Source organism: Pseudomonas proteolytica, from assembly GCF_007858275.1.
Lineage (GTDB): Bacteria > Pseudomonadota > Gammaproteobacteria > Pseudomonadales > Pseudomonadaceae > Aquipseudomonas > Aquipseudomonas proteolytica.
Genome location: NZ_VFEV01000022.1, coordinates 1 through 113,783 on the forward strand (window position 1 = coordinate 1; position 113,783 = coordinate 113,783).

The 113,783-nt window shown below is 61.0% G+C and carries 83 protein-coding genes, 1 pseudogene and 1 riboswitch; of the genes and pseudogenes, 54 read left to right on the forward strand and 30 right to left on the reverse strand.

The annotated features are described in order from the left end of the window. Window positions 1-242: 242 nt before the first annotated feature. From FIV38_RS16820 to mexE, 3 genes are read right to left on the reverse strand one after another with little or no spacing between them, the layout of a single operon-like run. A complete protein-coding gene (locus FIV38_RS16820) occupies window positions 243-1,658 on the reverse strand; it encodes an efflux transporter outer membrane subunit (RefSeq protein ID WP_070996246.1) in 1,416 nt (471 codons plus the stop codon). Then, window positions 1,655-4,834 (reverse strand): efflux RND transporter permease subunit, encoded by a 3,180-nt coding sequence (locus tag FIV38_RS16825; RefSeq protein WP_092236484.1) that lies wholly within the window; start codon window positions 4,832-4,834, stop codon window positions 1,655-1,657. The genes FIV38_RS16820 and FIV38_RS16825 overlap by 4 nt, the downstream gene beginning before the upstream one ends. A gap of 15 nt (window positions 4,835-4,849) precedes the next feature. Then, window positions 4,850-6,097, reverse strand: coding sequence for a multidrug efflux RND transporter periplasmic adaptor subunit MexE (mexE, locus tag FIV38_RS16830; RefSeq protein WP_092237450.1), 1,248 nt, complete (start codon window positions 6,095-6,097; stop codon window positions 4,850-4,852). An 881-nt stretch (window positions 6,098-6,978) separates the two neighbouring features. On the opposite strand from mexE, the gene yddG reads away from it, so the two are divergent. Next, the gene (gene yddG, locus FIV38_RS16835) at window positions 6,979-7,869 is read left to right on the forward strand and encodes an aromatic amino acid DMT transporter YddG (protein ID WP_092236487.1); all 891 of its coding nucleotides are present in this window, start codon (window positions 6,979-6,981) and stop codon (window positions 7,867-7,869) included. On the opposite strand, the gene FIV38_RS16840 is transcribed toward yddG, so the two are convergent. Together FIV38_RS16840 and FIV38_RS16845 are read right to left on the reverse strand one after the other, a co-directional pair. Continuing rightward, entirely contained in the window at window positions 7,866-8,822 is a 957-nt protein-coding gene (locus FIV38_RS16840) for a bile acid:sodium symporter (protein ID WP_092236491.1), read from the reverse strand. The two genes, yddG and FIV38_RS16840, sit on opposite strands and share 4 nt — an antisense overlap. Next, on the reverse strand, window positions 8,819-9,910 hold the full coding sequence (locus FIV38_RS16845) for a helix-turn-helix transcriptional regulator (RefSeq protein ID WP_092236494.1): 1,092 nt from the start codon (window positions 9,908-9,910) through the stop codon (window positions 8,819-8,821). The genes FIV38_RS16840 and FIV38_RS16845 overlap by 4 nt, the downstream gene beginning before the upstream one ends. 100 nt (window positions 9,911-10,010) lie before the next feature. On the opposite strand from FIV38_RS16845, the gene FIV38_RS16850 reads away from it, so the two are divergent. Further along, window positions 10,011-11,015: a hypothetical protein gene (locus tag FIV38_RS16850; protein WP_092236497.1), complete on the forward strand. Its 1,005-nt coding sequence runs from the start codon at window positions 10,011-10,013 to the stop codon at window positions 11,013-11,015. Window positions 11,016-11,036: 21 nt separating this feature from the next. Here the strand turns inward: FIV38_RS16850 and FIV38_RS16855 are convergent, their stop codons facing one another. The 6 genes from FIV38_RS16855 to FIV38_RS16880 all read right to left on the reverse strand — a co-directional run bounded on the left by FIV38_RS16855 (window position 11,037) and on the right by FIV38_RS16880 (window position 18,475). Continuing rightward, the gene (locus FIV38_RS16855; RefSeq protein ID WP_029290593.1) at window positions 11,037-11,663 is read right to left on the reverse strand and encodes a LysE family translocator; all 627 of its coding nucleotides are present in this window, start codon (window positions 11,661-11,663) and stop codon (window positions 11,037-11,039) included. A 95-nt stretch (window positions 11,664-11,758) separates the two neighbouring features. Then, entirely contained in the window at window positions 11,759-12,991 is a 1,233-nt protein-coding gene (locus FIV38_RS16860) for a carbohydrate porin (protein ID WP_029290595.1), read from the reverse strand. Between the two features lie 108 nt (window positions 12,992-13,099). After that, window positions 13,100-15,505, reverse strand: a complete 2,406-nt coding sequence (locus FIV38_RS16865) for a glucose/quinate/shikimate family membrane-bound PQQ-dependent dehydrogenase (protein ID WP_092236500.1) — start codon at window positions 15,503-15,505, stop codon at window positions 13,100-13,102. A 132-nt stretch (window positions 15,506-15,637) separates the two neighbouring features. Further along, window positions 15,638-16,201: a manganese efflux pump MntP gene (gene mntP, locus FIV38_RS16870; RefSeq protein WP_092236504.1), complete on the reverse strand. Its 564-nt coding sequence runs from the start codon at window positions 16,199-16,201 to the stop codon at window positions 15,638-15,640. A 4-nt stretch (window positions 16,202-16,205) separates the two neighbouring features. After that, window positions 16,206-16,378: riboswitch (yybP-ykoY riboswitch) on the reverse strand. 52 nt (window positions 16,379-16,430) lie between these two features. Then, window positions 16,431-17,816, reverse strand: coding sequence for a sensor histidine kinase (locus FIV38_RS16875; protein ID WP_092236507.1), 1,386 nt, complete (start codon window positions 17,814-17,816; stop codon window positions 16,431-16,433). Continuing rightward, a complete protein-coding gene (locus FIV38_RS16880; RefSeq protein WP_092236509.1) occupies window positions 17,813-18,475 on the reverse strand; it encodes a response regulator in 663 nt (220 codons plus the stop codon). The genes FIV38_RS16875 and FIV38_RS16880 overlap by 4 nt, the downstream gene beginning before the upstream one ends. Before the next feature lie 158 nt (window positions 18,476-18,633). Between FIV38_RS16880 and FIV38_RS16885 the strand changes: the two genes are divergently transcribed. The 5 genes from FIV38_RS16885 to FIV38_RS16905 are packed head-to-tail and all read left to right on the forward strand — an operon-like array spanning window position 18,634 to window position 23,393. Next, a complete protein-coding gene (locus FIV38_RS16885) occupies window positions 18,634-18,900 on the forward strand; it encodes a PepSY domain-containing protein (RefSeq protein WP_065894972.1) in 267 nt (88 codons plus the stop codon). After that, the gene (locus FIV38_RS16890) at window positions 18,900-19,445 is read left to right on the forward strand and encodes a cytochrome b/b6 domain-containing protein (protein WP_092236511.1); all 546 of its coding nucleotides are present in this window, start codon (window positions 18,900-18,902) and stop codon (window positions 19,443-19,445) included. The genes FIV38_RS16885 and FIV38_RS16890 overlap by 1 nt, the downstream gene beginning before the upstream one ends. Before the next feature lie 50 nt (window positions 19,446-19,495). Continuing rightward, window positions 19,496-20,782, forward strand: a complete 1,287-nt coding sequence (locus FIV38_RS16895) for a sialidase family protein (protein ID WP_092236514.1) — start codon at window positions 19,496-19,498, stop codon at window positions 20,780-20,782. Beyond that, entirely contained in the window at window positions 20,782-21,366 is a 585-nt protein-coding gene (locus FIV38_RS16900) for a hypothetical protein (protein WP_092236517.1), read from the forward strand. Before FIV38_RS16895 ends, FIV38_RS16900 begins: the two co-directional genes overlap by 1 nt. After that, window positions 21,366-23,393, forward strand: coding sequence for an LTA synthase family protein (locus FIV38_RS16905; RefSeq protein WP_092236520.1), 2,028 nt, complete (start codon window positions 21,366-21,368; stop codon window positions 23,391-23,393). Before FIV38_RS16900 ends, FIV38_RS16905 begins: the two co-directional genes overlap by 1 nt. Window positions 23,394-23,510: 117 nt before the next feature. Here FIV38_RS16905 and FIV38_RS16910 read toward each other — a convergent pair whose 3' ends face one another. The 4 genes from FIV38_RS16910 to FIV38_RS16925 form a co-directional block, all read right to left on the reverse strand. Next, window positions 23,511-25,976 carry a TonB-dependent siderophore receptor gene (locus FIV38_RS16910; protein ID WP_092236523.1) on the reverse strand — a complete coding sequence of 822 codons (2,466 nt, stop codon included), beginning with the start codon at window positions 25,974-25,976 and terminating at the stop codon, window positions 23,511-23,513. 97 nt (window positions 25,977-26,073) lie between these two features. Next, complete coding sequence (locus FIV38_RS16915; protein ID WP_092236526.1) at window positions 26,074-27,036, reverse strand: FecR domain-containing protein; 963 nt, start codon at window positions 27,034-27,036, stop codon at window positions 26,074-26,076. Further along, window positions 27,033-27,548, reverse strand: a complete 516-nt coding sequence (locus FIV38_RS16920) for a sigma-70 family RNA polymerase sigma factor (RefSeq protein WP_235861044.1) — start codon at window positions 27,546-27,548, stop codon at window positions 27,033-27,035. The genes FIV38_RS16915 and FIV38_RS16920 overlap by 4 nt, the downstream gene beginning before the upstream one ends. Window positions 27,549-27,975: 427 nt before the next feature. Then, window positions 27,976-28,539 (reverse strand): recombinase family protein, encoded by a 564-nt coding sequence (locus tag FIV38_RS16925; RefSeq protein ID WP_070996240.1) that lies wholly within the window; start codon window positions 28,537-28,539, stop codon window positions 27,976-27,978. A gap of 317 nt (window positions 28,540-28,856) precedes the next feature. Here FIV38_RS16925 and FIV38_RS16930 point away from each other — a divergent pair, with 317 nt between their 5' ends. After that, the gene (locus FIV38_RS16930; protein ID WP_092236532.1) at window positions 28,857-29,924 is read left to right on the forward strand and encodes a fatty acid desaturase; all 1,068 of its coding nucleotides are present in this window, start codon (window positions 28,857-28,859) and stop codon (window positions 29,922-29,924) included. Between the two features lie 131 nt (window positions 29,925-30,055). After that, complete coding sequence (locus FIV38_RS16935) at window positions 30,056-31,201, forward strand: serine hydrolase domain-containing protein (protein WP_070996239.1); 1,146 nt, start codon at window positions 30,056-30,058, stop codon at window positions 31,199-31,201. A gap of 50 nt (window positions 31,202-31,251) precedes the next feature. On the opposite strand, the gene FIV38_RS16940 is transcribed toward FIV38_RS16935, so the two are convergent. Then, window positions 31,252-32,649 (reverse strand): MFS transporter, encoded by a 1,398-nt coding sequence (locus tag FIV38_RS16940; RefSeq protein ID WP_092236536.1) that lies wholly within the window; start codon window positions 32,647-32,649, stop codon window positions 31,252-31,254. Window positions 32,650-32,778: 129 nt separating this feature from the next. Here FIV38_RS16940 and FIV38_RS16945 point away from each other — a divergent pair, with 129 nt between their 5' ends. Then, entirely contained in the window at window positions 32,779-33,669 is an 891-nt protein-coding gene (locus FIV38_RS16945) for a LysR substrate-binding domain-containing protein (RefSeq protein WP_092236539.1), read from the forward strand. A gap of 119 nt (window positions 33,670-33,788) precedes the next feature. On the opposite strand, the gene FIV38_RS16950 is transcribed toward FIV38_RS16945, so the two are convergent. Further along, window positions 33,789-35,201, reverse strand: a complete 1,413-nt coding sequence (locus tag FIV38_RS16950; RefSeq protein ID WP_092236542.1) for an amidase — start codon at window positions 35,199-35,201, stop codon at window positions 33,789-33,791. A gap of 84 nt (window positions 35,202-35,285) precedes the next feature. Beyond that, window positions 35,286-36,575: an MFS transporter gene (locus FIV38_RS16955; RefSeq protein ID WP_070996232.1), complete on the reverse strand. Its 1,290-nt coding sequence runs from the start codon at window positions 36,573-36,575 to the stop codon at window positions 35,286-35,288. A gap of 97 nt (window positions 36,576-36,672) precedes the next feature. On the opposite strand from FIV38_RS16955, the gene FIV38_RS16960 reads away from it, so the two are divergent. Together FIV38_RS16960 and FIV38_RS30450 are read left to right on the forward strand one after the other, a co-directional pair. Next, complete coding sequence (locus FIV38_RS16960; RefSeq protein ID WP_092236545.1) at window positions 36,673-37,656, forward strand: Lrp/AsnC family transcriptional regulator; 984 nt, start codon at window positions 36,673-36,675, stop codon at window positions 37,654-37,656. A gap of 28 nt (window positions 37,657-37,684) precedes the next feature. Beyond that, on the forward strand, window positions 37,685-38,224 hold the full coding sequence (locus tag FIV38_RS30450; RefSeq protein ID WP_092236548.1) for a P-loop NTPase family protein: 540 nt from the start codon (window positions 37,685-37,687) through the stop codon (window positions 38,222-38,224). A 7-nt stretch (window positions 38,225-38,231) separates the two neighbouring features. Here FIV38_RS30450 and FIV38_RS16970 read toward each other — a convergent pair whose 3' ends face one another. Both FIV38_RS16970 and FIV38_RS16975 read right to left on the reverse strand, forming a co-directional pair. Further along, entirely contained in the window at window positions 38,232-39,230 is a 999-nt protein-coding gene (locus tag FIV38_RS16970) for an NADP-dependent oxidoreductase (RefSeq protein ID WP_092236553.1), read from the reverse strand. Between the two features lie 60 nt (window positions 39,231-39,290). Then, entirely contained in the window at window positions 39,291-40,079 is a 789-nt protein-coding gene (locus tag FIV38_RS16975) for an SDR family NAD(P)-dependent oxidoreductase (RefSeq protein ID WP_092236557.1), read from the reverse strand. A gap of 178 nt (window positions 40,080-40,257) precedes the next feature. Here FIV38_RS16975 and FIV38_RS16980 point away from each other — a divergent pair, with 178 nt between their 5' ends. From FIV38_RS16980 to FIV38_RS17005, 6 genes are all read left to right on the forward strand, one after another. Continuing rightward, window positions 40,258-40,833, forward strand: a complete 576-nt coding sequence (locus FIV38_RS16980) for a TetR/AcrR family transcriptional regulator (protein ID WP_092237453.1) — start codon at window positions 40,258-40,260, stop codon at window positions 40,831-40,833. A 715-nt stretch (window positions 40,834-41,548) separates the two neighbouring features. Continuing rightward, complete coding sequence (locus tag FIV38_RS16985) at window positions 41,549-42,496, forward strand: AraC family transcriptional regulator (RefSeq protein ID WP_092236560.1); 948 nt, start codon at window positions 41,549-41,551, stop codon at window positions 42,494-42,496. A 107-nt stretch (window positions 42,497-42,603) separates the two neighbouring features. Then, window positions 42,604-43,980 (forward strand): Rieske 2Fe-2S domain-containing protein, encoded by a 1,377-nt coding sequence (locus tag FIV38_RS16990; protein ID WP_092236561.1) that lies wholly within the window; start codon window positions 42,604-42,606, stop codon window positions 43,978-43,980. Next, complete coding sequence (gene benB / locus FIV38_RS16995) at window positions 43,977-44,465, forward strand: benzoate 1,2-dioxygenase small subunit (protein ID WP_070994934.1); 489 nt, start codon at window positions 43,977-43,979, stop codon at window positions 44,463-44,465. The genes FIV38_RS16990 and benB overlap by 4 nt, the downstream gene beginning before the upstream one ends. Before the next feature lie 10 nt (window positions 44,466-44,475). Then, window positions 44,476-45,498 carry a benzoate 1,2-dioxygenase electron transfer component BenC gene (gene benC / locus FIV38_RS17000; RefSeq protein ID WP_092236562.1) on the forward strand — a complete coding sequence of 341 codons (1,023 nt, stop codon included), beginning with the start codon at window positions 44,476-44,478 and terminating at the stop codon, window positions 45,496-45,498. 10 nt (window positions 45,499-45,508) lie between these two features. Continuing rightward, entirely contained in the window at window positions 45,509-46,270 is a 762-nt protein-coding gene (locus FIV38_RS17005; protein ID WP_092236563.1) for a 1,6-dihydroxycyclohexa-2,4-diene-1-carboxylate dehydrogenase, read from the forward strand. 88 nt (window positions 46,271-46,358) lie between these two features. On the opposite strand, the gene FIV38_RS17010 is transcribed toward FIV38_RS17005, so the two are convergent. Both FIV38_RS17010 and FIV38_RS17015 read right to left on the reverse strand, forming a co-directional pair. Beyond that, window positions 46,359-51,257, reverse strand: coding sequence for an RHS repeat domain-containing protein (locus tag FIV38_RS17010; RefSeq protein WP_092236566.1), 4,899 nt, complete (start codon window positions 51,255-51,257; stop codon window positions 46,359-46,361). 199 nt (window positions 51,258-51,456) lie between these two features. After that, a complete protein-coding gene (locus FIV38_RS17015; RefSeq protein ID WP_092236569.1) occupies window positions 51,457-52,335 on the reverse strand; it encodes a LysR family transcriptional regulator in 879 nt (292 codons plus the stop codon). Window positions 52,336-52,466: 131 nt separating this feature from the next. On the opposite strand from FIV38_RS17015, the gene FIV38_RS17020 reads away from it, so the two are divergent. From FIV38_RS17020 to FIV38_RS17080, 13 genes are all read left to right on the forward strand, one after another. Continuing rightward, window positions 52,467-53,333: a hydrolase gene (locus FIV38_RS17020; protein WP_092236572.1), complete on the forward strand. Its 867-nt coding sequence runs from the start codon at window positions 52,467-52,469 to the stop codon at window positions 53,331-53,333. A gap of 125 nt (window positions 53,334-53,458) precedes the next feature. After that, a complete protein-coding gene (locus tag FIV38_RS17025; RefSeq protein WP_092236575.1) occupies window positions 53,459-55,027 on the forward strand; it encodes an ABC transporter substrate-binding protein in 1,569 nt (522 codons plus the stop codon). Between the two features lie 11 nt (window positions 55,028-55,038). After that, entirely contained in the window at window positions 55,039-55,980 is a 942-nt protein-coding gene (locus FIV38_RS17030; RefSeq protein WP_070994929.1) for an ABC transporter permease, read from the forward strand. Continuing rightward, on the forward strand, window positions 55,977-56,846 hold the full coding sequence (locus tag FIV38_RS17035; RefSeq protein WP_092236583.1) for an ABC transporter permease: 870 nt from the start codon (window positions 55,977-55,979) through the stop codon (window positions 56,844-56,846). The genes FIV38_RS17030 and FIV38_RS17035 overlap by 4 nt, the downstream gene beginning before the upstream one ends. Before the next feature lie 2 nt (window positions 56,847-56,848). Beyond that, complete coding sequence (locus tag FIV38_RS17040; protein ID WP_092236584.1) at window positions 56,849-58,480, forward strand: ABC transporter ATP-binding protein; 1,632 nt, start codon at window positions 56,849-56,851, stop codon at window positions 58,478-58,480. 129 nt (window positions 58,481-58,609) lie between these two features. Continuing rightward, the gene (locus tag FIV38_RS17045) at window positions 58,610-59,890 is read left to right on the forward strand and encodes an OprD family porin (RefSeq protein ID WP_092236585.1); all 1,281 of its coding nucleotides are present in this window, start codon (window positions 58,610-58,612) and stop codon (window positions 59,888-59,890) included. 67 nt (window positions 59,891-59,957) lie between these two features. Further along, window positions 59,958-61,475, forward strand: coding sequence for a serine hydrolase domain-containing protein (locus FIV38_RS17050; RefSeq protein WP_092236588.1), 1,518 nt, complete (start codon window positions 59,958-59,960; stop codon window positions 61,473-61,475). Then, window positions 61,472-62,797 (forward strand): omega-aminotransferase AptA, encoded by a 1,326-nt coding sequence (aptA, locus tag FIV38_RS17055; RefSeq protein WP_092236590.1) that lies wholly within the window; start codon window positions 61,472-61,474, stop codon window positions 62,795-62,797. The genes FIV38_RS17050 and aptA overlap by 4 nt, the downstream gene beginning before the upstream one ends. A 14-nt stretch (window positions 62,798-62,811) precedes the next feature. Then, a complete protein-coding gene (locus tag FIV38_RS17060; protein ID WP_092236593.1) occupies window positions 62,812-64,230 on the forward strand; it encodes an aldehyde dehydrogenase family protein in 1,419 nt (472 codons plus the stop codon). A 188-nt stretch (window positions 64,231-64,418) separates the two neighbouring features. After that, window positions 64,419-65,615 carry a GGDEF domain-containing protein gene (locus FIV38_RS17065; protein ID WP_092236596.1) on the forward strand — a complete coding sequence of 399 codons (1,197 nt, stop codon included), beginning with the start codon at window positions 64,419-64,421 and terminating at the stop codon, window positions 65,613-65,615. Between the two features lie 57 nt (window positions 65,616-65,672). Continuing rightward, on the forward strand, window positions 65,673-66,578 hold the full coding sequence (gene gcvA, locus FIV38_RS17070) for a transcriptional regulator GcvA (RefSeq protein ID WP_092236599.1): 906 nt from the start codon (window positions 65,673-65,675) through the stop codon (window positions 66,576-66,578). Between the two features lie 74 nt (window positions 66,579-66,652). Then, window positions 66,653-67,480: a DMT family transporter gene (locus FIV38_RS17075; protein ID WP_092236601.1), complete on the forward strand. Its 828-nt coding sequence runs from the start codon at window positions 66,653-66,655 to the stop codon at window positions 67,478-67,480. A gap of 29 nt (window positions 67,481-67,509) precedes the next feature. Beyond that, window positions 67,510-68,271, forward strand: coding sequence for an SDR family oxidoreductase (locus tag FIV38_RS17080; protein WP_092236603.1), 762 nt, complete (start codon window positions 67,510-67,512; stop codon window positions 68,269-68,271). A gap of 28 nt (window positions 68,272-68,299) precedes the next feature. Here the strand turns inward: FIV38_RS17080 and FIV38_RS17085 are convergent, their stop codons facing one another. After that, on the reverse strand, window positions 68,300-69,268 hold the full coding sequence (locus FIV38_RS17085) for an AraC family transcriptional regulator (RefSeq protein ID WP_092236612.1): 969 nt from the start codon (window positions 69,266-69,268) through the stop codon (window positions 68,300-68,302). Window positions 69,269-69,371: 103 nt separating this feature from the next. On the opposite strand from FIV38_RS17085, the gene FIV38_RS17090 reads away from it, so the two are divergent. After that, window positions 69,372-70,619, forward strand: coding sequence for an MFS transporter (locus FIV38_RS17090; RefSeq protein WP_092236614.1), 1,248 nt, complete (start codon window positions 69,372-69,374; stop codon window positions 70,617-70,619). Between the two features lie 39 nt (window positions 70,620-70,658). Here the strand turns inward: FIV38_RS17090 and FIV38_RS17095 are convergent, their stop codons facing one another. After that, on the reverse strand, window positions 70,659-72,257 hold the full coding sequence (locus FIV38_RS17095; RefSeq protein WP_092236616.1) for a hypothetical protein: 1,599 nt from the start codon (window positions 72,255-72,257) through the stop codon (window positions 70,659-70,661). A 242-nt stretch (window positions 72,258-72,499) separates the two neighbouring features. Next, entirely contained in the window at window positions 72,500-73,414 is a 915-nt protein-coding gene (locus FIV38_RS17100; protein WP_070994887.1) for a LysR family transcriptional regulator, read from the reverse strand. A 247-nt stretch (window positions 73,415-73,661) separates the two neighbouring features. Between FIV38_RS17100 and FIV38_RS17105 the strand changes: the two genes are divergently transcribed. From FIV38_RS17105 to pgm, 4 genes are all read left to right on the forward strand, one after another. After that, entirely contained in the window at window positions 73,662-74,684 is a 1,023-nt protein-coding gene (locus FIV38_RS17105) for a zinc-dependent alcohol dehydrogenase family protein (protein ID WP_029300001.1), read from the forward strand. 700 nt (window positions 74,685-75,384) lie between these two features. Further along, entirely contained in the window at window positions 75,385-76,797 is a 1,413-nt protein-coding gene (locus tag FIV38_RS17110) for a hypothetical protein (protein ID WP_092236618.1), read from the forward strand. A gap of 43 nt (window positions 76,798-76,840) precedes the next feature. After that, window positions 76,841-78,241: an aminotransferase-like domain-containing protein gene (locus FIV38_RS17115; RefSeq protein WP_092236620.1), complete on the forward strand. Its 1,401-nt coding sequence runs from the start codon at window positions 76,841-76,843 to the stop codon at window positions 78,239-78,241. A gap of 113 nt (window positions 78,242-78,354) precedes the next feature. Then, complete coding sequence (gene pgm / locus FIV38_RS17120) at window positions 78,355-80,004, forward strand: phosphoglucomutase (alpha-D-glucose-1,6-bisphosphate-dependent) (protein WP_092236622.1); 1,650 nt, start codon at window positions 78,355-78,357, stop codon at window positions 80,002-80,004. A gap of 58 nt (window positions 80,005-80,062) precedes the next feature. Here pgm and FIV38_RS17125 read toward each other — a convergent pair whose 3' ends face one another. Next, on the reverse strand, window positions 80,063-80,758 hold the full coding sequence (locus tag FIV38_RS17125; RefSeq protein WP_070994883.1) for a pirin family protein: 696 nt from the start codon (window positions 80,756-80,758) through the stop codon (window positions 80,063-80,065). Between the two features lie 227 nt (window positions 80,759-80,985). On the opposite strand from FIV38_RS17125, the gene FIV38_RS17130 reads away from it, so the two are divergent. Further along, a complete protein-coding gene (locus FIV38_RS17130) occupies window positions 80,986-83,451 on the forward strand; it encodes a UvrD-helicase domain-containing protein (protein ID WP_092236624.1) in 2,466 nt (821 codons plus the stop codon). Window positions 83,452-83,715: 264 nt separating this feature from the next. On the opposite strand, the gene FIV38_RS17140 is transcribed toward FIV38_RS17130, so the two are convergent. Beyond that, a complete protein-coding gene (locus tag FIV38_RS17140) occupies window positions 83,716-83,988 on the reverse strand; it encodes a DUF1652 domain-containing protein (RefSeq protein ID WP_029299989.1) in 273 nt (90 codons plus the stop codon). A gap of 257 nt (window positions 83,989-84,245) precedes the next feature. On the opposite strand from FIV38_RS17140, the gene FIV38_RS17145 reads away from it, so the two are divergent. Genes FIV38_RS17145 through FIV38_RS17160 form a run of 4 tightly spaced genes read left to right on the forward strand, consistent with a single transcriptional unit; the run spans window position 84,246 to window position 88,035 of the window. After that, the gene (locus FIV38_RS17145; protein WP_029299987.1) at window positions 84,246-85,070 is read left to right on the forward strand and encodes a helix-turn-helix domain-containing protein; all 825 of its coding nucleotides are present in this window, start codon (window positions 84,246-84,248) and stop codon (window positions 85,068-85,070) included. A gap of 49 nt (window positions 85,071-85,119) precedes the next feature. After that, window positions 85,120-86,526 (forward strand): NAD(P)/FAD-dependent oxidoreductase, encoded by a 1,407-nt coding sequence (locus FIV38_RS17150; protein WP_092236626.1) that lies wholly within the window; start codon window positions 85,120-85,122, stop codon window positions 86,524-86,526. A 27-nt stretch (window positions 86,527-86,553) separates the two neighbouring features. Further along, window positions 86,554-86,895 (forward strand): cupin domain-containing protein, encoded by a 342-nt coding sequence (locus FIV38_RS17155; protein ID WP_029299984.1) that lies wholly within the window; start codon window positions 86,554-86,556, stop codon window positions 86,893-86,895. Window positions 86,896-86,955: 60 nt separating this feature from the next. Next, window positions 86,956-88,035, forward strand: coding sequence for a polyamine ABC transporter substrate-binding protein (locus tag FIV38_RS17160; RefSeq protein WP_092236628.1), 1,080 nt, complete (start codon window positions 86,956-86,958; stop codon window positions 88,033-88,035). A gap of 183 nt (window positions 88,036-88,218) precedes the next feature. Here the strand turns inward: FIV38_RS17160 and FIV38_RS17165 are convergent, their stop codons facing one another. Then, a complete protein-coding gene (locus FIV38_RS17165) occupies window positions 88,219-89,013 on the reverse strand; it encodes a helix-turn-helix transcriptional regulator (protein WP_092236630.1) in 795 nt (264 codons plus the stop codon). A 297-nt stretch (window positions 89,014-89,310) separates the two neighbouring features. On the opposite strand from FIV38_RS17165, the gene FIV38_RS17170 reads away from it, so the two are divergent. The 10 genes and pseudogenes from FIV38_RS17170 to FIV38_RS17215 all read left to right on the forward strand — a co-directional run bounded on the left by FIV38_RS17170 (window position 89,311) and on the right by FIV38_RS17215 (window position 107,111). Then, window positions 89,311-90,675, forward strand: a complete 1,365-nt coding sequence (locus tag FIV38_RS17170) for an APC family permease (RefSeq protein WP_029299978.1) — start codon at window positions 89,311-89,313, stop codon at window positions 90,673-90,675. Between the two features lie 9 nt (window positions 90,676-90,684). Beyond that, on the forward strand, window positions 90,685-91,779 hold the full coding sequence (locus tag FIV38_RS17175) for a DmpA family aminopeptidase (RefSeq protein WP_092236632.1): 1,095 nt from the start codon (window positions 90,685-90,687) through the stop codon (window positions 91,777-91,779). Between the two features lie 533 nt (window positions 91,780-92,312). Then, window positions 92,313-93,761 (forward strand): serralysin family metalloprotease, encoded by a 1,449-nt coding sequence (locus tag FIV38_RS17180; RefSeq protein WP_092236635.1) that lies wholly within the window; start codon window positions 92,313-92,315, stop codon window positions 93,759-93,761. 234 nt (window positions 93,762-93,995) lie between these two features. Continuing rightward, a complete protein-coding gene (locus FIV38_RS17185; RefSeq protein ID WP_029299970.1) occupies window positions 93,996-94,364 on the forward strand; it encodes an AprI/Inh family metalloprotease inhibitor in 369 nt (122 codons plus the stop codon). Window positions 94,365-94,540: 176 nt separating this feature from the next. Further along, window positions 94,541-96,292, forward strand: a complete 1,752-nt coding sequence (locus FIV38_RS17190) for a type I secretion system permease/ATPase (protein WP_092236637.1) — start codon at window positions 94,541-94,543, stop codon at window positions 96,290-96,292. Then, complete coding sequence (locus tag FIV38_RS17195; RefSeq protein ID WP_070994874.1) at window positions 96,289-97,611, forward strand: HlyD family type I secretion periplasmic adaptor subunit; 1,323 nt, start codon at window positions 96,289-96,291, stop codon at window positions 97,609-97,611. The genes FIV38_RS17190 and FIV38_RS17195 overlap by 4 nt, the downstream gene beginning before the upstream one ends. A gap of 2 nt (window positions 97,612-97,613) precedes the next feature. Continuing rightward, entirely contained in the window at window positions 97,614-98,951 is a 1,338-nt protein-coding gene (locus FIV38_RS17200) for a TolC family outer membrane protein (RefSeq protein ID WP_092236640.1), read from the forward strand. 93 nt (window positions 98,952-99,044) lie between these two features. After that, window positions 99,045-101,969, forward strand: coding sequence for an autotransporter serine peptidase EprS (gene eprS / locus FIV38_RS17205; RefSeq protein WP_092236650.1), 2,925 nt, complete (start codon window positions 99,045-99,047; stop codon window positions 101,967-101,969). Window positions 101,970-102,084: 115 nt separating this feature from the next. Further along, window positions 102,085-105,161, forward strand: a pseudogene (locus tag FIV38_RS30715) (autotransporter outer membrane beta-barrel domain-containing protein). A gap of 102 nt (window positions 105,162-105,263) precedes the next feature. Continuing rightward, the gene (locus tag FIV38_RS17215; protein ID WP_092236653.1) at window positions 105,264-107,111 is read left to right on the forward strand and encodes a polyurethane esterase; all 1,848 of its coding nucleotides are present in this window, start codon (window positions 105,264-105,266) and stop codon (window positions 107,109-107,111) included. An 87-nt stretch (window positions 107,112-107,198) separates the two neighbouring features. Here FIV38_RS17215 and FIV38_RS17220 read toward each other — a convergent pair whose 3' ends face one another. Next, the gene (locus tag FIV38_RS17220; protein ID WP_070994870.1) at window positions 107,199-107,423 is read right to left on the reverse strand and encodes a YgdI/YgdR family lipoprotein; all 225 of its coding nucleotides are present in this window, start codon (window positions 107,421-107,423) and stop codon (window positions 107,199-107,201) included. A gap of 188 nt (window positions 107,424-107,611) precedes the next feature. Between FIV38_RS17220 and FIV38_RS17225 the strand changes: the two genes are divergently transcribed. From FIV38_RS17225 to FIV38_RS17235, 3 genes are all read left to right on the forward strand, one after another. Then, on the forward strand, window positions 107,612-109,261 hold the full coding sequence (locus FIV38_RS17225) for a VRR-NUC domain-containing protein (protein WP_092237456.1): 1,650 nt from the start codon (window positions 107,612-107,614) through the stop codon (window positions 109,259-109,261). Next, window positions 109,258-111,510 carry an ATP-dependent DNA helicase gene (locus FIV38_RS17230; RefSeq protein ID WP_092236655.1) on the forward strand — a complete coding sequence of 751 codons (2,253 nt, stop codon included), beginning with the start codon at window positions 109,258-109,260 and terminating at the stop codon, window positions 111,508-111,510. Before FIV38_RS17225 ends, FIV38_RS17230 begins: the two co-directional genes overlap by 4 nt. 79 nt (window positions 111,511-111,589) lie before the next feature. Continuing rightward, window positions 111,590-112,525 carry an alpha/beta fold hydrolase gene (locus FIV38_RS17235; RefSeq protein WP_092236661.1) on the forward strand — a complete coding sequence of 312 codons (936 nt, stop codon included), beginning with the start codon at window positions 111,590-111,592 and terminating at the stop codon, window positions 112,523-112,525. On the opposite strand, the gene FIV38_RS17240 is transcribed toward FIV38_RS17235, so the two are convergent. Beyond that, the gene (locus FIV38_RS17240) at window positions 112,522-112,941 is read right to left on the reverse strand and encodes a nuclear transport factor 2 family protein (RefSeq protein ID WP_092236662.1); all 420 of its coding nucleotides are present in this window, start codon (window positions 112,939-112,941) and stop codon (window positions 112,522-112,524) included. The two genes, FIV38_RS17235 and FIV38_RS17240, sit on opposite strands and share 4 nt — an antisense overlap. Window positions 112,942-113,783 lie beyond the last annotated feature (842 nt).

Below are 113,783 nucleotides of genomic sequence, written 5' to 3' on the forward strand. Positions count from 1 at the left end.
GATTCGTTGATTCATGGGGGACTCTTGGTTCCAGGGCATGATCAGATACCTCCTGACCATGCGTATTAACCTGTAAACCATGTCCCCGGTTAGAAATGTAAACGATGTCCCCGGTTTGTACCGGGACAAGCCCCCTCGCCACAAAAGCCGCCGCAAACACCAGAGCAAAAAAAGCCCCGTGACCGAATGGACCACGGGGCTAAAAATTGGCTGGATGCGACCAACCAAAGGAGCTCTTTACATCACTTGAGGGTGGCGACCACCGTGTCTGGCTGCCAGCCACCACCCAATGCCTTGTAGATCGCCACGATGCCGCGATACAGGTCCACTTCGGCCAGGGCCTGGGCGTCTTCGGCCGCCAGGCGTTCACGCTGGGCGTCGAGCAGCACGAGGAAGTCGGCGGTGCCTTCGCGGTAGCGGATCTCGGCCAGGTCGGCCGCAGCACGGCTGGATTCGCTTTGGCGGATCAGCGAGATCAGGCGCTGTTGGCGTTTGCCGTAGTCGCTGAACGCGTTCTCGGATTCTTCCAGCGCCAGCAATACTTGCTGCTCGTACGTCGCCAGGGCGCCGTCGGCCTCGGCATCGGCGCCGCGCAAGCGGGCGCGCACGCTGCCCAGGTCAAAGGCGGCCCAGGTGATGCTCGGGCCCAGGGCCCAGGCATTGGCGGCAGACGAGCCGATCTGCGAGCCCCGGCCGGCGGTAAAGCCGAGGAAGCCACTGAGGCTGACCCGCGGAAACAGGTCGGCCTTGGCCACGCCGATACGCGCGGTGGCCGCTGCCAGTTTGCGTTCGGCGCTGAGAATGTCCGGGCGCCGTTGCAGCAGTTGCCCCGGGTCGCCAATCGGCAAGGCCTTGGCAATCGCCGGTAGGTCGGCCGGGCTCAGGTCTACCGTGAGTTTGTCCGGGCGCTGGCCGAGCAGGGTGGCGATGCGGTTGCGTTCGCGCACTTGTTCGGCCTGCAATTGCGGCACGCTGGCTTCAACCGCCGCCAGGCGTGCATCGGCACGTACCACGTCCAGTTGGTCGCCGACGCCGGCATCGCGCAGGCTTTCGGTGATGGTGCGCGAATCCTGCTGGTTCTTCAGGTTGGCCAGGGCGATTTTTTCCCGCAGTTGCGCACCGCGCAATTGGCCGTAGGCGTCCACCAGTTCGGCAATCATGCTGACTTGCAGTTGATAGAGGTCGGCTTCGGCGGCTTGCTGGTCGGCGTCGCTGGCCTCCAGGTTGCGCTGGATGCGGCCAAACAGGTCCAGCTCCCAGGCCATGTCCAGGCCCAGGTCATAGCGCTCGCTGTTGACTCGGCGGGTGGTCTGGCCCGGGATCTGCCCTTTGGCCAAGTCGCTGCTGGCGCGGCTGGTGATGGTGGGCATCGCGTCATTGCTGGCGTCATCCCGAATCGCCCGGGCGGCCCGCAGGCGGGCAAACGCTACGCGCAGGTCGCGGTTGCCGCTCAACGATTGCGTCACCAACTGGTTGAGGATCGGGTCCTCGAACTGCTGCCACCAGATACCTTCGAACTTGGCGTGGTCGTACTGCTTGGCATCGGCGGCGGCCGTGATATTGGCCGCCTCCAACTGCTGGGTTTTGTAGTCCGGGCCCACGGCACAGGCGGCGAGCGCCAATACCAACAGGCTCGGCAAGAACACTTTCACACTCATTGCTGTGTCTCCAGCTGCAAGGCCTTGGCCGCTTTGCGTGCATCGCTGCGCTCCACATAACGGCGGATCAACACGTAGAACACCGGCGTCAGCAACAGGCCGAAGAAGGTCACGCCGATCATCCCGGAGAACACCGCCACACCCATGGCGTGCCGCATCTCGGCACCCGCGCCGCTGGAGAACACCAAGGGCACCACGCCCATGATGAAGGCGAACGAGGTCATCAGGATCGGCCGCAGACGCAGGCGGCAGGCTTCCAGCACCGCAGCCAGCGGGTCGAGGCCTTCTTCCTGTTTGTCCTTGGCGAATTCGACGATCAGAATCGCGTTCTTACAGGCCAGGCCCACCAGTACGATCAAGCCGATCTGGGTAAAGATGTTGTTGTCGCCACCGGACAGAATCACCCCGGTAATGGCCGACAACAGCGTCATCGGTACGATCAGGATTACCGCCAGTGGCAGGCTCCAGCTTTCGTATTGAGCGGCCAGTACCAGGAACGCCAGCAGTACGCAGAGCGGGAACACGAACAGTGCGGTATTGCCCGAGAGGATTTGCTGATAGGTCAGGTCCGTCCACTCGTAGGTCATGCCGTTGGGCAGTTCTTCCTTGAGCAGTTTCTCGATCGCCGCCTCAGCCTGGCCCGAGCTGTAGCCAGGGGCCGCGTTGCCGTTGATTTCGGCGGTGATAAAGCCGTTGTAGTGCATCACGCGGTCCGGCCCCGAGGTGTCGCTGACCTTGATAAAGGTCGCCAGCGGGATCATTTCGCCCTTGTTGTTGCGCACTTTCAGCTGGCCGATCTGGTCTTCGTCGAGGCGGAACTGCTGCTCAGCCTGCACGTTGACTTGATAGGTACGGCCGAAGCGGTTGAAGTCGTTGGCATACAACGAGCCCAGGTAGATCTGCAGGGTGTCGAAGATGTCGCTGATCGCCACGCCGTGGGTCTTGGCCTTTTCACGGTCGATAGCCGCATCGACCTGGGGCACGTTGACCGTGTAGCTGGTGAACAGGCCAAACAGTTCAGGCACGTTGTGGCTCTTGGCGATGACGTTCTGCACTTCTTTGTACAGTTCTTCGTAGCCCAGGTTGCCGCGGTCTTCGACTTGCAGGCGGAACCCGCCAATGGTGCCCAGGCCCTGTACCGGCGGCGGCGGGAAGATCGCCATGTAGGCTTCCTGGATATCCGCATACTTGCCGTTCAGTGCCCCGGCAATCGCCCCGGCGGACATGCTCGGATCCTTGCGCTCGCCGAAGGGCTTCAAGGTCACGAACACGATGCCGCTGTTCGGGCTGTTGGTGAAGCCGTTGATCGACAGGCCCGGGAAGGCGATGGCGCTTTCCACGCCGGGCTGTTTCAGGGCGATGTCGGACATGCGCTTGATCACGTTTTCGGTGCGGTCCAGGCTGGCGGCGTCCGGTAACTGGGCGAAGGCCACCAGGTACTGCTTGTCCTGGGCCGGTACGAAACCGGTCGGCGTATGGGCAAACCCGAAGAAGGTCAGCACCATCAGGCCGCCATACACGAACAGCGCGATACCGGTGCCGCGAATCACCCGGCGCACGGTGCCCACATAGCCATGGCTGGCTTTTTCAAAAAAGCGGTTGAATGGACGGAACAGCCAGCCACCGAAGAGCTTGTCGAGGAACCTGGAGAACCGGTCCTTTGGCGCGTTATGGCTGCGCAGCAACACCGCCGCCAGGGCCGGCGACAGAGTCAGGGAGTTGAATGCCGAGATCACGGTAGAGATGGCAATCGTCAACGCAAACTGTTTGTAGAACTGCCCGGTCAAGCCGCTGATAAAGGCGGCCGGAATAAACACCGCACACAGCACCAGCGCCGTGGCAATGATCGGCCCGGTCACTTCGCTCATGGCTTTTTCCGTGGCCGGGAAGGGCTCCAGGCCCAGCTCGATGTTACGTTCGACGTTCTCCACCACCACGATGGCGTCGTCCACCACGATCCCGATGGCCAGCACCAGGCCGAACAGCGATAGCGCATTGAGTGAGAACCCGAACAGGTGCATCACCGCAAAGGTACCGATCAATGACACCGGCACCGCGACCAGGGGAATGATCGACGCACGCCAGGTCTGCAGGAACAGGATCACCACCAGGACCACGAGGATCAACGCCTCGAACAAGGTGTGGACCACCGCCTCGATCGAGCCACGCACAAACACGGTCGGGTCGTAGGCGATGCGGTAATCCATGCCTTCAGGGAAGCTCTTTTTCAGCTCCGCCATTTTGCTGCGCACATCATTGGAGATGTCGATGGCGTTGGAGCCCGGCCGCTGGAAAATCGGAATCGCCACCGCCGGCTGGTTGTCGATCAGGGAGCGCAAGGCATATTGGCTGGAGCCCAGCTCGATGCGCGCAATGTCCTTGAGGCGCGTGATCTCGCCGTTGTCGCCGGCGCGAATCACGATGTTTTCGAACTCTTCCTCGGTGACCAGGCGCCCCTGGGTATTGACCGACAGCTGGAAGCTGGTGTCATTCGGCGCAGGCTGCGCGCCCAGGGCACCGGCGGCCACCTGGCGGTTTTGCTCGCGAATCGCGGTCACGACATCGCTGGCGGTCAGGTTGCGCGAGGCGGTCTTGTTCGGATCGAGCCACACCCGCAGGGAGTAGTCGCCCATGCCGAACAGCTGCACATCACCCACACCACCCAGGCGTGCCAACTCATCCTTGATATTGAGGATCGCGTAGTTGGACAGGTAGAGCATGTCGTAGCGCTGGTCCGGGGAGGTCAGGTGCACGACCATGGTCAGGTCGGGGGAGGCCTTGTCCACGGTGATACCGATGCGCGTCACTTCTTCAGGCAGTTTTGGCTGAGTGCGCGTCACACGGTTTTGCACCTGCACCTGGGCGTTATCCAGGTCGGTACCCAGGGCGAAGGTGATGGTCAGGGTCAACTTGCCGTCGGCGGTCGACTGCGAGGACATGTAGAGCATGTTCTCGACGCCGGTGATCGCCTGCTCCAGCGGTGAGGCCACGGTTTCACCGATGACTTTGGGGTTGGCGCCCGGGAAGTTGGCACGCACGACCACGGTCGGCGGTACCACCTCCGGGTATTCGCTGATCGGCAACTGGAACAGCGAGATCGCGCCGGCGATCAGGATCAGCAGTGAGAGCACCGCTGCGAAGATCGGCCGTGATATGAAGAACTTGGAAAAATTCATCTTGTGTGTAGTCCCTTAACCGCGTGGAATCGCGACACTGGCGAGCTTGGGCGCGGCTTTGTTGTCCGGCGTCACTTGCTCCAGGTTGCTGGCTTCAAGCGCTTGTCGTTGTTGGGCCAAGGCGGCGAGGGTGGCCTGGCTGGCCATCGGGATCGTTTGCGGGGCGACTGGCGATCCTGGGCGCACCCGCTGCAGGCCCTTGACGATAATGGTGTCGTCCTTGCTCAGGCCGCTGCGTACGATGCGCAAGCCTTCGATCTTTGGCCCCAACTCAACGGCGCGGTAGGCGGACTTATTGTCGCCATCCATCACCAGTACGAATTTCTTGCCAAGGTCGGTGCCCACGGCCTCGTCGGTGATCAGCACGGCGGAGTAGGTGCCGCTGCCCACCAACTTGAGGCGCGCGTACAGGCCAGGGGTGAAGCGCCCGTCGCTGTTATCGAACACGGCGCGACCACGGATGGTGCCGGTGGCCGGGTTGACCTGGTTGTCGACAAAGTTCATCTGGCCCAGGTGCGGGTTGCCCTCTTCGTTGGACAGGCCCAGGTACACCGGGGTGGTCGCGCCGCGACGGCCCTGGCGCGCCAGTTCGGTGTACTTGAGGTACACGCGCTCATCGGCATCGAAGTAGGCATAGACCTTGTCGGTGGAGACCACGCTGGTCAGTTCGGTGACGTCGGCGGTCACCAGGTTACCGGCGGTGATCGCTGCGCGGCTGACACGGCCACTGATGGGCGAGGTGACGCGGGTGAAACTCAGGTTCAGGCGGGCCAGGTCCAACTGCGCCTGGATCCCGGCCACGGCGGCGCGGGCTTCCTGGGCGGCAGTGGTACGGGAGTCGGCCAGCTCGGCGGAAATCGCATTGCTCTGGCGCAGGCGCTCGCCACGCTGGGCTTCGTTGTCACTGCGCGATGCGGCGGCTCGGGTCTGTTGAAGCTGGGCTTCAAGGCGCCGCACTTCGGCCTGGAATGGACGTGGATCGATCTGGAACAGCAGGTCGCCTTTCTTCACCAGCGCGCCTTCGGTAAAGGCTACCTGGTCGATCTGGCCCGACACGCGTGGGCGGATCTGTACGGTTTCCGGGGCTTCGAGGCGGCCGGTGAACTCGTCCCACTCGTTGACGGGTTGCTCCAGCACCTTGGCAACGCTGACTTTGCTGGCGGGCATGGCGGCCGCTTGCTCGGGGGCCTTGCCGCATGCGCTCATCACCAGCACGGCCAGAAGGGCAAGGGGATAGCGCAAATGTTTGAGTGACTGTTCCATGAGGTGCATCCGCCAATGTATTTGAGATGGGCGGATCATGCTCGGCGGTGTGCTATCTCACGAATCGAATGAAACAAAGGTAACTATCATTCGGAATGATATAAGCCTGGGGAAAGCCCTCTAGCATGGGGTTTTCGTTAGGGTGCTATCAATCCCGTTGATAGCAAAACACCTTTGCGCGATCTGCAGCCAATCTCGAGTGCCTACCCTGAAGATATTCCCTGTGGGGCTGCGTCAGTTCAGCCAGAGATGCATCAACTGACCTATCGCCATCGCAGGCAAGCCAGCTCCCACTTTCGTTCTGTGGTGTGGCCAAAATATCCAGCACTACCAAGATCCCCTGTAGGAGCGGGCTTGCCCGCGAAAGCGGTGGTTCAGTCACCATCTCTGTAGGCTGATGTACCGCCATCGCAGCATAAGTATCTACACAACTTTGCCGCAACGCCTAGATCCAGGCAGATAGCGTAGTTGTGGCGAGCGGGCTTGTCCCGCGCTGGGCTGCGAAGCAGCCCCAATAAGACGAATGCGTTGTACCAGATACACCGCAGCGGCTGGTTTTGGGGCTGCTTCGCAGCCCAGCGCGGGGCAAGCCCGCTCACCACAGGGAAGTTCGTCAGTTTCTGAAAGTTGTGTAGATACCTATGGCCATCGCAGGCAAGTCAGCTCCCACTTTCGTTCTGTGGTGTAGCCGAAATATTCAGCACCACCAAGATCCCCTGTGGGAGCGGGCTTGCCCGCGATGGCGCCCGCTCAGCCAGACAAGCATCAACTGACCCACCGAGCTCCCGCAAGGCGACAAGCAATACCCCAGCGTGTACCGTTGCCGCCTTTGTGCCGCAGGTGCTGTGACTGTGGCTGTGGACATTCTTAGAGAGGCATCCATGCAGATCAGGGGAGAGCGGGCCGCGACGGTGTGTGGTTTGGTGGCAATCCTTTTATGGAGCACCGCCGCCGGGTTGATCCGCAGCGTCAGCGAGGTGTTCGGGCCCCTGGGCGGCGCGGCGCTGATCTATACGTTGGGTGCGGTTCTGCTGGTGTCCTGGCTCGGACGTCCACGCTTGCGCGCCACGTCCTGGCCTTACTTGATCATGGGCAGCGGGTTGTTTGTGGCCTACGAGGTCTGTCTGTCTCTGGCCCTGGGCTTTGCCAGCAGTCGCAACCAGGCCATTGAATTAGGTGTGGTGAATTACCTATGGCCGTGCCTGACGGTGCTACTGGCGATTGTCATGAATGGGCAAAAGGCGCGCTGGATCATCGTGCCGGGCAGTGCGTTGGCGTTGTTTGGCATTCTCTGGGTGGTGAGTGGCGATGGCCTGGCATTGGCAACCATCGTCGCCAATGTGCAATCCAACCCGTTGAGTTACAGCCTGGCCCTGGGTTGCGCGATTACCTTTGCCTTGTATTGCAACGTCACACGGCGCTACGCGGGTGGGCAAAACCTGGTGGTGCTGTTTTTCATCCTCACCGCAGCGGTGCTATGGGTCAAATACGGCTTGAGTGCCGAAGTGCTGCCGGCCTTTAGCCTGGGCAGCAGCCTGGAATTGCTGGCCACGGGCATCGCCATGGCGGGTGGTTATGCCCTGTGGAATATCGGCATCCTGCGCGGCAACCTGACGTTGCTGGCGACCGCGTCCTACGGCGCGCCGGTGTTGTCATCGGCCTTCGCCGCGCTGTGGCTGGGCGCCCACCTCACCCCGCAATTCTGGCAGGGCGCGGTGCTGGTCACGGCAGGTTCGCTGCTGTGCTGGCACGCGACGCGCGAGCAGGCCTAGGCCCGCCAGACCAGGGCCGGAATCACCCGGATATAGATCAGTTCACAGACCAACTCGATCAATGTCTGGGTGATGATCGCCGCCGCAGCCAGCATGCGCATGTCTTCGGGCAAGGCCAGTGCCAATGGCAGGACCACCAGCGAGTTGCGCGTGGCACTGCTGAAGGTGACTGAACGCGCCGTGGCCGCCGGCAGCCGGAAGGCCCGTGCCGTCAGGGCGCCAACCACAGGTGCGAGCAACATGAAGCCCAGGTACACCGGGATCACTGGCAACAACTGCTCGATCTCCCGCGCCACGAACGCGATCTGCGAGCCAATCACCACCAGCAACACGGTCGCCATGGCGGGCACTGGCATCCACGCCCAGCCCTGGTTCCAGCGCGCAATACCTGGCGAGCGCCGCGCCCCGGCACACGTCAGTACCGCCAGCAGCAAAGGTATGGCGATCAGCAGCACAAACGCCTCGACAAACGGCCCGAGGGTGATCGTTACCGCAGCCTCACTGGGAATAACTGTCAGGTACAACGGCAGCAGCGCCAGTTGCAGCAACAGCAGCAAGGGCGTGGCGGCCAGGGTCAATCGGGCATCGCCTTTGCCAATATGGGTAAACACCACCACGTAGTCGATGCAGGGTGTCAGCAGCACCAGCAGCGCGCCGAGCAGGATCGCCGGTTGGTCATGCAGGCCAAGGGTAAGCGCCCAGACGAGCAGGGGGATCAACACAAAGTTGGCCACCAGCAACGCTGCGATGAAGCGTCTGTTGGCCAGGCCCTGGCGCAGTTGCAGAAACGGGATTTGCAGGAACATCGCGTACATCAACACCGCAATCGCCGGAGTGACGAGGCCGCCCAGGCCCTGCGCAGCCTGAGGGGCGAGCAAGCCGCCGACGGCGGCGACGATGACCACCACGAAATAGATCGCGATCTGGTGCTGCTCAAGCTGGTCTCGGTTCACGGAGTGTCCTTTGGCGCGGTTTCATTGCTGGCGTAAAGCGTGACGGCGCGCAGCAGAGTCTGGTGTACGTGGCTGCGCAGCGTGGCCGGGGCCAAGACTTCAATATCCGCCGCATTGCTCAGCAAAAACAGGCGCAGGCCCTGGGTGTCGTAGAGGCTGCAACTCAAGTCCCAGTGCTGGTCACCCTGGGGCACGATCACTTGGTCGTCGGTCAGCGGGTTCTCGCTCAAGCGATTATGCAGGTTGGCACTCAGGCGCAGCTTGAGCGGCACCGGTGCCTCGCCATGGATGGTCATCAGGTGCTTTTGCGCGTCCAGCGAATTGACGTCGTAATGCGGCGGGCCAGGCACATCCAGCCAACTGGTCTTCACGGCCAGCATGCGATGCAGCATCAGCGCACACAGTGTGCGCGGCCCGTTGCTGCTGTACTTGCCACGCTGATCTGCAGGCACGTACCCGGCCGGCCAATGCTCCTGCTCCACATACGCAGACAGATAGACATTGGAGTCCTGATAGGAGAGGGCCAGGGGTTTCAACAGGTACCGACATTCGACGCCGCCTGCGTCCCTGGGCAGGTAGGTCACTTCCAGGGACACGTCTTCGAGGATCGCCGCTTGAATCGTGGCCAGGTGCGCGGGGTCGTGCTTGCCCGGCTGGAGCAGGGTAAACCGCGTGCCGCTGGTGATGCGTTGGGACCAGGCCAGGGGGCGGGCCGAATGCTTGGTCATCTCCGACGCCGCGTATTCGCGCAGTTCACCGAGCTGTTCGGTATGGGCGTTGAACCCGAAACGCTGGGCATGCTCGAAAATCGCTGCCAGGGTCATGGCTTCGGTGGGAGAGAGCGTCAGGTCAAAACTCTCGCGCCCGGACTTCCAGTATTTGGCCTTTTTATCCGGGCCTTTTTCCCCCACTGCCACCAGTTCGGTTTCGGTCAGGGCTTCAAGATCACGCAGGGTGGTTTTGCCATGGAGGCTGAAGTCATCGAACCACTTGCACAGCGCTGTATGGATGTCTGCGGTCTTCATCGACGTGCCGCTGCGCTGGAGAATCTTGCGCAGCGCGGTGCGGCGTCGGTGATAATTGATCATGGCCGATACTCAAAGACAAAAAGTGGGTTTATTCGCTGGGACTATGTGCTCGCTGGCAAGCAAACCCGCGATTTAGAGCGCCAGCCCACAGGAGCATTTCATGAACTGCAAAACCTATCTAGCCCTGCCACACGTTATTGCGTTCACGCGCTGGTTGGCCTCGGAGCTCGAATCCCCGGTGCTGTTCAAGCATCAGTACGTCAACCGCAAGACCGGCGTGCATTGGTCGTGCAGCAGCTTGTACAACGCATTCGAACACTATCGCTGGAACCACCCGGGCAATGCGCGCCTGGACTTTGCTCCAGGCACCAGTGCGTTCAGCAACGGCAAAGCCCTGGCAGCCTTGGGTAAAGACCTGGTGGCGGCTGCCGGCGACGACGCTCGTAGCGCAGCAGCGGCAAGTGATGTGATGCGCTGGGGTGGTGTCACGGCGCACAACGTGGACTGGTTGCAGACAAACAAGGTTGGCCTGGCGAGCATGCTGCAAACCATCGTGGCAGCGCTGGACGCCGGTGATGAGCGTGCATCGGTGTTGCGCTCCGACCAGTTGCGCTTCAACGCCGGGATGACCAAGGTGTATTCCCTGCTGTGCAAGGACTTCATTATCTATGACAGCCGCGTGGCCGCAGGCCTGGGCTGGTTGGTGGTGAAATACTGCCATGCACACGGCCTGGTAAAAGTACCGCGGGACCTCTGCTTCCCCTGGGCCAAAGCCAAGGAAGACAAAGATGCCCTCGCGCCAAAACGCCGCAATCCCGGCGGCGATGGGTTCAAGTTCACGGGTTTGCGCTCCGGCCACCACCACGCCATGTGGAACCTGCGCGCCAGCTGGGTGCTCAGTGCCGTGCTCAAGCATCCAGACGCTGCCGGCAGCCGCTTCCAGCAGGTGGCGGCGCCGAATGATCCATTGCGTGCCATGGAGGCGGCGCTGTTTATGATTGGCTATGACCTGGGCCAGGAAGCCGAGGCGCCATACCAGGAATACAGCGCCGAGTTTGCCGAGAAGATCCTAGCGGCTGCCCGTGGGAATTTTGTCGAGGTCAGTGCCGATGACCTGATTGCGCAGTTGGATGACATGCTGGCCAAGGCACGGGTGCCAGGCTAGCAATAGCATCTTTAGGCCGGTCTATTTTTGACTGAGTGCCGCCACCGAAAGCCCGGACGCGACGAAGGTCAGTCCGGCGCCCACGTTCAGGCCATTGACCACTTTTGGCTTGCGCTGCAGCCAGGTCGACAGGCGCGTCGCAAAAATCCCCATGAGCGCAAAGCCCAGTGCGGTCAAAGCGGCGAACCAGGCACCGTAGACCATCATCTGCACGGTGACCGAGCCCAATGACGGGTTGACGAACTGGGGGATGAATGCGAGCACAAACAGCCCCGGCTTGGGGTTCAGCGCCGCCGACAGGAAGCCAGTGAGGAAGATGCTTTTGAGCGGTTGCCGCGCCGCCGGCTTGAAGTTGATCAGGCTGCGCGAACGCAGGACCTTGATGCCCAGCCATAACAGGTAGCTGGCGCCGATTACCTTGACCACCCAGAAGGCCACGGCGGATGTCTGCATCAGCAGGGTCAGGCCCAGCGATGCCGTAGCCACGTGAAACAGAATCCCGGTGCCTGACGCGATCCCCGAAATGGCTGCGGCCATACGCCCTTGGCTCAGGCCCCTGGCGATTGCCAGCAGATTGTCCGGTCCGGGGGAGAGCACCAATAACAGGCAGGCAGCGCTATAAGTCAGCCAGATATCCAGTGGGAACATTACGACAGTCCTTTCGTCAACGGTTCAAGTCCGCCATCGTGTTCCAACCGGATAACCCGGATCAAGCTTAATTCAACTGCCTGAAAGCTTGCGCTTCAGAACGTCGCCTTCACTTGCAGGCCCAGTATCAGCGCGTTGTCGATCTTCTCCCCGGAAAACGCCCCCGGTTCAATGATGTATTGCACATCCGGGCGCAGGATCAGCCAAGGCGTGGCTTGGTAGCCGTAACTCAGTTCGAGCAACTGTTCGGCACTGTCCAGGTTGGGGAAAGCATTGTCGCTGGCTTCTGCGGCCTGTTGCAGCACATCGCGGCTGCGTGGGTTGGGCACCGCACGGCCATATCCCAGGGCAACGGTGTCCCGTGGCCGGCCGGCGAACGGTTTGTACAGCACCAGGCCGGCGCCGTACCAGCGGCTGAATGGCGACGCTGCCTTGCTCGCGGCCGAGTACTGGCCGAACGCATGCAAGGTGCGGCCCTCCGAGGTCTGGGAGTTCCACAGGGCCTGGTCGATCAGCAGATAATGGCCGCCGCGGCCGCTGACGTGTTTATCGCTGCCGATGCGTTGCACGTTGGAGCTGTCGTAGTAATAGCCGAGCTTGTACTCGCCGGGCAGTTCGCTGGCGTGCTTGTAGACCAGTTCGATGGGCACTACGGTGCCGGTGGTGTGCTTGGGCCCCACATGCCAGGCGCGGCTGGAGTTGCCGTTGCTTTGCGGGTCGACATTGAACGCCGCCACGCGCAATTGCCAGGCCGGCGAAAAGTCATACTTCACCCGCGCGCCCAGGTGTGCGTTGGGGTAATTGGTCCAACCGCTGCCGCCGGACATGTTCAGCGGGTGCCCGCAGAAACCGGCGTTCATGAAGTTGCACAGGATCCCGCTGTCGAGGCCGCCCAGATCGTTGCCCATGGCCATATAACCGAGCTTGAGGTTCAGCGCCGGGGTGAACAGGGTGCGCTCATAACTCAACTCGGTAAGGCGGGTGTAGAGCCCACCGTAGTTTTCCTGGATCGGCAGGCGGTTGCCCACCAGATCCTCGGAGGCGCTATTGCCACGGCGGTCGTTGACCGTCAGTTGGATCTTGTCACCGTTGTGCAGGCCATACAGTTTGCCCAGGTCCAGCTGCACGCCAAGCTTGATGTTTTGCGAGTAACGCGCCGACCGATGCTGGCCGCCATGGGCGTTATAGGCGGTTTCGCCGCTGTAGTCGCCGGTGAACTTGATGCCTTGCTCGTCGAGCTGATGGCGCAGCCCACCCCAGTCGCCGGTGAGGGTGCTGCCGTAGGCGGGCAATATGGCGCCCAGCAGCAGGCTGCCGAGCAAGCGGATAGAGAGAGTATTCAACGCGAGGTCTTCCTGGAAAAATCACACTATCAGTGGGAGCCGGGAAGTCCGGCTCCCACCTTCAAACAGCGGCGCATACGCGCCGCGTGGGGCTCAAGGCAGGGCGTAGGCGATTACGTAGTCGCCACGGTCGGTGGACTGGCGCGCACCACCGGCCGTGATGACCACATATTGCTTGCCGGTCTTGGGCGACACGTAAGTCATCGGCCCACCCTGGCTGCCCACGGGCAGGCGGGCTTTCCAGGCTTCCTCGCCATTGGCGCTGTTGAAGGCGCGCAGGTAGAAGTCCTGGGTGCCGGCGATAAACACCAGGCCGCCCTGGGTGGACAGGGTACCGCCCAGGGTCGGCAGGCCCACCTTGATCGGCAGGTGCATGCGAATGCCCAGTGGGCCGGTGTCTTCAACCGTGCCAACGGGTACTTGCCAGGCAATTTTCTGGGTTTTCATGTCGATGGCGGTCAAGGTGCCGAATGGCGGTGCCTGGCACGGAATGCCGGCCACCGACAGGAAGCGGTTTTTGTTCACGGCGTAGGGCGTGCCCTTGAGCGGGACCGCGCCCATCCCGGTGTTCAGCGCTTCACCACCGGAGGAGGCCTGGGCCTTGTTCTGCGACGGGATCATCTGGATCCACAGGCCCAGGCGCATATCGTTGACGAAGATAAAGCCATGCACCGGGTCGGTGGAAATGCTGCCCCAGTTCATACCGCCCAGGGAACCCGGGAAGCTCAGTGACTTATCGGTACCCGGTGCGGTGTACAAGCCTTCGTAGCGCATGCTTTTGAAGTCGATGCGGCACAGCAACTGGTCATAGGGGGTTGCGCCCCACATGTCCGATTCGCTCAGGGGCTGCGCGCCGATCTGCGGCATGCCCACGGACCTTGGCTGGGTGGGGGAGTATGGCTCATTGGGAATATTGGCAGCCTTGACGGGCACTTCTTCTACAGCGGTCAGCGGTTTGCCGGTGGCGCGGTCCAGTACATAGATCTGCCCGGCCTTGGTGCCGATCACCACGGCCGGTACGGTCTTGCCGTCGGCCAGGGTGAAGTCGATCAGGCTCGGTTGCATCGGCAGGTCGAAGTCCCAGAGGTCGTTGTGGACGGTCTGGTACACCCACTTTTCTTCACCGGTGGAGGCGTCCAGCGCCAGTACGGAGGCGCCGTATTTGTGGTTGAGCTGGGTGCGTTCGACACCATAGATATCGGTGGACGAGCTGCCCATCGGCAGGAATACAGTATTCATCAGCGGGTCATAGGACATCGGCGCCCAGCTGTTGGGGGTGCTGCGCACATAGGTACTGTCTGCGGCAGGCGCTTGCTTGTCTTCAGGGTTGCCCGGGTCGAACGCCCAGCGCATTTGCCCGCTGATCACATCAAAACCGCGGATCACGCCGCCTGGCATATCGGTCTGGACGTTATCGGCGACGCGCCCGCCAACTACCACGGTGGTGCCGGCCATCAAGGGCGCCGAGGACAGCTGGTAATAGCTGTCCGGCACGTTGCCCAGGCCGGCTTTCAGATCCACTTGGCCGTGGTTGCCAAAGCCTTCGCAGAACTCACCGGTATCGGCATCCACCGCAATCAGCCGTGCATCGATGGTATTGGTCAACAGGCGTCGCTGGCATTGCGCACCGGCGGGCACGCTGGCGGCAATGATCGGCGAGCTGTTGGCCTGGGTCGGTTGGGCGATGGGCGCACTGGCGTCGAAATAGGCCATGCCACGGCAGCGCTGCCATACCGCCGATTGGGCGTTGATGCTGTTCTTCCACAGCTCTTTGCCGGTGTCGGCATCCAGCGCGATCAGGTTGTTATGGGGCGTGCAGATAAACACCTTGTTGCCGACCTGCAGGGGCGTGAGTTGATCTTCGGCGCCGTTGCCGTCGCTGATGGCCACATCACCGGTGCGATAGGTCCAGGCCACCTTGAGCTTGTCGACGTTGCTGCGGTTGATCTGGTCCAGTGCCGCAAAACGGCTGCCGCCTTCGGTGTTGCCGTAGTGTGCCCAGTCCTTCTGCGCCTCTGCCGGCGCAACGGGTGTCAAGCCTGGGCCATCGCCGTTTGGTGCGACGCTGGGGTGGGCGACAAACATATTGCCCGCCGCCACAGCCAGCGCCACCGCCAGCACGCCCGCCACACCGTAGGCACCACGGCCTGCGGCCGGTGCCAGCCACGGATAGACCAGCGCTACCGCCAGGCCAATAACGGCGAACATGAACAGCCGCGAAAACAACGGCCAGAACACCAGGCCTACATCCAACACAGCCCACACGGCAGTGCCGAGCAGAAAGGCAGCGAACAACCAGGCACCCGCCGGTTTGCGCTGTGCAATCAACAGACCCGCGATGGCCATGGCCACGCCGCCGACCAGGAAGTAGCCCGAGCCTCCCAGGCTCAGCAGTTTTGCGCCGCCGACAGCCAAGGCCACGCCGAGCAGGACGATAATGACGCCCAAGCCCAGCAACAGGAATCGAGAGGCGCCAGTGGCGCGGTGTGTGTGTTTCATGTCGAGAAAGCCCGAGGGTGATGGTCCAGGGGGGTAATGATAGCAAGCTAATTAACTGCTTGGTACATTCTATCTGCGCCCAAAAGCAAAAGCCCCGATTAACGGGGCTTTTGCTGGGTACAAGGTCGCGAGTCAGACGGACAGGTGCTCATACAAAATCGTTGCACCGACGATCATCAGTACCACGCCGCCGACGATCTCTGCGCGCTTGCCGAACACGGTGCCCAGGACCCGGCCGAGCATCACGCCGATGGTGACCATGGTCATGGTCGCCAGGCCGATGGCGGCGGCGGCCACCCAGATATTCACATCGACAAACGCCAGGCCGACACCGACCGCGAGGGCATCGATACTGGTGGCAAATGCGGTGACGGCGAGGACCAGGAAGGAGTGCTGGGCGCTTTTCTCTTCGGCCTCGTCTTCATGCTTGAAGCCGTTGTAAATCATGTGCAGGCCCAATACCACCAGCAAGGTAAAGGCGATCCAGTGGTCCCAGTTTTCCACCCAGCGCGTGGCGGCTTGGCCGATCAGCCAGCCGATGATCGGGGTGATGGCTTCGATGACGCCGAAAATCAGGCCGGTGCGCAGCGCTTCGGCCAGGCGAGGTTTGTGCAGGCTTGAGCCTTTGCCGATAGCAGCGGCAAAGGCATCCGTGGACATGGCCAGGGCCAGGAGAATCAGGGAAACAGGATTCACGGGTGATCTTCCAGTCGGGCTATGAGTCAACGACACAACCACACGCCCGACTTTAGGCATGGATGTGTCGCTGGTCTCACCAACCAAAAGGTGTTCGTACCACGGCAGGTTGCCGAGAATGTTGATACGAACGCTTGCGAAAGGCTCACAAGCAGGCTACTCCCCAACGAGGTCCGGGATCTTATGCGCACACACATGAAAAAAACGTCAAAGCCCGCCAGCAAGCCGCTCAACTTGAATGAAGCGGCGCGCCTTGGTTGATCCGCAGTTCAGCGCATAGCCCGCCCTGGGGCAGGTTGTACAACTGCAGGCTGCTGTCGATCTTGCTGACGATCATCTGCACAATCGCCAGTCCCAACCCGGCGCCGTTGCCGTGCCCCTGGGTGTAGAAGCGCTCGAACAGGCGCGCATATTCACCCTCATCGATACCGGGGCCGGCATCCTCGACGCTGATATACACCGCTCCGCAGCCTTGCGGTTGTACTTGGACCCTGACCTCGCTGCCAGGCGGGGCGAAGTTCAGGGCGTTGGTCACCAGGTTCTGAAGGGCGATGGCCAGGGCAATGGGGTCGGTCTTGACCAGGCAGTGGTGGTCGCTGTCGAGGATCAGCTCGATATCCTTTGCCAGCGCCAGGGGTGCCAGTTCGGCCAGTTCCTCCCGCACCAGCTCGGTCAGTTCCACTTCGCATCGCTCGGGGTTGGCCAGGTGCGGCTCGATACGCGCCATGGTCAGCAACTGACTGGCGATGCGCGTGGCGCGGTCGACGGCGCTGACCAGAAACTCCAGGGCTTCCTCCCGTTGCTGTGGGGTGCCGGCCATCTGGGCGTTTTGCGCATGGATCCGCAGGATCGCCAGAGGCGTGCGCAGCTCGTGGGCGGCATCGGCGATAAAACGTCTTTCTCGCGCCAGCAGGTTGTCGATCTGTTGCAACAGGCGATTGAGCGCGGTCTGCATGGGTTCGAGGTCGTGGGGCAGGGGACGCAGATTGAGCGGTTTGAGGGTTTCGGTAGTGCGTCCACGGATGGTACGGGCCATTGCGCGCAACGGCTGCAACCCCCAGCCGATGGTCAGCCAGATCAAGGTGGCCAGCAGCGGCACGCCAATCACACTGGGCCACAGCGTATGGCCGACGATGCGCTGGATCAGGTCCTGGCGAATATCATCACGCTCGCCCACCCAGATCAGCAGTCCTTGCTGTGGGTCCTTGAGCAGGAAGGCGCACCAGTCGTGGCCGTTGTCCATCAGGTCGTGGGCGCCGAGGGTCGCCGGTGGTGCCTTCAGTTCCGGGGCTTCGGCCGAGCGCACCAGCAATTGGCCGTCAGTGCGCCACACCTGGAATGTCAGGCGGGTTTCGTAAGGGTGCGCTGCTCCAGTGTCGCCCACGCGGCTCATGGCTGCGTCGAAGGCCTGGTAGAGCCGGTTCCAATCGTTGTCCCCCGGCGCACGTTGTGCCAGCACCCCTTGCAGCAGGCGCGCACTTTGCGCGAGCTGGGCGTCATACACCTCTTCTATCTCGTGGTGGCTGTCGCGCAGCACCAGCCAACTGATCAGCACATCGCCCAGCAGAACGAGGATCAGCACCGGCACCAGAATGCGTGTACGTATCGAGGTCATGGCTTGAGCTCCATCACATACCCGACGCCGCGCACCGTGCGGATCAGCTCGGTCGAAAGTTTTTTGCGCAGGTTATGGATCAACACTTCCAGGGTGTTGCTCTCGACCTTTTCCTGCCAACCATACAAGGCCCGGGACAGGCGTTCGCGGGTCACCACGTTGCCGGGGCGCGCCAACAGTTGATGGAGCAACTGGTACTCCATCGGCGTCACCACCACCGGGTTGCCGTGCCAGGTGACCTGCTGGCCGACCGGATCCAGGCACACGCCCGCATGCTCCAGCAGTGGCTGCGCGCGGCCTTGGCTGCGCCGTAGCAAGGCGCGGATGCGGGCCTTGAGTTCGTCGACATCGAAGGGTTTGATCAGGTAGTCGTCAGCGCCGGCATCCAGCCCGGCAATCCGTTCGGCGGTGCCGTCGCGGGCGGTCAGGATCAATACCGGCAGGTCCTGTTGCCGATCGCGCAATTGACGCAACAGGGCCAGGCCGTCGAGGCGCGGCAGGCCAAGGTCGAGCAGCAGCAGATCGAAGCTTTCGCTGCGTAACGCATGTAGCGCACTGGCGCCGTCGTGCAACCAGTCCAGGGTGTAGCCCTCGCTGCTCAGGGCGACGCGGATGCCTTGGCCGAGGGCCCGATCATCTTCGACCAACAATAGGCGCATGGTGTATTCCCGATGTGAGATCGGCGGCATCATGCCGCTGCCGAGACGGGCGTGGCAGGCCGGGCGACGAGAAACATGTAACCACTCATTACCAGCTAAGACTTCATTAAGCTTGGTTTTGCACAGTGAGACCTTCCTCAACGAGCGAGAGTGTCACCATGCGCAAAATTCTGTTGTTGTCGCTGATTGTTGCCAGCCCCCTGGCCCTTGCCGGACCGCAATGCACCACGGAGCAGCGCGCGCAATGGCAAGACCCGCAGGCGTTCCAGGACCAGTTGAAAGCCCAGGGCTACGAGATCAGCAAGTTCAAGATCACCGATGGCAACTGCTATGAGATCTACGGGTTCGACAAGGACAAGCGCAAGGTCGAGATCTACCACGACCCGGTCAGCGGCAAAGCGGTCAAGACCGAGATCAAGGGCTGATGCCAGGCAACTCCATAGCACTGTGGGACCCGCTGGTGAGGCTGTTTCACGTGTCCATCGCCGGGGTCTTTGTCGCCAACTACTTCTTCACTGAGGGCGGCGACGATTGGCATGTCTGGCTCGGCTATTACGCCATGGGCTGGTTGCTGGTACGGCTGCTGTGGGGATTTGTCGGGCCACGCAGTGCGCGCTGGGCGGACTTCTGGCCGACCCCGGCAAGGCTCGCCGCCCATGTGCGTTCCCTGCGCACCAGGCGCCCGGAGCATCGCCTCGGTCACTCGCCGTTGGGTGCATTGGTGATGATTTTGATGCTCCTGGCGATGTTGACGGCGGGCTTGAGCGGTTGGGCCATGGAGGAGGTCGATGCCTTATGGGGCGCCGATTGGCCGCTGCAAGTACATGAAACTGCGGTCAATGGCCTGCTGGTGCTGGTGTGCTTGCATATCGCAGCGGCCGTGTTTGAAAGCTTCCAGGTACGCGACAACCTGCCGTTATCGATGCTGACCGGTCGCCGGCGTCGGTTGCCGGATGATTCTGCGCACTGACACCGCTGTCTTGTCTCTACTCCCCACCCTGCATTTGCCATGAGCTCACTATGCGCGTGCTGTCTTTTCGCTTGAAATTCATTCTCGCCAGCCTGGCGCTCTGCCTGGTCTTCTGGGCGGCCTGGCGCAGTCATCCGGCCCATGTCCTGGCGCCTTTCGCCCGGCCTGCCACGCCCTTGGCCGCTAGCGCCGAGCCGGTCTACAACAGCCGGTTCGTGTCCTCGCAACTGGATGACTTTGTGCATTCGTCGTCGGTTACCGCACTGCCGGGAGGCGACTTGATGGCCGTGTGGTTTGCCGGCTCGCGTGAAGGCGCCGCCGACGTGCAGATCCGTACTGCGCGGTTCGACGCCAATACCACGGAGTGGGGCGCCGAGCATGTGTTGGCGACCCGCGAGTCGACTCGCGATGGCACCGGGCGCTACATCCGCAAGTTGGGCAACCCGGTGATTGCACTGGCGCCGGACCAGCGCCTGTGGATGTTCTATGTGTCGGTGTCGGTGGGGGGCTGGGCGACCAGCGCGATCAATGTGATGGTGTCCGAAGACCTGGGGCGCAACTGGTCTGCACCCCGGCAACTGATCACCTCACCGTTTTTCAATGTCAGCACCCTGGTGCGTGCTGCGCCGGTTTTTCATGCCGACGGCTCGATTGGCTTGCCGGTCTATCACGAACTCATGGGTAAGTTTTCCGAATACCTGTACCTGAGCGCGGATGGCGCGGTGATTGATAAATTCCGCATCAGCCGGGGCAAGCATTCGCTGCAGCCGACCATCGTGCCCCTGGACGAACGTCGCGCGGTGGCGATGCTGCGTTATGCCGGCGATACCCATCATCGCGTGCTGGCCAGCCGCACCGATGATGCCGGGCAGACCTGGAGTGAGCCTTACCCTCTGGAACCGGCCAATCCCAACTCATCCCTGGCCGCGGTCGGCACTGCCGATAACGGCTTGCTGGTGGCGCTCAATGACCTGCGTGACGGGCGCTTCAAACTCAGCCTGTATGGCACCGACGCGGACCTCAATGACTGGCGCAATGTAATCGAGTTGGATCAATCACCGGATCCGCTTGGCCAACCCTTCGCTCCCGAGGCCTACAAGGCGATCATCGGTGCCGGCTTTCGGGCCTCCAGCGGCGCACGGCGCTTGCCGTTGGAGCAGCGTTTCCTCAGTAACCTGGATTACCGGGTGTGCAAGCCTCGGGGCTGTGATTTCGAGTACGAGTACCCGTATTTCAGCCGTGGCCAGGACGGCGTGTATCACCTGGTTTATTCATGGAATAACACCTTTATCAAACATGTCAGCTTCAACGAAGCCTGGCTGGCGGAGCGCCTGTAATGATGATGCTGTGGCAGGCCCATTTGACCTTCATCCTCCTGGGTTTTGTCCTGCTTGGGTCGTTGCGTTGCCTACAGTCCTGGCGCCCGTGGTTGTTGCCAGGGTTGGCGTTGGTCAGCTTTATCCCCCTCAATGACCTGCCGCTGGCGGCGTACGTGCGCAGTTTTACCGATGATTTGGCAATCAGCACCCTGGTGTTGCTGGGCTGGGTAAGCCTGGTGCGGTTGGGGCTGGTCGAGCCGCAAGAGCCTCGGGCGCGTGCCCAGATGCTGGTGCTGTTTGGACTGCTAGCGGCGCTGTTGTACCCGGCCACCATGGGCCTGACTTACTTTGATCCCTATCGCTGGGGCTTCAATCCAAGGCCGATGATTGTGCTGGTTGCGCTGCTCGCCTTGGGGCTGTTGTGGCTGCGCAATACGTTGGCCGTGTGGATGCTCGCGCTCGGCACACTAGCCTTTGCGTTACGCCTGAAAGCGTCGGAAAACTACTGGGACTACCTGATCGATCCGCTGCTGGTGGGCTATTGCCTGGTGGCGGGCAGCGTGCTCTGCGTGAAGAGCGTCAAACTACATAGAGGTCAATGATGGGTTGGTTGCAATCGCGGCGACTGCGCTATGGCGTAGGGGCGACAGGTCTGGCGTTCTTGCTGTTTGCAGGGCTGCGGCTGGTGTTTGTGCTGGGGTTTTCCGGCATCGATCCGGCGCAGTTCGCTCATAACCGGCAGTTGCTCGACACCCTGGGCATCGGCTTGCGTTTCGACCTGCGCCTGGCGGTGTTGCTGGTGTTGCCGTTGGCGGTGCTAGCGTGGATGCCGCGCTGGAACCTGGTGCGCGTTGCGGGCTTGCGCGTTGTGGCACGGGGCTATTGGCTGCTGACACTGGGCTTCGTCGGCTGGGTGTACATCATCGACTTCGGCCATTACGCCTATCTTGGGGTGCGGCTTAACGCCAGCGTGTTGCGCTACCTGGAAGACGCACAAATTTCGCAGCAGATGGTTTGGCAGACCTATCCGGTGCTGTGGATCGCCCTTGCCTGGTTGTTGGTGCTGGGTGTGTGGTTCTGCGCTTTTGTGAGGTTGGAACGCCTGACACTGGGGCGTCCACCCCGGGCCATTCGACGCGCTTCACTGGCGTTCGGCAGCGGTCTGGGGTTGATCGCTGTGCTGTTGGCGCTGCTTGGGCGAGTGGAAAGTCTCAACCTGCAAAACCCGGTACCACTGCGCTGGAGCGATGCGTTTTTCTCTGGCAACGGCAAGATCGCGGCACTGGGCCTGAACCCGGTGCTGTTTTTCTACGACACACTCAAGGCCGGCCAGGCGCAGTTCGATGAGCCACAGGTGCGTGAACATTACCCAGTGGTTGCCCACTACCTGGGGGTGGACCGCCCCGATCCGCAGAGCCTGACGTTCGAGCGTGAGCAAACCGCGCAGCCGTACCGCCTGGGCGCAACGCCGAACGTGATGTTTGTGATGCTCGAATCCCTGGGCACCAGTGCGGTCGGCGCATATGGCAACCCTCTAGACCCGACGCCCAACCTCGACCGGCTGGCGACCCAGAGCTGGTTCTTTAAACACTTCTACGTGCCGGTCACTGGCACCGCAAAGACCGTGTGGGCGAGTATCACCGGCGTCCCGGATGTCACGCGCCAGGAAACGGCGACCCGCCATCCCCTGATCACACGCCAGCACACGCTTATCAATGCCTTCACCGATTACCAGAAGCTGTACATGATTGGCGGCAATGCCGGATGGGCGAATATCAATGCCTTGATCCAGCAGAGCATCGACGGCGTGCGCTTGTATGAAGAGCGCCACTGGCAGTCACCTCGAGTCGATGTATGGGGCATTTCCGATCTGGATCTGTTCAAGGAAAGCGACCGGATCCTGCGCGATCTATCGCGGGACCGGCCATTTTTTGCCTATGTCCAGACGGCGGGCAATCATCGCCCGTTCACCATTCCTCGGGACAATGACGGTTTCAAGCGCAGCAACCTGTCCCTGGAGCAAGTGCAAGCCGCCGGCTCACGCAGTGTCGAGCAGTACAACGCGGTGCGCCTACTGGACTTCAATATCGGCAAGTTGATGGAAATGGCCAAGGCGGGTGGTTACTACGACAACACGATTTTCGTGTTCTTTGGTGACCACAACACCCGTATCAGCCAGATACCCCATATGCCGCCGGCTTTCGAGCAACTGGGCCTGGAAAGCAACCACGTGCCAATGCTGATTCACGCCCCGGGCTTGCTCAAGCCCAGGGTGATCGAGGAGGCGGTGGGGCTGGCGGACCTGTTGCCGACGGTCGCGGGGATGGTGGGCGTTGCGTTCAACAATGGGGCGATGGGGCGCGATATACAGCAACCGGCCCCGGAGGGCGAGCGTGTGGTACCGCTGGTCTTGCGTGAGGGCACTTTCCCGCTGATCGGCGGGGTCACCCAGGATTATCTGTTACAGATGCAGCATGACGGCAGTGCGCCGACCTTGCACGACCTGCGCTCCCTGACCCCCCTGGACAACGTGGCCGGGCAAAACCCCGATGAATTCCAGCGTCTGGTCAAACTGACCCGGGGCCTGCATGAAAGCGCGCGGCTGATGTTGTACCGCAATGTGCGTTGAGGTCCGGCTGCGCGCTATGGCTGGGGCTGGGGCGCCGCGGACGTTTGAGTTGTCGGCGACGGTGGACTCCTAGTAGCTGGTCTGTTTTGGGGGGGATCCGAAATCTCCCGCTGCCCCTTAGAAGGAATACTTCGCCGTAACGGTAAAGTTACGTGGGTCGCCAAATACGTCGTACGGGCTCCAGGTCGAGTTGCTGGCGATGCCCTGGTAGTACTTCTTGTCGAAGACGTTATTGATGTTCAGCTGGGTATCCAGATGCTTATTCACCTGGTAGCCCGCCATCAGCCCGACCAGGGCGTAGGCATCCTGTTCGATATGGAATTTGCCGAACACGTTGCTGCCTTTGTTGAACGTCGCGCTCTGGCTATAGAGGTTGGCGCCGATGCGCCATTGGCTCATGTCGCCTTGCAGACGGTAGGTGGTATTGGCCTTGAACATGTGGCGCGGGACGTCGGTGTCGAACAGCGTGCCTTCCTTGTTCTTGTCCGCATCTTTTTCGTACTTGGCCTGGGCGAAGGTGTAGCCGGCAGCCACTTGCCAGTTGGGCGTCAGGGCACCGTTGATCTCCAGTTCCAGGCCCTGGCTGCGTACCTTGCCGGCGGCTTCATAGCAGCCGTAGCTGCCGACGGGGATGATCCGGCAGACGCTGGACTCGGCCACTTCCGCCGCCCGATTGAGTTGGTCGATCTGGAACAGCGAAGCGCTGGCGTTCAGCGCGCCGCCAAAGTATTCGCCCTTGATACCCACTTCGTAGTTTTCGCCGGTGATCGGCTTGATCCCGTTACCTTCGCCATTCTTCTCGGTCTGGGGCTGGAAGATATCGGTGTAGCTGGCATAGACCGAGTGGTGGTCGTCCAGGTCATAGATAACCCCGGCATAGCGGGTGACGTGGCGCACTTCCTTGGTTTTGCCCGAGGTGTAGTACTGATCGTTGGTCTGGTCATAGATCGAGGTGGCGTCGTACCAGTCCAGGCGTGCGCCGAGAATGACTTTCAGCGGGTCGGCAAGGTTCCAGCGGGTGGTCAGGTAGAGACCTTCCTGATCCACTTTGTCATTGAGGGAGTAAACGTCCGGAACGCTCGGTCTAGCCAGGCCCTTGGGGCTGAAGCCGTTGATGTCGGGCACGCCGACGAACACGTGGCCGCCGGTGGCCTCGGTCTTGAGCTGGCGCTTGCTGGCGCCCACCACCAGTTCATGTTGGCGGCCCAATAGCGAGAAGGGGCCACTGGCAAAAAAGTCATAGGTGGACTGGTCGAAGTCACGGCCCTGGTTGAAGATGCGCTGGCGGTAGGTGGCGTCGTTGTTGCGTTCGAGGACGCCGCCCATCATCTTGAATTCGGACCAGTTTTTTGAGGCGCCCAGGTGCAGGCGCCAATCGTTATCGAAGCGTTGATCGAGTTCGACGAACAGTGTCTTGTTGTTGACGTCCTGGTGCGACCAGCTGTATCCGAAAGTCTTGGAGCGGGAGAAACCCATATGGCTGCCATCCGGATTCACCGGCAAGCCGCCCCAGTTGATGTTGTTATTGTCGTTCTGGTCGGACGCCCCCACGGTCAGGGTCGTGCTGTCACTCAGGTCGAACTCGCTGATCCCGTAGAACACGCCGCGCTCGCGCCCGGCGTAATCCTGATAGCTGTCCTTGTCGTTGTAGGCGCCGACAAAGCGGCCACGCACGGTGCCGCTGGCATTGACCGGGCCGGAAACGTCCAGTTCGCTGCGGTAGTTGTCCCAACTGCCGGCGCTGCCGGTGATGCTGGCCTGGAACTCCTTGGTGGGACGCTTGCGCACCATGTTGATGGCGGCCGATGGGTTGCCGGCGCCTTGCATCATGCCGGTGGCGCCGCGTACCACTTCGACGCGGTCGTAGGGGGCCAGGTCGGCGGCCGCCACCCAGTCGGCGTTATAGGTGGTGGGCAGGCCATCGAACATCAGGTTGGTGATGGGAAAACCCCGGGCAAAGTACTCGCTGTTGGCCGGGCGCGAGGCCGACAACCGCAGCCCAGGCGTGGCCTGGACGACGTCGTCAAGGCTGCGCATGCCTTGGTCGTCCATGCGCTGGCGGGTGATCACTGTGACCGATTGCGGCGTCTCGCGCAGGGACAATGGCAGCTTGGTCGCGGTCTGCATCGCCCCGGTGGTGTAGGACCCGCTGTTTTCAGTGGTCGACCCAAGGGCCAGGCCGCTGACGGTAGTCGCGCCCAGCTCGACAGCGCCGCTGGCTTGGCTGCGCGGTATCAGCAGGTAGTTGCCGCTGGCATTGCGCGTAACGGCCAGACCACTGTCCACCAGCAGGCGGTCCAGCCCCTCATGCACCCCAAAGTCACCCCGCAGCGCCGGCGCGCGCTTGCCCTGCACCAGGGCCGGATCAAAGGGCAGGGTGATCCCGGCCACCTGGGCGAAACTGTTGAGTGACTCTTCCAGCGACCCGGCGGCCAGGTCGTAATGGCGGCTCTCGGCCTGTTCGGCCTGTACGGCAAAGCTGGCCAGCGGCAGGCCAGTCGCGGCGCCCAGCAACAGGCTCTGGAGGGTTAGCGCCAGAACGCTGCGATGCAGGGGGCGAGGGGGAATCAACGCTTGGGACATGAACGGCGAGCTCCTTTCGAATGACGAGGTGTGTTGCCTGTCTGTCGAAGGGCTGGGCAAAACCCGTAAAAGTTTTTGCGATTTTTTCTCATCCGGCTCAACGAGCGACGACACGGGTCCAGAGCGGCGTAAAGCGCTCGATGCGTACCGGCAGCGAATCACTCAGGGCACTCAAGGCGCGGTCGATGTCATCGAGCTGGAATACGCCCGATACCTCTAACTGCGCGATGGCTGGATCGCAGTGCAACCAGCCATGGCGATAACGCGCCAGCTCGGCGCTCAGGTCCCCCAGGCGCATGTGTTTGGCGACCAATTGCCCACGGGTCCAGGCGCTGGCGTTGAGGGTGCTGACCTGGACACGGTGGCTGCCGTTGGCATCAATCAGGTATTCCTCACCGGCGGCAACCAGGACCGGCTCGCCAGCACCTTGAATGGCCACCACGCCATCCTCGACCCGCAGGCGCGTACCCTGTTGCTCGTCACGCACTGCAAAGGCGGTGCCGATGGCCTGTAACTGCGCATGCCGGGTGCTGACCCAGAAGCTGCGGCGCCCACCGGGATCGGCGCTGTCCTTGCCGGTATCGATGAAAATCTCGCCACGGCGCAGGGTGATCAGCCGACGCTGGGCGCCCAATTGCACGTCCACCGTACTGGCCGTGTTCAGTTGCAGGCGGGTGCCGTCGCTCAGCAGGAACTGCCGCCGTTCGCCCACCCCGGTGGCATAGTCCGCGCCCCAGGGCACCAGCGTGCTTTCCCGCAGTGACCAGCCGGTAACGCCACAGGCAAGCAGCCCCACCCCCAGCAGCTTGAGGGCCTGGCGCCGGCTGTGATGATTGCCGTTGAGGCGCTCGAGGGTATCCAGGGCCACGGTGCCGGGCAGTGCGGCCAGGCTCTGGAAGGTGGCGTCGCTTTTTTGCAGCGCTTGCCAGACGGTTTCATGCAGTGCATTGGCCTGGCGCCAGCGTTGGCAGGCTTCCAGGACCTCTGGGGTCGCGCCGTTGGACTCGATTCGCACCAGCCAGCCGACCGCCTGGTCCAGCACGTCATCTGGCGCGATCATCGTTGCGCCAGGTAGCAGTGGCGAATGGCAGTGGCCATGTACTTCTCCACCGAGCTGAGACTGATGGCCAGGCGCTCGGCGATCTCCTTGTAGCTGAGGCCTTCGAGCCGCGACATCAGGAACGCCATGCGCACCTTGGGCCGCAGGCCATCGAGCAGTGCGTCGATGCGCACCAGGGTTTCCAACAGGATCAGCTGCGACTCCGGTGACGGCACCCCAGCTTCCGGGAGGTGGGCAATGGCTTGCAGGTAAGCCCGTTCGACTCGCTGGCGCCGCACGCGATCTACCAGCAGCCCGTGAGCCACCGTACTCAACCAGGCTCGTGGCTGACGCAACTCCTGCAACCGCTCCGGCTTGCCGAGGATGTGCACAAAGGTGTCGTGAGCCAGGTCCGCAGCGTTGTCGCCATGGCGCAGCCGCTTGCGCAACCAGTCCAGCAACCACGCGTGGTGATCGACGTATAGCGTGCGGATTTCGGCGTGAGGGGCTGAAGGAGTGGATGGCGACGACACGAAAAGCCTCCGCGCGATAACTGGATGCATTTGAGAATTCGTCGCATCTTGGTGTGGGCGTTGGTGTTCAGCAAGCAAAGTTGCTCACAAACCGGATAAACCAACTGGCGCATTTGCGTGGTGGTGCCTGCACGATCATCCGGCGGATGGGATCGTTCATTTCCCTCAAAGCCGGTATTACCCACCGCAAGCCCAACCCAGTAAACTGCGGGCCGACGTCGAATCAGGGAGAAGGCGCTCTATGTACATAGGTGAACTGGCATAACGTACTCATGGGTTGCCTTATCCGCTGACGATGAAACTGAAGTAGATAAGGCAGGGTAGAGCTTGTCCCAAGGGACAGAGTCAAGTGCGATGGTTATGTGAGGCGGCGCAGGTTTGAATACGCCTGCAGCCACCCACATTTGCACCGCAGGTAACTGGCCCTCTAAGTAGATCTCAAGTACCGATAAAGTGTCTGGCGGCTTATTTCAAAATCACGCGCTAGTTTGGATTTACTTTCTCCAGTGCCGGCGCGGTCAATTAAACTTACAACCTGATTGTCAGACAGTTTTTTCTTTCGGCCTCTATAAGCCCCACGCATTTTTGCGCTGGCAATGCCTATTGCCTGTTTTTCCCTCGTTGCTGCGCGCTCGAACTCTGCGATCAGTTCCATTACCGCAATGATGGGTTCCATGACTTCAAGGCAGTCATGCCGAAAGACCAGGTTTTCGTTCAAAAACTCCAGGGTTACCTGCTTTTCAATCAGCCGGCGAGTGATGGTGCACAGTTGCTCGGTGCTTGAGGTGAGCGATGTCATGCTGTCGACCACCACAGTGTCCCCGCACTGTGTGTAGCGAATCAGCCTTTCCAGGCCAGGGCGATTCGCGGCATGGTCTGCAGGGTCATCGCAAAACACTGCGTCAAATACATCATGGCTCGTTTTTTTCTCCGCGCTACCCTCGGATTCTTGTAGAGAGAGCCGAAAATATTTGATGCGATGCAATCTCATGGTGCCTCCTTGGCAATACTTGTACGCAGTTATTTTATCCTTGTACAAACTGTAACTAAATTATTAAAAATTACACAAGTGCCTGTAACACTAAGCTCGCCCAAAATACACAGTTGCAAAGAACTGAACTTGTCTTATCATTTTGAAGCTTGGAATGATCCTAACAAGTTTTTCGAAAACAGTCGATTTCATATTTATTGAGTGGCGCGAGTGAGTTTGCCCAATAAATTTGAATGCCTGCTGTTTATTGCTCAAACAATTGACTTGACCGGCTTGACGAAGCTGGTAATTCCCCGACGCAAACAGAGGATGAATGGATGAAAGTCTTGGAAGACACCGGCGGAATTGACCGCCAAAGTACCGATCAGGAAAAGATTGATACTGTCACCCGGCGAATTACCGAACATGGGAACTACCTGCGCAAGCGCTACCCGATCCTGCAGCATCAGGATGCTTTGGGGGCGGGTGTCATGGTGTTTTCCCTGGTCGGGATGGCGGTCACGGGAGGGCTCTACATCAAGGGTTTTATCCCGGGGTGGATGTGTATTTTCATCAATGCTCTGCTGACTTCGTTTATCCATGAAATCGAACATGACTTGATTCATCGGCTTTATTTCCGAAAACAACCACTGGCCCATAATGCCATGATGTTTTTTTGCTGGTTGGCTCGACCGGGAATGCCCAGCCCTTGGCTAAGGCGCAGTCTGCACTTTCATCACCATAAAGAGTCCGGAACTGATTCGGATGTGGAAGCCTGGATTACCACCAGCGGTAGCCCTTGGGGAATGCTCCGGTTATTGAAACTGATGGATGGATTTGTATTTGGTTTCCTGAATGCGGTTTTTGCTCCGGGGTGGCGGCAAAAGGTAAGATTGTTAGGCAAGATTATTCGACTCAATACACCTTTCGGGCTTTTGTACTGGGGGTGCTGGTATGTGTTCCTCGGTTACCACCTGTATGTCTGGTTTGGTTCAATCGTGGGAGAGGAGGTTAATAGTTCTGCTGCGACATTGGCGGTAATGGAAGTCGTCAATAGCGTAGTTGTTATTCTGATCGCTCCCAATCTTATAAGGCAGTTCTGTCTGTTCTTTATCAGCTCCAATATGCACTACTACGGTGATGTTGCCCCGCGTAATGCATTACAACAAACCCAGGTAATGAACCCTTGGTGGTTGTGGCCGTTCCAGATGTTCTGCTTTAACTTCGGCAGTACTCACAGTATTCACCACTTTGTTGTGCAAGACCCATTCTACCTGCGTCAGATGACGGCCCCTTATGCGCATAAAGTCATGGCGCAGGCAGGTGTCAGATTCAATGACTTCGGCACCTATAAACGCGCGAACCGTTTTTCAATGGACCACTCTCAAACGCGTTCGCGGGGTTGAATGTTCCACGCACATTAAATGGTTGGGTTCGCGAGAATAACGTTGCTTTAGTAATGGCCGGCCAGGCAGCAGGATATTTCCTGCCGCCTGGCAAACCAAGGGCAGCACTTCAAATACCAGGAGTTTGATGCATGAAAGCGCAAGGGATATGTGCCAAGCAGTTTGAAGCGGTCCAGCAAGCCTTCGAGGACATGTTTGATGATCCACAAGAGCGTGGCGCCGGGCTCTGCGTGCAAGTAGACGGAGAGAGGGTTATCGACCTGTGGGCCGGTATGGCGGACCAGGAGGGGTCCAAGCCTTGGACACGCGATACCCTGGCCAATACGTTTTGCGTGGTAAAACCCTATGTCGCGGTGGCTGTGCTGATGTTGGTCGAGCAGGGCAAGCTGGAGCTGGATGCGCCGGTGGCCCGTTACTGGCCCGAGTTCGCCCAAAGTGGCAAAGCCAAGGTGACCTTGCGCCAGGTGATGAACCACACTGCGGGCCTGCCGGCGCTGCGAGCCCCCGACCATAACCCCATGATGTTTGACTGGGACCATATGATACGGGTCCTGGAGGCCGAGCCGCTGTGGTGGGAGCCGGGCACAGACCTGGGGTATGGCACCACCACCTTCGGCTGGATTCTCGGCGAGTTGATTCGCAGGGTCGACGGGCGCGATGCCTGTGTCTTTATCCACGAAGAGATTCTGGACCCCCATGACCTCGACGTTCACCTTGGCGTGGACGAAAAGCACTTTCACCGTATCGCTCGTTTCGTCAATGCCACAGGCCGGGTCGGTGATCCCTACTCACAAGCGTTGCGGACCGTGCTGAAAAACCAGCCATTGCATATCGCGACATTTGCCTTCACCAACCCCGGCATGGTGCCTAGGCGCACCAATGACCCTCGCTGGTGGGCGTATCGGCAACCGGCGATATGTGGACACGGCACCGCTCACGGCCTGGCCGGTTTCTATAGCGCCTTGCTGGCGGGAAATTTTATCGGTCGCGAACTGCTCAACGAGTTCACCCAAGAGCACAGTCACGGCATGGACCGGACATGGATGCGCCCAATGCGTTATGGATTAGGTTGCATGCTGGAGCAGCAAATCGATCCGACGGCTTCGCTGGCCATGGGCCCCAATGCCTTTGGCCATCTTGGGCTTGGCGGTCCGGTGAGTTTCGCCGACCCCGAAAGTCGAGTGAGCTTTGGTTTTGTCACTACGACTTCGGGTAGCCATACGATGATTGATCCCCGTCCTGGCCGGCTATCGGCACTTGTTTATGCGGCGCTTTGAAGGGGGTTAATGCTCACCCGTGCTTGATCTTTCAACTGGCGCAGAGGCGTTCATCGTGCAAGCGCCAGCGTGCTGGCCTTGCCCGGCAGGATGAGCGCCGCACCTATCAAGCCGAGCACGACCATGCACGCGGACACCAGAATGGCATAGCTAAAACCCTGTACCGAGCTTCCTCCGCCGGCCAGCACCGCAATGCTCACGGCCACACCCACCGCCAGGCCCACCGCAGAGCCGACTTCCTGGGTCGTGGTCAGCATGCCTCCCGCCAGCCCGTGATCCACTTCAGCCACGCCCTCGATACCGGCCACGGTCCACGCCGGAAACGCGATGCCATAACCCACGCCTGCCAACACCGTGCCGGGGAGGATGGAGAGGGCCCAGGACGTATCCACGGCCAACGACATGCCCAGCAGCGCAAGGCCGGCAATGAACAGGGTCATGCCGCCGAGAATGACTGGCTTGGTGTCTACCCTGGCAATCAGTGCCGGCCCGGCCCAGGCGCTGGAGAGGGTGAAGGCGACCGCCATCGGGAGCAGCCCGAGGCCGGTCTGGGTGGCCGTAAAACCGAGGATTTCCTGCATATACAGCGCAACCACGACAAACGTCGGCCCCAGTGCCGTGTTCGCCAACAGCGACACCAGGTTCGCGCCGCCCGTCAGGCGCCTGCAGAAAATCGGAAGGGGCATCAACGGGTATTCGACTTTGCTTTCGACCCAGACGAACAAGGCCAATAGCCCCATGGCCAAAGCAATCAACCCATAGGTGACGGGAGACGAAAGGCCGACGTGCTCGCTGTTGGCAAACGCGAACACCAGTGTTGCGGCCCCCGCAGCGACCAGAATCGCTCCGCCTATGTCCAGGCGCCTTGCGCCGATTGCGGCATCGCGTTGGCCCACCGGCAGGTTGCCTGCCAGGGCTATCACCAACATACCCACGGGCACGTTGATCCACAGCACCCAACGCCAGCCCATGAGGTCGGTGATCATCCCGCCGAGGATCAGGCCTGCGACGAATCCGCTTGCAGCCACCGCAGTCCAGGCACCCAGGGCTCGATTGCGTGAGGCCTGATCGGGGAAAAGCGCCAGTAGCAACGAAAACGCGGCGGGCGAAAATAAAGCCGCGCCAAAGCCTTGCATGGCCCGAGTGGCGATCAGCATGGCAGGGGTCTGTGAGAAGCCGCCGAGCAGGGAGCCCAGGGTAAAGATCACCAACCCGAGCAGGAACACCCGCCGGCGACCAAACATATCGGCGGCGCGTCCCCCCAACAGCAAAAAGCCTGCAATGGCGACGCCGTACGCGTTGATGACCCACTGCAAGGCGCCGGGCGTAAAGCCCAGGCTTTCCTGGATCTGCGGCAAAGGGATCATGGTGATGGAGAAGTCGAGCAGGGCGACGAATTGCGTCGTGCACAACAAGATGAGGCAGAGCCGCCAACGAGGGTGATTCATAGGGGTATCCTGATTGATATAGTTTTTCTAATGATGTTTAACTTCGCTAAACAAGGCTTATCATCAGATGCCCGTTGGCACAGTGGAAACGATCCTTTTTAGTCGCTGAATTTAGGAAAACTAAACATCATGGCCACATCCCTTCCTTATCTGGCGTTACGTACCTTCGTTGAGGTAGGCCAGCGCGGCAGTATCAAGGCGGCTGCCCAGGCCCTGAGCGTCACATCGGGCGCGGTCAGCCAACAGATTCGGCTTTTAGAGGATCGGGTAGGCATGCCGCTCTTCACCCGTGAGCGCAGCGGCTTGCGTCTTACTGAGGCCGGGGCCAGCGTGCATCCCGCCTTGCTCCAGGCGTTCGAACAGATCCAGGAGACGCTGCTGTCGCTGGAACAAGCCAAATCCTGGCAAACCCTGACGGTCAGTACCGTTGCTACGTTCGCGGCGTCGTGGCTGGTGCCGCGCCTGGGCCGTTTCAACCAGCGATATCCACACATCGAAGTGCGGGTCGAAGCGACGTCCGCCATCGCGGACATGCGCCGGGATCGTGTCGACGTTGCATTGCGGCATGGGCTTGGGGTCTATCCCAACCTGCACGTCACGCACTTGATGGCGCCGGTATTGGTACCGGTGGCCAGCCCCGCCCTGGTGCCCGCAAACGTTGTGCTCACGCAGCCGCAGGATTGCCTCGAGTACCCTCTGTTGCACGACGCTGACCGCGCAGATTGGCCCTTATGGCTTTCGGCCCATGGCGTCGGCAACGATCCACGTGCCGAACGTGGGAGCGCTTTGGAAGATGACTTCCTGCTTATTCGCGCAGCAGAAGCCGGGCAGGGGCTCGCCCTGGTGCCAGTGGAATATGCGAAAGAGGAAATTGCGGCGGGCCGCCTCGTGCAAGTTTTGGACAAGCCTTGGCCTGCACGATTTGCCTACTACGTCGTGACCCGGCCGGAGGCGATGCAACGTGACGAGGTCAAGGCGTTTGTGGAGTGGGTTATCGAAGAGGCCCAGGGCACTACATAGTCCCAAGCCAAGGGGCCAAGAGGCGCAAAAGTGTAAATCAGCGGCTGTTTTCGGCGTTGCGTTCACAACCCGTCACTTGAGGATAAGGTCGACAAACCAGCACCCTATCTTCCTTCGGTTCAAAGCCCCCATCGCCCAAGCTCAGGCCTGCGCTCGTCAAGTAACAGCGCAGGTGCCATCGCGCTCGCGATGTTCAGCAAATGCATGTCGGTAAATACCGGGGATAGCAACTGCACGCCAATCGGCATCTGTGCTTCGTCGAATCCGGCGGGGAGGGCGATTGCCGGCGTGCCGAGGTAGTTACTGGCTCGACTGAACTTGCCAATACTGGCGTGATCAGCGTCCTTGTCATCAAGGGGCAGGGCCCCATGGCCACTGACAGGCATCAATAGAGCCCCGGATGAGCCGATCGCTCGGGTGAATGCCTCGGCTGCGTATGCACGCTGTGCAACGGCGCTTTCGTAGGCGTCACGGCTGATATCGGCGCCGGCAAGGATTCGATTGCGTACAACCTTCCAGAGCAGTTGTTCGGGGTCATGTGCAAGGTGACCAAACTCGCGATACCCCTCATAAGCAATGATCATCGAGTTGCACTCGGAAAGCCGACCGATCGCTAACTCATCATCTGGAACCCAGTACTCCAGCGTCCAGCCGGCCGTGCCCAGCTTGGCCAAGGCTTGATCCCACACCCTGCGGGCGCCAATGGACAGGGCACTGGGGAACGCACTCTGGTCCAGTACCAACACTGTGCCCGGCCGGGGTGGCACCAGCCCACTTGCAAGTTCAGCCTGAACGTTCAACCCATTGTCCGTAGAGGGGCTGGCAAGGATGGTGGTAAGCGTGTGGGCGTCGTAAACGTCGCGGGCGATTGGGCCCAGCACGTCCAGGCTGGGAGCGAGTGGCACGACACCGTCCAGGCTGATGAGCCCGCTGGACGGTTTGAAGCCGACCAAGTGATTCAGCGATGCGGGAGCCCGTATCGATCCACCGGTATCACCACCCACTGCAATCGGGACCAGGCCTGCTGCAACAGCAACCGCCGCGCCTGAAGAGGATCCGCCCGGCGCGCGATGCAGCTTGGCGTCCCAGGGATTCCAGGGCGTGCCTCGGGTCGGATTCTGCCCGGATAAACCGAAGGCAAATTCGGTCATCTGGGTCTTGCCCACGATCACCATGCCGGCCGCTTGTAATCGTTGCGCGACGGTACTGGTCACGGCGCTGATCGTGGTCAGACGGCTCAACGACCCTGCCGACGCCAGGGTGTTGGCGATCTCGATATTGTCCTTGATGGCAACCGGTACGCCATGCAGTGGACTCAATGTGTGTCCGGTATCGAGCGCGCGGTCGGCGGCATCGGCTGCCGCCAGGGCCTGCTCGGCGAAGACTACGGTGAAGGCGTTAAGCGCACTGCTGCAAGCAATACGGTCCAGAAAGTACTGCGTGACCGCGCGTGAGGTGGTCTGCCGGGTAGCGATCAGATGGGCAATCTGCAGGGCAGTCTGGAAACAAAGGGCTTCGGATGGTTCGCGCATAATTTCTATCTAAGATATGTGGGTCGGTATCCCCGTGTTCGACCGTCGTTCACGGGGATCGCATCGCGGTGTTCGAGCCAGTGGCTATTTCAGTGGTTTCCCGGCTGTTTCTGGCATTTTGATGAACGTAATCAGGGTGAGCGCAGCGCCTGCGAGCACGTAATAGAAGAACCAGCTCTCTTGACCGTGGCTCTGCAGCCAGGTCAGCAGATAAGGCGTGGTACCGCCGAGCAATGCCACCATCAGGTTGTAGGGCGCACCAATGCCGACGGCGCGAACGCTGCTGGGGAATTGTTCAGACATGATTGCGGGCGCAATCGAGGTATAAAGCGCGTAAAGCAACAGGCCGAACAGTTCCACCATCAGGATCGATGAGAACGTCGGCTGCATGCTGGTGATAATCGGGTAGAAGAACAGCAGGTAACCCAGGGCAAAAGCGATCAGTTGCGGCTTGCGCCCGAACTTGTCCGAGAGCATGCCGAAGAGTGGGTGCACGAGCATGAACGCGACCATTGCCACCGTATTCGCCGCAAAGGCTGTGGAGGACTCCACGTGCAGCGCTCGGATGGCATAGGTCGGGATGTAGATGACGAACAGGTAAAAGGCAAAGGTGCTGAGGATCGAAAAGCCCACGATCCGCAGGGTTTCGCGCGGATAATCACGCAGCAGGGTGCGCAGCGGTTGCTTCTCTACCTTCTTGGTTTTTTGCGTTGAGGCTTCTGCTTCAGGCACCGACATACGCAGCCAAATGCCTGCGATACCGCCCAAGGCGCCGAGCAAGAATGGAATGCGCCAGCCGAACTCCCTCATCTGCTCGTCGGTGAGGACGGTGGTCAGTGCCCAGCCAATCGCCGAAGCGGTCAGAATGCCCGCAGCGGAACTAAAGAATACAAAGCTCGAAAAGAAGCCGCGACGGTGGTCTGGCGCCAACTCGGCAAGGTAAGTAGAGGCTGACGCGTATTCACCGCCCAGCGACAAGCCTTGCATCAGTCGCGCGATCACCAGCAAAACCGGCGCCAGCAGGCCGATCTGCTCGTAGGTGGGGGTTATGCCGATCATCAGGGAGCCGCCGGCCATCAGCATGATGGTGACGCCCAGCGCTGATTTGCGGCCATAGCGATCAGAGTAGATCCCCAGGGCCCAGCCACCGATGGGACGCATGAAGAAACCTACGGCGAAAATAGCGAAAGTCGCTAGCAATGACGCCGTTTCGTCAGTTTTCGGAAAGAATTGGGTAGAAAAGAACACCGCGAACGACGCATAGATCGTCCAGTCAAACCACTCCACCGCATTGCCAATGCTGCCAGCAGCAATTTTGCGCGCGGTGGATACCTGCGGCTTTGCCGCGTGGGACGTTTGAGTCGCATAATTCATTGGCTTGTGCCTTTGGGTTTGAATTGTAATTATTTTTAGACATGTGCGGCCTTGTTTTGTTTTAATTTAGCCACTTGAGCGAAGGTATTGTAAGAATATGGTCTCGTCAACCGTTGATACGGATGAAAAAAGACATGTTGCGCTGGATGAAACGGATCTGGCCTGCCTGATTGCACTGCAAGCCAACCCTCGTGGCACCTGGCGGGATCTGAGTGCCTGCTGCGATGTGGCGGAGCGTACGCTGTCGCGGCGCCTGCAACGCTTGATGGACAGTGGTTACATCCGGGTCATCGGCGAGCTTGATCCGGTTGTCGTCGGGAGCGGCCCGGTGCTGCATGCATGGATTCGGGTAGCCGACGGGCGTCAGCGGGAAGTGGCGGAGCATCTGGCGCAGTTGCCGCAGACCCAGGTGGTCATGGCGACAACGGGAGAGTTCGACATCTTCACCGAGATCAACTTACCCAGTGTGGAAGCGCTTTCTGACATGGTGGTGCAGGAGTTGCCGCTGGTGTCGGGGGTAAGGCAGGTACAAACGCAAGTGGTACTTAGATCGTTCAGACGAGCCAGTCGCTGGCGTATCGATGGTTCGGTGCCGACTGAGCCGGTGCTGGCCGGGCCGGTAAGCCTGAGTGCTGACGAAATGCGCCTACTGGGCGCGTTAATGCTCGATGGAAGAGCCAGCCTGGGCGTGCTTGCCGAAACGTGCGGCGTCAGTGAACCGAAGGTTCAGCGCATGCTAAGTGGGCTGGTCGACAGTAATGCCCTGACATTTCGCGTGGAACTGGAGCCTCTGTTGGTGGGCTACGGGGTCGAGGCGATTGTGTCGCTCCAAACCCGACCGGGTGCGGCGGAGGGGATTGCCCAGGCGCTGGCAAAGGATGAACACACGCGTTGCCTGTTTGGTACCAGTGGCGGTTCGCAGTTGTTTTGGCATGTCTTGTGTCGTGATATTCATGATCTGTGGAGCGTCTCAACCACGCGGATGGGCGCCTTGGAGGGGATCATTTCTTGTGAGACCAATACGGTGGTAAGAGCCTACAAAAGAGCGGGGCGCGTGCGTCGCGGGCTTATGGTTGAGTAGTGTTGCGGCCCATCGACAAGGAGTTTGTATGCAACGGGTGATGATTGTGGGCCAACCTGGGTCTGGCAAAAGCACGTTGGCGCGTAAGCTTGGCCAGTGCACCGGATTGCCAGTGGTTCATATCGACACTATCCACTGGCAGCCAGGGTGGGTTGAACGAACCTGGGACGAGAAGACGCGGCTTTGTCTTGAGGTCGAGGCCTGCGATAAATGGATATTCGAGGGTGGCCATTCAGCCACGTGGGACAACCGAGTGGCCCGTGCAGATCTTTTGATCTGGATTGATCGTTCAGCGCCGCTTCGATTCTTGCGCGTCCTGCTCAGAGCGCTGCTCCATCGCGGGAGTTCTCGGCCTGACTTGCCCGAGAACTGCCCCGAACTGCTGGCGAACCTGCCGGAGTTTTTTGCATTCATGTGGCGGACGAAAAAATCAGCGCGGGCAAAGATGCAGCACCTCGTGGCAACTGCACCAGCCGCTTGCCGTGTGGTTCATCTGCGGTCCAATCGGGACACCAGGATTTTTCTCGCAAGCATTGGAAGTTCGACTGGCCCGGCTCCGCGAGATTGATCGGCGCTTACCTGATTGTCACGGTGACTTTGCCTCTCGATCTGCCCTGTTCGACGTACCGCAGCGCCTCTGCTATGGACTCAAAAGGGAACGATCGGTCAATGACCGGCTTGATGACACCTGTCTCGATAAGCGAAGTGATTTTCTGCAGTTGTGTCCCGTTGGCACGCATAAACAAAAATGCATAGTTCACCCCCTGTTTGCGCGCTTTCCGGCGAATGCCGCTGCTCAGCAGGCGCATCACTTGCCCCAGCACCCAGGACAAGCCTTGCGCTTGGGCAAATTGCGCCGTCGGCGGCCCCGAAAGGGAAATAAGCTGTCCGCCCGGCTTGAGCACCTTGAGCGACTTCTCCAGTAGCGCGGTGCCAAGGCTGTGCAACACCACGTCGAAATCGCGCAACTCGTGTGCAAAATCCTCATGTGTGTAATCAATCACCACATCCGCCCCGAGTGCTTTCACCCATTGGACGTTCGCCGTGCTGGTGGTGGTCGCGACGAAGGCCCCGAGGTGTTTGGCAAGTTGAATGGCCAGCGTGCCGACACCGCCGGATCCGGCATGAATCAGCACCTTTTGGCCTTTTTTCAGTTGGGCGGTCTCGACCAGCGCCTGCCAGGCCGTCAAGGCGGCCAAGGGGATGGACGCCGCTTGGGCCATGTCCAGGTTCGACGGCTTTAGCGCGAGGGCGTTTTCGTCCACGGCGATCAGCTCGGCAAACGTCCCGATCCGCGCCTCCGGGGGACGTGCGTAGACCTCGTCGCCCGGCTTGAATCGCTCCACCGCCGCGCCTGTGCGAATGACCACTCCGGCCAGGTCGTTGCCCAGTACCAATGGAAAGGTATAGGGCAGGATCAGTTTGAAGTCCCCCGTTTTAATCTTCGAGTCCAACGGGTTCACGCTTGTCGCATGCACCTGGATCAGCACGTCGTGCACACCCACCGCAGGGTCAGGCATGTCGCCAATCATTGCGCTCTGCTTGCCGTAGCGTTCGATAAAAAATGCCTTCATGTTGCAGCTGCCCTTGTCGGTGGATCGAGAGTGGGGTGAGGCCGGCCGGCTCGATAATCGTCAGACTTGCGTCAAATAGCGTTGCGCCACGGTGGACTGCCTGATTTGCGACAAAAGGCCCTGGCGTGCGGTTTGCAGGGCATCCCAGCGCTCGCCTTCCTGCAGCGCGGGAATGGTCACCGGTTCGCGACGATCGAAGCCGACCAGCGCCGCATCGACCAAATCACCCACTTCCATGATTTCGCTCAAGGTATTGATGTCGATACCGGCGCGGTCCCAGATCTCTGTGCGGGTGGCGGCTGGCAATACGGCTTGCACGTAAACCCCCTGAGGCGAAAGCTCCAGGCTCAGGCCTTGGGAAAGGAACAGCACAAACGCCTTGGTCGCCCCATAGACCGACATGCCGAACTCCGGTGCCAGCCCCACCACGGAGCCGATATTGATGATCGCGCCTTCACCTGCTTTGGCCAGGCGTGGTGCGATGGCGCTGGCCAACCGCACCAACGCGGTGGTGTTGAGGGCCACCAGTTGCGCAACGCTATCCGTGCTTTGCTCGATGAACGTGCCGGACTGTGCGGCGCCGGCATTGTTGACGAGGATGCCAATGCGCGCGTCATCACGCAGGCGCGCTTCGACGGTGTGCAGGTCGCTGAGTTGAGTCAGGTCGGCCTGAAGCACTTCAATGGCGACGCTGTGTTCGCCACGCAACGTCGCAGCCAGCGTTTCCAGGCGCGAATGGTCGCGGGCGACCAACACCAGGTCGTGCCCGCGTTGGGCGAAACGCTCGGCGTAAACCGCGCCGATGCCAGTGGACGCGCCAGTGATGAGAACGGTAGGGCGAGTAGTCATGATGTGGGCTCTTGGTCTGGAATATGGATTGGGATTGCTGCAGCGATAAACCTGATTCGGTGGGCATGTAGCTGGCATTTAGGATGATGATCGAAATCTAAGCTGTCAACAGTTTTGATTATGATCAGCATCTATGTATGATCGGCTGATGAATCTCAGCGGTGCAGAGGTATCGAATATGCGAGTGTCCAAGGCCCAGGCCCAGGCAAATCGGGAGCACATTGTCGAAACAGCCTCAAAGGTGTTTCGCGAGCGCGGTTTTGATGGTGTCGGCGTGGCCGACCTGATGGCCGCCGCCGGTTTTACCCACGGCGGTTTCTACAAACATTTTGGCTCGAAGGCTGACCTGATGGCGCAAGCGTCGGCCAACAGTCTTGCGCAGTCATTGGCCAGCGCCGAAGCCATGAGCGTGAAGGATTTCATTGACGTGTATGTGTCCAGGGAGCATCGCGACGGGCGCTCCACGGGTTGCACCATGGCAGCGTTGTGCGGTGACGCGGCGCGTCAGTCCACCGAGTTGAAATCGGCCTTCGCTGAAGGTATCGAGCACATGTTGCAAACGCTCGGTGAAAAATACCCGACCGGGCCGGATGCGGCGCCGGGGGAGGCGAGGGCGAAGATGATCGACCTGCTGGCGCGCGCGGTCGGTGCGATCATGTTGTCGCGCGCCTGTCCTGACGACTCGGCGTTGGCCGATGAAATTCTGGCGGTATGTCACACGCAAATGAGCGAATCATTACCTACTCAGTCGTAGGCTCATTTCGTCTTTGGCCCATACCTTTCAAAAACAGCTGTTTGGCCAATTGCCCTGAATTAAGGCCAGTACTGACCTGTGGCGAGCGGGCTTGCCCCGCGCTGGGCGACGAAGCCGCCCCAATAGCCTCACCCCGTTCTGCCAGATATACCGAGGTGGCTGATTTTGGTGCTGCGTTGCAGCCCAGCGGGGACAAGCCCCCTCGCCACAGAGGGGGGAACAGCTGGCTTTTTTGTGGCGAGCGGGCTTGCCCCGCGCTGGGCGGCAAAGCCGCCCCAATAGCCTCACCCCGTTCTGCCAGATATACCGAGGTGGCTGGTTTTGGGGCTGCTACGCAACCCATCGGGGAACAAGCCCCCTAGCCACAGGGGGGTTAACAGCTGGCTTTTCGTGGCGAGCGGGCTTGCCCCGCGCTGGGCGGCGAAGCCGCCCCAATAGCCTCACCACGGTCTGCCAGGTATACCGAGGTGGCTGTTTTCGGGGCTGCTGCGCAGTCCAGCGGGGGCCCCCTCTCCGCAAGTCGGCATCGGCCAACACGTATCAAGACGTGTCGCCATGCAGTCGCTGGCCCGCCGCCTGATGCCCGGCCTAGTGCGCATTATCAAGCCGCGATCAGTCCACCATACCTCCAGGGTATCCCTTTAGACCTTATCCATATTGGACGCTCGCCACGCCACGCCTCAGCCTGAGGCCAATAACTATAAAGAGGCGCACCATGACCGTGCTATTGAGTGAGCGCAGCCAGATTTTCCAGGGTGCCGATGCCTATGCCGTGTCGGATTACGTCAACCAGCATGTGGGCAGCCACTGTATCCGCCTGCCGCCCAAGGGCCGGCCCATGGCGAGTATCAGCCACCGGACTTTTTCCAGCCTGGACCTGTGCCGTATCAGCTACGGCGCGCCGGTGCAGGTCACGTCGGTGGCGCTGGAAACCATTTACCACCTGCAGATCCTGCTGACAGGCCACTGCCGCTCCAATTCCCGGGGTGAGGAGCTTATCTTCGGGCCGGGCGAGATCCTGCTGATCAATCCCGATGACCCGGTGGACCTGACCTATTCCGCCGATTGCGAAAAATTCATCATCAAGTTGCCGGTGCGCCTGCTGGAAAACGCTTGCCTGGCGCAGCACTGGACACTGCCCCAGGCGGGTATCCGGTTTGCCGCGGCGCGCCACGCGTTGAGTGAAATGGACGGCTTCCTACAGTTGCTCGGGTTGATCTGCCACGAAGCAGAAAACGCCGCCGAGCCGCAAGTACAAGGCCTGTACGAGCGGATCGTGGCCAATAAGCTGTTGGCGCTGTTGGCCAGTAACGTGTTGCGGGTGGTGCCCCAGGCGGGTCAAGGCGGCGGCTTCGAGGCGGTGCGCGAGTTTATCGAGGAGCACTTGAGCGAAGACATCTGCATCGAGCAACTGATGGCCGTGGCCAAGGTCAGCGAGCGTTCGCTGTATAGCCTGTTCGAGCGCCAGGTCGGCCTGTCGCCCCGTGACTATGTGCGCCGGCGCAAGTTGGAGCGGGTGCATGCGCGCCTGCAACTGACCAGCGCGCGTAGCGTGACCGAGGTGGCGCTGGACCATGGCTTTGTGCACTTGGGGCGTTTTTCCGAGGCCTATCGCAAACGCTTTGGCGAGCTGCCTTCGCAGACCTGGAAGCGCTATCGCTGAGCCGCTTGCGCCAGCCGGATACAGATTTGCAGGAAGTGGATATTGGGGCAGGGGACGAACACGTACGGTGAGGGCGCCTGATACAAGAACAACGGAGGGCCTGCCCCATGACCAGTACACTCGACCGCCTCGCCGTACAATTGCGCGAGTCCGTCCAGGAAGACCCCGCGACCGGGGTGTTTCGCTGCCGCCGCGACATTTTTACCGACCCCGACCTGTTTGCCCTCGAGATCAAGCACATCTTCGAAGGCGGTTGGATCTACCTGGCCCATGAAAGCCAAGTGGCCGAGATCAACGACTACTACACCACCTGGATCGGCCGCCAACCGGTGGTCATCACCCGCGACAAACAGGGCACCCTGCATGGCCTGGTCAACGCCTGTGCCCACCGTGGCGCCATGCTGTGCCGGCGCAAACAGGGGAACAAAGGCTCATTCACCTGCCCATTCCACGGCTGGACGTTCAGCAACGCCGGCAAGCTGCTCAAGGTCAAGGACGGGAAGACCGGCGCCTACCCGGACAGCTTCGACTGCGAGGGTTCCCACGACCTCAAACGCCTGGCGCGCTTTGAAAACTACCGCGGCTTTTTGTTCGGCAGCCTCAGCGAGGCGGTGCCGGAACTGAGCGATTACCTGGGCGAAACCCGAGTCATCATCGACCAGATGGTCGACCAGGCGCCCCTGGGCCTGGAGGTGCTGCGCGGCAGTTCGTCCTATGTCTACGACGGCAACTGGAAGCTGCAGATCGAGAACGGCGCCGATGGCTACCACGTCAGCTCCGTGCACTGGAACTACTCGGCAACCATGGGCCGGCGCAATTACGAGGCCGAAGGCACGCGCACCGTCGATGCCAATGGTTGGTCGAAAAGCCTGGGCGGGGTCTACGCCTTCGATCATGGGCATATCCTGCTGTGGACGCGCCTGCTCAACCCCGAGGTGCGGCCGGTACATGCCCACCGCGCGGCATTGGCCGAGCGCCTGGGCCAGGAACGCGCCGACTTTATCGTCGACCAGACCCGCAACCTGTGCCTCTACCCCAATGTGTACCTGATGGACCAGTTCTCCACGCAGATCCGCGTGGTGCGGCCGCTGGCGGTGGACAAAACCGAGGTGACGATCTATTGCATGGCGCCGATTGGCGAAAGCCCCCAAGAGCGGGCGACGCGGATCCGTCAGTACGAAGACTTCTTCAACGTCAGCGGCATGGGCACGCCAGATGACCTGGAAGAGTTCCGTGCCTGCCAGACCGGCTACCAGGGCGCGAGCACCTTGTGGAATGACCTGAGCCGGGGTGCCAAGCAGTGGGTCGAGGGGGCGGACGACAACGCCAGGGCCATGGGCATGCAGCCGCAACTGAGCGGGGTGAAGACCGAAGACGAAGGCTTGTTCGTACGCCAGCATGCGCATTGGGCCCAGAGCCTGCAGCGCGCGATCGAGCGTGAACAGCAAGGCCTGATCGCCAGCGACCGGGAGGTGCAGCCATGAGCCTGTCCCGTGAGCGCCTGCTGGACTTTCTCTACCGCGAAGCGCGCCTGCTGGATGACCGCCAATGGGATGAATGGCTGGCGTGTTATTCCCCCAAGGCGCAGTTCTGGATGCCCGCCTGGGATGACTACGACACCCTCACCGAAGACCCGCACAGCGAAATCTCGCTGATCTACTACCCCAGCCGTGACGGCCTGGAAGACCGCATCTTCCGCATCAAGACCGAGCGCTCCAGCGCCAGCACGCCCGAGCCACGCACCGTGCACATGCTGTGCAACCTCGAAGTGCTGGCCGACGATGGTGCCCAGGTCGAGCTGCGCTTCAATTGGCACACCCTCAGCCACCGCTACAAGACCACCGACAGCTACTTCGGCACCTCGTTCTATGCCTTGGATATACGCGGCGAGCAGCCGCTGATCACGCGCAAGAAGGTGGTGCTGAAAAACGATTACATCCACCAGGTCATCGACATCTACCACATCTGAGGACACCGCCATGACGTATGCCATTGCCCTGAACTTCGAAGATGGGGTGACCCGCTTCATCGACTGCAAGGTGGGAGAGAAGGTGCTCGACGCCGCCTTTCGCCAACGCATCAACCTGCCCATGGATTGCTCGGATGGCGTCTGCGGCACCTGCAAATGCCGCTGTGAAACCGGCGCCTACGACTTGGGCGACGACTATATCGAAGACGCCCTGAGCGTGGACGAAGCCCAGGAGCGCCAGGTACTGACCTGCCAGATGGTGCCGCAGTCCGATTGCGTGATTGCCGTGCCCGTGCCGTCCAGTGCATGCAAGACCGGCACTACGCAGTTCGTCGCGACGCTGGCCGGCATCACCCGCCACGCCGATGCCGCACTGCAGGTGAGTTTCGAACTGGATCAGGCTCCGGTGTTTCTCCCAGGCCAGTACGTGAATATCGGCGTGCCCGACAGCGGGCAGACGCGCGCTTATTCATTCAGCAGCCGCCCTGGCGACACCCACGCCAGTTTCCTGATCAAGCATGTACCGGGCGGGTTGATGAGCGGCTGGCTGGAGCGTGCCCAACCGGGCGATAGCGTAGCGATGACCGGGCCGTTGGGCAGTTTTTACCTGCGTGAGGTGCAGCGGCCGCTGCTGCTATTGGCCGGCGGCACCGGCCTGGCACCGTTTCTGTCGATGCTTGAAGTGCTGGCCCTGCGCGGGGAAACCCGGCCGATCACGCTGATCTACGGCGTGACCCGGGATCAGGACCTGGTGCTGGTCGAGACCCTGGAGGCCTTCGCCGGGCGGTTGCCCAACCTCACGCTTGTCACCTGCGTGGCCGACCCGCAGACCGCGCACCCGCGCCAGGGCTATGTCACCCAGCATATGGCCAGCGACGTTCTCAATGGCGGCGATGTAGACGTTTACCTGTGCGGGCCACCGCCGATGGTTGATGCGGTGCGCCAGTACTTCAAGCAGATGGGTGTGACCCCGGCCAGTTTTCATTACGAGAAATTTACCCCCAACGTTGTCGCCAGCTCTGATGCGGCCTGAGGAAATCAGCATGACTCCACGTTTTGACGCCAAGGTTGCGCTGGTCACCGGCGCCGCCCAGGGTATCGGCCGGCGCGTTGCCGAACGGTTGCTTGGGGAGGGCGCCTGGGTGGTCGCCGTCGATCGCTCGGAACTGGTGCACGAGTTGCAGCACGCCCGGCTGCTGACCCTGACCGCCGACCTTGAGCAGCATGCCGAGTGTGCCGAGGTAATGGCCGCCGCCAAGGTACGGTTTGGGCGCATCGACATTCTGATCAACAACGTCGGCGGGACCATCTGGGCCAAGCCCTTTGAGTACTACGAGGTGGCGCAAATCGAAGCCGAAGTGCGCCGCTCGCTGTTCCCCACCCTGTGGTGCTGCCATTGCGTGCTGCCCTACATGCTGGAGCAGGGCAGCGGCGCCATCGTCAATGTGTCTTCGGTCGCCACGCGCGGGATCAATCGCGTGCCCTATGGCGCGGCCAAGGGCGGGGTGAATGCCCTGACCGCCTGCCTGGCCCTGGAAACCGCTGGCAGTGGCATTCGCGTCAACGCCACCGCGCCCGGTGGCACCGAGGCACCGCCGCGGCGCATCCCGCGCAACAACCAACCGCAGAGCGAGCAGGAGCGCGTGTGGTACCAGCAGGTTGTCGACCAGACCCTGGATAGCAGCCTGATGAAGCGCTACGCCAACATCGACGAACAAGTGGGCGCAATCCTGTTCCTGGCCTCTGACGAAGCCTCCTATATCACCGGCGTGACCTTGCCGGTAGGCGGCGGTGACCTCGGCTGATTCGCGTTCTCCCTGCAGATAATTGACTCACAACAACAAGCGGGCAGGGCGTCAGGCCCTGCGCGCTTGTGTGCGCCCTGTACCGGATTCAGCGGCCCCTGACCGTCTGCCATAACGATCCCCAACTGCCGAAGGGCAACCAGGTGATATCGCCGACAAATGTATCGGCCAGTTGAGCGGGTTCAGATTCCAGGAGTTCCAGATTCCCCAGGACTCCGGAGGTTACGAACGAGAGGGTATTCACATCACCGAGATCGAATAGGCCAGAAAGTCCCTGTGATGACGTCAGTGAGAGTTCACTGTAGGGAAGATTCATGCTGACGGCGGGGTTGGGCAGCGCTTTTGCCCAGACGCGTTCAAGCCCCCGGCCCAGGCTGGACTGCTTCAGGGGGCTGATCAGCGCTTTGGACGCCTTGCTGATGAGGTTCCTGGCGGCCGCCGGGAAAGAGCGTCCCAGGTAGGCGGTTAACTGCGCCGTTTTGCCCGCCACGGTGGCCAGTCCGCCTAACGCTCCGGTGCCCAATGACACCCAAGCCAGGATGCTGGACGCCTCGGGAGCGGTGTCTCTGACAATCAATGAGGCAATGCCGGTGACGAGAGAAGAGGCGGCAAGTCCCACAAGGGCGGCCGTCATCAACAGCGAGGTGCCTCCGGTCATCACGGCGGTCAGTACACCGATCCCACCCCACAGCAATGTGTGAATCAGGGCGCCCTGTTCGGGATTGAACCCGACAGGGCCAGGCAAGCTGTCCCCCCAGATCTCGCGTAGCTGGCTGTCCACGGAAAAGTGGCCAGTGGGGTCCTGAAAATTGACGGGATCGCCTTCGGCGCAATAGGCATAGAGATTAGGCCCACCCTTGCCGAACGGGCTCAGTTCATCGGGGGCGTTAAACCGCATGCTGGCGGCGTCATACCAACGCGCACCCATCCCCAGGGGGTACTGGACGTCGCGGTATTCGCCATTGAAGCCCAGCAGCGAATCGGGCTCATCGCAAAAGTGCTCGCCATAGGCGGTGTAGGCGTGGTGTTTGAGGGTTTGCGCCTGCGCATCGTAGCTGACCAACACGCTGCCACTCATATCCCGCAGCTCGAACATTGTCCGTTCGACGCCAGAGCGCTTGATCCGTTGTACGGTACAGGCGGTGCTCCCAGGGTTGAGGTTGCGGCTGCTGGCGTTGGTGCCGAGGGAGTAGTCGCCGCAGGCCTTGAGTCCGTCGTAGATCACCTGTTGTGGGTCGGTGCCCTCATCACGGGTCATCAAACGGTTGGCCGGGTCGTAACGATAATGTGTGCTCCCGGCCCGGATCAGTCGGCCCAGCCAGTCATAGCTGTAGGTCTTGCCCGTCTGGTCCTGGGTTAGCCGCCCGGCCGCGTCATAACTCAAATTGGCAGACGCGGTGTAATCCCCATGGGTGTTCACAACTCTGGTCAAGCGGTAGCCATTAACGGCTTCATAGGTGTAGGTGGCGGTGTTTTTCGCAGTGCCGAAGCTGGTTACGCAGGTGAGGACGTTACCCAGTGCATCGTAGGTGAACTCCTGCTTGTCGATGTCCTTGTTTGACGGCGTCTTGGGCCGCCAGACGCCGGTGGTGGTACAGGACTTGAGCCGGCCCCCGGGGTTATAGGTCAGGCTGCGCGAACCCAACACAGTGGCGCCCTGTTTCAACTGCACCGATTTCAGTTTGTCGTCGGCGTAGTAGGTGTTTTCCAGCAGCAGGTCGACTTTACCGGTGACGGTGAAGTGGCGGCGGGTTTCGCGCTGCTGGGAGTCATGGGTGTACTTCACATTGAAAGCGACGGGTGACGCGGGCGCGAGGTTGTAGGGGCCAGCAATGGTTTCTTCGTTAAACCGCCCCTGGTCATCGTAGGAATGACTGGTGGTGAAATGAAAGTTGTTGGCCGCGTAGCGTTGTCCGGTCGAGCTATAAAAGAACAGGGTCTGGTTGCCCAGCGCATCGGTGCTATTGAGCAGCCGTGCGCCCAGCGAGTGGGTGTAAAGCAGATCTTTGCTCTGACCGGGCGCGGTTTGCACGCGTTGTCGGCTGACCCGCAGATAGAGGTCATGGTCGTACTGCAGGAAACGGTCGCCCTCGCTGGCCGTCGCGACACCTTGCGTGCCATAGGCATAGGCAAAAGACGTGTGTGCGCTGGCGTCTGCGGTGCTGGTCTTGGCCAGGCGATTGCCCAGTTCCTTGATGTAGTCATGCTTGAGGGCTTGGCCATCGGCGGTCAATGTCGTGGCTGGTACCTGGCTGGTACCGTTGTAGGTAAAGGTTTCGGTATTGCTGCCACGGGTCAGCGAAGTGACTCGGCCCCAACTGTCAATACTGCGCTTGCCCAGGATCTGCCGCTTGCCGCCCGTCTCGATCTCGATCTGCGTCGCCTCCTGCAACAGCCAATGCACCGGGTAGGTGTAGTGATAGGTGTAGACAAAAGGAAAGTCGAGCAGGCCCCGGCCTTTTTCGCTGTGTTTTTCACTCAGCAGGCGCCCGGCACCATCGTAGGTGTAGTCCAGGATGGTGAAACCGAACTCGTTGTCGATTTTCAGTTGCTTGACTTGCTTGGACTGGGTGTAGGTAAACGCGTGGGTTTGGTAGACCAGGCCAGCCTGGTCTTTCCATTCAATTTTTTTGACAGTGTCGTCGACGTTGTAGGATGTCAGCATCGCATGCTTGTCGGTGGCTTTGCCGGTCCACTGTGCGCGGGTCAGGGCGATGGGGTCGTACACGTTGAAGGTTTGCCGGCCATCGCTGTAACGCTGGCTGCTGACTTCGTTCCAGTCGTCATATTGGGCTTCCTGCCAGTGCACCAGCTGGCCCCCCGCCGCGTCGTAATCGAACTCCGAGCGGCGCAGCTCGCGGCCCAGGCTGTCATAGGTGACGGCCTTGGTTTGCTTGCTCTGGCTACCCTGCAGCAGATGTTCGCTGACCAATTGGTCCTGGCCGTCGTATTGGCTCAAGCGCGTCTGGCCGTTGGGCTCGGTGATCTTTATTTGGCCGGGGGCGGGGTAGGCATACGTCGTAACCTGACGATAGGTAGTGCTTTGGGCGCAGACGGTCAAGGTGACCAGTTGCCCATAGCTGTTGTAGGCAAACTCAGTCCGGTTGCCGTCGGCATCGACCTGGCGTACCAGGCGCCCACTGAGGGTGCTCTGGGTTTGCGACGAGACACGGGTTTTGCCAGTTTCATCTGTGTCGGTGGTCGTGGTGGTCAGCTCGGTGTTGCGGCCCCCGCCCAGGGCATAGTCAAAGGAACGCAAGGGGTCGGAAACAATAGGGCGCCGGTCACGCGTCCCCAGGGTGCTACGGGTGAGCTTCTTCACACGCCCTTTGCGAAAGCCGTTGTTTTCGAAGTATTCGATACGCTGCCCGATCAGCGCGGCGCTGGAAACATCCTCTCCGGCGAGACTCCCTTGTAAAGTACTGGTGATCTTTAACTCGCCCTCGCTATCTATTTTTTTATAGGTGTGAAAGTTGAATTTGGAGATATTGCGCAGCGTGGGAATCAGCTCGGGTACCAGTTCAGGAATGATCGCCAGTAGCCCAGGATTATCGACGATTTCGGTGTTAAGAGTTGCTGAAGAAAAAGAATTTTTCGATTTTAACCTTGTAGGAGTCCATGATTGGTCGAGCGGATTATTCGTCTGCTGGTTAGACGCGTTGCGGATCATTTCCAACAAGCTGAGCAATGTACGCTCACCAAGTGTTTCCGGCACAGGCCCCGGCAACGCAGGACTCAAGATGTAGCCTAGCGATGTAGTCGTTCTTTTTTGCCGGTTCTTTAGAAGCGTAGAGTCTTTGTTGAACCGGTTCTCATTTTTTTCTTCCCGACGTTTACCCGCCTTGATGTAGGTTTTAGAGATGTCGCGACTGAGCAATCCATCAGTCAGTAGCGTCGTGTATTTTGTTTCTGTTGTTGCTCCCCCCTGAACCAGCACCTGCGACGTGACGTCGTGGTTTTTATTGTAGTTGTAGGTCGTTGTGCGAATAACCGGATCGCCTTCACGCGCAATAGTGCGGTAGTTGTCTTTATTCTGGCGCTCGTAGACATATCGGGTAATGACCGGCGTCCCGCCACCATTGGGAGTCAAGGTGTGGGTGCTGACACAGGGCAACGCCGACAACTTGGGGTTGTCCGGGAAGGTCAGGCCGTTGTCCTCATACTGCACTTGCTCCTGAAGCCCGTCGAAGCTGGTGATTTTGGTCAACAGCCAGCCACAGGCGGGGTCGTCCTGGTACTCGAAACTGCTTTGAATAGTCGCATCAAGGCTGACGGATTTGAGTGCGTAATTTTCAATAGACAGGGCGTAGTTCAGGGTTTCCGTTGGATCATCGGGCCAGAATGTCAGGTTGGCCGCGCTGATGACCGTAGCGGCGTCAGGGTCGCCGGGGGTGTATTGCACTTTAAGCAGGCTACGGGTGGCGTCGCGGATCTCGGTCAACTGGATCTGGTAATAGGTCTTGCCGTCAATCACATGGGGGGTACTTGTCCAACTGAGGGTCAGGCTGTTGTAGCCATCGGTAGTCAGTGAAACTGGCATGTAAATCCCCGTGTTCCCCACCTGTGCCAGGATTTCCTTGCGACCGTCTTTGCGAAACACCCTAAACGTGCCGGCACCCCACAGCACAATAACCGCAGGCTGGAAGAGAGAATCGTCTTTTTCCATCGCCACCACTTCACCAGAATGCAACGTGAGCTTCTTGTGATGCTCGCTGTACGTGGTCATGCAATAAAACCAACCGTCCCCCAGCGCCGCCTCGTTATTGACCACCGGAGTGTTGTGCAGGCCCATTTCAATGACGGGTCCATTGCCGTCGTTGCCGATCACCGATGGCAAGGGCACATAGACTTCAAACAGGCCGGTACGTGGATCGACGACATTGCGCTTTTGGGTGGTCGCATTGAAGATCGGATCGTTTTCGTCGTCGGTTGGGTCGGTGCCCATCGGGTTGCGCGCCATCATCATCTCCTTGGGTGAGGTATCCATGCTTTACAGGCATTGCTGCCTGAAACTACGGACTCGGCACTGGAGATGTAACTGTCATATTTCACAGTTATTTATATCGTTTGGTAATAGGTGGTGGATTTTTTATCCTCTCCCTTGCGCGTGACGCCCGTAACGATGAGCCCGACGCTTGATCCTCAACCCCTGTGCAGCCCGACCACCGGCAATGATGCGGTCACGGTCACTTCGCCACCGCCGACATCAGCAACTTGCGAATCTCCCCGGTAATCGCGCTTTTGGTGCCTTGCTCCAAAATTCCCACCCGGCGTACCGCCAGGTCCCCCGGCAGCGGCAATACACGCAGGCTGGAGTCTTTGTGCCAGTCAAAGTTCTTCAGCAGCGGCACGATCGCCACGCCAACTTGCTGGCGCACCAGGTCGGCGATGCCGATGATCGAGTTCAGTTCGAGGATTTCCAGCGGTTCGACCGATTCGCTCTTGATGATCGACTGCACCTTGCGGCCTACCGCGGTGGAGCGGTCATAGCGAATGAACGGCTGGGTCCTGAGCAATTCCACAGCGTCGTCGATGCCGGCGGTCTGGGCGGAGTTGGCGAGCATGACGATGGGCTCGTTGTAGAGCAGGGTCCAGCTCAATCCATCGAAGTTCTGCCGCGCCGTCTCGATCAGCAATGCCGCGTCTAGCTTGGCGGCGTGGACCAGGTTGACCACTTCGTCGGAGCGGGCGGTCATCAGGTTGACCGATATGCGCGGGTGCAGCTTTTTCAGTTGCACCAGGCAATTGGCGAGCAGGCCCATGCCGGAGGTAATGCCGCCGATGGACACTTCACCCTCCATGGCCATGCCATCGGGCGCCTCGGCAATCATTTGCTCGTAGTCCGCCAACAGGCGCTTGGCCTTGGGCAGCAACAACACGCCATCGCGGCTCAGCTTGATCTGCCGCTGGCTACGGTCGAACAGCGGTCGGCGCATCTCTTCTTCGAGGGCGCGCATTTGCTGGCCGACGGCGGCGTTGGTGAGGGCCACACGGTCGGCGGCGGCGGCAAAGCTGCCGTACTCGGCGACGGCGATAAACGTCTTGAAGAAACGAATGTTGCTCATGGGTAGGCCCGCGCTCATGGGTACGTCGGCATCGTAAAGCTTTTGTTTACTCTGATTAAAGTTAAATTAGTTTTTCTTTTTATAGTGCTCGACCAATACTCAAGTCCGAACTGACTCGGCGAACTTTCCAAATGAGCAATCCAGATATCAGCCCTGAAGACGCAGCATTACGTGCGGCAAAAAACGTGTATCACCTCGGCGCCACCACCGTGTACTCCCACTATGAGGACAGCCGGTTTGCCTACACCCTTTATGTGCCTGAAAGCATCGAGGACCGCACCCGGCCGGTAGACCTGGTGGTTTCGCTGCACGGCTCGACCCGCGCGATGGAGATTTACCGCAATGGTTTCGCGGAATTTGGCCGCTGGAACGATTGTGTGATCCTGTCGCCGCTGTTCCCGGTCGGCGTGCTGGGCGACGGCAATGGTGATGGCTACAAGCAGATGGTCGAAGGCGATATCCGTTACGACCAAGTGCTACTCGACATGATTGCCAGCGTTGGCAAGCGCTACGGTCGCAGCTTCGATACCTTTGCACTGTTCGGCTATTCCGGTGGTGGGCAATTCACCCATCGCTTCTGCTACCTGCACCCCGAAAAACTCTGGGCGGCGTCCATCGGCGCACCGGGTTCGGTGACCCTGCTCGATGCCGATCAGGACTGGTGGGTCGGCGTGCGGGACTTTGCCACGCGCTTTGGCAAACCACTGAACCTGCGAGCCCTGCAGCGGTTGCCCGTGCATATGGTGGTGGGTGATTCAGACCTCGAAACCTGGGAAATTACCCACCGTGAAGGCGGCAAACACTACATGGCCGGTGCCAACGCTGCCGGGCGTACGCGACCCGAGCGCCTGGCTACCTTGAAGGCCAGCTTCGAGGCCGCCGGCGTGCAGGTGCACTTTGACCTGCTGCCCAACGTCGCGCACCAGGGCATCAAGGCCATGCCGGCTGCCCAGGACTTTTTCGCCAAGGTGTTGCGCCACAAGCGCAGCCTGGGCTGATACACCGCAAGTGATGCACTCAGAACAGACCGCATAACAATAACCAAGGATTCACTCATTCTGATGCCGGTCCTGCCTTGGCTCCCGCCACTGACCGGAAAATTCCTTCAAGGAGTCTTTCTCCCGTGAATAGTTACGTAAAGACGGCATTGGCCGTCGTAATGTCGGCGTGCACCGTCTCCATGGCCGTTGCCCAGGACAAGGTCATCAGCGTTGGGATCAACGGTGATATCCGCAGCACCGACCCTGGCGTCAACCGCGACGACAACACCGACGCGGTGATGATGCATCTCGTCGAAGGGTTGGTGGCGTACCGTGAAGACACCAGCATCGCCCCGATGCTAGCCAGCGCGGTTGACGTGTCGGCGGATGGCCTGCGCTACACCTTTACCCTGCGTGACGGCGTGCACTTTCACAACGGCCAGCTATTGACGGCCAAGGACGTGCAATGGACCTGGCAGCGCTACCTGGACCCCAAGACCCAGTGGCGCTGCCTGGCAGAGTTCGATGGGCGCGGTGCGGCGAAGATCGTTGATATCGCCAGCCCCGACCCGAAAACCGTGGTGTTCACCCTGGATCAAGCCAATGGCTTGTTCCTGGCCGCCATGGCCCGCCCGGATTGCGCGGGCAGCGGCATCCTGCACCCAGACTCCCTGGCCGCCGATGGCAGTTGGCGCGCGCCGATTGGCACTGGCCCGTTCACCCTGGGCAAATGGCAGAAGGGCCAGTACGTCGAACTGGATCGCTTCAAGCAATACACCCCACGTGCCGAAGACAAGGCGGACGGTTACACCGGCAACAAGCAGGCGTTTGTCGACACCGTGCGGTTTGAGGTGATCCCCGATTCGGCCTCGGCCAAGGCGGCGCTGCTGTCGGGTGGCGTGGACCTGCTGCCGGACGTGACCGCAATGGATGCCGCACAACTCAAGCAGGTCAAGAACCTGCAGATCCAGGTCAGCCCGATCATGACCATCAGCGGGCTGTTGTTCCAGACCCGCGACCCGCTGCTCAAGGACGTGCGCATCCGTCGCGCGGTGGCGTTGTCCCTGGATTACGCGCAGATGGTGGCGGCGTTGTCCGATGGTTTATCGGTGGTCAACAACTCAATCATTCCCACTGCGAGTCCGTACTACGACAGCACCGCGCACCAGGGCTATACCTACAACCTCGACGAGGCCCGGAGCCTGCTGAAGGAAGCCGGCTACCGCGGTGAAAAAATCCGCATGCTGGTCAACAAGCGCTACCCGCAGATGTTCGACATGGGCTTGCTCTGTCAGGCCATGACCCAGGCGGCAGGGCTGAACATCGAGATGGAAACCCTGGAGTGGGGCACACAGTTGGAGCGTTACCAGACCGGTAGCTACCAGATGATGTCGTTCTCCTACTCGGGACGTTTCGATGCGGCGCAAAGCTACGAGTCGGTGATCGGCGACAAGGCCAAGGAACCGCGTAAGGTCTGGGACAACCCCCAAGCCCTGGCCATATTGCGTGAGGCCCAGCGTGAAGTTGACCCAGCCAAGCGCCAGCCACTGTTCGACAAGCTGCACACGCTGATGCTCAAGGATGTGCCCATGGTGGTTATCTATAACGGCACGGCCATCGGCGCCATGGGCAAGCGCGTCGAGGGGTATCGCTCCTGGCCGGTTGCCAAGCCGCGCCTGTGGGGCGTGAAGCTGCTCGACACTTCCAAGTAAGGCGTAGCGCTATGTTTCGATTCATATTGCACAGGCTCGGCATGGCGGTGCCGACCCTGTTGCTGATCTCGGTGATTGTGTTTGCCTTGATCCGCCTGATCCCCGGCGACCCGGCACTCTTGATGCTCGGCGACATGGCCGACCCGCAAAGCCTGGCCGATATGCGCAGCAGCCTGGGGCTTGACCACTCAGTGGTGACCCAGTACCTGATCTGGATCAAGTCGGTGCTCAGTGGCGACCTCGGCGTGTCCATCAGCAGCCGCCAGCCGGTGTTGGAGTTGCTGCTCGAGCGGTTCAGCGTCAGTGCGACCGTGGTGCTGGTGGCGGTATTGCTGGCGACTCTGCTTGCAGTGCCGGTGGGTTTGCTCGCAGCCTGGAAGCAAAACAGTGCGATGGACCTGGGCCTGGTGGCGACGGCAACGTTGTTGCTGTCGGTACCCAGCTTCTGGTTGGGTTTGTTGCTGCTGTATGTCTTCGGCATTCAATTGGGCTGGTTGCCGGTGATCGGTTACGTGGGCTTTGCCACCGACCCGATGAAAGCGCTGACCTACGTGGTGCTGCCAATCATCACCCTGACGCTGGTGGAGTTCGGGGCCATTGCCCGGATGGCACGGGCCAGCACCATTGAGGTGCTACGCCTGGAGTACATCGCCCATGCCCGGGCCAAAGGGTTGTCGGAAGGCGCGGTGCTGTGCAGGCACGCCTTGCGCAACGCGTTTGCACCGACCTGGACCCTGATTGGCCTGATCCTTGGCAACTTGCTCGGCGGCATTGCGGTGCTGGAAACGGTGTTCACCCTGCCAGGTATCGGCCGGTTGATGGTCGATGCGATCTTCTCCCGCGACTACCCGGTGTTGCAGGGTTGCCTGCTGCTGGTCACCTGTATCTATGTGTTGGTCAACCTGTTGGTGGATCTGCTGTATCCGCTGTTCGATCCAAGGGTGAAGCTATGAACCTCAAGACTCCTGCCTTGCCCACCGTGGCAGCGGTTCCGCCCCGGCGGCGCCGGCGTTACCCGCCGCTGAACGCCCTGATCGGCGGCAGCCTGCTCGCGGCACTGGTGTTGCTGGCATTGCTCGGCGTGGTGTGGACACCTTACGACCCGCTCAAATTGGACCTGCTCTCACGCCTGCACGCACCGAACGCCGTGCACTGGCTGGGTACCGACGAATTTGGCCGCGATGTGTTCAGCCGCCTGATCATTGGTGCGCGTACCAGCCTGTGGATCAGCCTGCTCTCGGTCAGCGTAGCGGTGATCTGCGGCACGCTGATCGGCATGCTCGCCGGTTACCTGCGCGGCTGGACCGACCGGGTGCTGATGATGCTCAACGATGCGTTGCTGGCATTCCCCGGCATCCTTATGGCCCTGGGCATCATGGCAATTGTCGGCGCCAGCCAGTACGGCATCGTGCTCGCCCTGGGTATCGCCTACACCCCTTCGGTGGTGCGGGTGGTACGCGGCAGCGTGCTGTCGCTGCGTGAGTTGGAGTTCATCGAGGCCTCGCGGGTGATCGGCAACTCCGAGCTGTACACCATGTTCCGTCACATCACCCCCAACTGCCTGGCGCCGCTGTGTGTCTTGGCCACCAGCATGTTTGGCTGGGCGTTGCTCTCGGAGAGTGCGCTGAGTTTCCTCGGCCTTGGGGTTCCACCGCCGGCCGCCACCTGGGGCAGCATGCTCTCGGCCAGCCGCACTTATATCTCGACGGCGCCGTGGCTGGGGATCTTCCCGGGCATCTTTATCAGCCTGACGTTGCTGGCTATCAATCTGTTCGGCGATGCCTTGCGTGATCGTCTCGACCCGCGCATGAGGAAATGAGCATGAGCGCTCCAGTGCCTTTACTGGCCGTTGAAAATCTACAGATTCGCGTCGGCGTGGACGGTCCGCTGGCCGTCGATGACTTCAGCTTCACCATGGCCCCCGGCGAGATCGTCGCACTGGTGGGCGAGTCGGGCAGCGGCAAGACCATGGCCGCGCGCGCTGCCATTGGTTTGCTGCCAGCACCGATGCAGGTGTGCGGTGGGCGCATCATCTTCCAGGGCCAGGCCCTGGACAGCAGCAATGCCAAGGCCATGCGTGAAGTGCGTGGCGCGCGGATCGGCATGGTGTTCCAGGAACCGATGGTCTCGCTCAACCCCGCGCTGACCATCGGCCGGCAGATGAGCGAGGCACTCAAACTGCATACCACGCTGGATGCGGCGACGATCCGTGAGCGCTGCATCGCCATGCTGCAACGCATCGGCATCAAGGACGCCGAAAAGTGCCTGGCGTCCTACCCGCACCAATTCTCCGGCGGCATGCGCCAACGCATCATGCTGGCCTCGGTGATGCTGCTGCGCCCGGCGCTGCTGATTGCCGACGAACCCACCACGGCCCTGGATTGCCTGGCGCAACTGGACGTGATCGAGTTGATGCTGGAACTGACCCGCGAGCAGGGCACCGCGATTCTGTTTATCAGCCACGACCTGTCTTTGGTCGCGCGTTATGCCCACAAAGTCGTGGTGATGCGCTCGGGCAAGGCGGTAGAGCAGGGCCGTATCGAAGACATCCTCTTTGCCCCCAAGGCCGAATACACCCGGCAATTGCTCGAAGCGCTGCCACGGCGCGGGGAACTGGTGCCCGTGCCGGCGGCCGACAGCGCGTTGTTGCAGGTCCGGGATGTGTGTATCGAACACCCGGGGCCGCGCAGCTTCTGGGGGCGCAGCGTGCCCAAGCGCGTGGTGCACTCGGTGAACCTGAGTATTGCTCCGGGCGAGACGCTGGCCCTGGTCGGTGGCAGCGGTTCGGGCAAGACCACCCTCGGGCGTGCGGTCGTCGGCTTGGTCAACCCCTGTGCCGGGGCAATCCTGTTCCAGGGTGTGGATATCCTCAAGGCCGCCAACCGGGCACATCGCCTGCAATGCCAGATGATCTTCCAGGACCCGTATTCGTCCCTCGACCCGCGCATGACTGTGGGCCAGATCCTCGCCGAACCGCTGCGCCATGAACCCGCCCTGACGGCCGCGCAAAAGCGCCAGCGGGTCACCGACACCCTGGTCGATGTGGGCTTGCCCGAACAGTTTCGCGAGCGTTTTGCCCACCAACTTTCCGGTGGTCAGCGCCAGCGCGTGGCGATTGGCCGGGCGTTGGTGCGCCGGCCCAAGCTGGTGATTGCCGACGAGCCGATTTCGGCACTGGACATGACCATCCAGAAGCAGATCCTCGAACTGTTCGAGCGCTTGCAACGCCAATACGGCTTTGCCTGCCTGTTCATTTCCCACGATCTTTCGGCGGTGGAACGCATCGCCCACCGTGTGGCGGTGATGAACCAGGGCGAGGTGGTCGAAATGGGCCCGCGTGACACGATTTTCGACGCCCCACAACACCCTTACACCCGTCGGCTACTCGCCGCGGCCAGCCCCTTGGAGAAACGTGCGGACGGCAGTTACCGCCTCCGTGCCAGCGTGATTTAGGTACTGCTGCACCCCAGGCCACGGCATTAAACCCAACCCTTCGCAAATCGACGATTTGCGAAGCGGGCGAAGCCATGGCCGAAGAAAACAAAAACAACCCCACTCAACCTGTCTGCCAGGAACCTACACATGAATAACCGCATCAACAAAGTTGTCGCCAGTGCCAGCGTCATGGGCGCCGGTTTCATGCCCTTGTTTGCCCAGGCTGACTTCGTCGCCGACAGCAAAGCGGTGCTGGAGTTGAAGAACTACTACTTCAACCGTGACTACCGCGAGTCCAGCGGGCAGAACAAGCGTGCCGAATGGGCGCAGGGTTTTATCCTGAAGCTGGAGTCGGGCTTTACCGACGGTACCGTGGGTTTTGGCCTGGACGCGGTGGGTATGTTGGGCATCAAGCTCGATTCGAGCCCGGACAACTCTGGCACCGGGTTGCTGGCACGCTCCAGCATGGCCGAGCCAGGCTCCCCCAGCTACGCCCGGCGCGCCCATGACAACTACTCAAAACTGGGCCTCACCGGCAAGGCGCGCCTGGCCAAAAGTGAGTTGCGCGTGGGTTACATGGTGCCTGACCTGCCGACGCTGCAACCGAACCTGAGCCGCCTGTTCCCGCAGAGTTTCAGCGGTACCGCAGTGACCTCCAAGGACATCGACAAGCTGACACTGAGCGCGGGCCAACTGGACCAGGTCAAGCAGCGTGACTCAACCCATTACGAGGATATGGGGCTTACCAGCCAGTACGGCGCCTACAAAAGCAGCGCCAAGAGCGATGAGTTCCGCTACGCCGGCGGCGAGTACGCAGTCACGCCGACGACCTTTGTGACCTATCAGTTCGCGCAACTGGAAAGCCTGTACCAACAGCATTACCTGGGCTTGAAAAACAGCTTCAAGTGGGGCCCGGGCACGTTCAAGACCGATATCCGCTACTTCAGCGCCAGTGAAGACGCTGCAGGCCTGGCCGGCAAGGTGGACAACCGGGCGTTGAGTACGCGCATCGGCTATGGCCTCTACGGCCACAACCTCAGCGGCGGTTACCAGGAACAGTACGGCTCGACGCCGTTCACCTATGTGGACGGCACCAACACCTACCTGTTCACCGAGTATCAACTGGCCAACTTCTCCCAGACTGGCGAGCGCGTGTGGCATGCCCGCTATGACTATGACTTCGCCTCGCTGGGCATTCCGGGCCTGCTGTTCTCGACGCGTTATGCCAAGGGCGACAACGCCAAGGTCATCGGCTTCAACGGCGAAGGGCGCGAGTGGGAGAGGGACTTGAGCCTCGGCTATGTGGTGCAGAGCGGCACATTCAAGGATGTTTCGCTGCGTTGGCAGAACGCCAGCGCGACGAGCAACTTCGCCCGTGACACCAACGAAAACAGAGTGATCCTGGGCTACACCGTGGCGCTCTGGTAGCGGTAATGGCGTGCAACAGGAACAGCCTGTTGCACGCCCAAGCAGTGGAAATGAGGGGATAGATCAGATGACGAGTTTGCCGTTGCGGCGGGCACTGCCCAGTCAACAACGCGTATCGGCGCGTGGCGTAAGTGATTTCATCGAAGCGGTGAACGCTGCGGACCTGGAGTTGCACAGCTTCATGCTGTACCGCGATGGCGCGGTGGTAGCTGAAGCGTTTTGGGCGCCTTATTGCGCCGAACGCCTGCATGTCCAGCATTCGGCGACCAAAAGCTGGGTGTCCATGGCTGTCGGGCTGTTGGTGGATGACGGCGTGCTGTCGCTGGACGCCAAGGTGGTGGATTTTTTTGCCGCCGATTGCCCGGCATCCATCAGCGCCAACCTGGCGGCCATGACCGTGCGGGATCTGCTGACCATGCGCACCGGCCATCGCCAGGGCATTTCTGGTGGCGCCTGGCGCGGGCGCAGTGACAGTTGGGTACGGTTGTTCCTCAATGAGCCGGTCGAAGACCCGCCAGGGCACCGGTTTATCTATAGCAGTGCGTCGAGCTTCATGCTCTCGGCGATTGTCAGCGTGGTCAGCGGCCAGACGGCGTTCGAGCTGTGCGACGCACGTATCTTCCAACCCATGGGCATGGGCCCCATCGAGTGGGACCTGGCTCCTGGCGGTTTCAACACCGGTGGCAATGGCCTCAGTTGCCGCACCGAAGACTTGCTCAAATTCGGCGTGTTGCACTTGCAACAGGGCAATTGGCAGGGGCAGCAATTGCTATCGCGGGAATGGGTGGCCGAAGCGACCCGTGGGCACGTCGATGATGTATGGATGGGTGCCTTCGATGGCAAGCGCTACCTGAGTCGCGACGAGTCGAGCGACGCGGCTGTCACGCGCCGCGAAGGCTACGGCTACCAGTGGTGGATGACCCTGCACGGTGGGTATTACGCCTCCGGCGTGTTTGGCCAGCAGTGCATTGTGTTACCGCGCCATAACGCGGTGATTGCGTTTACCGCAGGCCTTGCCCTGGGCGAGCGGCGCTTGCACAGCCTGCTCTGGGAGCATCTTTTGCCGGCGCTGGACGTACCCAGCGAAGGCTCGGCGGATGCCGCGCTGGCGGCGCTGCTGGCCCATCAACAACGGCCAGTCATGTCTGGCGCCGCCAGCTCGCCGCGTCAGGCTGAATTCAGCGCGACGTTTGCCATGCAGGCCAACGAAGACCAGGTCAGCGAAGTGCGCCTGGAGTTCGGGCCTGAGCATTGTGACTTTTACCTCACCGACCCTCGTGGCACCCATTGCATCCGGGCCGGGCTGAGCGCCGGCATCGAAACCCAGACCAGCATGACCGGCCACTATCTGCATCACCAATACCAGCCGGCACTCACCCCGGTGGTGGCGCAGGCGCGCTGGACCGAAGACCGGGTGTTGAGCATGACCTGGCAGTTTGTCGAAACGGCGTTTTGTGATCGGGTCACCTGCCGTATCGAACACGGCACCTTGTACCTGGACCGCAGCGTCAACGTAAACGCAGGCCCGTTGCAGCGCCCGACGCTGACCGGCCATCCAACCCTCGCTTTGCAGGAGTCGCCATGAACGATCTTTCCAACCCTTCAGTTTCCGCGCGCGGCGCGTTCTGGGCGCCATTTACCCCGATGCGCCAGTTCCAGCAACAACCGATGATGTTCGCCAGCGCCGACGGTATGTACTACACCACCACCGATGGGCGCCGCGTACTCGACGCAATGGCGGGGCTATGGTGCGTGAATGCCGGGCATGGCCAGCCGAAAATCGTCGAAGCCATTCGCGAAGCGGCGGGGCGCCTGGACTTTGTCTCGTCGTTCAAGATGAGCCACCCCCAGGCCCTGGAAATGGCCGAGCGCCTGATCGACATCAGCCCCGCCGGTATGGAGCAGGTGTTCTTCACCAACTCCGGCTCTGAAGCGGTGGATACCGCGCTGAAGATCGCGCGGGCGTATCACCAGGCGCGTGGTGATTGCCGTCGGACCAAATTTATCGGGCGTGCCAAGGGCTACCATGGCATGGGCTTCGGTGGGCTGTCGGTATCCGGTATCGGCCGCCAGAAACGTGACTTTGGCCCGCTGCTGGGGGAGGTCTCGCACCTGCCATTGCCCTATGACGCGGGCATGCGTTTCAGTGTCGGGCAGCCGCAGCAGGGCGCCAGTTACGCTGATGCGCTGACACAACTGCTGGATATCCAAGACCCGAGCACCGTGGCTGCGGTGATTGTCGAGCCGGTGACCGGCTCCGGCGGGGTTTATGCGCCGCCCCAAGGCTATTTGCAACGCTTGCGCGAGATTTGCACACGGCACGGCGTGCTGTTGATTTTCGACGAGGTAATCACCGGTTTTGGCCGCGTCGGCGCGCCCTTTGCCGCGCAAGCCTTTGGCGTGCTGCCGGACCTGATCACCACCGCCAAGGGCCTGACCAACGGCGCCGTGCCCATGGGCGGCGTGCTGGTCAGTGGCGCGGTGTATGAAGCGTTCATGGCCGGGCCGCAGAATGTCATCGAACTGATGCACGGCTACACCTATTCAGCGCACCCATTGGCGTGTGCGGCCGGGTTGGCGACCCTGGAGGTGCATCGTGAATTGGGCATCAACCAGCACGTCAACGCGGTGAGTGGGCTGTGGCAGTCGACCGCACTCGCGCTGCAAGGTGTCGGCGCGGTGCTGGACGTCCGCGCGATCGGACTGCTTTGCGCGGTGGAACTCGAGCCGCGCCCAGGTTTCCCCGGCGCCCGTGGCAGTGAGGTTGCGCAGTGGTGCTTCGACAACGGCGTGCTGGTGCGCGGCTCGGGTGACACCATTGTGATTTCGCCGCCGCTGGTTATCAGCCCGCAGGAGATCGCCCAGGTGTTCGACACCCTGGCGAGCGCCCTGAAACACGTCGCCTGAAGGGAGCCCAAGGTATGTCGGATCTGTTTGAGTTCTACATTGACGGTGCCTGGGTCAAGCCCCACGGCACGGCCGTTGAAACCGTGGTCAACCCGTCCACCGAGCAGGTGGTTGCGCGCATCATTCTTGGTGACAGCCACGATGTGGACCGCGCAGTCGGCGCGGCCAGGCAAGCGTTTGCGGGGTTCGCCGCCAGTTCGCTGGAGGCGCGTATCGAGCTGCTGCAACGCATAATCCAGGCCTACCAGCGCCACAGCGAAGCGCTGATCGAAGCGGTTCACCTGGAAATGGGCGCGCCGCTGTCCCTGGCCCGCAGCGCCCATGTGCCGGCAGGCCTGGGCCATCTGGTGCAGGCGTTGAATGTGTTGCGCGAGTACCGCTTCGAGCGTCGGGTGGGCAATACGTTGGTGGTACGCGAGCCGATTGGCGTGTGCGCCCTGATCACGCCCTGGAACTGGCCGCTTAATCAACTCACCTGCAAACTCGCCCCCGCGCTGGCCGTGGGTTGCACCGTGGTGCTCAAACCCAGTGAGCGGGCGCCGTTGTCAGCCCGGATCATTGCCCAGGTGCTGCATGAGGCCGAGGTGCCAGCGGGGGTGTTCAACCTGGTCAACGGCGACGGCCCAGGGGTGGGTGCCGCGTTGGCGCGCCATGCCGAGGTGGACATGGTGTCTTTTACCGGCTCCACCCGTGCCGGCGTTGCAGTGGCCAAGGCGGCGGCGGATACGGTCAAGCGTGTGTCCCAGGAACTGGGCGGCAAATCCGCGAATATCCTGCTCGACGATGCCGACCTGCCCAGCGCGGTACGCCATGGGGTGTTGGGCTGTATGCGCAACAGCGGCCAATCGTGCAATGCCCCGACGCGGCTGTTGGTGCCGCGTGCGCAGCAACAGGCGGTGATTGAGATCGCCCGGCAAGTACTTGCGCAGGTGTGCTACGACGACAGCAACCCCATCACCGCCATCGGCCCTCTAGCCAACGCCATGCAGTGGGAGCGGGTACAAGACATGATCGCCCAGGCCATCGCCGAAGGTTCGCGGTTGATCGCCGGTGGGCTGGGGCGGCCAGCAGGCGTTGAGCGTGGTTACTATGGGCGACCGACGCTATTTGCCGACGTCACACCGGATATGCTGGTGGCACGCGAAGAAATCTTTGGCCCGGTCTTGGCGATCATCCCGTATGACAGCGAAGCCGAGGCAATCGCCATCGCGAACGACAGCCCCTACGGCTTGTCCGGTTACGTCACCTCAGCCGACCTTGAACGCAGCCGCCAGGTCGCCCGGCAATTGCGCACCGGCATGGTCCACCTCAACGGCGCCCGCGCCGACCAGGCCGCGCCGTTTGGCGGCTACAAACAGTCGGGTAACGGCCGCGAGTGGGGGGAGTCCGGGTTTGACGAGTATCTGGAGAGCAAGTCGCTGTTTGGCTACTAAGTGGTTTCGGGCATGGATTCACAGGCTGATCAGACGACGGTCTTTTAAAGACTGCCCGTCACGGAGTTTTGAGTATCTGCACGCTGGCAGGACAGGCGCGAAGATAATGCTGCAGGTGGCTGACAAACTGACAGCCGACTCAACTAAACTCCACCAGAGCTGCTCCCGACAGCGCCTGGTGAGACGTCATGATTGCCCATACCCCCACGCTATTTGCCTGCGTCGCCTTAGTGGCGACGATCATGGCGTTTTGTCTGATATTGGTCGGCCAGTTCAACCAGCGTGACGGCTTGCTGACCATTGGCTTTGGTTTGCTGGCACATGCCCTGGCCTACATTGGATACACCTTGTACGGCCACGCCCCGTTGTGGTTGACCTATGGGGCTGCGAACACATTGTTGGCGGTCGCGCTGGCTTTTTACGGGGCCAGCGTATTTCGGATCGTTGAGTTGCGCGTCCGCTGGTGGCGGATATTTGCGCCTGCTGCATTGATGCTTGTATTGATGGTCAGTCTGATCGACACGCTGGAGCCGAGAATGCTCGCCGCCACGCTTGTGTTGATGGTGCAGTGCGCCTTGATCATCTATTGGACGCGCCGCTACATACCCGCTCAGGGGCGTGCGCGCATGCTGTTGATCATCGGCTCAAGCATCAGCCTGATCGGCCTGGGCATGCGGGTGATCGCCATCATCGGCGGAGGGGCTGCCGAGATGCGCTATGACGTCAGTAACCTCAAGCAAACCATCTCAGTCAGCATCGGCACGTTCACCGCGATGATGATCTCCCTAGGGCTGGTGCTTCTGGCCAAAGAGCGCAGTGAGTCGTTATTCCAGCGCCTGGCGTTGCGTGACGTGCTGACCGGCATTCTCAATCGCAGAGCCGTCCTCGAGCAGTTTTCCAAAGAACTGGAACGCGCGCGTCGAGACGCTTCCTACCTGGCAGTGGCGATGGTCGACATCGACCATTTCAAGCAGATCAATGATGTGTATGGGCACCTGGCGGGTGATGAGGTGATTTGCCACTGCGTCAATCAACTTACCCAGCGAATTCGTGAGTCCGACAGTATCGGGCGTTACGGTGGCGAGGAGTTTCTGGTGCTGCTTCCCCGCACCAGCCCCGAAAACGCTGTGACAGTCCTGGACCAATTGCGTGCGTCGGTCGCTGAGTCACCGGCTCGGTTTGGCGAGGCAAGCATCTCATTGCGCATCAGCATCGGTGTTTGTTGCGTGGTGCCAAACGAAGATGACACCACGGCCAGCCTGCTTGCCCGTGCGGATGCCGCTCTTTATGACGCCAAGGGTTTGGGGCGCAATATCTTGTGTTTGGCACCGCCGCAGGAGCATCGCGATAACACGGCACCGCTCACGTCATTGAGCGCTAGGTGAAACATGAGCTAGCGTTCATGCATGCACCTTCCTGATAACTCGCTGGATACTGCCCCTATGAGAGACCTGCCGCCCACTGCCACCTTGCGCGCATTTGAAGCAGCAACCCGGCACTTGACCTTTACGTCGGCCGCGCAGGAACTACATGTTACTCAAAGCGCGGTCAGTCACCAGCTCAAGCACCTTGAGGCGCTGTGGGGCGTGCAGTTGTTTGAGCGTAGCAAGACGTTACGCCTCACGGCAGCGGGGGCTGCGCTGGCGCCGATCGTGCGGGAGTTTTTCATCAGCCTGGAGGCGACTCTGGGTGATTTGCGCGAGCAAAAAGACAGGGTTCGACTCAGCGTCAGCACCACCTATTCCTTCGCGCTCAAATGGCTGCTGCCACGCTTGCCGCGTCTCTCTCGTCAGTACCCCGAGCTGCTGGTCTCGCTGGACACCACGGATAAAATAATCCACTTCTCCCACGGCCAGGCGGATGTTGCGATCAGGCTCGGCAAGAGCAACTACCCAGGTCTGCATTCTGAGTTCCTGTTTGGGGAGCAGGTCTTTCCTGTGGCCAGCCCCGAACTGTTGCGGCGCGTAGGGACTCCGCAGAGCCCCGCAGACCTGATGCATTTCCCGCTGTTGACGCGGGACGGTGCCGAGTTGGTGCCTAAATGGGAGGTATGGTTTCAAGCCGTCGGGCTGGCCTATTTGCCGCTCAAGGAGAGCGTCAGATTTGGCGATACCAACATGACGGTCGAGGCGGCCTTGCTCGGCCAGGGCGTTGCATTGGTGCGCAGTGGGCATGTCGAGAACGAAATCAGCGATGGCCGTTTGGTGCGGTTGTTTGATGTGCCGCTTCCATCGCCATTGGCTTACTACTTCGTTTGCCCCAAGGGCATCGAATCGCAGCCGCACATCGCCAGCTTTCGCCAATGGTTGGTCGGCGAGGCACTGAAAGTCCAACGACTGGATGAGTAAATTATGAGCATCCGTTCATGCTCCGATGAGGAGACTTCGCTTTAGTCCCGGCGCGGCATTGCCTAAAGTGGCGCATGCCTATCCCTATCATCTTCCTCGTGCTTTTCGCCGCGCTCCTGCATGCCAGCTGGAATGCGCTGCTGCGTAGCGGTGCCGATCGGTTGTGGTCCATGACGGTGATGTGCATTGCCATCGCCATTACCAGTGTCGTCGCCGCAGCGTTCATGGTGCCCCCCGCGATTGAGAGCTGGGGCTACGCGGTGCTTTCGGCGTTGCTGCATGTGGGCTACAACCTGTTCCTGGTGCGCAGTTACCGGGTCGGCGACCTGGGGCAGGTCTATCCGATTTCACGGGGTTCGTCGCCGGTGCTGGTTACCTTGGGCGCCGCGGTTTTTGCTGGAGAAAGCATCACGTCTGGCGAGTTGCTGGGGATTGCGCTGGTGTCAGGCGGGATTATTTCGTTGGCCTTCAGAGGGCGCAGTCTGTCGGTTCCCAGCTTGCCCTATGCGCTGGGTACGGGCGGCTTTATCGCGGCCTACAGCGTGGTCGACGGCATCGGCGCCAGGCTCTCCGGCGCGCCGCTTGCTTACACCGTGTGGATGTGCGCCCTGTGGGGCGTGCTGATGCCAGTGGTCTACATCGGCCTGCGTGACACCCGCAGCTTGTTCTGCGTGAGGCCCGGAACAGTGACCGCGTTGGTTGGCGGGCTGGTCTCTTTGCTTGCGTATGGAATGGTCATCTACGCCATGACCGAAGCGCCCTTGGGGGCGGTATCGGCATTGCGCGAAACCAGCGTGCTGTTTGCGGTGTTGATCGGCTATGTGTTTCTCGGCGAGACGCTCACCGCGCGCCGGATACTGGCATGCGCAGTGATCGCCAGCGGCACCCTCATCATCGGCTGATACAGCCAACAGCGCAGGAGCTATATCTCATGGTCAACGTCTCACAGGCACCGCTGATTCTAATCACGGGTGGAAGTCGTGGAGTGGGGGCCGCAACCGCCCGGCTGGCTGCGGCAAGAGGTTATGACGTGGCTATCAGCTACGTTGCCAACGAGCCCGCAGCGCGGGCGGTGGTTGCGGATATAGAAGCATTGGGGCGCAAAGCCTTGGCGATGCGGGCAGACAGTGCGGACCCCCAGCAGGTGGCCGATTTGTTCGCGGCCATCGATCGCACGTTCGGCCGCATTGACGTCCTGGTCAATAACGCCGGGATGCTGGCGCCTCAGTCACGCCTGGAAGAGCTCGGCTTCGAGCGTATGCAGCGCATCTTTGCGGTCAATGCGATTGGGCCAATTCTCTGCGCGCAACAGGCGGTAAAGCGCATGTCTTACCGTCACAACGGCCCGGGCGGCGTGGTGATCAATGTCTCATCGGCCTCCGCGCGTCTTGGCAGTCCCAATGAGTACGTCGACTATGCGGCGTCAAAGGGGGCGTTGGAGACGTTCACCATTGGCTTTGCAAAGGAAGTGGCTCGGGAAGGCATACGCGTCAACTGTATTCGCCCCGGACATATTTATACCGACATGCATGCCAGTGGCGGTGAGCCGGGGCGGGTCGATCGTGTCAAGGACTCGATCCCCATGGGGCGGGGCGGACAGCCGGAGGAAGTGGCCCGCGCGATTCTATGGTTGGCGAGCGCCGAGGCATCGTTCGTGACCGGTACATTCCTGGACGTAACGGGCGGTAAATGAGTCAGAGGCACGGATCATCGACTCGGTTTCAAGTAACAGCGGGTTGCCTCACCTTACGACTCAATCCAGGTGTTTTGCCCGTGATGCGCTTGAATGCACGACTGAAAGCGGCCTGCGATGTATAGCCCAAACGCTGCGCTACCTCTTCAATCGGTAGCCTTTCAAGGGTCAGCCACTGGCTCGCCAGCCGCATGCGCAGTTCGGTGACATAGCGTAGCGGGGCCATGCCAATCGTCAGCTGGAAGCGGTCCGCGAAGACCGAACGTGAGGTATTGCAGTGCTCGGCCAACTGCGCAACGGTCCAGTCGCGGCCCGGTTGCTGATGGAGCGCAAGCAGCGCGCCGGCCAAGCGTGGATCGCGCAAGGCGGCGACCAGGCCCGAGGCATTGCCGCAGGCGCACTCCACCCAACCGCGAACGACCATGGCAGCCACCACGTCGGCCAAGCGCGCGAGGATACCGGCGAAGCCGATACGGGCGGCGCTGACCTCACGCTCCATGGTGGTCAGGATTGGTACCAGGCCGGGGTAACGCTGGCCGCCGGCATCAATCAGCATCAGGCCCGGCATCAGCTTGCCAAGGCCATGGATACTGCCCAGTTCAAACTCCATACAACCACTGAACAAAATAGTGCTCGGCGTGGAGCTGGCATCGGCGCCGGCATCCACTGCGCTGACGGTGTCACCGAGCGGGGCGCCGTCTAGACGGTCGATGTCTAGAACAGGCGCGTGCGGATGTGAAAGCAGTTGATGGGCCGCGCCATGGGAGATGAACACGGCGTTGCCGGCAGACAGCTCGTAGGTGGTGCCATCCTCCATGCGCAGCACCGCATTACCGACGGCGATGAAGTGGAACCAGGCGTGCCCAGGCTTTTCCGGGAAGCCCAAACCGAAGGCGGGGCCTGCCTGGATACGCCGGTATTCGACACCACGCAGGCGCATGCCACGCAATAGCTCGTTGATGAGGTCTGAGGAGAGAGCAAACTGGTCAGCAGGCATCGTTCAGGTGTTTTAGTCAAAAAGAAGAGATTTTCAATCATAGATCATCCAGCTTACGGCGCCTAGACTTCGGTTCGTAATGAAGATTGGGAGATCCGTACAAATGACCGACTGTGTATGTAATGCCGTCCCTGACCGCCATCCTGGCGCCGACTTGGATGTTGAGCCCGCGACCCCCGCGTGGATGGCCGTCTTTTCGTTGGCGATGGGGGTGTTCGGGTTACTGACCGCTGAGTACCTTCCGGCCAGTTTGTTGACGCTGATGGCCACTGACCTGGGAGTGTCCGAAGCGCTGGCTGGCCAGGCGGTAACGGTGACAGCCGTCGTAGCGCTGTTCGCCGGCTTGTTGGTGCCAGGCCTGACCCGTGGCATCGACCGGCGTTGGGTGTTGCTGGGGTTTTCCACGTTGATGGTCGCTTCCAATCTGTTGGTCGCCGTTTCCTCCAGCTTCGCGGTGCTGTTGTTGATGCGCATCTTGCTGGGTATTGCCCTAGGCGGGTTCTGGAGCATGGCGGCGGCGGTCGCGATGCGGTTGGTGCCGAGTGCTCTATTGCCTCGGGCGCTATCGATCATTTTCAGCGGCATTGCCATCGGGACGGTCGTTGCAGTGCCGCTGGGCAGCTATCTGGGCGGGCTTTATGGCTGGCGCAGCGCGTTCTTTGCAGCGGCGGCGGTAGGCATGGTGACCCTGGCTTTTCAGTCGTTCACTCTGCCGCGCCTCGCGCCGCGTCGGCCGGCAAGACTGCGCACTGTTTTAGAGGTGTTGCAGCGCCCAGGCATCGCCATGGGGATGTTCGGTTGCGTGCTGGTGCACAGCGGGCACTTCGCGATGTTCACCTATGTTCGGCCATTCCTTGAAGGGACTACGGGTATTGGCTCGCAAGGGCTGTCACTGATGTTGCTGGGGTTCGGTGTGGCCAACTTCGTCGGCACGCTGTTGGCCGGGAGGCTGTTGGAGCGCCACCCGCTGGCCACACTGGTGTTGATGCCCGCCCTGGTCGGCGTTGCAGCACTGGCGTTGGTGCTGTTGCCGGCGTCGTTGCCGGGGCAGGCGATACTCCTGGCGATCTGGGGCTTGGCCTTTGGTGGTGTGCCGGTAGCGTGGTCGAACTGGGTTGCCAGTGCGGTACCTGATCAGGCGGAAAGCGCCGGAGGCATGGTGGTGGCATCTGTGCAATCGGCCATCGCAACAGGCGCCGCCGCTGGCGGTGCAGTGTTCAGCCTCGGCGGTAGCGCAGGCGTATTCGTCGCAGCGGCTGTGCTGATGCTGCTGGCCGCGCTGTTGATTGCGCTGCGGGTCCGCGTCCCTTCTGCCCAGGGCGTTCCATCGTGGAAAGGACTCGGCCCATGACTCATGGCACAAAGAGCAGGCTGATTACGATGTAGCTCCTTATGATCGGTTCTCGCCCGCAGATAGCCGATTTATCAGGAATCTAGCCAACACTTCGGTTTCACCAATTATCCACTTCGACTTCAGTGGCAGGGTGCATTGGGGTAACAACGTCTGAGGATCTCTTACGAAATGTGGGGTGTAGCCTAGCAATCCTGCGTAAAGCGCGGCGTTGCTAACCAGGCTTTCGTAGAAGCGCTCGAATAGCTCCTCCTCTTTTCGTTCTGAAAGCAGGCGATATTGCGCTTTACTGAACGCACATAGCTGTATGTAAAAAGGGATGAACAACGGTCCCGCTCTGTGTTTGGCCTGTTCGAGCGCGGCGCCGAAGTGCACGAGCGCTCGTTTGTCGTCACCGGCATACATGGCATCCTGGGCGAATTTCCATTCGTTAAGCCAGTTCGCTACTCTCCCTGACGCGATGTGCCAGGCGCCTTGCGCAAACAGCTTGTGTTCGTTCCTATATGCGAGATCCAGGCAGCTTGGAATCTCTGCAGCGCTGTTCAGTGAGCCCGGTAAACGCCTGATACCGTCAAGCTGTGCCTGGTAACGCAGGGAAGCCTGCTGGGCAAACGCTTCATCGTCGAGGGGGTACTGGTTGAATAACAATTCGAGCCAGTCGCTACTCGGTATCGCATGACGTAGGTCAACCGGCGCTGTTTTGGAGCGGCTCCTCGCCTCACGTTCAAACGTCCCGCAATCTGCCACATGGATATTGAGGTTGTGAGCGATCATGGCCGCGAAGGCGTGCACTGCGAATGCTTTCTTATCGATCGCCTCCGGCAGCTGGCAGGTCAGCGGTTGAAGGGTTGGATAAAATATTTCCCATTTCACACGGCTAGGCTTGCGTAGTCGATCGATCACCTGTTTCGACTGAGTGTTCACGAGTTGGGAGGTGAAATCACAATTCCAAGCTTGCTCCCCGAGCGGCGCGTCTAGCTGAAACTGGTGATACTGATGAAGTTTGTGCAGCGAGATACCGGTTATGCTGCAAGCCAGGTCGGCGAAGCTCCTTAACGGCCACTGTTCGTCCTGATCCTCTGCCGGCCAAGTATTGCCATGTGACGTTGCGCGGGCGAGCACCTTCGTCAATTCAATCAAATCTTGGCTGAGAAACCACTGGTAGCTGGATGTTTGGCTGTGTGTGTTGCAAGCATATTCCCTGACAAACTCTCGGTAATGGGCAAAGGCCGACACATAAAAGTCGATCGCGAATTCGGATACATTCCAACGTGCGTAACGTTCAGCGATTAAAGTCTGGATGTATTGGCTCAACTCCAAGTATTCATCGAACGATTCAAAGTCTGATTTGGACAGGTAATTCACATAGGCTTGAATCGTTCTGCTCTTCTTAACCTTCTGCGCATCCTTTGGGGCTAGCTGGGCAGTGACGACTGCAAGGTCATCGAGAGAACCAAAGGTGCCGTTGTCTTTTTCAACTGCTTTAAAGGCCTGCCGTAACGCGGCGCGACGTTCTTTTTCGGTGGCGGATACGTGGAAGGTGAAGTCTTCGTTTTCACTGTTCCACAGGCCTAAGCAGTCGCATACGGCTTTGTGCAGGAAACCTAATGTCGGCAGTTGATCAGTGGTGGGTAGCATGGTCATTTCCTTATAGAGAGTTCATCCCGATCCTAGGGAAATGAGAGCTTCTCACTAAGTATCAAAACAGCGATACGTGCCAGAAGATGAAGTTTGTACTGACGAATGGGGGCATCCTTTTCAAACCATCCAAAGCGTGCCCTCAGATGTGCCACCAATGTAGCGATCCACTGGAGGTGAATGGAGCTCCATGGTGTGTGGAAAGGCAGAAATGATCAGATAAACAGCCTATCCGACGACGCCTAAAGACTCTCAGGATCCCCAAAGAACATCTGAATCCGCGAACGCAACCACCGTTCCCCCGGGTCATTATCCTGCGACCCTCGCCATGCCATGTGCAGTTCAAAGCTGCGCACCGGCAACGGTGGGTCTTCGGCGCGCAGGCCGCCGGCGGCGGTCAGGGCTTCGGCGGTGTAGTCCGGCACGGTCGCCAGGATGTCGGTGCCGGCCAGCAGGGTGCCCAGGCCGTTGAACTGTGGCACGGCCAGTACTACGTGGCGCTTGCGGTCGAGTTTTTCCAACTCTTCATCGATAAACCCGCTGAGGTCGCCAGCGAATGAGACCAGGGCGTGGGGGCGGGCGCAGAAGTCGTCCAGGCTCAGGGCGCCGGGCACACTGTCGGCGCGCAGTAGCTTGGGCAGGCTGCGCCGCAGCAGTTTGCGCTTGGCGTTGGCCGGTAGGTCGGCGGTGTAGCTGACGCCAATGGAGATTTCTCCGGAGGCCAGCAGGCCGGGCATCAGGATGTAGTTGACGCGCCGGATCACCAGCACGATGCCCGGCGCTTCGGCGCGCAGGCGCTTGAGCAGTTGCGGCAGCAGGGCGAACTCCACATCGTCCGACAGGCCGATGCGAAACACCGCGGTGCTGGTGGCTGGATCGAATTCGGCGGCGCGGCTGACGGCGGTGGAAATCGAATCCAGGGCCGGCGACAGCAAGGCGAAGATCTCTACCGCCCGTGCCGAGGGTTCCATGCTGCGCCCGGTACGCACGAACAGAGGATCGTCGAACAGCCCGCGCAGGCGTGACAAGGCCGCGCTGATGGCGGGCTGGCCGAGGAACAATTTCTCGGCGGCGCGGGTCACACTGCGCTCATGCATCAAGGTTTCGAATACGATCAACAGGTTCAGGTCGACACGACGCAGGTCGTTACGGTTCATCTTGTGTCCTGGCAGATTCAGCGAACTTGACGTGAGCGGCCACATGGGAACAATGGCCGGCATGAATCTTACGGGGAAAGGCTGGTACTCTGCACCGGCTAATTCAGATTTCCTATGTTGCCTGGCGTATTTTCCTAGGCAGTGGAATCAATGACAGACATGACGACTATTAATGGCGACCGGTGGCCTTGCCCCGAAAGCCCAGATAAAGTTCATGGCATTAGAGGTTACTTTGGCGAGGTTTGCGATGTCCCGCACGATCCGTTTTCACAAGTTTGGTCCGGCCGAGGTGCTCAAGTGCGAAGAGCATGAAGCCACGTTGCCCGCACCGGGCGAAGTGCAGGTGCGTGTCGAAGCGATTGGCATCAGCTGGTACGACATTCTCTGGCGGCAGAACCTGGCGTCCTCCCATGCCCGCCTGCCATCGGGCCTTGGCCATGAAATGGCTGGCGTGGTGGTGGCCGTGGGTGAGGGCGTCGACGACCTGGTGGTAGGCGACAAGGTTGCCAGCTTTCCGGCCGAAAGCCCCAATGATTACCCGGTGTATGGCGAGGTGATTGTATTGCCTCGTTCTGCCTTGACCCGTTACCCGGACGTGTTGAGCGCGGTGCAGGCCAGCGTGCATTACACGCCGTTGTTGATTGCCTACTTTGCCTACATCGATCTGGCACGGGCCAAGCCCGGGCAGTTCGCCCTGGTCACGGATGCCAGCCATTGTGCCGGGCCATCGTTCGTGCAATTGGGCAAGGCTTTGGGGGTGCGGGTGATCGCGGCCACCAAGTCGCCGGAGGAGCGCGAATACCTGCTGTCCCTGGGCGCGGAAAAGGTCATCGTCACCGAAGAACAGGATTTGCTGATGCAAATCAACAAGTTCACGGATGGGCGCGGCGTGGATGTAGTGTTCGACGGCCTGGGCGGCCCGCAGATGTCGCTGTTGGGCGATGTACTCGCGCCCCGTGGCAGCCTGGTGCTGTACGGCCTGCAAGGCGGCAACCAGACCCCGTTCCCGGCCTGTGCCGCGTTCCAGAAGAACATCCAGTTCTTTGTGCACTGCATCGGCAACTTCACCGGCAAGCCGGAGTTGGGTATTGCTCAGGATCAAGCCGCGCTGCAGCGGGCCCTGAACGAGATCAACCAGTTGACCGCAGATGGCCTGCTGGTGCCGCTCAAGACCCGGGTGTTTCCATTCAGCCAGTTCGTCGACGCCCATCGCTACATGGATGAATGCCCGTGCCGTGAGCGGGTAGCGTTGCAGGTTGAAGCCGTTTGATCTGTGGGAATGTTCGCAAACGGACATTCTGCGAGTGTTTGCCATGGGGCAAATACGCCATTTAGAAGGACTGGATCTACGTCCTTGCTGAGCCTCCTGCCGGGATTTCTTCCCTGCAAAACCTGCCCTTGATGCCGCCGCTGCCCTGAATCCCAGAGCGGCGGCGTTTTGTTTGGGCGCTGCGGTCAATCCCCGCCCACCGAACTGCACTGGTTTTTGCCCTGAGTCTGTATCTTTTAATCATCAATCAAGCGCTGATAATTGCCCGGTCACTTTCATCTCAAGGACTGAGCAATGAATACAGCAAACAACTCAAAACAACGGTTCGCCGAAACTAACAAGTCGCTTTGTATGCCGGCCCAAGGATGTGGGTCTGCAGAAAGAGCCTTTAAGTGTGCGCGAACCAAATCCGATTTTTACCCTGCGCCGCATATGTCAGATCATTCTTTAATATTCGAGTTAAAGATTAGTAGGAGGCTGTAAGACCATTCCTAGGCCGGCCAGTGGGCCGCTGTAGGGGCTTTCCTCCGTAGGTGATGGCATCTTCGTCAGGATGTTCCAACTGGCGCTTTGTTGTGCGGTGCTAACATTTAGCTATCAGCCTTAATCACAACAGGCGTCAACTTTAAGTAAACGCAGATCGGACAGGCACGCCTAACTGCATGCCCGAAACTGCCAGTTAACCTCAGGTAGTAAAGCTATGAGCGCTATTCACGAACAAGCCATGAATTATGTTTATCAGCAAGTTTTGCAGCGATTGCTGGGTCACTTTTCGCGAGCGGAGCGCACGGCACTTCAGTTATTGATTCAGCGATTGATTGTGGCGGCCGGGGGCCTGGAGCAGATCGGCGACTACAAGGTACTGGTGGCTCATGGGGGCGGTAAAAGCAGCAGTTACGCATTGGCTTTCCTGCGGGCTGCCCAATTGACCATTGCGGGACGCGCGCCGAGGAGTTTCCAATTGCGCGTCGCGACCCTGCGCCATACGGGCATGACGCAAGCGGCGCTGGACAGCATTCACCGTGGTTACAGCGCGTTGTTTTTCCATGACGACCCCAGGGTCGAGTTGCTGATGGTGGAAAACCAGGAGGTTTTGCCTTTCAACCATCTGCGGCCGGCGTCCGCCGCGGGGCAGGATGCGGGACGGCGCAACATGCTGATGGTCGGGCATATGAGCTCGGGGGATATCCGCGCCAGTTTGTGCAACGACGGCTACCTGTCCCTGGGGGATTTCTACCGCCGCATCACGGCGTGGGACGGCGGGGTACACGCCTTGGCCAGCAGCGATTCACCGCGCAAGCAGAATCAATACCTGGCGTGGCTGGCCAGGACCACCCGTGCTGCGGGCATGAAAGGTCATTCCGGGCAGCCATTGGCGCTCAACGCGTTGTTCTCCCGCATGGACGATTGCAGTGCCGGTTATTACCGCAATGTGTATGGCGAGCATTACGCAGCACAGGATGCAGCCGCCGCCAAGGAGGTGCACCGTCACCTGGCCTACATTGGCGTGGCTGACCTGTTACGCGCCACGGAGCACGGCTGCACGGCCTTGCTCAATGATTTCATGGGCTACAAGCAAGATGAGTTCGCCTTTCAGTTCAGCACCCCGGCCTACGCCAACCCGTTGCTGATGGCCCACCTGCATGGCCTGCATGCGCAAGTGCTGCAGGGCCTGGACTATCAGCAGGGTGTCACGCGGTTTATCGAGCAGGCCATCGGCTTCATGCGCCGTAAACAAATCCCTGACGTGCTGATTGCCCAAGCCGGGACGCGGGATGGCCGCGTATTGGCGGCGACGTATGCCCGCGAGTTCTTTGGCCTGGAGGAAAGCCAATTGGTATGCCTGCTGTTTTCACCGTTTATCCAGCAAGGGCAGCGGCTGGAAGCCTTCTTGCGCCGCTGTCATCCCGGCATGCTGGTGGCGCTGCCCGAACTGCACAAAGCCCTTGAGGGCAAACCCTCGGCAGAGTTGATCCAGCACTGGATTGTCGATACCAGTGGCTTGCCCCTGGCGCTGTTGCAGCACCTGTACGGCGCCCATGTCGCGGCCAATGCGGCCTGTATCAACAGCGAGGATGGGGCCACGGTGCCGCATGGCATACCAGGGCACTGAGGGTGATTGCGCTACGCCAGCCCGTGCTGCGGCAGCCAAGGTCATGAAGGGGGATAAGCAGGCTGACTTCGCCTATCAGGCTGTCTATCGCTACATGATCAACCTGATCAACGAAGTGGGCACTGAGGCGAGGGTCAAGCTGCCGTCCCTGCGGCACTTGGCAGAGCGTTTGAATGTGTCGATTTCCACCATTCAATACGCCTACTCGCTCCTGGAGAAGGAGGGCAGGGTGTATTCGGTGGCCAAGTCCGGCTACTACGCCCTGCCCATTGCCAGCAATACGCCATGCTGTACCGCAGGCGATCTCCTTGAGCGCCTGTATGTCGGGGCACGCAGGCCGGGGATGCTGGTGCTCAGTGCCGATGAGCCGGCCCAGTTGTTGTCCCTGGACGCGCCGTTGCTGCAATTGGAGCGTGAGCTGGTGCGCCAGTACCCGCGCCAACTGCAGCCTTATTCCCAGCCGTGCGGCATTTGGGAGCTGCGGGCGGCGCTGGCGGCGCGTTATACCCATTCGCCCACACGGTGCTGGCAGGCCGATGATGTGTATATCGGTGCTGACCTGCGGGGAGTGCTGGCCATCCTGATCGAGGTGTTGGCGCTCAGAGGGGCTGCGGTGTTGGTGGAGTCGCCATGTGACTGGCTTGTCCTGCGGTTGCTGCAAGATGCCGGGGTGCGCATGATCGAGTGGCCGTGTAACGAACAGGGCAGGCTCGACCTCGGTTACTTGCAGCAGCAACTGCGGACCGAGGGCGTGCAACTGGCAGTGCTGTCTTCGACCCCGGGCATTGGCACGGGGGCGGCCTTGAGCCTGGCGGATCAGGCGCAGGTGGCGAGGTTGCTGGAACATGCCGGTTGCTGGGTGCTGGAGAATGACATCCACGGCGGGCTGGAATTCGAGGCGGGCACCCGCTATCTGCGCGATTTGGTGAACCCTGATCGACTGATGGTGTTTTCTTCCTTCGAAAAAGTCATGGGCCCGGAAGCGCCCTACGGCTATCTGCTGTCGCGGCACCTGAGCACGCAATTGCAGCGCCAGTTCCTGTTGCGCGCGTTCCGTTTGTCCTCGATTCGCCAGCGTGCAATCGCCCGGCTGCACCACAATGGCCGTTTTGACCAGCATCTTGAGCAGTTGCGCGACTTGCTCAAGGGGCACGCCGACGCCATGCACGTGCGCCTGGAGCAGCATCTGGGCGGGCGCTTGACGTACCGTCGACCCCAGGCGGGTGCTACCTACTGGCTGCGCTCCACCGAGGCCGTCGATATGCGTCGGGTCTTTCAAAACATGCTGGCGCGCCAGGTGGTGATTGCCCCTGGCGAGTTGTTCAGCGTGAGTGGCCTGTACCAGCAACATTTTCGGTTGAGCCATGTGGCAAGCACTCATCACAGCCTGGACCTGGTGTTGGAGGAGTTGGCACAGGCACTCAAGCAGGGGCAGCACGGATGAATTGGCTTTGTGGGAAATATCGCTGATTATTGTGGGATAGATACCGGCCCGCGGCGGTCGAACACCCAGTAAACTGCATCCTTTTCCGAATCCTTCTTTTCAGAGGTTTTTGCATGACTCTCAGTCCTTTTGCGGGCAAACCGGCGCCGGCTCAGTTGCTGGTGGACATCCCGCGACTGGTAACGGCCTATTACACCGGCCAGCCCGATGCAGCCATCTCCACTCAACGCGTGGCTTTCGGTACTTCCGGGCATCGTGGCAGCTCTTTTGACTTGAGCTTCAACGAATGGCACGTGTTGGCCATCAGCCAGGCGATTTGCCTGTACCGCGCAGCACAAGGCATCACTGGCCCGCTATTCGTTGGCCTCGACACCCATGCGCTGTCCACGCCGGCGGGCGCCAGTGCGCTGGAAGTGCTGGCGGCCAACGGGGTGCATGTGATGCTTGCCGAAGGTGACGAATACACGCCGACCCCGGCGATTTCCCACGCCATCATCTGCTATAACCGTGGCCGCACTAGCGGGCTGGCCGATGGCATTGTCATCACTCCGTCCCATAACCCGCCCCAGAGCGGCGGTTATAAATACAACCCGCCCAACGGCGGCCCGGCCGACACCCACGTCACCAAATGGATCGAAGCCAAGGCCAACGAACTGCTGGCTGCCAAATTGGCCGGGGTCAAGCGCATCACCCATGCCCAGGCATTGAAAGCCGATACCACCCATCGCCATGACTACCTCAACAGCTACGTGGCCGACCTGATCAATGTCATCGACATGGACGCGATCCGCAGCGCCGACTTGCGCCTGGGCGTAGACCCGTTGGGCGGAGCAGGGGTGCGCTACTGGTCGGCGATTGCCGAGCATTACCGCCTGAACCTGGAAGTGGTGAATACCGAAGTCGACCCGACATTCCGTTTCATGAGCGTGGATTGGGACGGCCAGATTCGCATGGACCCATCCTCCAGCTATGCGATGCAAGGCCTGATCGGCCTCAAGGAACGCTTCGACGTGGCGTTTGCCTGTGACCCGGACCACGACCGCCACGGCATCGTTACCCCGTCTGGTGGGCTGTTGGCGCCGAACAACTACCTGGCCGTGTCCATCGATTACCTGTTCCAGAACCGTCCCCAGTGGCGCGCTGATGCAGCCGTGGGTAAAACCGTGGTCAGCAGTGGCTTGATCGACCGTGTGGCGGCGCGCATTGGCCGGCGCCTGTATGAAGTGCCGGTGGGCTTCAAATGGTTTGCCGATGGCCTGTTCGAAGGCTCCCTGGGCTTTGGCGGCGAAGAAAGCGCCGGGGCTTCGTTCCTGCGCAAGGACGGCAGCGTGTGGAGTACTGACAAGGACGGCCTGATCCCGGCATTGCTGGCTGCGGAAATGACCTCGCGCAAAGGCCAGGACCCAAGCCAGATCTACCGTGGCCTGACCGATGCCTTGGGCGAACCGTTCGCCATCCGTGTGGATGCCAAGGCCACCCCGGCGCAGAAGGCGCTGCTGGGCAAGCTGGCACCGGAGCAGGTCACGTCCACGCAATTGGCCGGGGAGAGCATCCAGCAGATCCTCAGCCATGCGCCAGGTAACGACCAGGCGATTGGCGGGCTGAAAGTCATGACCGAAAACGGCTGGTTCGCCGCGCGGCCGTCGGGCACCGAGGATATCTACAAGATCTATGCCGAGAGCTTTATTGGCGAAGATCACCTCAAGCGCCTGGTGGAAGAGGCGCAGGTGTTGGTGGATGGTGCGATCACCAGCCAGCCGTAAAAAGTGAGGGAGCGGCGGTGCGACCTGCTCCCACATTGGGTTTGAGCCTGGCTTGAGATCAAGCCAGGTCCACCAGCACCACTTCGCTGTCTTCGATCGCGGTCACCCGCAGTACGCGTTCATCCTGCACCGCAACACCATCCCGCGCCCGCGCCTGCAAGCCATTGACTTCGATCACCCCGGTCGCCGGCACCAGGTAAGCCCGGCGTCCTGCATCCAAGTGATACTCGGCACTTTCCCCGGCCTTCAGGTTGGCCGCCACCAGGCGCGCATCGGCACGGATGCGTAGGCTTTCATTGTCGCCAAGCTTGCCGCTGGCCAAGGTCACAAACCCTTCGCGGTCGCCCTTGGGAAAAGGCTTGGCGCCCCAGGAAGGGGGCAGGCCGGCTTCATTGGGGATGATCCAGATCTGGAAAATCTTGGTGGCCGTGGCTTCCAGGTTGTATTCGCTATGGGCAATCCCGGTGCCGGCACTCATCACCTGGACGTCGCCAGCCTCGGTACGGCCCTTGTTGCCCAGGTTGTCAGCGTGGCTGATGGCGCCTTCGCGCACATAGGTGATGATTTCCATGTCCCGGTGCGGATGCTGTGGGAAGCCTGTGCCGGGAGCGATGATGTCATCGTTCCACACCCGCAGGTTGCCCCAGTGCATGCGCTGAGGGTCATGGTACTCAGCGAACGAAAAGTGGTGATGGGCATCCAGCCAACCGTGATTGGCACCGCCCAGGGAAGTAAAAGGTCGAAGTTCAAGCATGATCGTCTCCTGTTGATGGGGCTATCATCCGCCAGGGCATAATCGATAAAAAGCGTAAAAAATACCTGATTCCCATCTGATTATTCGATTGGTTTGCGCGCCGCCGAACTCGACCTGATATTCACTTCATCGTCTAACTGCATGAAGCCAAAGCAATTGGCTGGAACTGTCGCGGCATAACGGCGACCATAGGCGCTCTGTCCGCTTAACCCCCCGCAGGAGTCCGCGTGTCGCAACACACCCCCGATCTGCCCCCCGAACTGCGTCCCCTGGCGCAAATGCCGCTGTTCAAGCGCCTGGCTGCCCGGCTGTTTGGCCACGGATTGACGCGCCTGCGGGCCCAGCACCGTTTTTCGTGGCTGCATGGCCAGGCGGATGGTTTTCGCAGTGGGCATGAAGCGGGTGTGGAGTATGGCTACCAGGAAGGCAAGCGCGACGGCATCGAGGAGGGGCGCCAGGTCCTGTTGATTCGTGACTTTCGCAGTGATGAGCACCGTGCGCCCGGAATTGATGACAGCCTGTTCGACGATTGGCGCCTGCCATTGACCCCTGAGCTGAAAAAACGCATCAAGGCCGATGTGGCGCGCTTGCTACCGGCCCATGCCCAGCCCAGCGCGGCCCAGTGGAAGATGATCTTCAGCGACACCCCGTCAACCTCGGTGATTGCCGGGGCCGGGGCCGGCAAGTCCACCTCGCTGGTCCTGCGCATCCTGTTGTTGACCCATTACCTGGGCTTTGAGCTGAGCTCCATGACCGTGGTGACCTTCACCCGTGAGTCGCGCAAGGACTTCATCGGCAAACTCATGGAGATTCTCAGCCTGTGGGGCCAACCCCTTGGTTTGAAAGAGGCCCAGGCCGTGGTGCGCACCTTTCATTCACGCATCCTGCCCATGGTCCGCAGCCTGCCGGGCTTCGAGCGCTTGCAGGCCTTCGAGAACCTGCACAACGGCACCTACGATGACGACGCTGACAGCAACCCCTTCGAGCTGCGCATCAACGATGCCCAGCGCCAGCAGCTCAATGCCTGTTACCACGGGCTTTACGGCCGGCACACACGCTTTCGCGAGCTGATTGCGCCCATGGCGCGCCACGCCTTGCAGCTCAAGGAGTTGGAGCGCGACCACCCGGATGTGCAGAAGCGCATGGCGGTCACCGAGTTGGCGGCCAAGCGTGACGAAGAACTGTGCGATGTGATCGAGGACCTGTGGTTTCGCGCCGGCGCCTGGCCGATCAAGGGCATCGAGCCCAACCGTCAGAGCGTTGAAATCAATGGCGCGGCGTTCCACTGCCACGGCTACAGCGCCGAATTGGACGCTTGGGTGGTACTGGGCTTCGACGCCAGGGAAAACCCGCAGATCGCCCGCCCAGGGGCCAAGCTGTCAGTGCGCGCTGAATGGGCAGTCAAGCGCACCCTGTTTCAAGCTTTCTGTCGCAAGCCTTTGATATGGCTGGATAACTACGAGTCTTCCAAACGACTGTTGAGCAGCCTGGCGGGCGATGCCAGCTCGGGGCCGGGGTTTGATTACAAGGTCAAGGGCGAGTTGGCTTCGGCGCCGTTGCTGGACTGCTTTGTCACCGCCGCCGGGTTTATTGAAAACCTCGGCCTGGACGTACCCACGGCCGTAGGCCAGATGAGCTTTGCCAAGGATGACCCGGACCGTGGTTTCTTCGAAGCCCTGAGCATTTTCTGCAAGGCCCTGGAAGATCACCTGCTGGACCAGTCGCCGCCGATCATGACTTACAACCGCATGTTTTCGCTGTTTGGCGAGAACACCCCGGAGAACCTCAAGTTGCTCAGCGACGGGCTGTTGCGCCCGCTGTCGCACTTGATGATCGACGAGTTCCAGGACGTTTCGCCGCAGATCGTCTCGTGGATCCGCGCCAGCCTGCGCGAGATCCGCAGCCGTGGGCCGGCAATGCATGTGGGGCGCGGTGCCCAGCACTCCTCGCTGTTATGCGTGGGTGATGACTGGCAGTCGATCTATGGCTGGCGCGGCAGTTCGCCCAAGTACTTCATGGAGTTCAACAAGGAATTCCCGTCACCAAGCACCACCCGGGTAATGCTCGGGGAGAACTTCCGAAGCCACCAGCACATCATCGATGCCGCCGAGCATATCGTTAAAGCAGCACCGGCAATCAGCGGTAAAAAGGCCAAGGCCAGCGGCGCAGCCAAGGCGCTGATACCGGTGCAGGTGCTGGATCGAGATGAGGCCGCCCTGGCGCAGCAGTTGCTGGCGCACTATCAACGGGGCGAATCGGTGTTAATGCTGTATCGAAAAAGCAGCGATAAGCTGTTGATTCATGAGCATATTCAGTCAGTAGTTAACCTTGATTCTAGCTTGCCGCCTGCCCAGCGCCGTCTGAAACAACTGACCTATCACAGCGCCAAGGGACTGCAGGCGGATGCGGTGTTTTTGCTGGGCGATTGCCAGCACCTGACGCGCTCACCCTACAAGAACCAGGTGTACCGCATGGCCGGGCTTGGCAGGGACGGCGATGCCGAGCCCTATGACAATGCGCAAAAAGACGAGGTGCTGCGCCTGGCCTATGTCGGGATTACCCGGGCAGTGAGCCATTGCTACTGGTATGTCGAAGGGCAGGATGGCCAAGGCGCGAATGCGCCGAGGGCGTCGGACCGAGTGGCGGGGGGCAAAGTGTTCTTTGATGACCGCCGGGTGGCGAAGGTGAAGTAGAGGGGTTGCTGTGGTAAGTGGGTTTAGTGGGTTTAGTGGGATTAGTGGGTTTAGTGGGATTAGTGGGATTAGTGGGATTGCTGTGGCGAGCGGGCTTGCCCCGCGCTGGGCTGCGCAGCAGCCCCAATAAGCTCACCGAGTTTAGTCAGGTAAACCGAGGGCGTCGGTTCTGGGGCTGCTGCGCAGCCCAGCGCGGGGCAAGCCCGCTCGCCACAAGAAGCCCGCTCGCCACAACAAGCCCGTTCACCACAATAAGCCCTGCAACTACGCCTGCCGCAACTGCGGGCGTATAAACGATTCCAGCTCTGCCTCAATCGCTTCGATAATGCGTTCCACATCCGTGGCGTTCATCACTGTGGCACAGGGAATGCCAGCAATGGCGATCAGGGTTTCGCCACTCTCTCGGTCAAACAATCGCGCAATCATGCTGCCGGGCGCGTCCATGCTGCCTTCAAAGCCTACCGGGTGAAAATGCCAGCGCATCAACTGGCAGGCATTGGGGAATGTCACTTTGTTCATGTGGCCAACCTTGTTCATTGAGCGCTTCCTTTAGCTCGCGGCAAGGGCGTCAGGTCCATCAATGGTCCTGACCGTGAAGCTTAAAAAATAGCACTCACTCGCAATAGGTATCGGGTTTTTTTCGGTCCGTTCGGCAGTTGCTTGCAAGAAGTTTGACGTGGGTCATGTCTTACAACTGCTTAGGCAAAAGGCCATTATTTGAAACTGTCACTTTGCCATTGAAGCACTCGGTAAAGTTGTGCAAGCTCCAGGCTTTAGCCGCTTGCGAGTGTTGTATGCCACAGACCGTCCCGGCCGATAGCCCGCAACAGACGCAAGCGACTGCCGACGTAGTGTTGCGCCATCACCTGTGCTGGAAGCACCGCGATCTGGACGGGGTCATGGCGCACTATCACCCAGATATCCAGTACCACGACTTCTTCCAGAACCGCGTGGTGTGCTTCGACCAACTGCGTGAGTACCTGCAAGCCAGCATGCCCCGCGACCCCGATGAGGCTATCGAGCACACTGATCGTATCCGCACCGATGGCGATACTGCATTTATCCAGTATCGCGTGACCTTGCGTGGCGGCCAGGGCCTGGTGTCGTTTCGTACCAGTGAGGCGATCACCGTGCGCGACGGGCTGATCTGGCGTGTCAACGAATACGCATCCCTGGTACACGAACCCGCCACCAGCCGCTCCCAGTCCCAGGCCACGCGACCGACCGTCAGCCGCCTGGGCTTGTCGCCCCAGCAACTGAGCTACCTGGCCAACGATTTGCAGCAGTACTTCCAGCGTCAGCAACCTTATCTCGACCCTGAACTAGACCTGCAACGGGTAGCCAAGGAGTGTGGCTACAGTCGCAACCAGATTTCCTACCTGCTCAACCAGGTTCTGGGGCAGAGCTTCTACCGCTACGTCAACCAGGCCCGTCTGCAGCATTTGCTGGCGGCACTGGATGGCGCCACGCCGCCGATCCGCATTGATGAGCTGGCATTTGCCGCCGGATTCAACTCGTTATCGGCGTTCTATAGCTGTTTCCGCCAACACACCGGCTTGTCGCCCAAGGCCTACGTGAAACAAATTTCTCTGCGTGCACGCGCGCAAGACGACGACTGAAGCCAGGCACTAGGATCACGCCATCGACGTTTGGTGGTGGAGTTTGGGCATGCCGGCATGGCGCAAGATCAGTTTGTGGATGGACCAGCTGCAAGAGCCGCTGGAGGCGCGCGCGTCCCTGGAGCATGACCTGGATGTCGATGTGGCCATTATTGGCGCCGGCTACACCGGGTTGTGGACCGCCTATTACCTCAAGCGCCACGCACCGCAGCTCAAGGTGGTGATCATCGAAGCCCAGACTGCCGGTTTCGGCGCTTCCGGGCGCAATGGTGGTTGGTTGATGGGCAACCTGCTGGGCGAAGACCGCTTGCTCGCCGGTTTACCTGCCGAGCAACGCCGGGCCTCGTTTGACCTGCTGCATGGCATCCCCGATGAAGTCGGGCAGGTGCTGCAGCGCGAAGGCATCGACTGCGACTACCGCAAGGGCGGGGCGTTGCACTGTGCCGCCCGCTACCCCGAGCAAGAAGCCAGCCTGCGCGAATACCTGGCCAAGCTCCACGACCAAGGCCTGAGCGACGCTGACTACCGCTGGCTCAGCCCCGAGCAACTGGCCGGGCAGATCCGTATCGCCTCGGCTTATGGCGCGGTCTATACCCCCCACGTTGCGACGATCCATCCGGCCAAGCTGGTGCGCGGGTTGGCGCGGGTGGTCGAGGCCATGGGCGTGGCGATCTACGAGAACAGTCCGGTCACCCACTGGCAGGCCGCCAGCCTGCGCACCGCAAAGGCCCACGTCCGGGCCTCATGGGTGGTGCCAGCGGTGGAGGGCTATGCCCCGACGCTCAAGCCCCTGGGCCGCTATCAACTGCCGGTGCAAAGCCTGATCGTGGCGACCGAACCCTTGCCTGCCAGTACCTGGGAGGAAATCGGCCTGGATCAGGGCCAGGCTTTTGGTGAAAGCAGCCGCCAGGTCACCTATGGCCAGCGCACCGCGGATAACCGCTTGGTATTCGGGGCCCGCGGTGGTTATCAGTTTGCCGGCAAGTTGCGTCACAACTTCGACCTCACCGAAAGCGAGGTGGAGTTGCGCCGCTACCTGTTCTGCGAGCTGTTCCCGCAACTGCAGCATGTGCGCGTCACCCACTCCTGGGGGGGCAACCTCGGTATGTCGCGGCGCTTTCGGCCGCACATGCTGTGCGACCAACAGAGCGGCATCGCCTTGTCGGGCGGGTACGGCGGGGAGGGCGTCGGCGCCAGCAACCTGGGCGGGCGAACCCTGGCTGACCTGATCCTGGGGCGCGACACACCGCTGGTCCAGCAACCGTGGGTGCTGCGCGATGGCGGCCTGAACGCCCTCAAGGGCTGGGAGCCGGAGCCGTGCCGGTGGCTGGGCTACAACGCGATCATCCGCAGCTTTGTCCACGAGGACCAGACCCTGGCGGATCCGAACACCGCGCCCTGGCGGCGCAAGCTGGCCAGCGGCATGGCCGGCTTCATGGAAGGTTTCATGCACTAAGTCGCTTCAATCACCACAGGTATGACCATGAGCATTACCCAGTTCAAAGACACACTTAACCGCCACCTGCCGGACTCAAGCCCGGTCGCTGTGCCCCTCGGCACCCCGATTGCCGTGGCGTCCACCCTCAGCGTGGAGCGCAGCGATGGTGTCGAAACCGGCATCTGGGAATGCACCCCAGGCCGCTGGCGGCGCCAGATCGTGGCCCAGGAGTTCTGCCACTTTATCCAGGGCCGCTGCACCTTCACCCCCGATGACGGTGAAACCCTGCAGATCGAAGCCGGTGATGCACTGATGTTGCCGGCCAACAGCACGGGGATCTGGGATATCCAGGAGACCGTGCGCAAGACCTATGTGTTGATCCTCTAATCTTTTGATCCTTGATCGCCTGCCATAAAAACAGCCCTATAACCGCCAGGAAATCGAACCATGAGACCCATTGCCCTGTTGCCCTTGATGTTGGTGGCGTCCCTGACCCAGGCCGCCGAAACGGTGAAGATCTACAACTGGTCGAGCTACATCGCGCCGGATACCACCAAGAACTTCCAGAAGGAAACCGGGATCGGTTTCAGCTACGACGTGTACGACAGCAACGAGACCCTGGATGGCAAGTTGATGACCGGCAATTCGGGTTACGACGTGGTTTTCCCGTCCAACCACTTCATGGCCCGGCAGATCCAGGGTGGGGCCCTGAAAAAGCTCGACAAGGGCCAGTTGCCGAACTGGAAGAACCTCAACCCGGTGCTGCTCAAGGCCCTGCAAACCAACGATCCGGGCAATGAACACGGCTTCCCGTACCTGTGGGGCAGCACTGGCATCGGCTACAACATCGACAAGGTCAAGGCCGTACTGGGCGACGATGCGCCGGTCGATTCCTGGGACTTGATCTTCAAGCCCGAGTACATGGAAAAACTCAGCAAATGCGGGGTGGCGATCCTCGATAACGGTCCGGAACTGCTGCCGATCGCCCTGAACTACCTGGGCCTGCCGCACCACAGCAAGAACCCTGAGGACTACAAAAAAGCCGAGGCGCTGCTGATCAAGGTGCGGCCCTACATCGCCTACTTCCACTCCTCCAAATACACCGGCGACCTGGCCAACGGCGATATCTGCGTGGCGGTAGGCTTCTCGGGTGACGTGCTGCAGGCCGAAAGCCGGGCCAAGGAAGCCAAGAATGGCGTGAAGATCGGCTACAACATCCCCAAGGAAGGCGCCGCGATCTGGTTCGACATGGTCGCCATGCCCGCCGACGCCCCGGATGAAAAAGCCGGCTATGCCTTCATGAACTACCTGCTGCGCCCGGACGTGATGGCCGGTATCACCAACTTCGTGCACTACGCCAACGGCAACAGCGCTGCCGACAGCCTGGTAGACCCGGTGATCAAGAGCGACACCAAGGTGTACCCGAGCGAAGAGATGATGGGCAAGCTGTTCGCCCTCGAAGCCATGCCCATGAAGATCGACCGCATTCGCACACGGATCTGGAACACCATCCGCACCGGGCGCTAACGTCTGCAGACGGGCTAGTTGTGGCGAGGGGGCTTGTCCCCCGCTGGGCTGCGCAGCAGCCCTAATAAGGTCCACTCAATTGCATCAGGTAAATCGAGGTGGCTGGTTTTGGGGCTGCTGCGCAGCCCAGCGGGGGACAAGCCCCCTCGCCACGAAAGCCCACGACAGGCCGTTCGCCGGGGCCTAGGGGTTATCCAGGTCGTGCCCCAGCGATTGGATAAACAGCGAAAACAACTCCGGCTGCGACGAGATATCCAGCTTGGCGTAAAGGTGGCGTCGATGCACCTTGACCGTGTCCGGCGAGATGCTCAGGCGTTCGGCCATGGCCTTGGACGAGAACCCGCGCAGGACCAGGCGGGCGATTTCCAGTTCGCGCTCGGACAGCACCCCACTGCCGAAATGGCTCAACGCATCGCGTATCTGGCTGGCCATTGCCTCGCCGGCCGGCGCGCGCCGGGTACTCTGCTGCCAATGCTGTTGCATCAACGGCAGCACCCACGCCGCCAGCAGCGACAGCAGCCCGGTTTCCGTCGCGGTAAATACCCGCTGCATCCCCAATGACAACGACAAGGTGCCCGCCCCAGGCAGTTGCAGGATGAATTGCACCTCATCCTCCAGCACGTTGTCGTGGAAGTAATTGAGGAAGTACTCGCTCTGGCGGAAATGGTCCGGCGCCACTTCTTCCAGGCGGTATACGCCACTGGCGTAGCCTTCGCGGCACGCCTGGAAGAACGGGTCGAGCAAGTACAAGCCATTGAGGTACACCAGCATCGACGCCGGTTTGCTGGTGGGCTGCGCGTCGTACTCTTCCAGCGCCTGGGGCGGGCCATCCACGGGGTAGAAGATCGCCAGGGCGTTATCAAAGGCAAGGTTCTGGTGCAGCAACAGCACCAATTGCTTCCAGAAGCGCTCGGTGCCAATTTGCGACACGGTACGGCCCAGGCCCGCATGCATGCTGATTTCCCTGAACAGGCTCATGTGATGGGTTCCGGTGGCTGAAAGATCGGCCAAGGGTTCGGTTTTTACCCAGCCCCGTCAAGGGGAGTACTCCAATAGGGGAATTGGCCGGTGCAGTGGCTACCCCTACATTCCCTGTAGGAGCGAGCTTGCTCGCGAAAAACGTCAACGCAAACGCGTGCTTGTGGGGTAACCGCCGCGCGCTCAGGTTTTTCGCGAGCAAGCTCGCTCCTACAATAAAAAAATGATCGCTCCTTCTTTTTCGTTTCTGCCTCAAACCAGCTTTCCAATAAAAAGAATAAACAAGAGGATAACGATATGAGCACCACCCCCACGCCTGATGGCGTGCTTAAACCAACCTTGAGTGTGTTCGATGTAGTGGCCATTACCGTTTCAGCGGTGACCCCGGCCAGTTCCGTGTTTGTCATTGCGCCGTTTGCCATCCAGCAAGCCGGCAGTGGGGTGTTCCTGGCGTTTGTGATGGCCGGGCTACTGGCGCTGATGTTCGCCTTTTGCTACGCCGAACTGGGGCGTGCCCATAACAGCGCGGGTGGCGAGTATGTTTACGCCAAGCGGGTGTTCGGCGGGATGGCGGGCTATGCCACCTTCCTCACCGTACTGGTGATGCTGCTGTTTATCCCGCCGGTACTGGCAACCGGCGCGGCGACCTACCTCAACAACGCCCTGGGCACGCAATTCGACTCACAAACCGTGGCCCTGGTGATCGTGGTCTGCAGTTACGCCCTGGGCATCCTCAATATCAAGCTCAATGCGTGGATCACCGGTACCTGCCTGTTGCTGGAAGTGGCGGCGTTGCTGGTGATCGTGTTTATCGGCTTTGGCAACCCGGTGCAGCCGGCCAGTGTGCTGTTCCAGCCGCAGATCGTCGAAAACGGCGTATTGCACCTGGCGCCCTGGGCCCTGGTGATCGGCGCCGTGGGCATCGGCCTGTTCTCGTTCAACGGCTACGGCCCGGCGGTGTTGTTGGCCGAAGACATGAAATGCGGCGGCAAGGGCGTGCACAAGGCGGTGCTGTGGTCCCTGGGCCTGGTGGTGGTGATCGAGCTGGTGCCAATCACCGCACTGTTGATCGGCGCCCCATCCCTGCGCGAGATGATCAGCAGCCCGGACCCCATCGGTTACCTGCTGACCAGTCATGGCAACGAAACCCTGTCACGCCTGGTCAGTGCCGGGATCTTCCTCTCCGTGTTCAACGCCATCGTCGCCATCGTGATCCAGATCGGCCGGGTCGTGTTCAGCAGTGGCCGCGATGCGCTGTGGACGCCAACCATCAACAAACTCTTCACCCGTATCCACCCGCGTTGGGATTCGCCATGGTTGGCCACGCTGTTCCTGGCGATCCCTTCGGCACTGCTCAGCTTCAGCTCCAACCTGGCGGACCTGACGTCCTTCAGCGTGTTGTTGATCATGCTGGTGTACCTGATCGTCGCCCTCAGCGCGCTGATGAGCCGGGTGCTGCTGCGTGACCGCGAGCACCCGTACCGCATGCCCCTGTGGCCGGTGCCGGCCTTGCTGGCTGTGGCGGGCGCGGGCTATCTGTTGTTTACCTTGTTTATCGCCGCGTCCATGCGCGACATCATGATTATCATCGGCCTGCTGGCCTTGTCGGTGATCCTGTATTGCATCAGCGGCCGGTCGAGTCCGGCGTTCCAGAAACTGTAAGGAGTGGTTATGCGTGCACGTCAATTGGGCATTACGTTGGGGTTGGGCACACCCGGCGAATTGAATGCGATTACCGATGTCCCCGGGGTTCGGGTCGGCCACAGCACGCTCAAGGAGCAGATCGATGGCAAGCAGGTTCGCACCGGGGTCACGCTGATCCAGCCGCGGGCCGGTACTGCGCGGCTGCAGCCGTGTTTTGCCGGGTATCACGTGCTCAACGGCAATGGCGACGCCACTGGCCTGGAATGGATCAGCGAGGCCGGGCTGCTGACCACGCCCCTGGCAATCACCAACACCCACAGTATTGGCATTGTGCGTGACACCCTGATTGCCCTGGAGCGCGACAGCCTGGCTGACCCGGCGGTGTACTGGTGCATGCCGGTGGTGATGGAGACCTATGACGGCCTGCTCAACGATATCTGGGGCCAGCACATCGGGCCGGAGCATGTGCTCCAGGCCATGGCCAATGCCGAATCCGGCCCAGTGCAGGAAGGCGCCGTGGGCGGCGGCACCGGGATGATCTGCCATGAGTTCAAGGGCGGCATTGGCAGCGCTTCGCGCAAGTTGCCGGCGGAGCAGGGCGGCTGGACCGTTGGCGTGCTGGTGCAGGCCAACCACGGCAAGCGCCAGGAACTGCGGGTAGATGGGTATCCGGTGGGGCGCCATTTGATGGAAATTGCCTCGCCGTTTGCCGACCGTGGCACCCCGGGCATGGGCTCCATCGTGGTGATCATCGCCACCGATGCGCCATTGCTGCCGCACCAATGCCAGCGCCTGGCGCAACGCGCCTCCATCGGTATTGCCCGCACCGGCGGCGGCACCGAGGATTCCAGTGGCGATCTGTTCCTGGCGTTTGCCACCGGCAACCATGACCTGCCGCCTGCGGATTACGGGCGCAAGGACTTGCCCCTCAGTACGGCATTGAACATGGTCAACAATGATCATATTTCGCCATTGTTCAGTGCCGCGGCCGAGGCGGTGGAAGAGGCGATCATTAATGCGATCCTCGCCGGGGAGGACATGACCACCGCCGATGGCGTATTGGTGCCGGGGTTGGATGGGCAGACGCTGCTGGAGGCAATGCGCCAGACGGGATGGCGCTAAAGGGTTGAGGGGGCGCCTGCGTCTGTGGCGAGCGGGCTTGTTGTGGCGAGCGGGCTTGCCCCGCGCTGGGTTGCGCAGCAGCCCCAATAGGACTTCCACGGACGTTCAGGTAAACCGCAGTGCCTGCTTATAGGGCTGCTACGCACCCCAGCGCGGGGCAAGCCCGCTCGCCACAGGATGTATTGTTTTTAATGACACGGTGACACTTTTAAAATGCAACCCAATCAAATAATTGGATCCATTCAATATTAAAACGTGACCTGTCTGGCATTTAATTATTTAGCACTATTTAATATTTAAATAACCAACTTCCCGCCAGGCAGCCCAAAACAAATAATATAAACACTTCCTCCCCAATGTTTGCAGGCGTTATTCCTTTCGAGCACTTTCCCAGCAAAAAAAATACTGGACGTGTGATTTAAGTTTGTGTCAGTTTTCTTTCGCCTTCATAAGAGGCGAGTGATAGGACGATCTCGCCAGAGAGCGTCATATCGGACAAAAACTGTTCCACTTGCAAACAAGGAAGTACGTTTATGTCGAAAGTAAAAGACAAAGCTATTGTCTCGGCAGCTCAAGCAAGTAGTGTCTATTCACAAATCGATAGCTTTAGCCATTTGTACGACCGCGGCGGCAACCTCACGGTCAATGGCAAACCTTCGTTCTCTGTCGACCAGGCAGCCGACCATCTGCTGCGCGAAAACGCGGCATACCGGGACGTTGACGGCAACGGCAGGATCGATCTGACCTACACCTTCCTGACGTCGGCCTCTTCGGCGACCATGAACAAGCATGGCATCTCCGGGTTCAGCCAGTTCAGCAACCTGCAAAAAGGCCAGGCCGTACTGGCCATGCAATCCTGGGCCGATGTGGCCAATGTCACCTTCACCGAGAGAGCCTCGGGCGGTGACTTCCACATGACCTTCGGCAACTACAGCGCCGGCCAGGATGGTGCCGCTGCTTTTGCCTACTTGCCCGGCACCAATGAGAAGTACCACACGAGCGGCACGGATGGCACCTCGTGGTACCTGATCAACAACAGCTACACCGCCAACATCAACCCGGGCCTGAACAACTACGGGCGCCAGACCCTGACCCACGAGATCGGCCATACCCTGGGCCTGGATCACCCTGGCGACTACAACGCCGGGACCGGCAACCCGTCTTACCGAGACGCGGACTACGGCCAGGACACCCGTGGCTACAGCGTGATGAGCTACTGGGGTGAAAACAACACCAACCAGAACTTCACCAAAGGCGGGGTAGAGGCTTATGCGTCCGGCCCGCTGATCGACGATATCGCGGCGATCCAGAAGCTCTACGGTGCCAACTACAACACCCGTGCCGGTGACACCACCTACGGGTTCAATTCCAACACCGGGCGTGATCACCTCAGCGCCACTTCCAATGCCGACAAGCTGGTGTTCTCGGTATGGGACGGTGGTGGCAACGACACCCTGGACTTCTCCGGCTTTACCCAGAACCAGAAAATCAACCTCAACGAGACGTCGTTCTCCGACGTGGGCGGCCTGGTGGGTAACGTGTCGATTGCCCAGGGCGTGACCGTGGAAAACGCCTTTGGCGGTTCGGGCAACGACCTGCTGATCGGCAACGCAGTGGCCAACACTCTCAAGGGGGGTGCCGGTAACGACCTGATCTACGGCGGTGGCGGGGCCGACAAGCTATGGGGCGGCGCGGGCTCGGACACCTTTGTGTTTGGTGCCAGCTCTGATTCCCGGCCAGGTGCGGCGGACCAGATCCTTGACTTCACCTCGGGTTCGGACAAGATCGACCTGACCGGCATCACCAAAGGCAGCGGCCTGCATTTCGTCAACGCCTTTACCGGCGCTGCCGGCGATGCCGTGCTGACGTACGCCTCGGGTACCAACCTGGGCACGTTGGCGGTGGACTTCGCCGGGCACGGCGTGGCGGACTTCCTCGTCACCACCGTGGGCCAGGCGGCCTACAGCGACATCGTGGCCTGATCAAGGCGTAGGACCTGTGGTGAGCGGGGCTTGCTTGTTGTGGTAGGGGTTTGCTTTGGTGATGGGGCTTGTTGTGGCGAGGGGGCTTGTCCCCCGCTGGACTGCGTAGCAGTCCCATTTTTCAGGGCCGCTTCGCGCCCCAGCGCGGGGCAAGCCCGCTCGCCACAACAAGCCCGCTCGCCACAGCAGCGCTCCCAACAACAAGTGCTGCTCACCACAAACCGGGTACTGTTGATGACTATTTTTCGTAACGCAATCGCCTGGTTGATCCCGGCGTTGCTCGTGTCGGTAGGAGCCAACGCAATGGCAAGGATTCCTGTTTTACCCAGCACCGCCCAACTGGCCGGGCACTGGCAACTGCGCCAGCAAGAGCAGGTGTGCAAGCTGGATCTGATCGCTCAACCCAACAGCCTGGCCGGTGACATTGATTGTGCGCAGCAGTGGCTGGGGCAAACACCCCTGACCTGGCTGCCCACCCCGGATGGTATCTGGCTGATGAATGCCGAGGGCACCGGAATAACCCATTTGAACCGGCAGAAAGAAGGCGAATATACCGCGCGTTCTGCTACTGGGTTGGAGCTGTTACTGCAACGTACACAATAATAAAGTCATGCGGTTATAGATTTATAACCGCCAGATATAGGGATATTTACTGGGCGTGACCTATCTCGACCTGTCACTTCCAACATATTAAACACCTTATAAATAGTTGCCAGCCCCCTTAGTGGGGCGCTCGGCAGACTATCGCACGTATTTCAGTCCAGGGAAGATCAGGCAACATGGCGAAGACCACTCCCACTGCACCACTGTTTAAAGCCCTCGGCGATTATAAAAGTATCCTGATCAGCGTCGGTTGTTTCACTGCGCTGATCAATTTGCTGATGCTGGTGCCGTCCATTTATATGCTGCAAGTTTATGACCGGGTCCTGTCATCGCAGAACGAAACCACCTTGGTGATGTTGACCCTGATGGTGGTGGGGTTCTTTGCCTTCATCGGCACCCTGGAAGTGGTGCGCAGCTTTATCGTGATCCGCATCGGCAGCCAATTGGAGCGCCGGTTCAACCTGCAGGTGTACAAGGCCGCCTTCGAGCGCAACCTGCAACGGGGTGAAGGCCACGCCGGGCAATCCTTGGGCGACTTGACCCATATCCGCCAGTTCCTCACCGGGCCGGCGTTGTTTGCGTTCTTCGATGCGCCGTGGTTCCCCATCTACTTGCTGGTGATCTTCCTGTTCAACGTGTGGCTTGGGGTGTTGGCCACGGCTGGGGCCGTGCTGTTGATCGCTCTGGCGTGCCTGAACGAATACCTGACCAAAAAACCGTTGCGCGAAGCCAGCGGCTACTCGCAACAGTCCACCCAATTGGCCACCAGCCACTTGCACAACGCCGAGACCATCCAGGCCATGGGCATGCTGGGGGCGCTGCGCGCTCGTTGGTTCCAGGTGCATTCGCGGTTTCTCGGCTTGCAGAACCAGGCCAGCGACACCGGTTCGGTGATCAGCTCCCTGAGCAAGTCCTTGCGCCTGCTCCTGCAATCGTTGGTGTTGGGGCTCGGTGCCTTGTTGGTGATCAAGGGCCAGATGACCGCCGGGATGATGATCGCCGGGACCATTCTGATGGGGCGGGTGCTCAGCCCGATCGACCAGTTGATCGCGGTGTGGAAGCAATGGAGCTCGGCCAAGCTGGCCTACCAGCGCCTCGATGAGCTGTTGCAGGAGTTCCCGCCGGGGGCACAGGCCATGGCGCTGCCGGCGCCCAAGGGCCAGGTGAGTTTCGAGCAGGTCAGCGCCGGCCCTCCGGGGCGGCGGGTAGCCACCTTGCATCAGGTCAGCTTCAACCTCGCGGCCGGTGAAGTGTTGGGGGTATTGGGGGCGTCCGGGTCCGGCAAATCGACCTTGGCGCGGGTGCTGGTGGGCGTGTGGCCGACCCTGGCCGGCACGGTGCGCCTGGACGGCGCCGATATCCATCGCTGGGACCGCGACGACCTTGGTCCGCACGTCGGTTACTTGCCCCAGGACATCGAGCTGTTCAGCGGCAGCATCGCCGACAACATTGCGCGTTTTCGCCAGGCAGACCCGGAGCGGGTGGTACAGGCCGCCCAACAAGCCGGGGTGCACGACCTGATCCTGCGCCTGCCCCAGGGCTACGACACGGTGTTGGGCGACGACGGCAGCGGTTTGTCCGGTGGGCAGAAACAACGGGTGGCCCTGGCTCGCGCGCTGTATGGCGGGCCGCGCTTGATCGTGCTCGACGAGCCCAATTCCAACCTCGACACCGTGGGCGAGGCGGCTTTGGCCAGCGCCATCATGCAGATAAAAGCCCAGGGCAGCAGCGTGATCCTGGTCACCCACCGCTCTTCGGCGCTGGCCCAGGCCGACAAGCTGCTGGTGCTCAACGAAGGCCGCCTGCAAGCATTCGGCCCCAGCCAGGAGGTGCTGCGGGCGCTGTCCGGGCAAGCCGAACAACCCCGTGAAAAGGCCGGCGTCAGCCTCAGCCGTCAATATCCTGCGGCAAGGAATCCTGGCCAATGAGCACCGATAACAGCCTGCCAAACGAACAGATCTTCCCCGAGCGCGATGCGCGCTTTTTCGCCCGCCTGGGTTGGGTAATGACGGTGGTCGGCGCCGGAGGGTTCTTCCTCTGGGCCAGCCTGGCGCCCCTGGACCAGGGCATTCCTGTACAGGGCACGGTGGTGGTGTCCGGCAAGCGCAAGGCCGTGCAAACCCTGAGCCCCGGCGTGGTCAGCCGGATTCTGGTGCGCGAAGGCGAGGTGGTCAAACAGGGCCAACCGCTGTTTCGCCTCGACCAGACCCAAAGCCAGGCCGACGTGCATTCCCTGCAAGCCCAATACCGCATGGCCTGGGCCAGCGTCGCCCGCTGGCAGAGCGAGCGCGACAACTTACCGGCGGTGGTCTTTCCCGCTGAACTGAGTAGCGCCGCCGATCCTGCGCTGGCCCTGGTACTTGAAGGCCAGCGTCAGCTGTTCAGCAGCCGGCGTGATGCGTTTGCCCGCGAGCAATCGGGGATCCGCGCCAGCATTGAAGGCGCCAGCGCCCAACTCAACGGCATGCGCCGCGCCCGCACTGACCTGAGCGCCCAGGCGCAATCGCTACGTGATCAACTGGCCAACCTGCAACCCTTGGCCGACAACGGCTATATCCCGCGTAATCGTCTATTGGAGTACCAGCGCCAACTGTCCCAGGTGCAGCAGGACCTGGCGCAGAACACCGGTGAAAGTGGGCGTATCGAGCAAGGCATCCTCGAATCGCGCCTCAAGTTGCAACAGCACAGTGAGGAATACCAGAAGGAAGTGCGCAGCCAACTGGCCGACGCGCAACTGCGCAGCCTGACCCTGGAGCAGCAGTTGACCTCCGCCGGCTTTGACCTGCAACACAGTGAAATCAACGCGCCGGCCGATGGCATTGCGGTGAACCTCGGGGTGCATACCGAGGGTGCGGTGGTGCGGGCCGGGGAAACCCTGCTGGAAATCGTGCCCCAGGACACGCGCCTGGAAGTGGAGGGGCGTTTGCCGGTGAACCTGGTGGACAAGGTCGGCAGCCATCTGCCGGTAGATATCCTGTTCACCGCCTTCAACCAGAGCCGCACGCCTCGGGTGCCGGGAGAAGTGAGCCTGATCTCCGCCGACCAGTTGCTCGACGAAAAAACCGGCGCGCCGTATTACGTGCTGCGCACCACCGTCAGCGATGCCTCCCTGGAAAAACTCCAGGGCCTGGTGATCAAGCCGGGCATGCCCGCCGAGATGTTTGTGCGTACCGGCGAGCGCTCGCTGCTCAACTACCTGTTCAAGCCGCTGCTCGACCGTGCCGGCTCGGCGTTGACCGAGGAATGAGCATGAAGCCCGTATTCATCGCCTTGCTCCTCGCCTGCAGCAGCGCCCAAGCGGCCATGGGCCCGTTCGATGTGTATGAACAGGCCCTGCGTAACGATCCGGTGTTCCTCGGCGCAATCAAGGAGCGTGACGCTGGCCTGGAAAACCGCACCATTGGCCGCGCCGGCCTGTTGCCGCGGCTGTCGTACAACTACAACAAGGGCCGCAACAACTCCCAGGCCAACCTGCCCGATGGCCGTGGCGGCCACTATCACGACGACCGCAACTACAACAGCTTCGGCTCGACCTTCACCCTGCAACAGCCGCTGTTCGACTACGAAGCCTATGCCAACTACCGCAAGGGCGTGGCCCAGGCGCTGTTTGCCGACGAGAGTTTCCGCGACAAGAGCCAGGCGCTGTTGGTGCGGGTGCTGACGTATTACACCCAGGCCCTGTTCGCCCAGGACCAGATCGATATCGCCCGGGCAAAAAAGAAAGCCTACGAGCAACAGTTCCAGCAGAACCAGCATCTGTTCCAGCAGGGCGAGGGCACGCGCACCGACATCCTGGAGGCCGAATCCCGTTATGAACTGGCGACCGCCGAGGAGATCCAGGCGCTCGACGAGCAGGACGCGTCGCTGCGCGAACTGGGGGCGTTGCTTGGCGTACAGAGCGTGAATATCGCCGACCTGGCCCCACTGAACCGCGACTTTGCCGCTTTCACCCTGGCCCCGGCCAACTACGACAGCTGGCACGAACTGGCAATCACCAACAACCCGACCCTGGCTTCCCAGCGCCAGGCCGTGGAAGTGGCGCGTTATGAGGTGGAGCGCAACCGCGCCGGGCACTTGCCGCGGATCACCGCGTACGCCAGCTCGCGCCAGCAGGAGTCCGACAGCGGCAACACCTACAACCAGCGCTACGACACCAACACCATCGGTATTGAAGTCAGCGTGCCGCTGTATGCCGGGGGCGGCGTCTCGGCATCCACCCGCCAGGCCGCCCGCTCCATGGAGCAGGCCGAGTACGAACTGGAGGGCAAGACCCGCGAAACCCTGATCGAGTTGCGTCGCCAGTTCAGCGCCTGCCTGTCGGGGGTGAGCAAACTGCGGGCCTATCAAAAGGCCTTGGTCTCCGCCGAGGCGCTGGTGGTGTCGACCAAGCAGAGCATCCTCGGTGGCGAGCGGGTCAACCTGGATGCCCTCAACGCCGAACAGCAGTTGTACAGCACCCGTCGCGACCTGGCCCAGGCCCGCTACGACTACCTGATGGCCTGGACGAAGTTGCACTACTACGCGGGCAATCTGCGTGACACCGACCTGGCCAAGGTCGACGAAGCCTTCGGCCCAGCCCAACGCTGACCCTGCGGGAGCCGGCTCCTACAGGGGATAACCCACACAATAAAAATGAGGAAGGTCACCGTGAATGCAAAACAACGAGGCTATCACTGCGTCATGCTGTGTGGGCTGGCCAGCCTGGGTACCGTCCAGGCCGCGCCCTACGTGGAAGTGGGCAAGCCGGGCGACGCCGCCAGTTGGCGCTCGGCGGAGTTCCAGCGCGACTGGGGCCTGGGGCGCATGCAGGCCGATCAGGCTTACGCCGCGGGAATCAGCGGGGCCGGGGTGAAGATCGGCGCCCTGGACTCGGGCTTCGATGCCAGCCACCCGGAAGCCTCCCCGGCGCGCTTCCACCCGGTGACCGCCAACGGCACCGATGTGGATGGCAGCCCGTTCTCCACTACCGGTGCGCTGAACCCCAACAACGACTCCCACGGCACCCATGTCACCGGCACCATGGCCGCTGCGCGTGACGGCACCGGCATGCACGGCGTGGCCTACAACGCGCAGCTCTATGTGGGCAATACCAACGCCAACGACAGCTTTCTGTTTGGCCCGACGCCTGACCCCAAATACTTCAAGGCGGTGTACAGCGCCATGGTCGATGCCGGGGTGCGCGCGATCAACAACAGCTGGGGCAGCCAGCCCAAGGATGTCAGCTACCAGACCTTGAATGACCTGCACGCAGCCTATGCCCAGCACTTCAACCAGGGCACCTGGCTGGACGCCGCCGCCGATGTGGCGCGGGCCGGGGTGATCAATGTGTTCAGCGCCGGTAACAGCGGCTATGCCAACGCCAGCGTGCGCTCGGCCTTGCCGTACTTTGAGCCGGCGCTGGAAGGCCACTGGCTGGCGGTCTCGGGCCTGGACCAGGCCAATAACCAGAAGTACAACCAGTGCGGCATCGCCAAGTATTGGTGCGTCTCTACCCCCGGCGCGAAGATCGACAGCACCATTCCCGGCGGCGGTTATGCGGTCAAGTCCGGCACCTCGATGTCGGCGCCCCATGCCACGGGGGCCTTGGCCCTGGTGATGGAACGCTACCCGTACCTGAACAACGAGCAAGCCTTGCAGGTGTTGCTGACAACGGCCACGCAACTGGACGGTTCACTGACCGATGCGCCGAGCGCCAAGATCGGCTGGGGCGTGCCGGACCTTGGCCGGGCGATGCATGGGCCGGGGCAGTTGCTGGGCGCCATGGACGTCAATCTGGCGGCCGGGCAGGGCGATGTATGGAGCAATGGCATCTCCGACAAGGCGCTGCTGCAGCGCCAGGCCGAAGACAGCGCCGAGCACCTGGCCTGGCAACAGACCTTGCAGGACAAAGGCTGGGAAAATGGCATCGGCGCCGGCGCCAGCCAGCAGGAACAGACTGACTACGCCGTGGGCATGGCCCGGGATGCGGCCGCGGCCCAGCGCATTTACCAAGGCAGCCTGATCAAGTCCGGCGCCGGTAGCCTGGTGCTCAGCGGCGACAGCACCTATCGCGGCCCGACCACGGTCAATGGTGGGGTGTTGAAGGTCGATGGTTCGCTGGCATCGCAGGTCACGGTCAACAATGGTGGGACCTTGGGCGGTTCCGGGCGCATTGGCGCGTTGCAGGCCAACAGCGGCAGTGTGGTTGCGCCGGGCAATTCCATCGGCACCTTGAATGTGAGCGGGGATGTGAGCTTCGACGCCGGCTCCACCTATGCAGTGGAGCTGTCGAACGCCAGCAGTGACCGCATCGTCGCCGGCGGCAAGGCCAGCCTCAACGGCGGCACCGTGACCCTGGCCCTGGAAAACAGCCCGACCTTGCTCAGCCAGCCCCAGGCGCAAAGCCTGATCGGCCGTCAGTACACCATCCTGCAGGCGGCGGGCGGGGTCACCGGCAGTTTTGGTGCGGTATTGCCCAACTACCTGTTCCTCGGTGGCGACCTCGACTACAACGGCAACGGCGTGCAACTGGCAATCGCGCGCAATGACGCAAGCTTTGCCAGCGTCGCCGCAACCCGTAACCAGCGCGCCGTGGCGGCTGCGGCCGAGCAACTGGGCGCTGGCAACCCCGTGTATGAAAGCGTGCTGAGCAGCGACTCCAGCAGGGTTGCCCGCCAGGCCTTCCAGCAATTGTCTGGCGAGATCTACCCGGCGGTGGGCGCCATGTTGATCAACGACAGCCGCCATGTACGCGATGCCGTCGGTGAGCGCTTGCGCCATGTGCCTGCCACGGGCGAAAGCAACCTGTGGATCAAGGCCCTCGGTGCCTGGGGCAAGGCCGACAGCCAAAGCGAATATGCCGGTTACACCCGCTCTATCGGCGGGATGTTGCTGGGCGTCGATGGCCAGTGGGACGAGCAGACCCGCGTGGGCGTGATGGCGGGCTATAGCGACAGTTCGCTGAACATGGGGGATGGCACGCATTCGTCGGCCGATATCGACAGCTACCACCTGGGCACCTACGCCGGGCGTGAACTGGGCAACTGGCGCGTGAGTCTGGGCGGTGCCTATAGCTGGCATCGCGGCGATGTGCAGCGCGACCTGCAATACGGTGACGTCAGCGCCAAGCAAAAAACCAAACTGGATGCGCGCAGCCTTCAGGTGTTCACCGAGGCGGCCTACCGCCTGGACCTGCAAGCCCTGGCCCTGGAACCGTTCGCCAACCTGGCCTACGTGCACCTGGACAGCGAACGATTGCATGAAAAAGGCGACGGCGCTGCCCTGCAACGCGGCAGTGATCGGCGTGACGCGACCCTCGGCACCCTGGGCCTGCGCGCGCTCAAAACCCTGCCTCTGAATGACCTGCAGCAAGTGGAACTCTCCGGATCCCTGGGCTGGCAGCACAGCCTTACGCCGGTTGAGTCCGAGGAACATCTGGCCTTTGTCGCTGGCGGCCCCTCGTTTGCCGTGCGCAGCACACCGTTGCAGCGCGACGCCGCGCTGGTGGGCTTGAAAGCCAGCCTGGCATTGAGTGACTCCACCCGGGTCAACCTTGATTACAGCGGCCAACTGGGCTCGAAGGAGAGCAACCAAGGGGTGGGCCTGAGCCTCGACTGGCAATTCTAAACTTGCGGCAGGAGCCGGTACGCCGGCTCTTGCTGGCGGGTGAATAAGAACAACAAACGCAACAAAACTAAGGAAGGTCACCGTGAACGCAAAACAACGAGGGTTTCACTCCTCCATCCCAACAGGCCCGGGCTACCCGCTCAAAGCCTTGAGTCGCGTGCCATACGGCGCGTTGCTGTGTTGCCTGGCCAGCCTGGGTACCGCCCAGGCCGCACCCTACGTGGAAGCCGGCAAACTGGGGGATGCCGCCAGTTGGCGCAGCAATGAGTTCAAGGCCGATTGGGGCCTGGGGGCGGTCAATGCCGATGTGGCGTATGCCGCCGGTTACAGTGGCAAGGGCGTGAAGCTGGGGATTTTCGATCAGCCGGTATATGCCCAGCATCCCGAGTTCTCCAGCCCGGGCAAGGTGCAGACCCTGGTCACTGAGGGGATCCGCCAATACACCGACCCCTATATCCCGGTGAAGGCCGGTGACCCGTTCCGCTACGACGGTACACCGTCCCAGGGCTCCAACGGCAAGCTGGGCGACCACGGCACCCATGTCGGTGGCATCGCGGCTGGCGACCGCAACGGCGGGCCGATGCACGGCGTGGCCTATAACGCGCAGATCCTCAGTGCCGAGAACGGCGACCCGGGCCCCGAAGACGGCATCATCCTGGGCAACGACGGTGCGGTGTACCAGGCCGGCTGGGACAGCCTGGTGGCCAATGGCGCACGCATCATCAATAACAGCTGGGGGATCGGCATTGGCGAGCAGTTTGCCAAGGGCGGCAAAGACCCTGCGTTCGCGCATTTTGACCTGAGCGACGCGCAGGCCCAGTTCGACCAGATCAAGCCGTTGCTGGGTACCGCGCCAGGTGGCGCCTACACTGGGGCGATCAACGCGGCGCGCAGGGGGTGCTGACGATCTTCGCGGCCGGCAACGACTACAACCTGAACAACCCCGATGCGATTTCCGGCCTGGCTTACTTCGTACCCGAGATCACGCCTAATTGGCTGTCGGTGGCCGCACTGCAACGCAACCCGGACACCAACAGCCCCAACCCTTATGTGATCAGCACCTTCTCGTCCCGTTGCGGCTATGCCGCCAGTTTCTGTGTGTCAGCACCGGGCACGGCGATCTACAGCTCGGTGATGGTGGGCACCACGGTCGATAACATGACCCTGGGCTGGAACAATAAAAACGGCACCTCCATGGCCGCTCCCCACGTGGCAGGCGCCGCCGCCGTCTTGATGGAGCGTTTCCCGTATATGAGTGGCGAGCAGATATCCACGCTGCTCAAGACCACCGCCACCGACCTCGGTGCACCGGGCATCGACGCGCTGTACGGCTGGGGCATGATCAACCTGGGCAAGGCGGTCAGCGGGCCGGGCATGTTGGTCACCGCCGAGGACATCCCGGCCGAGTTCCGCGTCGAGGGCGGCTACGGCAGCGGCCAGTTTGTCGCGGACTTGCCGGGGGTAGGGGCGGTGGTCGACGCTGGCAAGCCCACCGAGCGTGTATGCGACGATCTGCACTGCGGGCGGGATGTATGGAGCAACGACATTTCCGGTCACGGCGGCCTGACCAAGCAAGGCATCGGCACGCTGGTGCTGACCGGCAGCAATACCTACAGCGGGCCGACCCTGGTCAATCAGGGCCTGCTGGCGGTCAATGGCTCGCTGGTATCCCAGGTCACGGTGAGCAACAGCGGCGTGTTGGGCGGCTCCGGCAGCATCGGCGCGCTGCACGCGAAAAGCGGCGGTACGGTAGCGCCGGGCAACTCCATTGGTACGTTGAACGTGGCCGGGGATGTCAACTTCGACGCCGGGTCCACCTATGCGGTAGAGCTGTCGAACAGCAGCAGTGACCGCATCGTCGCCGGCGGCAAGGCCTCCCTCAACGGCGGCACTGTGACCCTGGCCCTGGAGAACAGCCCGACACTGCTCAGCCAGCCCGAGGCGCAAAGCCTGATCGGCCGCCAGTACACCATCCTGCAGGCGGCAGGGGGCGTCACCGGTAGCTTCGCGCAGGTACTGCCCAACTACCTGTTTGTGGGCGGCAACCTGAACTATGGCGCCAACGGTGTGCAACTGGATGTCGCACGCACTGTCAACACCTTCGCCAGTGTGGCGTTGACCGATAACCAGCGTGCCGTAGCGGGCGCTGCCGAACAACTGGGCGCGGGTAATGGCGTGTATGAAAGCCTGCTGTTGGCGCCGAGTGCGGCTTCGGCGCAAGGGGCGTTCCAACAGTTGTCGGGGGAAATCTACCCGGCCCTGGAAACTGCCCTGGTCAATGACAACCGCTACCTGCGCGAAGCGGTAGGCGAGCGCCTGCAGCAGGGCGAAATGGGCTCCTCGCCACAGACCATCGACACCCGCGGCAATGTCTGGGTCAAGGCGCTTGGTGCCTGGGGTAAAACCGACAGCAGCAGCGACACGGCGGGCTACACCACTTCCATCGGCGGATTGCTCGCGGGTGTGGACGGTGCGCTGGATGAAGACACGCGCCTGGGGCTGGTCGCCGGCTACAGCGATACCTCGCTGAACATGGGCGATGGCACCCACTCGCGGGCATCGGTGGACAGCTACCACTTGGGCGCCTATGCCGGGCACGAAATCGGCGCCTGGCGCCTGAGCGGCGGGGCGACCTACAGCTGGCATCGCGCCGATGTAAAGCGTGAGCTGCAATACGGCGAAGTCGCCGGCAAGCAGAAAGCCAAGGTCGATGCCCGCAGCACCCAGCTCTTCACCGAAGCGGCTTATCGCCTGAACCTGCAACCGCTGGCGCTGGAGCCATTCGCCAACCTGGCCTATGTGCACCTGGACAGCGACGGCTTCAGCGAGAAAGGCGATGCGGCGGCGCTCAAGGGCGGCGATGACACGCGCGACCTGGTGCTGAGCACCCTCGGCGTGCGTGCCTTGAAGACCTTCAACCTCACCGACCATCAGGCTCTGGACGTTTCCGGCACCCTGGGGTGGCAGCACAACCTCAGCGCCACCGATTCCGCGCGCCACCTGGCGTTTGCCTCAGGCAGTAACGCGTTTGCCGTGCAAAGCGCACCGATGGTACGCGATGCCGCATTGGTCGGCGCACGGGCCAGCCTGGCGCTGAGCAAGGATGCGCGGTTGAACTTTGACTACAACGGCCTGCTGGCCAGCAAGGAGAAAATCCACGGCGTGGGCTTGAGCCTCGACTGGGCGTTCTGAGTTTTACCCCGTAGGCGCCGGCAAGCCGGCTCCTACAAGGGGCGGTGTGATGTTCAGGATTTTTAGCTTTCTCGACAATTCCAACAAAAGAGAGGCAATACCATGGGTGTCTATGACTACAAAAACCTAACCACTGAGGACTCCAAAGCCCTGTTCGCCGATGCCATGGCGATCACGTTGTATTCCTACCACAACCTGGATAACGGCTTTGCCGTGGGGTATCAGCAAAACGGCTTCGGCCTGGGTTTGCCGGCCACCCTGGTGCAGGCGTTGCTGGGCAGCAGCGACTCCCAGGGGGTGATTCCCGGTATCCCGTGGAACCCGGACTCGGAAAAGGCCGCCCTGGACGCCGTGCAAAAGGCCGGCTGGACGCCCATCAGCGCCAGCACCCTGGACTATGGTGGCAAGGTCGATGCGCGGGGCACCTTCTTCGGTGAGAAAACCGGCTACACCAGTGCCCAGGTCGAGGTCCTGGGCAAATACGATGACGCCGGCAAGCTGCTGGAAGTTGGCATCGCCTTCCGTGGTACATCCGGCCCCAGGGAGAACCTGATTGTCGACTCTATTGGCGATGTGATCAGTGATTTACTGGCCGCGTTCGGGCCGGCGGACTACGCAAAAAACTACGCGGGCGAGGCGTTTGGCACCTTGCTTGGCAAAGTCGCCGCGTATGCCAGCGCGCAGGGGCTGAGCGGCCAGGATGTACTGGTCAGCGGCCATAGCCTCGGTGGCCTGGCGGTCAACAGCATGGCGGACTTGAGCAACCACACCTGGGCGGGGTTCTACCAGCACGCCAACTATGTGGCCTACGCCTCGCCGACCCAGAGCAGTGGCGACAAGGTGCTGAACATCGGCTACGAAAACGACCCGGTCTATCGCGCCCTCGACGGTTCGGTGTTCAATCTGTCGTCCCTGGGCGTGCACGACCAACCGCACGAATCCAGCGCCGATAACATCGTAAGCTTCAACGACCATTACGCCTCGACGCTGTGGAATATCCTGCCGTTTTCCATCCTCAACCTGCCAACGTGGATTTCCCATTTACCCACGGGGTACGGCGATGGCATGAGCCGCATCATCGAGTCGAAGTTCTATGACCTGACCAGCCGCGATTCGACGATCATCGTCGCCAACCTGTCTGACCCTGCGCGTGCCACTACCTGGGTGCAGGACCTCAATCGCAACGCCGAAGCCCACCAGGGCAGCACGTTCATTATCGGCAGCGACGGCAACGACCTGATCCAGGGCGGGCGCGGCAATGACTACCTGGAAGGACGTGCCGGCAACGATACGTTCCGCGATGGCGGTGGCTACAACATCCTGCTCGGTGGCACGGGGTTCAATACCCTGGACTTGCAGCAGTCGCTGAAGAACGTCGAGGTGGCCAACGATGGCGCAGGTACCCTGTATATCCGCGACGGCCAGGGCGGCATCAGCATGACGCGCGACATGGGCGCGCTAGTGAGCAAGGAAAGCTATCTGTTGTTGTTCAGCAAGAACGTGACTCACAGCGTGACCGACAAGGGGCTGCTGGCGGGCAAGGACCTGACCGCCTACGCCGCGTCGCTCAAGGGCGATGCCGGCGCCAATGTGCTGAAGGCCGGCGATGGCGGGCAGTGGTTGTTTGGGCTGGAGGGCGATGATCACCTGATCGGCGGCAAAGGCAACGATGTGCTGGTAGGGGGTGCGGGCAATGACCTGCTCGAAGCGGGCGGCGGGCGCAATACCTTCCTGTTCGACGGCGACTTCGGCCAGGACCGGATCCTGGGCTACCAGTCGACGGACAAGTTGGTGTTCATGGGGGTGGCGGGGGTGGGCGGGCAGTACAACTACCTCGATCATGCCAAGGCAGTGGGCAGCGATACGTTGCTGACGTTCGGCGATAATTCGGTGACGCTGGTGGGAGTGGGACTTGGCAGCCTGTCGGCAGAGGCCTTCGTCATCACCTGAAACTGTAGGAGCCGGCTTGTCGGCGATGAGGCCCTTGGTTGCTTCCAAGGCCGCCATCGCCGGCAAGCCGGCTCCTACAGTGGTTGGTCATTTTTCCTTGCGGACGGTAGCGACATCCGCCGCCTTGACCCGTACGCGCTTGCCGGCGATGTCGGTGAATTCGTAAAAACCATCAGGCGTATTGGCATTCGGCGTATCGGTGGTCAGGTACTGAGTACCGTTCTGCAAGGTCACGACGGTCGGCGTCGAGCAACCGGCCAATGCCAGAAACGTCAGTACAGCCAGCGGCAGGCCCCAGTTCTTCATGTTCATAACCTTTACTCTCATCCTTCGAAAACCCCGGGCTCAACGGCTGCGGGCAACAAATGTTACGCGGATCCACCCCCATCTGATCACTTTTATGCAAAAAGTTGCGTGTGCCACTGATCTATTAGCGATTGCAAGGCAGGCCCGGCGACGGCACTCTGTATGCATAACCAGTGTTTGCCCAAGTGCCCGTCATGTCCAACCCCCTCGAAGACCCGTTCTACTACCTGCATAACTTCCAGCAAGTGCTCGACTGGCTGGGGCAGCGCTATGCCGATGTACTGGACGATGAAGAACAGCGCTTCATTGCGCAGTTCAGCCAAGTGCCGCAACCGGCCCAAGCGTTGCTGGTGCGCATGGTGATGCGCAAAGGGGTGCATTTTCGTGCGAGCAAGCTCAACTACGTCGAGATTGGCCCGGCTGACCAGGCCGTGCAGCCATTGCTGGCCCTGGGCTGGGTCAGTGAGCAGGGCCTGCTGCCCCTGGATGAGGTGTGGGGGCAGTTGCAGAAAGGCGAGGCGCTGCAGGCGTTCAAGCCCTGGATCGAGCAGCCCAGGGGCAAGAAGTCCGATTGGCTGCCCGGTTTATCGACCCGGTTCACCGAGCCACGTACGTTTGCGCAATGGTGCCCGCAGTTGGACGAGCGTCTTTACAGCCTGGCGGTGATGGACCTGTGTGACCGCCTGCGCCTGATGTTCTTCGGCAACCTGTACCAGGACTGGTCGGAGTTTGTACTGGCGGACCTGGGGATCTACACCTACGAAAAGGTCGAGTTCTGTGCCGAGTCCCGAGGGCTGCGCCATCGTGACGATGTGTATGGCCTGCTGTTCCTGCATCAATGCCAGCAGGCATTCGAGGCGGGCGAACCGCTGGAAGAGGTGCTGGCGCAGATTGCCACGCTGAGCACCGATAACCCCTGGCTGGAGAAGCGTCGGGCCAAGCTGCTGTTCCAGGTTGGCCAGCATTGCGAGCGGCTCGCCGAACTGGCCCTGGCCGAGGTGATCTACCGCGATTGTGCCTACCCCGGCGCCCGCGCTCGCCTGATTCGGGTGCTGGAGCGCCAGGAGGATTTCGCCCAGGCGATGGCCCTGGCCCAGGCGGCCCAGGCCGCGCCACAAAGCGCGGCCGAGCAGCAACACCTGTTGCGGGTCCTGCCGAGGTTGCGGCGCAAGCTGGGCGAGCCGGCGCTGCCCAAGCCCAAACCCCAGGTGATCCAGCGCCTGGACCTGGAACTACCATTCCCGGAACCGGTGGCCAGCGTTGAGTTCTGCGTGCAGGCGCACCTGGGGGATGATGGGGGGCCGGTGCACTACGTCGAGAACACCCTGATCAACTCGCTGTTCGGCCTGCTGTGCTGGCCAGCGATCTTCGCGCCGTTGCCCGGTTCGTTCTTTCACCCATTCCAACGCGGGCCGGTGGATTTGCACAGTGAAGACTTCCAGCAGCGCCGCGCCGAACTGTTCGCCGCCTGCCTCGACCAGTTGCACGACCAGCGCTACAAAACCACGATCCGCCAGCGCTACGCCGAAAAGTGGGGGACCCAGTCACCCTTTGTGTTCTGGAATGTATTGAGCGAAACACTGCTCGAGCAGGCGCTCGATTGCCTGCCTGCCGCGCACCTGCGGCACTGGTTCGACCGGCTGTTGCTGGATATCCGCGCCAATCGCGCCGGCATGCCAGACCTGATCCAGTTCTGGCCGGCACAAAAAACCTACCGCATGATCGAAGTCAAAGGCCCGGGCGACCGCCTGCAGGACAACCAATTGCGCTGGCTGGAGTTCTGCAGCGAGCACCAGATGCCGGTCACCGTGTGTTATGTACGTTGGGCGGAGCAGGGCGCTTGAGCTACACCGTTGCGGTACGGGCATTGTGCGAGTTTACCGCCAAGGTGGGTGATCTTGATCTGCGGTTCACCCCCTCACCCAGTGCCCAGGAAGGCATGCTCGGCCACCGTACCGTGGCGTCCCGCCGTAGCGCGCACTACCAGAGTGAAGTGGCCCTGGAAGGCCTCTACCAGCAGTTGACCGTACGCGGCCGCGCCGATGGCTATGATCCGGATCGCAATGTGCTGGAAGAGGTCAAGACCTACCGTGGCGACCTGGATGCCCAGCCGGCCAACCATCGGCTACTGCACTGGGCCCAGGCCAAAGTCTATGGCTGGCTGATGTGCAGCAAGCTGGGGTTGCCTGAGATCGCGCTGGCGCTGGTGTATTTCGATATCGTCAGCGAGCGCGAAACCGTGATCAGCCAGGTGTGTGCGGCGGATGACCTGGAGGCGTTCTTCAATCGCCAGTGTGCGTTGTTTCTCGGCTGGGCCGAGCAGCAGGCGCAACAGCGACTGGCCCGCGACGCCGCCAGCACCGCTCTGGTTTTCCCCCACGCGGCCTTTCGTCTGGGCCAGCGTACCCTCGCCGAGACGGTGTACAAGGCCGTCAGCACCGGGCGCTGCCTGATGGCACAGGCGCCCACGGGGATCGGCAAGACCATTGGCACGGTGTTTCCGATGCTCAAGGCCATGGCGCCGCAGCAGTTGGACAAGCTGTTCTTTCTGACGGCCAAGACCCCTGGCCGCAAGCTGGCGCTGGACGCGATGCAGATACTGCACGCCAGTGCCGACCTGCCATTGCACGTACTGGAGTTGGTGGCGCGGGACAAGGCGTGCGAACACCTGGACAAGGCCTGTCACGGCGACTCCTGCCCGTTGGCCAAGGGCTTTTATGATCGCCTGCCGGCCGCGCGCGAGGCGGCAGCCAAGGTCCGGTTGCTGGACCAACGCAATCTGCGCGAGGTCGCGCTCGCCCACGGTGTATGCCCGTATTACCTGAGCCAGGAGATGGCGCGCTGGTGCGACATGGTGGTCGCCGACTACAACTATTACTTCGATTTTGGCGCAATGCTGTTTGGCCTGGCCCAGCTCAACCAATGGCGGGTCGCGGTGCTGGTGGACGAAGCCCATAACCTGGTGGAGCGGGCGCGCGCGATGTACAGCGCCGACCTCGATCAATTTGCCCTGAAGACCTTGCGCGATACCGCCCCCGAGCCGTTGAAAAAGCCGTTGCAGCGGCTCAACCGTGAATGGAATGCGCTGCACAAGGAGCAGGTCACGGTGTATCAGGCTTATGCCAGCAAGCCGGACAAGCTGTTGCAGGCCCTGGCCCTGTGTACCAGCGCCATGGGCGAGTATTTCAATGATCACCCGCAGGCGCTCACGGGCGAGCTGCAAGGCTTTTATTTCGAGGCGTTGCTGTTCGCCAAGGTGGCGGAGCTGTTCAACGAGCAGTTTATTTTTGATATCGCTCAGCGCGACCCACAGGCCAAGCGTCGCTTCTCGCGCTTGAGCCTGCGGAACGTGGTGCCGGCCGAATTTATCCGCCCTCGCTTGACGGCGGCCCGCAGCAGCGTGCTGTTTTCCGCGACCCTGAGCCCCCGGCATTACTATGCCGACCTGCTGGGCCTGCCGGCGGATACCGCGTGGGTGGACGTGGAATCGCCCTTCGATGCCGCGCAGTTGCAGGTGCACATCATCGACCGCATCTCCACGCGCTTTGTACATCGCCAGGCGTCCCTGGCGCCCATCGTGGCGTTGATCGCCGAGCAGTTTGAGCGTACGCCGGGCAACTACCTGGCGTTTTTCAGCAGCTTTGATTACCAGCAGCAAGTGGCGCAGTTGCTGGCCGAACGGTATCCGTCGATTCCAACCTGGCATCAATCACGGGGCATGGCCGAGGCCGAGCGCCAGGCCTTCCTCGACCAGTTCACCCAGCACAGCCGGGGCGTAGGGTTTGCCGTGTTGGGCGGGGCGTTCGGGGAGGGTATCGACTTGCCCGGCGCACGCTTGATCGGGGCCTTTATCGCCACCCTGGGCCTGGCGCAACTCAACCCGGTCAACGAGCAGATGAAACTGCGCATGGGCGCGATGTTCGGTGCCGGTTATGACTACACCTACCTGTATCCCGGGATCCAGAAGGTGGTGCAGGCGGCAGGCCGGGTGATTCGCACCCAACAGGACCAAGGGGTGGTAATGCTGATCGATGACCGTTTTGCCGAACCCAAGGTGCGGCCATTGCTGCCTCGCTGGTGGTCGGTGACCTGAGGTATTTGCCCCATCAATGATGCTGGCGCAGGTGGCACCCCTGGGGCAGTCTGCAGTAATCCCCTGATGGAGCGGTGCGATGAACGCTATCGAACAACAGACGATCGACGTCAACGGCATTCAATTGAGCTTGCATATCGCCGGCCCCGAGAGTGGCCCACCGGTGTGGCTGCTCCATGGCTTTCCCGAGTGCTGGCATTCATGGCGCCAGCAGATACCCGTGCTGGCAGCGGCCGGGTATCGCGTGTTTGTGCCAGAAATGCGTGGCTATGGGCACAGCAGCGCCCCCGCAGATATTGCTGACTACGACTTGCTGACCCTGTGCGCGGATATCCAGGGGGCCATGGACCAGTTCGGCCATCAACGGGTAGCGATGGTCGGCCATGACTGGGGCGCGGTGGTGGCGTGGCACCTGGCGTTGCTGGAGCCAGAGCGTATCAACGCGCTGGTCACGATGTCGGTGCCGTTCGCCGGTCGTTCCCGCAGGCCGGTGATCGAGATCATGCGTGAGCTGTATGCCGAACGGTTCAACTACATCCTCTACTTCCAGCAACCCGGCGTGGCGGAGCAGGAGCTGGAAGCCGATATCGAACGCACCTTGCGTCTGTTCATGCAGGATCAGGATGTATTCCTGCAGCAAAAGCCGGCCACGGCCACCTTGCTGGAAGGCGTCGCGTCGCCGGGTGCCTTGCCGGCCTGGTGCAGCCGGCAGGATCTGGATATCTATGTGCAAACCTTTGCCAATGGCTTTCGCGGGCCGCTGAACTGGTATCGCAACTTCGAGCGCAACTGGCAGCGCACCGAGTTTCTGGCGGGCCGGCAGGTGTTGCAGCCGACATTGTTCCTGATCGGCGACCGCGACCCGGTGGGGGTGTTTGAGGCGCATACGCTCAAGCGCATGCCCGAGGTGGTGCCACAGTTGGAGCAGCATGTCCTGGCCAACTGCGGGCACTGGATCCAGGTGGAGCAGGGCGCGCAGGTCAATACGTTGATGCTGGCGTTCCTGCAGAGTTAGCCCTTGGAAGGCGCCAGGCGTCTGCCCATTTCCTCACCAAGGGCCTGGAGGCCGCTCAAGGGGCGGACCATTACTTCAAACTCGATGATCTTCCCCTCTTCGTTGAAGCGGATCAGGTCGATGCCCTTGAGCTGTTTGTCACCCACTCGCGCGCTGAACTCGAGCACCACATTGTGGCCGTCGGCGCTGGCCAGTTCACGGTGGTAGTGGAAGTCCTCAAACACGGTAAACACGGTGTTGAGGATCATCGAAACGACGGCGGCGCCGGGGTAGGGGGTGTGGGCCATCGGCGAGCGAAACACCGCGTCAGGCGCCAGCAGTTCGGGCAGGGCCTTGAGGTCGGCAGTGGCCAGCATGGTGTGCCAGCGCTTCAGGGTATGGGCGGCCCCAGGGGATAATTGCAGAGCTTCGGACATGGTCTGTACCTGTTCTTATGAGTGTTGAGCAACCATAAGAGCAGCTGCGAGGTGGGATCAATGATCCAAACTGACAGTTATATGGCTGGAGCAAACAGCAGAGCTGTGTGGGCTTGCTCGCGATGGGCATGAGTATCTGCACAACTCTTTGGTGGTTTTTGGGGTTGGGTACATATCCGTTGCTGCGGTTACGGCGGCTATTGGTTCCGCCCTTACGGCGGCTCACTTTTGTAGAGCGCAAAAGTAAGCAAAACGCTCTTGCCCCACCACTTGGTGCCTCGCCTAGGCTCGGCATGCCCGCAGTCAGGCATTGCTCCGTGGGCCCGCCGCGATCGGCCATCCATGGCCGTGTCGCGGCTACCCCGGCATCCTGCCGGGGTGCCCACTGCGCAATACCTGCCTGCGGCCAGCGTGATTTGATGGGGCGCCTAAGATCAAAAGCCAGATCAAAAGCTGAGCAACAGCAACAGCAACAGCAACGCCAGAGCGCGGAGCTGCTTTCCCCTGTGGGAGCGGGCTTGCTCGCGAATGCGGAGTGTCAGTCAATACATTTATCAACTGACAGACTGCATTCGCGAGCAAGCCCGCTCCCACAAGGATACGCGCACGCTTCGACGATCAGGTCGGCTGTCAGGCCGCCTCGTTTTGCTTGTGATTTTGATCTTAGGCGCCCCATCAAACCACGCTGGCCGTAATCCGATATTGATTTGGGGGGTAAACCGGCAGGACGCCGGTTTAGCCGCGCTGGGCCATGGATGGCCCATCGCGGCGGCCCCCCAAATCAATGTCGGATTACGGGCACACCGAGCCTAGGCGAGGTGCCGAGTGGTGGGGCACCAGGG

Excerpts from the sequence above, each read along its gene's own strand:
- FIV38_RS17175 (WP_092236632.1), top strand. The coding sequence starts at position 90,685 with ATGCGTGCACGTCAATTGGGCATTACGTTGGGGTTGGGCACACCCGGC.
- FIV38_RS17105 (WP_029300001.1), top strand. The coding sequence starts at position 73,662 with ATGTCCCGCACGATCCGTTTTCACAAGTTTGGTCCGGCCGAGGTGCTC.
- FIV38_RS16900 (WP_092236517.1), top strand. The coding sequence starts at position 20,782 with ATGATGATGCTGTGGCAGGCCCATTTGACCTTCATCCTCCTGGGTTTT.
- FIV38_RS16925 (WP_070996240.1), bottom strand. The coding sequence starts at position 28,539 with ATGAGATTGCATCGCATCAAATATTTTCGGCTCTCTCTACAAGAATCC.
- FIV38_RS17090 (WP_092236614.1), top strand. The coding sequence starts at position 69,372 with ATGACCGACTGTGTATGTAATGCCGTCCCTGACCGCCATCCTGGCGCC.
- FIV38_RS16985 (WP_092236560.1), top strand. The coding sequence starts at position 41,549 with ATGACCGTGCTATTGAGTGAGCGCAGCCAGATTTTCCAGGGTGCCGAT.
- FIV38_RS17235 (WP_092236661.1), top strand. The coding sequence starts at position 111,590 with ATGAACGCTATCGAACAACAGACGATCGACGTCAACGGCATTCAATTG.
- FIV38_RS17035 (WP_092236583.1), top strand. The coding sequence starts at position 55,977 with ATGAACCTCAAGACTCCTGCCTTGCCCACCGTGGCAGCGGTTCCGCCC.
- benC (WP_092236562.1), top strand. The coding sequence starts at position 44,476 with ATGACGTATGCCATTGCCCTGAACTTCGAAGATGGGGTGACCCGCTTC.
- benB (WP_070994934.1), top strand. The coding sequence starts at position 43,977 with ATGAGCCTGTCCCGTGAGCGCCTGCTGGACTTTCTCTACCGCGAAGCG.
- aptA (WP_092236590.1), top strand. The coding sequence starts at position 61,472 with ATGAACGATCTTTCCAACCCTTCAGTTTCCGCGCGCGGCGCGTTCTGG.
- FIV38_RS16855 (WP_029290593.1), bottom strand. The coding sequence starts at position 11,663 with ATGTTCCCACTGGATATCTGGCTGACTTATAGCGCTGCCTGCCTGTTA.
- FIV38_RS17060 (WP_092236593.1), top strand. The coding sequence starts at position 62,812 with ATGTCGGATCTGTTTGAGTTCTACATTGACGGTGCCTGGGTCAAGCCC.
- FIV38_RS17080 (WP_092236603.1), top strand. The coding sequence starts at position 67,510 with ATGGTCAACGTCTCACAGGCACCGCTGATTCTAATCACGGGTGGAAGT.
- FIV38_RS16945 (WP_092236539.1), top strand. The coding sequence starts at position 32,779 with ATGGCCACATCCCTTCCTTATCTGGCGTTACGTACCTTCGTTGAGGTA.
- FIV38_RS17015 (WP_092236569.1), bottom strand. The coding sequence starts at position 52,335 with ATGAGCAACATTCGTTTCTTCAAGACGTTTATCGCCGTCGCCGAGTAC.
- FIV38_RS16990 (WP_092236561.1), top strand. The coding sequence starts at position 42,604 with ATGACCAGTACACTCGACCGCCTCGCCGTACAATTGCGCGAGTCCGTC.
- FIV38_RS16940 (WP_092236536.1), bottom strand. The coding sequence starts at position 32,649 with ATGAATCACCCTCGTTGGCGGCTCTGCCTCATCTTGTTGTGCACGACG.
- FIV38_RS16915 (WP_092236526.1), bottom strand. The coding sequence starts at position 27,036 with ATGATCGCGCCAGATGACGTGCTGGACCAGGCGGTCGGCTGGCTGGTG.
- FIV38_RS17140 (WP_029299989.1), bottom strand. The coding sequence starts at position 83,988 with ATGAACAAGGTTGGCCACATGAACAAAGTGACATTCCCCAATGCCTGC.
- FIV38_RS17020 (WP_092236572.1), top strand. The coding sequence starts at position 52,467 with ATGAGCAATCCAGATATCAGCCCTGAAGACGCAGCATTACGTGCGGCA.
- FIV38_RS17010 (WP_092236566.1), bottom strand. The coding sequence starts at position 51,257 with ATGGATACCTCACCCAAGGAGATGATGATGGCGCGCAACCCGATGGGC.
- FIV38_RS16955 (WP_070996232.1), bottom strand. The coding sequence starts at position 36,575 with ATGAATTATGCGACTCAAACGTCCCACGCGGCAAAGCCGCAGGTATCC.
- FIV38_RS17045 (WP_092236585.1), top strand. The coding sequence starts at position 58,610 with ATGAATAACCGCATCAACAAAGTTGTCGCCAGTGCCAGCGTCATGGGC.
- FIV38_RS16930 (WP_092236532.1), top strand. The coding sequence starts at position 28,857 with ATGAAAGTCTTGGAAGACACCGGCGGAATTGACCGCCAAAGTACCGAT.
- FIV38_RS17225 (WP_092237456.1), top strand. The coding sequence starts at position 107,612 with ATGTCCAACCCCCTCGAAGACCCGTTCTACTACCTGCATAACTTCCAG.
- FIV38_RS17145 (WP_029299987.1), top strand. The coding sequence starts at position 84,246 with ATGCCACAGACCGTCCCGGCCGATAGCCCGCAACAGACGCAAGCGACT.
- FIV38_RS16850 (WP_092236497.1), top strand. The coding sequence starts at position 10,011 with ATGAACTGCAAAACCTATCTAGCCCTGCCACACGTTATTGCGTTCACG.
- FIV38_RS16845 (WP_092236494.1), bottom strand. The coding sequence starts at position 9,910 with ATGATCAATTATCACCGACGCCGCACCGCGCTGCGCAAGATTCTCCAG.
- FIV38_RS16950 (WP_092236542.1), bottom strand. The coding sequence starts at position 35,201 with ATGCGCGAACCATCCGAAGCCCTTTGTTTCCAGACTGCCCTGCAGATT.
- FIV38_RS17085 (WP_092236612.1), bottom strand. The coding sequence starts at position 69,268 with ATGCCTGCTGACCAGTTTGCTCTCTCCTCAGACCTCATCAACGAGCTA.
- FIV38_RS16960 (WP_092236545.1), top strand. The coding sequence starts at position 36,673 with ATGGTCTCGTCAACCGTTGATACGGATGAAAAAAGACATGTTGCGCTG.
- FIV38_RS16910 (WP_092236523.1), bottom strand. The coding sequence starts at position 25,976 with ATGTCCCAAGCGTTGATTCCCCCTCGCCCCCTGCATCGCAGCGTTCTG.
- FIV38_RS16875 (WP_092236507.1), bottom strand. The coding sequence starts at position 17,816 with ATGACCTCGATACGTACACGCATTCTGGTGCCGGTGCTGATCCTCGTT.
- eprS (WP_092236650.1), top strand. The coding sequence starts at position 99,045 with ATGCTGTGTGGGCTGGCCAGCCTGGGTACCGTCCAGGCCGCGCCCTAC.
- FIV38_RS17050 (WP_092236588.1), top strand. The coding sequence starts at position 59,958 with ATGACGAGTTTGCCGTTGCGGCGGGCACTGCCCAGTCAACAACGCGTA.
- FIV38_RS17165 (WP_092236630.1), bottom strand. The coding sequence starts at position 89,013 with ATGAGCCTGTTCAGGGAAATCAGCATGCATGCGGGCCTGGGCCGTACC.
- FIV38_RS17065 (WP_092236596.1), top strand. The coding sequence starts at position 64,419 with ATGATTGCCCATACCCCCACGCTATTTGCCTGCGTCGCCTTAGTGGCG.
- FIV38_RS16890 (WP_092236511.1), top strand. The coding sequence starts at position 18,900 with ATGCCAGGCAACTCCATAGCACTGTGGGACCCGCTGGTGAGGCTGTTT.
- FIV38_RS16905 (WP_092236520.1), top strand. The coding sequence starts at position 21,366 with ATGGGTTGGTTGCAATCGCGGCGACTGCGCTATGGCGTAGGGGCGACA.
- FIV38_RS16880 (WP_092236509.1), bottom strand. The coding sequence starts at position 18,475 with ATGCGCCTATTGTTGGTCGAAGATGATCGGGCCCTCGGCCAAGGCATC.
- FIV38_RS17215 (WP_092236653.1), top strand. The coding sequence starts at position 105,264 with ATGGGTGTCTATGACTACAAAAACCTAACCACTGAGGACTCCAAAGCC.
- mexE (WP_092237450.1), bottom strand. The coding sequence starts at position 6,097 with ATGGAACAGTCACTCAAACATTTGCGCTATCCCCTTGCCCTTCTGGCC.
- FIV38_RS16885 (WP_065894972.1), top strand. The coding sequence starts at position 18,634 with ATGCGCAAAATTCTGTTGTTGTCGCTGATTGTTGCCAGCCCCCTGGCC.
- FIV38_RS16865 (WP_092236500.1), bottom strand. The coding sequence starts at position 15,505 with ATGAAACACACACACCGCGCCACTGGCGCCTCTCGATTCCTGTTGCTG.
- FIV38_RS17115 (WP_092236620.1), top strand. The coding sequence starts at position 76,841 with ATGAAGGGGGATAAGCAGGCTGACTTCGCCTATCAGGCTGTCTATCGC.
- FIV38_RS16820 (WP_070996246.1), bottom strand. The coding sequence starts at position 1,658 with ATGAGTGTGAAAGTGTTCTTGCCGAGCCTGTTGGTATTGGCGCTCGCC.
- FIV38_RS16980 (WP_092237453.1), top strand. The coding sequence starts at position 40,258 with ATGCGAGTGTCCAAGGCCCAGGCCCAGGCAAATCGGGAGCACATTGTC.
- FIV38_RS17100 (WP_070994887.1), bottom strand. The coding sequence starts at position 73,414 with ATGAACCGTAACGACCTGCGTCGTGTCGACCTGAACCTGTTGATCGTA.
- FIV38_RS17155 (WP_029299984.1), top strand. The coding sequence starts at position 86,554 with ATGAGCATTACCCAGTTCAAAGACACACTTAACCGCCACCTGCCGGAC.
- FIV38_RS17195 (WP_070994874.1), top strand. The coding sequence starts at position 96,289 with ATGAGCACCGATAACAGCCTGCCAAACGAACAGATCTTCCCCGAGCGC.
- FIV38_RS17220 (WP_070994870.1), bottom strand. The coding sequence starts at position 107,423 with ATGAACATGAAGAACTGGGGCCTGCCGCTGGCTGTACTGACGTTTCTG.
- FIV38_RS17200 (WP_092236640.1), top strand. The coding sequence starts at position 97,614 with ATGAAGCCCGTATTCATCGCCTTGCTCCTCGCCTGCAGCAGCGCCCAA.
- FIV38_RS17160 (WP_092236628.1), top strand. The coding sequence starts at position 86,956 with ATGAGACCCATTGCCCTGTTGCCCTTGATGTTGGTGGCGTCCCTGACC.
- FIV38_RS17240 (WP_092236662.1), bottom strand. The coding sequence starts at position 112,941 with ATGTCCGAAGCTCTGCAATTATCCCCTGGGGCCGCCCATACCCTGAAG.
- FIV38_RS16935 (WP_070996239.1), top strand. The coding sequence starts at position 30,056 with ATGAAAGCGCAAGGGATATGTGCCAAGCAGTTTGAAGCGGTCCAGCAA.
- FIV38_RS17170 (WP_029299978.1), top strand. The coding sequence starts at position 89,311 with ATGAGCACCACCCCCACGCCTGATGGCGTGCTTAAACCAACCTTGAGT.
- pgm (WP_092236622.1), top strand. The coding sequence starts at position 78,355 with ATGACTCTCAGTCCTTTTGCGGGCAAACCGGCGCCGGCTCAGTTGCTG.
- FIV38_RS17125 (WP_070994883.1), bottom strand. The coding sequence starts at position 80,758 with ATGCTTGAACTTCGACCTTTTACTTCCCTGGGCGGTGCCAATCACGGT.
- FIV38_RS17110 (WP_092236618.1), top strand. The coding sequence starts at position 75,385 with ATGAGCGCTATTCACGAACAAGCCATGAATTATGTTTATCAGCAAGTT.
- FIV38_RS17180 (WP_092236635.1), top strand. The coding sequence starts at position 92,313 with ATGTCGAAAGTAAAAGACAAAGCTATTGTCTCGGCAGCTCAAGCAAGT.
- yddG (WP_092236487.1), top strand. The coding sequence starts at position 6,979 with ATGCAGATCAGGGGAGAGCGGGCCGCGACGGTGTGTGGTTTGGTGGCA.
- FIV38_RS16970 (WP_092236553.1), bottom strand. The coding sequence starts at position 39,230 with ATGAAGGCATTTTTTATCGAACGCTACGGCAAGCAGAGCGCAATGATT.
- gcvA (WP_092236599.1), top strand. The coding sequence starts at position 65,673 with ATGAGAGACCTGCCGCCCACTGCCACCTTGCGCGCATTTGAAGCAGCA.
- FIV38_RS16895 (WP_092236514.1), top strand. The coding sequence starts at position 19,496 with ATGCGCGTGCTGTCTTTTCGCTTGAAATTCATTCTCGCCAGCCTGGCG.
- FIV38_RS17185 (WP_029299970.1), top strand. The coding sequence starts at position 93,996 with ATGACTATTTTTCGTAACGCAATCGCCTGGTTGATCCCGGCGTTGCTC.
- FIV38_RS30450 (WP_092236548.1), top strand. The coding sequence starts at position 37,685 with ATGCAACGGGTGATGATTGTGGGCCAACCTGGGTCTGGCAAAAGCACG.
- FIV38_RS17150 (WP_092236626.1), top strand. The coding sequence starts at position 85,120 with ATGCCGGCATGGCGCAAGATCAGTTTGTGGATGGACCAGCTGCAAGAG.
- FIV38_RS17075 (WP_092236601.1), top strand. The coding sequence starts at position 66,653 with ATGCCTATCCCTATCATCTTCCTCGTGCTTTTCGCCGCGCTCCTGCAT.
- FIV38_RS17095 (WP_092236616.1), bottom strand. The coding sequence starts at position 72,257 with ATGCTACCCACCACTGATCAACTGCCGACATTAGGTTTCCTGCACAAA.
- FIV38_RS16975 (WP_092236557.1), bottom strand. The coding sequence starts at position 40,079 with ATGACTACTCGCCCTACCGTTCTCATCACTGGCGCGTCCACTGGCATC.
- FIV38_RS17005 (WP_092236563.1), top strand. The coding sequence starts at position 45,509 with ATGACTCCACGTTTTGACGCCAAGGTTGCGCTGGTCACCGGCGCCGCC.
- FIV38_RS17030 (WP_070994929.1), top strand. The coding sequence starts at position 55,039 with ATGTTTCGATTCATATTGCACAGGCTCGGCATGGCGGTGCCGACCCTG.
- FIV38_RS17040 (WP_092236584.1), top strand. The coding sequence starts at position 56,849 with ATGAGCGCTCCAGTGCCTTTACTGGCCGTTGAAAATCTACAGATTCGC.
- FIV38_RS16825 (WP_092236484.1), bottom strand. The coding sequence starts at position 4,834 with ATGAATTTTTCCAAGTTCTTCATATCACGGCCGATCTTCGCAGCGGTG.
- FIV38_RS17190 (WP_092236637.1), top strand. The coding sequence starts at position 94,541 with ATGGCGAAGACCACTCCCACTGCACCACTGTTTAAAGCCCTCGGCGAT.